Annotated in this window: 116 protein-coding genes and 1 riboswitch (2 of these 117 cut by a window edge); of the genes, 60 read left to right on the top strand and 56 right to left on the bottom strand. The window is 60.0% G+C overall.

The features are described 5' to 3' along the window. On the top strand, positions 1-360 hold the end of the coding sequence (locus tag Q1A20_RS08705) for a response regulator (RefSeq protein ID WP_299916787.1). It extends 513 nt beyond the left edge of the window; only the last 360 of its 873 coding nucleotides appear in the window; its start codon lies off the left edge, out of view; it ends in the stop codon at positions 358-360. 96 nt (positions 361-456) lie between these two features. Here Q1A20_RS08705 and metK read toward each other — a convergent pair whose 3' ends face one another. From metK to miaB, 8 genes are all read right to left on the bottom strand, one after another. Next, the gene (metK, locus tag Q1A20_RS08700; protein ID WP_299402954.1) at positions 457-1638 is read right to left on the bottom strand and encodes a methionine adenosyltransferase; all 1182 of its coding nucleotides are present in this window, start codon (positions 1636-1638) and stop codon (positions 457-459) included. A gap of 4 nt (positions 1639-1642) precedes the next feature. Beyond that, positions 1643-1694, bottom strand: a riboswitch (SAM-SAH riboswitch). A gap of 36 nt (positions 1695-1730) precedes the next feature. Then, positions 1731-3197: an apolipoprotein N-acyltransferase gene (gene lnt / locus Q1A20_RS08695; RefSeq protein ID WP_299402953.1), complete on the bottom strand. Its 1467-nt coding sequence runs from the start codon at positions 3195-3197 to the stop codon at positions 1731-1733. Between the two features lie 68 nt (positions 3198-3265). Beyond that, complete coding sequence (locus tag Q1A20_RS08690; protein WP_299402951.1) at positions 3266-4162, bottom strand: hemolysin family protein; 897 nt, start codon at positions 4160-4162, stop codon at positions 3266-3268. A 43-nt stretch (positions 4163-4205) separates the two neighbouring features. Then, complete coding sequence (ybeY, locus tag Q1A20_RS08685) at positions 4206-4697, bottom strand: rRNA maturation RNase YbeY (protein ID WP_299916753.1); 492 nt, start codon at positions 4695-4697, stop codon at positions 4206-4208. Between the two features lie 37 nt (positions 4698-4734). Continuing rightward, positions 4735-5751 carry a PhoH family protein gene (locus Q1A20_RS08680; protein ID WP_299403248.1) on the bottom strand — a complete coding sequence of 339 codons (1017 nt, stop codon included), beginning with the start codon at positions 5749-5751 and terminating at the stop codon, positions 4735-4737. A 160-nt stretch (positions 5752-5911) separates the two neighbouring features. Then, on the bottom strand, positions 5912-6220 hold the full coding sequence (locus Q1A20_RS08675) for a hypothetical protein (RefSeq protein WP_299916752.1): 309 nt from the start codon (positions 6218-6220) through the stop codon (positions 5912-5914). 12 nt (positions 6221-6232) lie between these two features. Further along, positions 6233-6742 (bottom strand): OmpA family protein, encoded by a 510-nt coding sequence (locus tag Q1A20_RS08670; RefSeq protein ID WP_299403245.1) that lies wholly within the window; start codon positions 6740-6742, stop codon positions 6233-6235. 256 nt (positions 6743-6998) lie between these two features. Continuing rightward, positions 6999-8324 carry a tRNA (N6-isopentenyl adenosine(37)-C2)-methylthiotransferase MiaB gene (gene miaB / locus Q1A20_RS08665; protein WP_299916751.1) on the bottom strand — a complete coding sequence of 442 codons (1326 nt, stop codon included), beginning with the start codon at positions 8322-8324 and terminating at the stop codon, positions 6999-7001. Between the two features lie 110 nt (positions 8325-8434). On the opposite strand from miaB, the gene Q1A20_RS08660 reads away from it, so the two are divergent. After that, positions 8435-9304, top strand: coding sequence for a hypothetical protein (locus Q1A20_RS08660; protein ID WP_299402943.1), 870 nt, complete (start codon positions 8435-8437; stop codon positions 9302-9304). 45 nt (positions 9305-9349) lie between these two features. Here the strand turns inward: Q1A20_RS08660 and irr are convergent, their stop codons facing one another. Beyond that, the gene (irr, locus tag Q1A20_RS08655; protein ID WP_298973700.1) at positions 9350-9769 is read right to left on the bottom strand and encodes a Fur family transcriptional regulator Irr; all 420 of its coding nucleotides are present in this window, start codon (positions 9767-9769) and stop codon (positions 9350-9352) included. 208 nt (positions 9770-9977) lie between these two features. Between irr and fabA the strand changes: the two genes are divergently transcribed. The 4 genes from fabA (at position 9978) to Q1A20_RS08635 (ending at position 12965) form a co-directional block, all read left to right on the top strand. Next, positions 9978-10487 (top strand): bifunctional 3-hydroxydecanoyl-ACP dehydratase/trans-2-decenoyl-ACP isomerase, encoded by a 510-nt coding sequence (fabA, locus tag Q1A20_RS08650; RefSeq protein WP_298973702.1) that lies wholly within the window; start codon positions 9978-9980, stop codon positions 10485-10487. A gap of 37 nt (positions 10488-10524) precedes the next feature. Next, on the top strand, positions 10525-11754 hold the full coding sequence (gene fabB, locus Q1A20_RS08645) for a beta-ketoacyl-ACP synthase I (protein WP_299402941.1): 1230 nt from the start codon (positions 10525-10527) through the stop codon (positions 11752-11754). Positions 11755-11764: 10 nt separating this feature from the next. Next, entirely contained in the window at positions 11765-12556 is a 792-nt protein-coding gene (locus tag Q1A20_RS08640) for an enoyl-ACP reductase (RefSeq protein WP_299402939.1), read from the top strand. A gap of 76 nt (positions 12557-12632) precedes the next feature. After that, positions 12633-12965 (top strand): hypothetical protein, encoded by a 333-nt coding sequence (locus tag Q1A20_RS08635; protein WP_298973710.1) that lies wholly within the window; start codon positions 12633-12635, stop codon positions 12963-12965. A 130-nt stretch (positions 12966-13095) separates the two neighbouring features. Here Q1A20_RS08635 and Q1A20_RS08630 read toward each other — a convergent pair whose 3' ends face one another. Continuing rightward, on the bottom strand, positions 13096-13539 hold the full coding sequence (locus tag Q1A20_RS08630) for a peptidylprolyl isomerase (protein ID WP_366142078.1): 444 nt from the start codon (positions 13537-13539) through the stop codon (positions 13096-13098). A 168-nt stretch (positions 13540-13707) separates the two neighbouring features. On the opposite strand from Q1A20_RS08630, the gene Q1A20_RS08625 reads away from it, so the two are divergent. From Q1A20_RS08625 to Q1A20_RS08590, 8 genes are all read left to right on the top strand, one after another. Continuing rightward, positions 13708-14394 carry a haloacid dehalogenase type II gene (locus Q1A20_RS08625; protein ID WP_299402937.1) on the top strand — a complete coding sequence of 229 codons (687 nt, stop codon included), beginning with the start codon at positions 13708-13710 and terminating at the stop codon, positions 14392-14394. Next, the gene (locus Q1A20_RS08620; RefSeq protein ID WP_299402935.1) at positions 14394-15218 is read left to right on the top strand and encodes an alpha/beta hydrolase; all 825 of its coding nucleotides are present in this window, start codon (positions 14394-14396) and stop codon (positions 15216-15218) included. The genes Q1A20_RS08625 and Q1A20_RS08620 overlap by 1 nt, the downstream gene beginning before the upstream one ends. Next, positions 15215-16216, top strand: a complete 1002-nt coding sequence (locus Q1A20_RS08615) for a threonine/serine dehydratase (RefSeq protein WP_299403242.1) — start codon at positions 15215-15217, stop codon at positions 16214-16216. The genes Q1A20_RS08620 and Q1A20_RS08615 overlap by 4 nt, the downstream gene beginning before the upstream one ends. Further along, complete coding sequence (gene pcaD / locus Q1A20_RS08610) at positions 16213-17001, top strand: 3-oxoadipate enol-lactonase (RefSeq protein WP_299916750.1); 789 nt, start codon at positions 16213-16215, stop codon at positions 16999-17001. Before Q1A20_RS08615 ends, pcaD begins: the two co-directional genes overlap by 4 nt. Before the next feature lie 31 nt (positions 17002-17032). Further along, on the top strand, positions 17033-18358 hold the full coding sequence (locus Q1A20_RS08605; protein ID WP_299916749.1) for a lyase family protein: 1326 nt from the start codon (positions 17033-17035) through the stop codon (positions 18356-18358). A gap of 3 nt (positions 18359-18361) precedes the next feature. Then, positions 18362-19576: a TCR/Tet family MFS transporter gene (locus tag Q1A20_RS08600; protein ID WP_299916748.1), complete on the top strand. Its 1215-nt coding sequence runs from the start codon at positions 18362-18364 to the stop codon at positions 19574-19576. 111 nt (positions 19577-19687) lie between these two features. Next, positions 19688-20779 carry a Zn-dependent alcohol dehydrogenase gene (locus tag Q1A20_RS08595; RefSeq protein ID WP_299402928.1) on the top strand — a complete coding sequence of 364 codons (1092 nt, stop codon included), beginning with the start codon at positions 19688-19690 and terminating at the stop codon, positions 20777-20779. A 56-nt stretch (positions 20780-20835) separates the two neighbouring features. Next, complete coding sequence (locus Q1A20_RS08590; RefSeq protein ID WP_299402927.1) at positions 20836-22068, top strand: mandelate racemase/muconate lactonizing enzyme family protein; 1233 nt, start codon at positions 20836-20838, stop codon at positions 22066-22068. Positions 22069-22070: 2 nt separating this feature from the next. Here the strand turns inward: Q1A20_RS08590 and Q1A20_RS08585 are convergent, their stop codons facing one another. The 14 genes from Q1A20_RS08585 to Q1A20_RS08520 all read right to left on the bottom strand — a co-directional run bounded on the left by Q1A20_RS08585 (position 22071) and on the right by Q1A20_RS08520 (position 36098). Beyond that, entirely contained in the window at positions 22071-22763 is a 693-nt protein-coding gene (locus tag Q1A20_RS08585; RefSeq protein ID WP_299402926.1) for an RraA family protein, read from the bottom strand. After that, positions 22763-23890: a cobalamin-independent methionine synthase II family protein gene (locus tag Q1A20_RS08580; RefSeq protein ID WP_299916747.1), complete on the bottom strand. Its 1128-nt coding sequence runs from the start codon at positions 23888-23890 to the stop codon at positions 22763-22765. Before Q1A20_RS08580 ends, Q1A20_RS08585 begins: the two co-directional genes overlap by 1 nt. Positions 23891-23900: 10 nt before the next feature. After that, a complete protein-coding gene (locus Q1A20_RS08575; protein WP_298973740.1) occupies positions 23901-24512 on the bottom strand; it encodes a class I SAM-dependent methyltransferase in 612 nt (203 codons plus the stop codon). Beyond that, positions 24500-25465, bottom strand: a complete 966-nt coding sequence (locus tag Q1A20_RS08570) for a cupin domain-containing protein (RefSeq protein ID WP_298973743.1) — start codon at positions 25463-25465, stop codon at positions 24500-24502. Before Q1A20_RS08570 ends, Q1A20_RS08575 begins: the two co-directional genes overlap by 13 nt. Positions 25466-25603: 138 nt before the next feature. Continuing rightward, complete coding sequence (locus Q1A20_RS08565) at positions 25604-26578, bottom strand: ester cyclase (RefSeq protein ID WP_298973745.1); 975 nt, start codon at positions 26576-26578, stop codon at positions 25604-25606. After that, positions 26575-27591 (bottom strand): LacI family DNA-binding transcriptional regulator, encoded by a 1017-nt coding sequence (locus tag Q1A20_RS08560; protein WP_299916746.1) that lies wholly within the window; start codon positions 27589-27591, stop codon positions 26575-26577. Before Q1A20_RS08560 ends, Q1A20_RS08565 begins: the two co-directional genes overlap by 4 nt. Before the next feature lie 18 nt (positions 27592-27609). Continuing rightward, positions 27610-28368, bottom strand: coding sequence for an SDR family oxidoreductase (locus Q1A20_RS08555; RefSeq protein WP_299402917.1), 759 nt, complete (start codon positions 28366-28368; stop codon positions 27610-27612). After that, positions 28368-29414, bottom strand: a complete 1047-nt coding sequence (locus Q1A20_RS08550) for an ester cyclase (protein WP_299916745.1) — start codon at positions 29412-29414, stop codon at positions 28368-28370. Before Q1A20_RS08550 ends, Q1A20_RS08555 begins: the two co-directional genes overlap by 1 nt. Before the next feature lie 58 nt (positions 29415-29472). Then, the gene (gene hisD, locus Q1A20_RS08545; RefSeq protein WP_299916744.1) at positions 29473-30801 is read right to left on the bottom strand and encodes a histidinol dehydrogenase; all 1329 of its coding nucleotides are present in this window, start codon (positions 30799-30801) and stop codon (positions 29473-29475) included. 12 nt (positions 30802-30813) lie between these two features. Further along, positions 30814-31344 (bottom strand): ester cyclase, encoded by a 531-nt coding sequence (locus Q1A20_RS08540; protein WP_299916743.1) that lies wholly within the window; start codon positions 31342-31344, stop codon positions 30814-30816. Positions 31345-31393: 49 nt separating this feature from the next. Then, on the bottom strand, positions 31394-32551 hold the full coding sequence (locus Q1A20_RS08535; protein ID WP_298973764.1) for a carbohydrate ABC transporter permease: 1158 nt from the start codon (positions 32549-32551) through the stop codon (positions 31394-31396). Continuing rightward, on the bottom strand, positions 32551-33576 hold the full coding sequence (locus Q1A20_RS08530; protein WP_298973766.1) for a carbohydrate ABC transporter permease: 1026 nt from the start codon (positions 33574-33576) through the stop codon (positions 32551-32553). The genes Q1A20_RS08535 and Q1A20_RS08530 overlap by 1 nt, the downstream gene beginning before the upstream one ends. Positions 33577-33705: 129 nt before the next feature. Next, complete coding sequence (locus Q1A20_RS08525; RefSeq protein WP_299916742.1) at positions 33706-34926, bottom strand: extracellular solute-binding protein; 1221 nt, start codon at positions 34924-34926, stop codon at positions 33706-33708. Between the two features lie 83 nt (positions 34927-35009). After that, a complete protein-coding gene (locus Q1A20_RS08520; protein ID WP_299402907.1) occupies positions 35010-36098 on the bottom strand; it encodes an ABC transporter ATP-binding protein in 1089 nt (362 codons plus the stop codon). Between the two features lie 128 nt (positions 36099-36226). Between Q1A20_RS08520 and Q1A20_RS08515 the strand changes: the two genes are divergently transcribed. Continuing rightward, positions 36227-37234 carry an ester cyclase gene (locus Q1A20_RS08515; protein WP_299402905.1) on the top strand — a complete coding sequence of 336 codons (1008 nt, stop codon included), beginning with the start codon at positions 36227-36229 and terminating at the stop codon, positions 37232-37234. Positions 37235-37244: 10 nt separating this feature from the next. On the opposite strand, the gene Q1A20_RS08510 is transcribed toward Q1A20_RS08515, so the two are convergent. After that, complete coding sequence (locus Q1A20_RS08510; protein WP_299402903.1) at positions 37245-38468, bottom strand: acyl-CoA dehydrogenase; 1224 nt, start codon at positions 38466-38468, stop codon at positions 37245-37247. 111 nt (positions 38469-38579) lie between these two features. On the opposite strand from Q1A20_RS08510, the gene Q1A20_RS08505 reads away from it, so the two are divergent. Then, positions 38580-39470: a LysR substrate-binding domain-containing protein gene (locus tag Q1A20_RS08505; RefSeq protein ID WP_299402902.1), complete on the top strand. Its 891-nt coding sequence runs from the start codon at positions 38580-38582 to the stop codon at positions 39468-39470. A 65-nt stretch (positions 39471-39535) separates the two neighbouring features. Then, positions 39536-40018: a hypothetical protein gene (locus Q1A20_RS08500; protein ID WP_299402900.1), complete on the top strand. Its 483-nt coding sequence runs from the start codon at positions 39536-39538 to the stop codon at positions 40016-40018. Positions 40019-40022: 4 nt separating this feature from the next. Here the strand turns inward: Q1A20_RS08500 and Q1A20_RS08495 are convergent, their stop codons facing one another. Together Q1A20_RS08495 and Q1A20_RS08490 are read right to left on the bottom strand one after the other, a co-directional pair. Then, positions 40023-40730: an SOS response-associated peptidase gene (locus Q1A20_RS08495; RefSeq protein ID WP_299402898.1), complete on the bottom strand. Its 708-nt coding sequence runs from the start codon at positions 40728-40730 to the stop codon at positions 40023-40025. Positions 40731-40829: 99 nt separating this feature from the next. Next, positions 40830-42386, bottom strand: a complete 1557-nt coding sequence (locus Q1A20_RS08490; protein WP_299402896.1) for a bifunctional UDP-sugar hydrolase/5'-nucleotidase — start codon at positions 42384-42386, stop codon at positions 40830-40832. Between the two features lie 153 nt (positions 42387-42539). Between Q1A20_RS08490 and Q1A20_RS08485 the strand changes: the two genes are divergently transcribed. Both Q1A20_RS08485 and Q1A20_RS08480 read left to right on the top strand, forming a co-directional pair. After that, positions 42540-42890, top strand: a complete 351-nt coding sequence (locus tag Q1A20_RS08485; RefSeq protein ID WP_299403239.1) for a DUF952 domain-containing protein — start codon at positions 42540-42542, stop codon at positions 42888-42890. Positions 42891-42903: 13 nt separating this feature from the next. Further along, positions 42904-43947: a quinone-dependent dihydroorotate dehydrogenase gene (locus Q1A20_RS08480; protein ID WP_299916741.1), complete on the top strand. Its 1044-nt coding sequence runs from the start codon at positions 42904-42906 to the stop codon at positions 43945-43947. 3 nt (positions 43948-43950) lie between these two features. Here Q1A20_RS08480 and Q1A20_RS08475 read toward each other — a convergent pair whose 3' ends face one another. The 3 genes from Q1A20_RS08475 to Q1A20_RS08465 are packed head-to-tail and all read right to left on the bottom strand — an operon-like array spanning position 43951 to position 46212. Continuing rightward, positions 43951-45285 carry an MATE family efflux transporter gene (locus Q1A20_RS08475; protein ID WP_299916740.1) on the bottom strand — a complete coding sequence of 445 codons (1335 nt, stop codon included), beginning with the start codon at positions 45283-45285 and terminating at the stop codon, positions 43951-43953. Continuing rightward, positions 45278-45793, bottom strand: a complete 516-nt coding sequence (locus Q1A20_RS08470) for a PaaI family thioesterase (RefSeq protein WP_299738123.1) — start codon at positions 45791-45793, stop codon at positions 45278-45280. The genes Q1A20_RS08475 and Q1A20_RS08470 overlap by 8 nt, the downstream gene beginning before the upstream one ends. After that, on the bottom strand, positions 45790-46212 hold the full coding sequence (locus Q1A20_RS08465; protein WP_299402889.1) for a PaaI family thioesterase: 423 nt from the start codon (positions 46210-46212) through the stop codon (positions 45790-45792). The genes Q1A20_RS08470 and Q1A20_RS08465 overlap by 4 nt, the downstream gene beginning before the upstream one ends. A 132-nt stretch (positions 46213-46344) precedes the next feature. Here Q1A20_RS08465 and Q1A20_RS08460 point away from each other — a divergent pair, with 132 nt between their 5' ends. From Q1A20_RS08460 to Q1A20_RS08420, 9 genes are all read left to right on the top strand, one after another. After that, positions 46345-46719 (top strand): MerR family DNA-binding transcriptional regulator, encoded by a 375-nt coding sequence (locus Q1A20_RS08460; protein ID WP_298973786.1) that lies wholly within the window; start codon positions 46345-46347, stop codon positions 46717-46719. A gap of 238 nt (positions 46720-46957) precedes the next feature. Then, positions 46958-47359, top strand: coding sequence for a MerR family DNA-binding transcriptional regulator (locus tag Q1A20_RS08455; protein ID WP_299916739.1), 402 nt, complete (start codon positions 46958-46960; stop codon positions 47357-47359). A 37-nt stretch (positions 47360-47396) separates the two neighbouring features. Continuing rightward, positions 47397-49178: an acyl-CoA dehydrogenase C-terminal domain-containing protein gene (locus Q1A20_RS08450; protein ID WP_299916738.1), complete on the top strand. Its 1782-nt coding sequence runs from the start codon at positions 47397-47399 to the stop codon at positions 49176-49178. A gap of 57 nt (positions 49179-49235) precedes the next feature. Continuing rightward, positions 49236-49448, top strand: a complete 213-nt coding sequence (locus tag Q1A20_RS08445) for a hypothetical protein (protein ID WP_298973794.1) — start codon at positions 49236-49238, stop codon at positions 49446-49448. Positions 49449-49470: 22 nt separating this feature from the next. After that, positions 49471-50628, top strand: coding sequence for an acyl-CoA dehydrogenase family protein (locus Q1A20_RS08440; protein ID WP_299402885.1), 1158 nt, complete (start codon positions 49471-49473; stop codon positions 50626-50628). After that, positions 50625-51263, top strand: coding sequence for a glutathione S-transferase family protein (locus Q1A20_RS08435; protein ID WP_299402883.1), 639 nt, complete (start codon positions 50625-50627; stop codon positions 51261-51263). The genes Q1A20_RS08440 and Q1A20_RS08435 overlap by 4 nt, the downstream gene beginning before the upstream one ends. Before the next feature lie 68 nt (positions 51264-51331). After that, positions 51332-52543, top strand: coding sequence for an acetyl-CoA C-acetyltransferase (locus Q1A20_RS08430; protein ID WP_299402882.1), 1212 nt, complete (start codon positions 51332-51334; stop codon positions 52541-52543). Between the two features lie 4 nt (positions 52544-52547). Beyond that, positions 52548-53498 carry a hypothetical protein gene (locus Q1A20_RS08425; RefSeq protein WP_299402880.1) on the top strand — a complete coding sequence of 317 codons (951 nt, stop codon included), beginning with the start codon at positions 52548-52550 and terminating at the stop codon, positions 53496-53498. After that, on the top strand, positions 53495-55696 hold the full coding sequence (locus Q1A20_RS08420; RefSeq protein ID WP_299916737.1) for a 3-hydroxyacyl-CoA dehydrogenase NAD-binding domain-containing protein: 2202 nt from the start codon (positions 53495-53497) through the stop codon (positions 55694-55696). The genes Q1A20_RS08425 and Q1A20_RS08420 overlap by 4 nt, the downstream gene beginning before the upstream one ends. 83 nt (positions 55697-55779) lie before the next feature. On the opposite strand, the gene Q1A20_RS08415 is transcribed toward Q1A20_RS08420, so the two are convergent. The 3 genes from Q1A20_RS08415 to Q1A20_RS08405 are packed head-to-tail and all read right to left on the bottom strand — an operon-like array spanning position 55780 to position 57365. Then, a complete protein-coding gene (locus tag Q1A20_RS08415; protein ID WP_299402876.1) occupies positions 55780-56466 on the bottom strand; it encodes a Hint domain-containing protein in 687 nt (228 codons plus the stop codon). 31 nt (positions 56467-56497) lie between these two features. Beyond that, positions 56498-56680 (bottom strand): hypothetical protein, encoded by a 183-nt coding sequence (locus tag Q1A20_RS08410; protein WP_299402874.1) that lies wholly within the window; start codon positions 56678-56680, stop codon positions 56498-56500. A gap of 28 nt (positions 56681-56708) precedes the next feature. Then, entirely contained in the window at positions 56709-57365 is a 657-nt protein-coding gene (locus Q1A20_RS08405; RefSeq protein ID WP_299916736.1) for a sulfotransferase family 2 domain-containing protein, read from the bottom strand. A 134-nt stretch (positions 57366-57499) separates the two neighbouring features. Here Q1A20_RS08405 and Q1A20_RS08400 point away from each other — a divergent pair, with 134 nt between their 5' ends. Both Q1A20_RS08400 and Q1A20_RS08395 read left to right on the top strand, forming a co-directional pair. Then, entirely contained in the window at positions 57500-59131 is a 1632-nt protein-coding gene (locus Q1A20_RS08400; RefSeq protein WP_299916735.1) for an AMP-binding protein, read from the top strand. Positions 59132-59237: 106 nt separating this feature from the next. Beyond that, complete coding sequence (locus Q1A20_RS08395) at positions 59238-60251, top strand: hypothetical protein (protein ID WP_299916734.1); 1014 nt, start codon at positions 59238-59240, stop codon at positions 60249-60251. Between the two features lie 30 nt (positions 60252-60281). On the opposite strand, the gene Q1A20_RS08390 is transcribed toward Q1A20_RS08395, so the two are convergent. The 6 genes from Q1A20_RS08390 to Q1A20_RS08365 form a co-directional block, all read right to left on the bottom strand. Further along, entirely contained in the window at positions 60282-60905 is a 624-nt protein-coding gene (locus Q1A20_RS08390) for a hypothetical protein (protein ID WP_299402867.1), read from the bottom strand. Between the two features lie 92 nt (positions 60906-60997). Beyond that, positions 60998-61630: a uracil phosphoribosyltransferase gene (upp, locus tag Q1A20_RS08385; RefSeq protein ID WP_298973812.1), complete on the bottom strand. Its 633-nt coding sequence runs from the start codon at positions 61628-61630 to the stop codon at positions 60998-61000. A gap of 107 nt (positions 61631-61737) precedes the next feature. Next, a complete protein-coding gene (locus Q1A20_RS08380) occupies positions 61738-62928 on the bottom strand; it encodes a phosphopentomutase (RefSeq protein WP_299916733.1) in 1191 nt (396 codons plus the stop codon). After that, positions 62928-64247 (bottom strand): thymidine phosphorylase, encoded by a 1320-nt coding sequence (locus Q1A20_RS08375; RefSeq protein WP_299402863.1) that lies wholly within the window; start codon positions 64245-64247, stop codon positions 62928-62930. The genes Q1A20_RS08380 and Q1A20_RS08375 overlap by 1 nt, the downstream gene beginning before the upstream one ends. Next, the gene (locus Q1A20_RS08370) at positions 64244-64633 is read right to left on the bottom strand and encodes a cytidine deaminase (protein ID WP_367180878.1); all 390 of its coding nucleotides are present in this window, start codon (positions 64631-64633) and stop codon (positions 64244-64246) included. Before Q1A20_RS08370 ends, Q1A20_RS08375 begins: the two co-directional genes overlap by 4 nt. Positions 64634-64718: 85 nt before the next feature. Beyond that, a complete protein-coding gene (locus Q1A20_RS08365) occupies positions 64719-65804 on the bottom strand; it encodes a cupin domain-containing protein (RefSeq protein WP_299402861.1) in 1086 nt (361 codons plus the stop codon). 186 nt (positions 65805-65990) lie between these two features. Between Q1A20_RS08365 and Q1A20_RS08360 the strand changes: the two genes are divergently transcribed. From Q1A20_RS08360 to Q1A20_RS08330, 7 genes are all read left to right on the top strand, one after another. Then, the gene (locus Q1A20_RS08360; protein WP_299402860.1) at positions 65991-68264 is read left to right on the top strand and encodes an NADP-dependent malic enzyme; all 2274 of its coding nucleotides are present in this window, start codon (positions 65991-65993) and stop codon (positions 68262-68264) included. 231 nt (positions 68265-68495) lie between these two features. Next, positions 68496-68762 (top strand): hypothetical protein, encoded by a 267-nt coding sequence (locus Q1A20_RS08355; RefSeq protein WP_299916732.1) that lies wholly within the window; start codon positions 68496-68498, stop codon positions 68760-68762. 198 nt (positions 68763-68960) lie between these two features. Then, a complete protein-coding gene (locus tag Q1A20_RS08350) occupies positions 68961-70853 on the top strand; it encodes a propionyl-CoA synthetase (protein ID WP_299916731.1) in 1893 nt (630 codons plus the stop codon). A gap of 15 nt (positions 70854-70868) precedes the next feature. Further along, positions 70869-71789, top strand: a complete 921-nt coding sequence (locus Q1A20_RS08345) for a LysR family transcriptional regulator (protein WP_299402854.1) — start codon at positions 70869-70871, stop codon at positions 71787-71789. A 92-nt stretch (positions 71790-71881) separates the two neighbouring features. Beyond that, a complete protein-coding gene (locus tag Q1A20_RS08340; protein WP_299402853.1) occupies positions 71882-73960 on the top strand; it encodes a hydantoinase/oxoprolinase family protein in 2079 nt (692 codons plus the stop codon). Positions 73961-73964: 4 nt separating this feature from the next. Next, positions 73965-75674: a hydantoinase B/oxoprolinase family protein gene (locus Q1A20_RS08335; RefSeq protein WP_299916730.1), complete on the top strand. Its 1710-nt coding sequence runs from the start codon at positions 73965-73967 to the stop codon at positions 75672-75674. Positions 75675-75713: 39 nt separating this feature from the next. After that, positions 75714-76421 carry an SDR family oxidoreductase gene (locus tag Q1A20_RS08330; protein WP_299916729.1) on the top strand — a complete coding sequence of 236 codons (708 nt, stop codon included), beginning with the start codon at positions 75714-75716 and terminating at the stop codon, positions 76419-76421. 68 nt (positions 76422-76489) lie between these two features. Here the strand turns inward: Q1A20_RS08330 and Q1A20_RS08325 are convergent, their stop codons facing one another. Then, positions 76490-76699 carry a CsbD family protein gene (locus Q1A20_RS08325; protein ID WP_298973829.1) on the bottom strand — a complete coding sequence of 70 codons (210 nt, stop codon included), beginning with the start codon at positions 76697-76699 and terminating at the stop codon, positions 76490-76492. A 183-nt stretch (positions 76700-76882) separates the two neighbouring features. On the opposite strand from Q1A20_RS08325, the gene Q1A20_RS08320 reads away from it, so the two are divergent. Genes Q1A20_RS08320 through Q1A20_RS08310 form a run of 3 tightly spaced genes read left to right on the top strand, consistent with a single transcriptional unit; the run spans position 76883 to position 78443 of the window. Further along, a complete protein-coding gene (locus Q1A20_RS08320; protein ID WP_299402847.1) occupies positions 76883-77329 on the top strand; it encodes a hypothetical protein in 447 nt (148 codons plus the stop codon). Further along, positions 77326-77889, top strand: a complete 564-nt coding sequence (locus tag Q1A20_RS08315) for a hypothetical protein (RefSeq protein ID WP_299916728.1) — start codon at positions 77326-77328, stop codon at positions 77887-77889. The genes Q1A20_RS08320 and Q1A20_RS08315 overlap by 4 nt, the downstream gene beginning before the upstream one ends. Then, positions 77889-78443, top strand: coding sequence for an SCO family protein (locus Q1A20_RS08310; protein ID WP_299916727.1), 555 nt, complete (start codon positions 77889-77891; stop codon positions 78441-78443). The genes Q1A20_RS08315 and Q1A20_RS08310 overlap by 1 nt, the downstream gene beginning before the upstream one ends. Before the next feature lie 50 nt (positions 78444-78493). Here the strand turns inward: Q1A20_RS08310 and Q1A20_RS08305 are convergent, their stop codons facing one another. Continuing rightward, complete coding sequence (locus Q1A20_RS08305) at positions 78494-79654, bottom strand: Coenzyme F420 hydrogenase/dehydrogenase, beta subunit C-terminal domain (RefSeq protein WP_299916726.1); 1161 nt, start codon at positions 79652-79654, stop codon at positions 78494-78496. A 65-nt stretch (positions 79655-79719) separates the two neighbouring features. Beyond that, complete coding sequence (locus tag Q1A20_RS08300; RefSeq protein WP_299916725.1) at positions 79720-80481, bottom strand: NAD kinase; 762 nt, start codon at positions 80479-80481, stop codon at positions 79720-79722. A gap of 220 nt (positions 80482-80701) precedes the next feature. On the opposite strand from Q1A20_RS08300, the gene glyA reads away from it, so the two are divergent. The 3 genes from glyA to Q1A20_RS08285 all read left to right on the top strand — a co-directional run bounded on the left by glyA (position 80702) and on the right by Q1A20_RS08285 (position 83383). Next, on the top strand, positions 80702-81997 hold the full coding sequence (gene glyA, locus Q1A20_RS08295; RefSeq protein ID WP_299916724.1) for a serine hydroxymethyltransferase: 1296 nt from the start codon (positions 80702-80704) through the stop codon (positions 81995-81997). Positions 81998-82137: 140 nt separating this feature from the next. Further along, positions 82138-82548: a cupin domain-containing protein gene (locus Q1A20_RS08290; protein WP_299402837.1), complete on the top strand. Its 411-nt coding sequence runs from the start codon at positions 82138-82140 to the stop codon at positions 82546-82548. Positions 82549-82624: 76 nt separating this feature from the next. Then, complete coding sequence (locus Q1A20_RS08285; protein ID WP_299916723.1) at positions 82625-83383, top strand: YHYH protein; 759 nt, start codon at positions 82625-82627, stop codon at positions 83381-83383. Between the two features lie 5 nt (positions 83384-83388). Here Q1A20_RS08285 and Q1A20_RS08280 read toward each other — a convergent pair whose 3' ends face one another. Further along, positions 83389-83763: a hypothetical protein gene (locus Q1A20_RS08280; protein WP_299916722.1), complete on the bottom strand. Its 375-nt coding sequence runs from the start codon at positions 83761-83763 to the stop codon at positions 83389-83391. A 77-nt stretch (positions 83764-83840) separates the two neighbouring features. On the opposite strand from Q1A20_RS08280, the gene Q1A20_RS08275 reads away from it, so the two are divergent. The 3 genes from Q1A20_RS08275 to carB all read left to right on the top strand — a co-directional run bounded on the left by Q1A20_RS08275 (position 83841) and on the right by carB (position 88989). Next, positions 83841-84599 carry an alpha/beta fold hydrolase gene (locus Q1A20_RS08275; protein WP_299916721.1) on the top strand — a complete coding sequence of 253 codons (759 nt, stop codon included), beginning with the start codon at positions 83841-83843 and terminating at the stop codon, positions 84597-84599. Between the two features lie 185 nt (positions 84600-84784). Then, positions 84785-85450: a VPLPA-CTERM sorting domain-containing protein gene (locus Q1A20_RS08270; RefSeq protein WP_299916720.1), complete on the top strand. Its 666-nt coding sequence runs from the start codon at positions 84785-84787 to the stop codon at positions 85448-85450. A gap of 179 nt (positions 85451-85629) precedes the next feature. Then, positions 85630-88989 (top strand): carbamoyl-phosphate synthase large subunit, encoded by a 3360-nt coding sequence (carB, locus tag Q1A20_RS08265; protein WP_299916719.1) that lies wholly within the window; start codon positions 85630-85632, stop codon positions 88987-88989. Positions 88990-89015: 26 nt separating this feature from the next. Here carB and Q1A20_RS08260 read toward each other — a convergent pair whose 3' ends face one another. Next, complete coding sequence (locus Q1A20_RS08260) at positions 89016-89393, bottom strand: hypothetical protein (RefSeq protein ID WP_299854354.1); 378 nt, start codon at positions 89391-89393, stop codon at positions 89016-89018. 82 nt (positions 89394-89475) lie between these two features. Between Q1A20_RS08260 and Q1A20_RS08255 the strand changes: the two genes are divergently transcribed. The 3 genes from Q1A20_RS08255 to Q1A20_RS08245 all read left to right on the top strand — a co-directional run bounded on the left by Q1A20_RS08255 (position 89476) and on the right by Q1A20_RS08245 (position 91820). Continuing rightward, complete coding sequence (locus tag Q1A20_RS08255; RefSeq protein ID WP_298973845.1) at positions 89476-90204, top strand: Crp/Fnr family transcriptional regulator; 729 nt, start codon at positions 89476-89478, stop codon at positions 90202-90204. Positions 90205-90297: 93 nt separating this feature from the next. Next, positions 90298-90585 carry a hypothetical protein gene (locus tag Q1A20_RS08250; RefSeq protein WP_299402824.1) on the top strand — a complete coding sequence of 96 codons (288 nt, stop codon included), beginning with the start codon at positions 90298-90300 and terminating at the stop codon, positions 90583-90585. A gap of 110 nt (positions 90586-90695) precedes the next feature. After that, positions 90696-91820, top strand: a complete 1125-nt coding sequence (locus Q1A20_RS08245) for a beta-ketoacyl-ACP synthase III (protein ID WP_299402823.1) — start codon at positions 90696-90698, stop codon at positions 91818-91820. 24 nt (positions 91821-91844) lie between these two features. Here Q1A20_RS08245 and Q1A20_RS08240 read toward each other — a convergent pair whose 3' ends face one another. After that, entirely contained in the window at positions 91845-92309 is a 465-nt protein-coding gene (locus tag Q1A20_RS08240) for a hypothetical protein (protein WP_298973848.1), read from the bottom strand. A 287-nt stretch (positions 92310-92596) separates the two neighbouring features. Here Q1A20_RS08240 and Q1A20_RS08235 point away from each other — a divergent pair, with 287 nt between their 5' ends. Further along, positions 92597-93178, top strand: a complete 582-nt coding sequence (locus Q1A20_RS08235; protein WP_299402821.1) for a thymidine kinase — start codon at positions 92597-92599, stop codon at positions 93176-93178. Between the two features lie 4 nt (positions 93179-93182). Here Q1A20_RS08235 and Q1A20_RS08230 read toward each other — a convergent pair whose 3' ends face one another. The 5 genes from Q1A20_RS08230 to Q1A20_RS08210 all read right to left on the bottom strand — a co-directional run bounded on the left by Q1A20_RS08230 (position 93183) and on the right by Q1A20_RS08210 (position 96360). Continuing rightward, positions 93183-94121, bottom strand: a complete 939-nt coding sequence (locus Q1A20_RS08230) for a D-glycerate dehydrogenase (protein WP_299402819.1) — start codon at positions 94119-94121, stop codon at positions 93183-93185. Between the two features lie 11 nt (positions 94122-94132). Beyond that, on the bottom strand, positions 94133-94471 hold the full coding sequence (locus tag Q1A20_RS08225) for a tRNA-binding protein (protein ID WP_298973850.1): 339 nt from the start codon (positions 94469-94471) through the stop codon (positions 94133-94135). Further along, entirely contained in the window at positions 94464-95279 is an 816-nt protein-coding gene (gene proC, locus Q1A20_RS08220; protein WP_299402817.1) for a pyrroline-5-carboxylate reductase, read from the bottom strand. The genes Q1A20_RS08225 and proC overlap by 8 nt, the downstream gene beginning before the upstream one ends. 36 nt (positions 95280-95315) lie before the next feature. Continuing rightward, positions 95316-95816, bottom strand: a complete 501-nt coding sequence (locus tag Q1A20_RS08215; RefSeq protein ID WP_298973852.1) for a YbjN domain-containing protein — start codon at positions 95814-95816, stop codon at positions 95316-95318. A 301-nt stretch (positions 95817-96117) separates the two neighbouring features. After that, positions 96118-96360 (bottom strand): accessory factor UbiK family protein, encoded by a 243-nt coding sequence (locus tag Q1A20_RS08210; RefSeq protein ID WP_298973853.1) that lies wholly within the window; start codon positions 96358-96360, stop codon positions 96118-96120. A 94-nt stretch (positions 96361-96454) separates the two neighbouring features. Between Q1A20_RS08210 and lgt the strand changes: the two genes are divergently transcribed. From lgt to Q1A20_RS08190, 4 genes are all read left to right on the top strand, one after another. Continuing rightward, positions 96455-97339 carry a prolipoprotein diacylglyceryl transferase gene (lgt, locus tag Q1A20_RS08205; RefSeq protein ID WP_299402815.1) on the top strand — a complete coding sequence of 295 codons (885 nt, stop codon included), beginning with the start codon at positions 96455-96457 and terminating at the stop codon, positions 97337-97339. After that, complete coding sequence (locus tag Q1A20_RS08200; protein WP_299402813.1) at positions 97336-98394, top strand: SAM-dependent methyltransferase; 1059 nt, start codon at positions 97336-97338, stop codon at positions 98392-98394. The genes lgt and Q1A20_RS08200 overlap by 4 nt, the downstream gene beginning before the upstream one ends. Continuing rightward, positions 98391-99146, top strand: coding sequence for a peptidoglycan editing factor PgeF (pgeF, locus tag Q1A20_RS08195; RefSeq protein ID WP_299402812.1), 756 nt, complete (start codon positions 98391-98393; stop codon positions 99144-99146). Before Q1A20_RS08200 ends, pgeF begins: the two co-directional genes overlap by 4 nt. A gap of 743 nt (positions 99147-99889) precedes the next feature. Further along, positions 99890-100645 (top strand): Hint domain-containing protein, encoded by a 756-nt coding sequence (locus tag Q1A20_RS08190; RefSeq protein WP_299916718.1) that lies wholly within the window; start codon positions 99890-99892, stop codon positions 100643-100645. An 8-nt stretch (positions 100646-100653) separates the two neighbouring features. Here the strand turns inward: Q1A20_RS08190 and Q1A20_RS08185 are convergent, their stop codons facing one another. After that, entirely contained in the window at positions 100654-101154 is a 501-nt protein-coding gene (locus Q1A20_RS08185; RefSeq protein ID WP_298973858.1) for an Lrp/AsnC family transcriptional regulator, read from the bottom strand. 199 nt (positions 101155-101353) lie between these two features. On the opposite strand from Q1A20_RS08185, the gene trxB reads away from it, so the two are divergent. The 3 genes from trxB to Q1A20_RS08170 all read left to right on the top strand — a co-directional run bounded on the left by trxB (position 101354) and on the right by Q1A20_RS08170 (position 105773). Next, positions 101354-102355 (top strand): thioredoxin-disulfide reductase, encoded by a 1002-nt coding sequence (gene trxB / locus Q1A20_RS08180; RefSeq protein WP_299402810.1) that lies wholly within the window; start codon positions 101354-101356, stop codon positions 102353-102355. Between the two features lie 201 nt (positions 102356-102556). After that, the gene (locus Q1A20_RS08175) at positions 102557-103876 is read left to right on the top strand and encodes a cytochrome P450 (protein ID WP_299402808.1); all 1320 of its coding nucleotides are present in this window, start codon (positions 102557-102559) and stop codon (positions 103874-103876) included. Positions 103877-104054: 178 nt separating this feature from the next. After that, a complete protein-coding gene (locus Q1A20_RS08170) occupies positions 104055-105773 on the top strand; it encodes a bifunctional sulfate adenylyltransferase/adenylylsulfate kinase (protein WP_298973864.1) in 1719 nt (572 codons plus the stop codon). A gap of 60 nt (positions 105774-105833) precedes the next feature. Here the strand turns inward: Q1A20_RS08170 and Q1A20_RS08165 are convergent, their stop codons facing one another. The 3 genes from Q1A20_RS08165 to Q1A20_RS08155 all read right to left on the bottom strand — a co-directional run bounded on the left by Q1A20_RS08165 (position 105834) and on the right by Q1A20_RS08155 (position 107422). Continuing rightward, entirely contained in the window at positions 105834-106706 is an 873-nt protein-coding gene (locus Q1A20_RS08165) for a PhzF family phenazine biosynthesis protein (RefSeq protein ID WP_299402806.1), read from the bottom strand. A 73-nt stretch (positions 106707-106779) separates the two neighbouring features. Continuing rightward, the gene (locus Q1A20_RS08160) at positions 106780-107004 is read right to left on the bottom strand and encodes a DUF1150 family protein (protein ID WP_298973868.1); all 225 of its coding nucleotides are present in this window, start codon (positions 107002-107004) and stop codon (positions 106780-106782) included. A gap of 4 nt (positions 107005-107008) precedes the next feature. Continuing rightward, complete coding sequence (locus tag Q1A20_RS08155) at positions 107009-107422, bottom strand: Hsp20 family protein (protein WP_298973870.1); 414 nt, start codon at positions 107420-107422, stop codon at positions 107009-107011. Between the two features lie 159 nt (positions 107423-107581). Here Q1A20_RS08155 and Q1A20_RS08150 point away from each other — a divergent pair, with 159 nt between their 5' ends. The 3 genes from Q1A20_RS08150 to Q1A20_RS08140 all read left to right on the top strand — a co-directional run bounded on the left by Q1A20_RS08150 (position 107582) and on the right by Q1A20_RS08140 (position 109446). Continuing rightward, on the top strand, positions 107582-107806 hold the full coding sequence (locus Q1A20_RS08150; RefSeq protein WP_298973872.1) for a DUF465 domain-containing protein: 225 nt from the start codon (positions 107582-107584) through the stop codon (positions 107804-107806). 91 nt (positions 107807-107897) lie between these two features. Then, the gene (purE, locus tag Q1A20_RS08145) at positions 107898-108386 is read left to right on the top strand and encodes a 5-(carboxyamino)imidazole ribonucleotide mutase (protein WP_299916717.1); all 489 of its coding nucleotides are present in this window, start codon (positions 107898-107900) and stop codon (positions 108384-108386) included. Beyond that, positions 108379-109446, top strand: coding sequence for a 5-(carboxyamino)imidazole ribonucleotide synthase (locus tag Q1A20_RS08140; protein ID WP_299916716.1), 1068 nt, complete (start codon positions 108379-108381; stop codon positions 109444-109446). The genes purE and Q1A20_RS08140 overlap by 8 nt, the downstream gene beginning before the upstream one ends. Positions 109447-109454: 8 nt before the next feature. On the opposite strand, the gene Q1A20_RS08135 is transcribed toward Q1A20_RS08140, so the two are convergent. Both Q1A20_RS08135 and Q1A20_RS08130 read right to left on the bottom strand, forming a co-directional pair. Then, complete coding sequence (locus tag Q1A20_RS08135) at positions 109455-110600, bottom strand: alpha-D-ribose 1-methylphosphonate 5-triphosphate diphosphatase (protein ID WP_299916715.1); 1146 nt, start codon at positions 110598-110600, stop codon at positions 109455-109457. Beyond that, positions 110587-111034, bottom strand: the 3' portion of a protein-coding gene (locus tag Q1A20_RS08130; RefSeq protein ID WP_298973879.1) for an alpha/beta fold hydrolase. 344 nt of this gene lie beyond the right edge of the window; 448 of the gene's 792 nt are visible here — the last part of the coding sequence; its start codon lies beyond the right edge, outside the window; it ends in the stop codon at positions 110587-110589. The genes Q1A20_RS08135 and Q1A20_RS08130 overlap by 14 nt, the downstream gene beginning before the upstream one ends.

Raw genomic sequence — 111034 nt, 5'->3', positions numbered from 1 at the left:
GAAATCAAACCTGTTGTCAGCCGTGTCATGCGGCAATTACGCGATTTGCGCGAAGCCCCGGCGCTGAGCGCCGACCAGCTTGCGGATCGGTATGATCGGATCGAAAGATCTTGCATGCGCCTGTGGGAGTTTCTGGACGACCTTGGGAGGTATCAGGGTACCGACATCTCGGAGGAGGCATTCGCCGCGCAGAATTTTGTGAAAGCACTGGAACCGGGTGGCGCGCCTGAGGCCGCCCCGATCAGCGATGCTGCCAAGGTGACCCCATCGAAACCGCGACGGCTGCAAGCGCCACCGGCGTCCGTTCAGCGCAAAAGAAAACCGATCAAGCCAAGCCTGTTCGGAAAATCGAAAAAATAGTGGCACACGATATCTTGCTGTGAGACAGGCGTCACAGTCACGCCTGCCTTAGTTCAGAGGCGAATGCCCAACGCTAAATTGAGCGAGCAGAGACCGCTAGACAGCGGCTTTCAATGCATCGACCAAGTCTGTTTTTTCCCAGCTGAAGCCACCATCCGCCTCTGGCGCGCGTCCGAAATGGCCATAAGCGGCGGTGCGGGCATAGATCGGGCGGTTGAGACTGAGATGTTCGCGGATACCGCGTGGCGTCAGGTCAATGATCTGACCGATAGCTGCCTCGATCACGCTGTCGTCCACCTCACCCGTGCCAAAGGTGTCGCAATAGATCGAGAGCGGTTTGCTCACGCCAATCGCATAGCTCAGCTGAATGGTGCATTTATCTGCAAGGCCCGACGCCACCACGTTCTTCGCCAGATAGCGCGACACATAAGCAGCAGAACGGTCCACTTTCGTCGGGTCCTTGCCCGAGAACGCGCCGCCACCATGTGGCGCGGCACCACCATAGGTATCGACGATGATTTTTCGCCCCGTCAGGCCCGCGTCGCCATCCGGCCCGCCAATCACAAAAGTGCCGGTGGGATTCACCCACCATTCGGTGGCTTCGGTGATCCATCCCTCCGGCAGAACCTCACGAATATAGGGTTCAACAATCGCGCGTATGTCCTGTGAGGTCTGGTTTTCATCCGCATGTTGGGTCGACAGCACGATGGACGTAACACCAACCGGTTTCCCGTCCTCATACCGCACCGACAATTGGCTCTTGGCGTCCGGCCGCAATGTGGGCTCAGTACCATCCTTGCGCACTTCCGCCAGACGACGCAACACGGCGTGGGCATAGTGAATCGGGGCTGGCATCAATTCCGGCGTCTCATTGGTGGCAAACCCGAACATGATACCCTGATCGCCAGCGCCCTCGTCTTTGTTCCCGCTGGCGTTCACGCCCTGGGCAATGTGGGCCGACTGTTCGTGCAACAGATTGGTGATTTCACATGTCGCGTGGTGAAACTTATCCTGCTCGTAACCGATATCCTTGATACAGGCGCGCGCGATCTCCTCGATACGGCCCATGTAATCCTTGAGCGCTTCTTTATCCGACAGCCCCACTTCGCCACCAATCACAACTCTATTCGTGGTCGCGAAGGTTTCCGCCGCAACGCGCGCTTCGGGTTCCGCGGCGAGAAAAGCGTCCAATACCGCGTCTGAAATACGGTCACACACCTTATCAGGGTGCCCCTCCGAAACGGATTCCGAGGTGAATACATAATTTTTACGAGACATGAATTGCTCCGATAAGACAAATACTGCGCCACGCCAGGAAGCCGTTGCGGCACGTTCGAGCGTGCTTACGTGGCCCGCCATCACCCGTCAATCTAATTCTGCTGCCTTCTACCCAGCCGTGTGCACAGAAGGCCCAATGCCAGCAAAACGATGATCGGCGTGTCGCCTGTTCGGCTGTAAAATGTTGGGGCCATCGGAGCGGGCAGGGGTACATCCAGAAATCCCGCGACGCCCATCGGCAAGCTCGCGAGGATACGGCCTTGTGGATCGATCATGGCCGAAATTCCAGTGTTCGCCGCACGCATCAACGGCAGGCCCTGTTCAATCGCGCGCATGCGGGCCTGCGCCAAATGCTGTTGCGGTCCGACATTTTGCCCGAACCAGGCGTCATTTGTAATTTGCAACAGAAAGTCCGGGCGTTCCACCGCAGCGCCTACGCCATGTGCAAAGACGGCTTCATAACAAATGAGCGGCAAACCCAACCTAAGAGCGCCAAAATCGAGCACTTCAGCGCCGGGCCCGCTGGCAAATCCGGTCGATGATGTCTGGGCCAGGCCCATAATACCAAACCGGTTCAGCAGGTTGGCAAAGGGAATATATTCGCCAAAGGGCACCAGATGGTGTTTGTCATAGATCTGCGTTGGCGACCCCGCGGCGTCTAAAAGAACCATGGCGTTGTAAAGCGCATCCCCATCGCGGCGCAAAAGCCCGAGGGTGACTGGCTTGCCCTCTGACGCTTCGGCGATTTGGCGCAATGCCGGGCCCGCCGCTTCCAATGTCCAGGGAATCGCCGTCTCCGGCCAGACGGTCAGATCGGGCATTGGCTTACCTGCCTCAGGCGCCGCCGCCGTGAACGCCAACTGCCTGTCGAAAAATGTTTGCGTGTGATCGGATCGCCACTTCAGATGTTGCGCCGCATTGGGCTGGATCAGGCGCACGGTGTGAGGTGTGAGGGGTGCTGGCGGTGCAGAGGGCGGAAGATAGAAAAGCGCCGCTGTGCTGCACAGCAAAACCGCCTGCCCCGCGCGCATCACACCGCGTTTCCGGTAGACCGCGGGGAAGGACAGCGCCCAGGCGATTGACATCAGCCACAACGTCATGCCGTGCGGTCCCGCCCAAGCAAGCCCCTGCCCGGCAGCCCCCCCCACCAGCGCCTGCGCAGGACTGGCCCAGGGAAACCCGGTGAACAAATAGGCGCGCAGCACTTCTGCAGCGGTCCAAGTCAGGATCAGCGGCCAAGTACGTGATGACAACAACCGCGCCAGCCAGAATGCCCCACCCCAAAAAAGCGCGAGCCCCATGCTCATGAGCACCAAAGCAAAGGGCGCCATCCAGGCATGCCGGTCAGGATCAACCTGAAAGGGCTCCACGATCCAGGCCAGCGCGACAGCGAAATACCCAACACCAAAGGCCCAACCGATCAACGCGGCATTCCAGGGGCGCCTTTGACGGCGCAGGGTCAGAAACGCGAGTGAGAAGACCAGCAACATGACCAGCGGCTGGCCGTAAGGTGCCTGCCCCAAAGGCGCAATCGCCCCCAAGACCGCTGCGATTGCCATGCGGCCCGGACGTGGCAAGCGTGTGTACCACCCCCAAGGTTTGTTCTTTCTCGGGATGGTTTTGACCATTATGCGGCGTGCGTCCCGGTGCGTACACGCAATCGTTTGATGCGGCGCGGATCAGCGTCAAGAACCTCAAATTCCGGGCCATCCGGGTGCACCACCACTTCCCCACGCGCCGGCACGCGACCGGAGAGCATAAAGACTAGCCCACCCAAAGTGTCGATTTCTTCCTCGTCCACTTCGTCGTGTTCGGTCAGTGATTGTCCAATTTCGGCTTCAAAATCATCCAGCGGGGTTTTGGCCAGCGCCAGATAACACCCCGGTTTTTCCTGCGTCCAATATAGCCCTTCGTCGACGTCATGCTCATCTTCAATCTCACCGATGACCTGCTCGATCAGATCCTCAATGGTCACAAGGCCATCAACGCCGCCATATTCGTCAATGACCAGCGCCATATGACGGCGTTCGGCCTGCATTTTCGTCAGCAAGACACCGATGGTCATGGAGGGCGGCACGAAGAGTAACGGGCGCAGCATGGCACGCATGTCGAATTCATGACTGTCGCCATTGAATCCATGGGTCAGCGCAAGATCCTTGAGGTGGAGCAGTCCAATCGGCGTGTCCAGCGTGCCATCATAGGCAGGCAATCGCGTCAGACCGCTTTCCTTGAAGATGGCGACGACTTCTTCCAGCGAGGCGGTCGCAGGGATCGCCGTGATATCCGCCTTGGGAATAGAAACATCCTCAACCCGCATGCGTCTGAGGTTGATCATCCCATGGGTCTGCGGACGTTCCTGAAGCGCCGCAACCAAAGGCGCCGCTGCTTCTGATTCCGATGGGCTCAATGCCCCGATCACTCGGCTGAAAAAACCACCTGGCCTGGAAGGTTCAGGTTCTGAAGTTTTGTCTGTTTCGACATGCGCGCGTTGCGCTGCGTCAGACTGTCCGTCGTTGTCGCCCATTGGGTCCTGTTCAAGAATGGCTCGGCTCCGGGGCCGATCAGCGTTAATATGGGTCATCAAGACCCATTTTGCCAAGTATTTCGGTTTCCAATGCCTGCATCAGCGTGGCATCGCGGTCACGGACATGATCGTATCCCAAAAGATGTAACAGCCCGTGAACAACCAGATGGGTTGCGTGATCTTCCAGAGATTTTTGTAATTCGACCGCCTCGCGCGCGCAGGTTTCATAGGCGATCGCGATGTCGCCCAACTCGAAAGACCCATCAAAATCGGGCATTGGCGGTGCCGGTGCGTGCCCCTCGATCTCTGCGGATAAATCAACCGCTGGCCAGCTCAACACATTTGTCGCGACCGGTTTGCCCCGAAACGCCTCGTTCAGCGTTGCAATCCGCGCGTCATCACAGGCCAGCAAGGAGATCTCTACCTGTTCCACCGGTAAACTGACCTGGGTCAGCGTTTGCGAAATGGCCCGCCTTGCCAATGCATCCACTGCGATCTCACGCCATCCGGGCGCTTCAATCAGAATGTCCAACATGATTTATCCGATGTATCGCGCAGCCCCGGCATCCGCCTCACGCCGGGGGTGTCTCTGCTTCATATGCCTCGATGATCGCCGCCACGAGCGGATGGCGCACAACATCTTTGGAGGTGAAGTAGTTGAAGCTGATCTTGGGGATCGATTTCAGAAGCCGCTCCGCATCAGCCAGACCTGACGAAACCCCACGTGGCAAGTCGATCTGTGTGCGGTCACCGGTGATCACCATGCGCGATCCTTCGCCCAGACGGGTCAAAAACATCTTCATCTGCATGGATGTCGCGTTTTGCGCCTCATCCAGCACCACAAAGGCATTGGACAGGGTGCGACCGCGCATGAAGGCCAGCGGCGCAATTTCAATCTGCTTTTCTTCGATCAGCTTGGCCAGTTGCTTGCCGGGCAGGAAATCCCCCAACGCATCATAAAGCGGCTGCATGTAGGGATCGACCTTGTCTTTCATATCCCCTGGCAAAAAGCCCAGGCGCTCACCGGCTTCAACCGCGGGGCGCGACAGGATGATCTTATCCACCTGACCTGCCAGAAACATTGACACGCCCACAGCCACTGCAAGATAGGTTTTACCCGTGCCCGCCGGGCCGATGCCGAAGGCCAGCTCATTGTCAAAGAGCGATTGGACATAGGCTTTTTGCGCTTCTGTGCGTGGCTCTACCCGTTTCTTGCGGGTCTGAATTTCGATGCGATTGCCAATCGGCATTTCCAACTGGTCGCCGTCCCGCGTGCCGGTCGCCTCCTCGAAGGGGCCCATCCGCAATTCACGATCCACATCACCGGCCTCCACCGCGCGACCGCTTTCAAGACGCGCGTAAAGCGCGTGCAGCACGCGAATGGCATCTGTCCGAGCCTCGGCATCCCCCAAAACGGCAAGCTCATTGCCCCGGCGGACAATCTGGACGCCCAGCGCCTTTTCGATTTGCGCAAGATTGGCATCATATGCGCCGCACAAATCGATCAATAAACGATTATCAGGGAAATCAATTGTACCGCCGGGTGCGGCAATCAATGTTTCTGTCGGACTCGGATCGCTGGGGGCCAATCGCTGTTCCTCAAGCATGGGGTTACAAATGACGGTGCCAATTACATGCGCTCAACACAAGCGCAACCGCATGGAAATCACAACATTGAAACATTCGCCGGACCGAAAAAAGGCGCGCCGGTGATACCAGCGCGCCCCGAATGGTCATGACTGCGCAAGATCAGAAAATATCGCCGATGATCGTCGTCGCGCCACCTTTGAATTCGCCGGTGGTTTGCGTCGGTGCGGCGATGCCCGAACACACCGGTTTGCCGGTTTTGCGATCAAGGCGTGCAGACAGATAGCCTTCCAACCCATCATCGATAATCCAATGATCACAGCCATTGGGATCGACCCATATGCCAGCCTGCAACTCCAGCAACTCTTTGGAGTCTATACCTCGGTCAGAGGTTTTGTTGGCACTCAATTCGCCACATCCGCTCATCGCGACGGCACAGACAACGAGCAAAATCGATTTATTATGTATCATCTGCAGGCCCCTTCAGCGTACGCACGTGACTTCAACACGGCGGTTCTGAGCCCGGCCAGATGCTGTATCGTTGGATGCCTTTGGCTGGCGTTCACCCAAACCGCGAATGTCCGACACAACCGCGCCCTGCGATCGGGCGACGTTTGCAACCGTGTTTGCCCGCGCCAGCGAAAGCCGCATGTTGGACGCATCCGACCCTTGGCTGTCTGTGTGCCCGGTGATCACAAAAGATCTGGCCTGTGTGGTTGCAAAGAATTCTTCGAGGCTGGCGCGACCGCTCGCGCTGATCTCGGGGCTGCCGCTCGCAAAAAACGGATCAGAATTCAAAACGCCACAGATATTTCCGTCTCGGCAAACCGGAATGCCGTTGCGATTGACATGCGGGGTCATGAACCCTTCCGCGCCGTCATCCATCACCCAATGTTCACAGCCATCCGGGTCCACCCAGATTGTGGGGATGTACTGCCCCTTGTCCAAACCACCCTGCGATGATTCCTGCGCAGCGCTGGCCCCGCCCTGCAGCGAAACGGCCAGGCTCAGCGCCAAGCACGCCAGCCTTTGTCCGGCATCGGAAATATTGAAACCCAAAGCCCTGTCCCTCACTTTAAACCCAAAACCGATCCTCAACGTCAAAATCCACGCGAGGAAATACAATTTATCAACACGTTATTTAAAATCTAACTATCATCAGGCGCAAGAACTTGCACGTATTGTCTACGCTTTGGCATCACTGCAGTGTCAAAAAGGGCATTGCTGACGACATGTGCAAGATTAACTCTTAATTTCGCCTTATTGCTGCCAAGGAGTTTCGCTTGGCCTCAGTGATTCTCACCGGCACGATATCGCCGACCGCCGCGTCCGAATTCTCGATGTGCACGGCGTGCAGATATTCCGACTTGCCAACCATCTGACCAGGGTTGCGCCCCGGCTTTTCGACCAGCACATGCAAATCCCGGCCAACCATGGCGTTTTGAATTTCCTGTTGCTGGCGCGTGATCAGCGCCTGAATGCGCTGCAGCCGCGCATCCGCCACATCCGCGTCAACCTGGGCGCGCTCGGCCGCCGGTGTCCCAGGACGGGTCGAATACTTGAAGGAATAGGCGTAGCCGTACCGCACGTTTTCGATCAGATCGAGGGTCGCCTGAAAGTCCTCTTCGGTCTCTTCAGGAAAGCCGACGATGAAATCGCCTGACATCAGGATATCGGGGCGTGCAGCCCGGATGCGCTCGATCACCCGCAGATAGCTTTCAGCGGTATGGCTGCGGTTCATGCGTTTGAGAATGCGGTCGGACCCGGATTGCACCGGAAGATGCAGGTAGGGCATCAGCTTGTCGCAACTGCCGTGCGCCTCAATCAGGTCGTCGGTCATATCGTTCGGATGGGAGGTGGTGAACCTAATGCGCTCCAAACCATCGATGTCATTCAGGGCCCAAATCAGCTGCGCAAGGCTGTGCTCTGCGCCATCAGGCCCGGTGCCGTGATAGGCATTCACGTTCTGACCCAGCAACGTGAGCTCACGCACGCCGCGATCAACCAGCTCGCGCGCCTCGTCGAGAATGCGCGTCACTGGGCGACTGGCTTCCGCACCCCGCGTATAGGGCACCACGCAGAAGGCGCAAAACTTGTCGCATCCCTCCTGCACGGTCAAAAACGCCGAAGGCGCGCGCGCCGCTTTGGTCCGCCCTTTGAGGGTTTCGAACTTGTCTTCCTCTGGGAAATCGGTGTCGAGCGCCGTCTGCCCCGCCCGCACCCGTGCTTCCATTTGCGGCAACCGGTGGTAGGACTGCGGCCCGACCACTAGATCAACAGCAGGCTGGCGGCGCATGATCTCCTCGCCCTCCGCCTGGGCGACACATCCTGTCACGCCGATTTTCAGGTCCGGGTTCTCGGTCTTCAGCGCCTTGAGGCGGCCCAACTCGGAATAAACCTTCTCGGCGGCTTTTTCGCGGATATGACATGTGTTCAGCAGGATCATATCCGCTTCTTCAGCGGTTTGCGTTTCCACATACCCCTGCCCGCCCAGCGATTCCGCCATACGTTCGCTGTCATAGACGTTCATCTGGCAGCCATAGGTCTTGATGAATAGCTTTTTAGGCGCGGTCATGGGGTTTCCGGAACAAAGGAGGTTGGCGCGGTGCTTACCAGCCCCGGCAGAGGCTTGCAATGAACGCTGAATTAACTGATTCTGCGTCATGCAGCCAAGCGGAGAGCCTGATGCAATATACAGATGTGACCGCGTTCCTGAAAGACGGCCAGACCGCCCTGACCAAGGGACCGGTCGCGATGATCTTTGTCGAAGACGACGTTGAGGTTGCAACCACACTGCGGCACCACGAACAAATGGGCTTTGCATCGGTGCTCGCCTTCATGCCAGCGGTTTTCGATCTGTCGCGCGATCTGCAAGAGACCGTGCACCGAATTGACTATGACGCCACGGCGGAGGGGGCGGTTGAAGCCGCGGTCAATGCCATCGCGGCAGCGGCCACGGGCGTTTGGATGTTTTACTGCTACAACGCTGAATACCTGTTTTTTCCCTTCTGTGAGACACGCAGCATCAGCGAGTTGCTCGCTTTTCACACCGAAGAGCGACGCGATGCCATGCTGACCTATGTGGTCGATCTATACGCGGATGACCTGTCGGAGCATCCGGATGCCGTGTCGCTGGACCGGGCGCATCTGGATCGGTCAGGCTACTATGCCTTGGCGCGCAAGGATGCCGAGAACGGCTATCAGCCCAAGGAACGCCAGTTGGACTTCTTTGGCGGGCTACGCTGGCGGTTTGAAGAACACGTGCCCTATACCCGACGCAAGATCGACAGGATCGCACTTTTCCGGGCCCAAGCCGGTGTGGCGTTGCGGGCCGATCACACGTTCTCGCAGGAAGAGTACAATACCTATGCCTGTCCCTGGCATCACAACCTCACGGCGGCGCTCTGCTCGTTCCGCACCGCCAAGGCGCTGAAACGCAACCCGGGCAGCACCCATGGCATTCACACGTTCAAATGGCACAACTCGGCGCCATTTGAATGGCATTCACGGCAATTGCTTGATTTGGGCCTGATGGAGCCCGGCCAGTGGTTCTGACCTCCTCAACGGGGCCACTCCTCAGCCTGCGAAATCAGGAAAGCTTCAGGATTTGCGCCGCAGCCGGATGACCACATCAACCGATGCAATCTCGGCCCCTTCCGGCGCGTCCGGAATCTGTGCGATCACCAATTGGTCCGATGGTGCGTCTGTGAGCTTCGCATCATCTTCCCAGTAGAAATGCGGGTGATCGTGGGTGTTGGTGTCAAAGTAGCTCTTGGATCCATCCACAGTTACTTCCTGCATCAGACCCGCATCGCAAAAGGCACGTAAGGTATTGTAGACCGTTGCCAGCGACACCGGCTCGCCCTGCTCCTTTACGGAGGCAAACAAGCTCTCCGCTGTGACATGACGATGCTGACCATCACCGACCAGCAACGTTGCAAGCGTCACCCTTTGACGCGTCGGACGCAGCCCGGCCGTCGCCAGCCAGGAGGCTCCTATGTCTTGTTGCGCACGTGTCATGGCACCCTCTTGATCATGCTCGCCTATTATATAGGGCGCTTTGCGAGGCATTTTCAATTGAATAAGCCGATTTTGTCTGCGCGCTTTGACGCGGCAAGGGGGCTTGATCGCGGGGCGCATGGCCTGTTCCCGCACTTGCAGAGCCCGCAAACCCGATGCTAGAGGGGTTTGACCAACAAAAAAACTGCCGAGCAGGAGACGCGCCAGTATGGCCCAATACCCCACAAGCTTTGACAAAGATGCCCTGCTGAAATGCGCGCGCGGGGAGCTTTTTGGCCCCGGGAACGCGCAGTTGCCCGAACCGCCGATGCTGATGATGGACCGGATCACCGATATCTCGGGGGATGGTGGCGAGCACGGCAAGGGTCACGTTGTCGCTGAATTCGATATCCAGCCGGATTTGTGGTTTTTCGACTGTCACTTTCCGGGAAACCCCATCATGCCCGGCTGCCTCGGGCTCGACGGGCTGTGGCAACTGACCGGTTTCAACCTCGGCTGGCGCGGCTGGCAGGGCCGCGGCTATGCGCTTGGCGTTGGCGAGGTCAAACTGACCGGCATGGTGCGTCCGGATCGCAAAATGCTGACCTATTACGTTGATTTTACAAAAGCCCTTCAGACCCGGCGCTTGACAATGGGGGTTGCCAATGGCCGGGTGGAAGCAGACGGCGAAACCATCTATCAGGTAACTGACATGAAGGTCGCGCTGTCAGAAAGCTGACGCCTGAACACGCATCGAAGGAATGAAGGAGAGCGCCATGCGCCGCGTCGTCGTGACAGGATTGGGGATCGTCTCATCCATCGGGAACAATGCCGAAGAGGTTCTCGCCTCTCTCAAAGCGGGCAAGAGCGGCATCGTCGCCAGCCCGGAGATGGCAGAACACGGGTTCCGCAGCCGGGTCGCCGGCACGCTCAAGATCGACGTATCCGAGCATATCGACAAACGCACATTGCGGTTCATGGGGCCGGGCGCTGCCTATGCCTACATCGCCATGGCGCAGGCGATTGAAGATGCCGGGCTGGGCGAAGAGGTGGTTTCCCACCCGCGCACCGGTCTGGTGGCAGGCTCCGGTGGCCCCTCCACCAGTGCCATGCTGACCGCGCACAACGTCGTAAAGGATACCGGTGCAACGAAACGTATTGGACCTTTTGCGGTGCCCAAATGCATGTCCTCGACGGTCAGCGCCAACCTCAGCACGGCCTATAAGATCAAGGGCATCAACTATTCGATCACTTCGGCCTGCTCGACCTCGCTGCACTGCATCGGCAACGCAGCAGAGCAGATCATGCTGGGCAAGCAGGACGTGATGTTTGCCGGCGGTGGCGAAGAACTCGACTGGACGCTCTCTTGCCTCTTTGACGCGATGGGCGCGATGAGCAGCAAATACAACGACGCGCCCGACACGGCGAGCCGCGCCTTTGACGCCAACAGGGATGGGTTCGTAATCTCCGGGGGCGGCGGGATTGTCGTGCTGGAAGATCTGGATCATGCGCTTGCGCGGGGTGCCGATATCTACGCTGAAGTGACCGGCTATGCGGCCACGTCGGACGGCCACGACATGGTTGCGCCCTCTGGCGAAGGTGGCGGGCGCGCCATGCAGATCGCCCTTGAAACACTTCCAGAAGGCCGCAGGGTCAGCTATATCAACGCGCATGGCACCAGCACCCCCGCTGGTGATCAGCCGGAGATCGAAGCAGTGCGCCGTGCCTTCGAAGGCCTGGCCCAGCCGCCTGTCAGCTCTACCAAGTCGATGACCGGGCACAGCCAGGGGGCCGCAGGCGCGCAGGAAGCGATCTACTGCCTGCTGATGCTGAAGGAAGATTTCATCGCCCCCTCGATCAATGTTGAGACCCTGGACCCGGCGTTCCAGGCTGATGAGATCGCCACAGAACTTGTTGAAAGTGCCGGACTCGATTCCGTGATGACCAATTCCTTCGGGTTCGGCGGCACCAACGGGTCCATGATCCTGTCCAAGTATCAGGGGTAAGAGAGTATAAATGTCTGGTCTACTGAACGGAAAACGCGGCCTCGTCATGGGCGTGGCCAATGAACGCTCCATCGCCTGGGGCATTGCCAAAGCCATGGCCGAGGCGGGCGCAGAGCTGGCTTTCACCTATCAGGGCGACGCTTTTGGATCTCGGCTGGCGCCCCTCGCGGCTTCGGTCGGTTCGGATTTCATGGTCGATGTGGACGTCACCGATGATGCCTCGCTGGACACCGCGTTTGAGCAACTGGCAGACCGCTGGCCGACCATTGATTTCCTGGTGCATGCCATTGCTTTTTCCGACAAGAACGAGCTGACGGGGCGGATCCTGAACACCACCCGTGACAATTTCAAACAAACCATGGACATCAGCGCCTATTCCTTCATCGAAGTTGCCCGTCGGGCACATCCGATGATGGTGGAAAACGGTGGCACATTGATGACGCTGACCTATCAGGGCAGCAACAGCGTTGTGCCCAACTACAATGTGATGGGTGTGGCCAAGGCGGCGCTGGAGAGTGCGACGCGCTATTTGGCCAATGATCTCGGCCCGGACGGCATCCGGGTGAATGCGATCTCACCCGGCCCGATGAAGACGCTGGCGGGGGCCGCGATTGGTGGCGCGCGCAAGACCTACAAACACACCGATCAGAACGCACCTCTGCGCTCCAATGCGACGCTCGAAGCGGTGGGCGGCACGGCTGTATACCTTGCGTCAGACGCAGGCGCCTGCACCACAGGAGAGGTCATTCGCGTCGATGGCGGCTACCACGTTCTGGGCATGCCGCAGGGTGAAAACCTCTGACAGGCTGACCCCAGAAGCCTACGCGGCGGCACCGTGACGCCGCAGTCATGCCATATTCAACGCCGACACTGTCAGCATGTATAGTTACGCTGATTCCCGTACCCTGCGCCAAGCGCGCTACATTAAACGCGCCAGTCGCGCCCGCCGTTTTGGCTGGCTTCTGATGCCGGTCACCGCCGCAACGTTTTCGGCGGCGCTATGGTCAGATCCGGCGATCCAGCCGAAACTCATGGATGGCCTTGAGGTGGTCAAACCGATGGTGACCGCCATGATCGACGGTGAGTTTTCGACGGACGAAGTGCGCGAGCTGCAGGAAGCCGCCATGGAAAGGGCCGCCGAATTCAATGCGAAACTGGCTGGCCTTCCGGTATCCAGAACACCGGTGAACCGCCCCGAGGTCGACGGCTAAGCGTTTCGGGGAAAACCTGAAACGACGAACATCATTTTCCGCGGTTGCGCCGAAGGCGAAAGGCGGCAAACAGGGAATCTAGGCATTTGCCGGAACGCCATAGGCTGCACCCGACACGCCGGGATCCCGATCACTTGATCGACATCAGCTCGATATCGAATTTCAGGTCCTGACCAGCCAGCGGATGGTTGGCGTCGATGGTGACCGTCGCCTCATCCACTTCAACGACCATCACCTGCATGGCCTGACCATCCGGGGTCTGCACGTTCAACTGCGTGCCGATGTCCAGCGGCACGTCTGCCGGAATGCCCTCGCGCGGTACCGCCTGACGCATTTCCGGATTCAGTGGGCCATAAGCCTGATCGCAGGGAATTTCGACCGTCTTTTTGTCGCCGACCGCCATGCCGGGCAGCGCCACATCCAAACCGGGAATGATCTGCCCCGATCCGACCTCGAACTCCAGCGGCTCGCGCCCATCGGAGGTGTCGAATGGGGTGCCATCCAGCAAAGTGCCCGTATAGTGAATGCCAACGGTATCGCCCGTTTTAACCTGGGTCATCAGTTCTCCGATCATATGTGAGAAGGGGTGTTGGAGGCCGCGTATCTGCGCAGGTTCTCCTGAGATGCGGATAGCCTGCCCGTCCCTTTTGGCCGAGTAAACCCGAAATCCGCGCATTTGGGCCTTTTCGCGCAGGTCGCGCCGTGACAATCTGACCTCAAGCTTTGCAACAGGAGCGCGCCGATGCCGATCACGACTTGTGTTTTTGATGCCTATGGCACGCTCTTTGATGTCGCAGCCGCAGCGCGACAAGCGGCTTCTGAACCCGAATTCGCACAGTTGTCGGATCGTTGGCCGGCACTGGCGGAACACTGGCGCCAGAAGCAGTTACAATATACCTGGCTGCGCGCGATCACGCAGGCGCATTGCGATTTCTGGGACGTGACGCAGGAGGGTCTGGATTGGGCCCTGGAAAAAACCGGGCTGGAGGGCGACGCACCGCTGCGCGAGCGGCTTCTGGCGCTCTACTGGGAGCTACAGAGCTATCCCGAAGTGCCGCAAATGCTGCAGCGCCTGAAAGACCAGGGCATGGCGACCGCGATTCTGTCCAACGGGTCACCGGATATGCTGCGGGGTGCGGTGACCTCTGCCGGGATCGAGGCGGTGCTCGACGACACGCTGTCGGTTGAAAGCGTTGGTGTCTTCAAGCCGGACGCGCGTGTCTATGATCTGGTGAGTAAACGGTTTGGCTGCGCAAAAGACGAGGTTCTATTCGTGTCGTCCAACGGCTGGGATGCGGGCTGCGCCACCGGCTACGGGTTTCGGACGGCCTGGGTGAACCGGGCCGATGATCCGGTGGACCGCCTGCCCTGGCGGCCCGCACACATCTTGCAGGACCTGACGGGCATTCCGGAATTGGCAGGGCTTTGATGGCACATTTCAACTCCTCCGATGGGCTGTCATTGCACTACACCGACCAGGGTGATGGCCTGCCCGTTCTATGTCTTGCAGGGCTGACCCGAACGACAGCCGATTTCGATTACGTCACCCCCTTTCTGGAGAACGTTCGGCTGATCAAGATGGATTACCGCGGACGCGGTGCGTCGGATTGGGATCCAAATTGGCAAAACTATGCACTGCCAATTGAATGCCGCGATGTGCTGGAATTGCTTGACCACCTCGCGCTTGAAAAGGTTGCCATTCTGGGCACATCCCGCGGCGGTCTCAATGCGATGGGGCTGGCTGCGGGTGCCAAGGAACGGTTGATCGGGGTGGCGCTGAACGACATCGGTCCGGTGCTTGAGCCCAAGGGCCTTGCCTTCATTTCCGGCTATTTGGGGCGCAATCCGGGTGCCAAGAACTACGCCGATGCGGCCCAGGCGATGCAGCAGTCTTACAGCGGTTTTCAGGATGTTCCCCTGTCGCGCTGGATGGAGGAAGCACATAAGCATTTCCGCCAGATCGACGGTCGGTTGGAGATCACCTATGATCCGCATTTGCGCGACGCGATTGAAGCCTTGGGCGCGCAGGCCGCGCCGGACCTCTGGCCCTATTTCGAGGCGCTTGAGGGTCTGCCGATTGCCTGCATTCGCGGTGAAAACTCTGATCTGCTGAGCCATGAGACGCTAAAGGAAATGGAGCGCCGCCGACCGGATATGATCAGCGTGACCGTCCCCGGGCGCGGCCATATCCCTTTTCTCGATGAGCCTGAGGCCGTTGCGGCCTTGCAAACATGGGTGAATGCATTGTCATGAATATCGAAATGATCCGCGCCGCCGCTGAGCGGCTTGAAGGTCACGCAAGACGCACCCCCCTGCTGTCTTCGCCATTCCTGGACGCGATCGCGGGGCGCCGTGTCTGGGTCAAACCGGAATGCCTGCAGCATACTGGCAGCTTCAAGTTTCGTGGCGCATGGTCGGCTGTCTCCGCCCTGCCGGAAGACGCGCGGGCGCGAGGTGTGATCGCCTACTCCAGCGGCAACCACGCACAGGGCGTGGCGCTGGCCGCGGCCTCACATGGTGCGTCGGCCGTCATCGTGATGCCGCGCGACGCGCCGCAGGTCAAAATCGAGAATACGCGGGCATTGGGGGCTGAGGTTGTCCTCTATGATCGGGCAGCGGCCGAAGACCGCGACGCCATTGGTCGCGAGATTGCCGATGCGCGCGGGCTGACGCTGATCAAGCCCTTTGACGAGCCGCAGGTGATCGCCGGTCAGGGCACGACAGGTCTGGAAATCGCGGCACAGGCTGCAGAGGTCGGCGTAACCCAGGCGGATGTGATTGTCTGTTGTGGCGGTGGTGGCTTCTCCTCCGGGATCGCCCTGGCCTTGGAAGCAGATGCGCCCGGGCTGCGCATGCGCCCCGCGGAACCCGAAGGCTTCGATGATGTCGCCCGCTCCCTACGATCAGGCAAAATCGAACGCAACGCCAGGGTGTCAGGCAGCCTTTGTGACGCGATCATCAGCCCGCAACCGGGCGACATCACCTTTCCGATCCTGAAACGACTGGCGGGCCCCGGGTTGGTGGTGACCGAAACCGAGGCACTCCGCGCGGTTGCGCAGGCGTTCAACCGGCTGAAAGTTGTAGCCGAACCCGGCGGCGCCGTGGCGCTCGCCGCGGCCCTCTTTCACGGCGACCAGATCGAGGGGGAAGACGTGATTGTCACGATCTCCGGCGGCAACGTGGACACAGATGTTTTCCAGCAAGCGTTGAACCTTGGCGACGAGGCCGTGCCACAAGGAGACGCCGCATGAAACTGCTGGATCTTGGCGATGTCAGGCTGCATTACCGCGTGGACGGACCCGACGACGGGCCGCCCGTGGTCTTTGCCAATTCGCTGGGTACGGATCTGCGGCTGTGGGATCCTATCCTGCCGCATCTGCCGGGTGGGCTGCGGATCATCCGGTTCGATAAACGCGGACACGGGCTGTCGACCTGCCCACCAAGCCCTTACACGATGGGCGCGCTGGTCACCGATACCGAGAGGCTGCTGGATCATCTGGGCGTCCGGGACTGCGTTTTCGTCGGGCTGTCGATTGGCGGGATGATTGCGCAGGGCCTAGCGATCAAACGGCTCGACATGATCCGCGCGATGGTCTTGTCGAACACAGCGGCCAAGATCGGCAATCCAGAGCTTTGGGCGGAACGTATCGAAGGCGTGCAACAGGGCGGCATTGAAAGCCTTGCGGATGCCGTCATGGAGCGGTGGTTTTCCAAATCCTTCCGGTCCACGCCGGACCTGGAGCTTTGGCGTAACATGCTCACCCGTCAGGAAGACGAGGGATACATGGGGTGCTCTGCCGCGATTTCCGGCACGGATTTTTACACGACGACCGCCAGTCTGCGCTTGCCGACGCTGGGCATTGCGGGCGCGGAGGATGGCTCCACCCCGCCGGATCTGGTGCGCGAGACCACCGATCTGATCCCGGGCAGCCAGTTCCATGTGATCCGCAAGGCCGGGCATTTGCCTTGTGTCGAACAGCCCGAAGAATATGCCGCCGTCCTGACCCGTTTCCTGAAGGAGGTGGGACATGTTTGACCGTCTCCCTGGGAACAGGGCCCCCTGATCCATGGCGGCAAGCGTCTTTGACAGCCCGCTCTATGCGCGCCTCTTTCCGACCGGGGACGCAGGCCGCCTTTTCTCCGACAGCGCAGCGCTACGCGCGATGCTGCTGGTCGAGGGCGCATTGGCTAAGGCGCAGGGTGCCATGGGGATTATCCCTGAACTCAGCGCCGCCGCGATCCACCGCGCCACGCTGGAAATCCAGATCGATCCCGGCGCGCTGGCTCAGGCGACCGGGCAAAACGGGGTTTGCGTGCCGGGCCTGGTCGCCGCTTTTCGCGCGGAAATGAACGCGCCGGAGCATGCGCAATACCTGCATTGGGGGGCGACGTCGCAGGACATCATCGACACCGGTCTGATGTTGCGACTGCGCCAGGCCCTCGCGCTGGCCGAGGCTGATTTACGGACCATCGTCGCGGCGCTGGCAGATCAGGCGGAAACCCATGATGATCTGCCGATGCCCGCACGCACCTATGGTCAACAGGCCACGCCCACCAGCTGGGGCGCGGTGCTAGCAAGCTGGGGCATGCCGCTGCTGGACGCGCTGGAGGCGCTGCCCGACCTGCGGGAAACATCGCTCTGGGTGTCGCTGTCTGGTGCCACGGGGACGTCCGCGGCGCTGGGGGACGAGGCTGCCGCGCTACGCGAAGCCTTGGCAGAGGGCTTGGGCCTGCACGACCCGGCACGCTCCTGGCACACCGACCGGGGGCCGATGTTGCGGATCGCCGGTTGGATGGCACAGGTGACAGCAACCCTGGGCGGCATGGGGCAAACGCTGACGGCTCTCGCGGCGACAGAGGTGCAGGAGGTCACAACCGGCCCGGCCGGAGCGTCGTCAACCATGCCGCAAAAGCAAAACCCGGTGGGGGCGTCGGCGCTTGTCGCCTTGTCGCATCAAACCGCCGGCTTGCTGGCCGCCCTGCAATCCGCAGCATCCCATCAACACCAGCGCGATGGGGCGTCGTGGTTCACCGAGTGGATGCTCATGCCGCAAATCGCGCTTAGCTGTGCATCGGCGCTGCAGCAGGCTGTTTCCCTGGCCCAGTCGATACAGCCGAACCCGGCGCAAATGGCGCGGGCCTTTGAGCGAGGACAGGGATTGCTCCACGCCGAGGCCTTGAGCTTTGCCCTGGCTGCACAGATGCCCCGCCCCGATGCTCAAGCAGCCACAAAAGCGCTCTGCGCCGAGGTCGCGCAGACAGGCGTGCCGCTGTGGGACCTCGCCCGCATGCACTATCCGACCCTGCCTGCATCACTCTTCGATCCGAAGGCGCAATTGGGTCAGGCCCCGGCTGAGGCACGTGCTTTTGCGGCACGTGCGCGAACGCTCTGACCCATGCGCCCTGCCGTTTCGTTCATCCTGATCACCGTAATGCTCGATTCCATGGGCATCGGGCTGATCGTCCCGGTGATGCCCGACCTTATTCAGGAAATCCAAGGCTCCGATCTGGGGACCGCGGCGCTTTGGGGTGGCATCCTGTCGACCACATTCGCCGTGATGCAGTTTCTCTTCGGTCCGGTGATCGGCGGTCTGTCTGACCGCTTTGGTCGACGCCCGGTACTGTTGATCTCGCTGGTCGTGATGGCATTGGATTATCTGGTGATGGCAGTTGCGGGCAGCATCGCGCTGTTGATGCTGGGCCGGATCGTCGGCGGCATCACGGCGGCAACACAATCGACGGCCAATGCTTATATGGCCGACATCAGCCGCCCCGAAGACCGCGCCGCAAACTTCGGGTTGGTCGGCGCGGCCTTCGGCTTGGGATTCGTTCTGGGGCCGCTTTTGGGCGGTTTGCTGGCCGAATTCGGCACCCGCGCGCCGTTTTATGCCGCTGCCGCTCTCGCCGCCCTCAACGCGGTCTTCGGCTACGTCGTCCTGCGCGAAACCGTGACCGATGACATCCGCCGCCCGTTTCGATGGAAACGCGCCAACCCCTTGGGCAGTTTCCGCCAACTTGGCCGCTTGCCCGGGCTGGGCCCGCCGCTCATCGTCTTTTTCCTCTATCAACTGGCTTTCATGGTCTACCCCGCCGTCTGGGCCTATTTCGGCAAGGAGCGTTTTGGTTGGGAGCCTGCCACCATCGGGCTCAGCCTTGCACTTTTCGGCATCATGCTGGCCATTGTCCAGGGCGGGTTGATCCGCTGGGTGCTACGCCTGCTGGGCGAACGCGGCACTGTCGTCTATGGGCATCTCATTGATGTTGCGGCTTTTCTGGCCATTGCCTTTGTGACCAGCGGAACCATCGCCCTCATTCTGACCCCCATAGCGGCCCTCGCCGCCGTGATCACCCCTGCCCTGCAAGGCATCATGTCAAAAGCGGTCGGTCCCGACGCGCAGGGCGAATTGCAGGGTGCGCTCACCTCCGTCACAGCACTTGCGATGATCCTGTCCCCGATGATGATGACCAGTGCCTTCGCCGCTTTCACCGACACCAACGCTGCCGTTTACATGCCCGGCGCGCCCTTTGTCCTCTCCGCGGGGCTGATTGTGGTGGGATTGGTCGTCTTCGTCGCCTACCCTCCGCGCAAAACCGCCCCCGTGGAAGGATAACAACAACGACACGGGCATGTCGCAATGTGTCTTGCGCGCAGGGCGCCATCGGGTCACCCTCAACGCTGACATCCAGCGCATTGGCGTGCGAAGCAGAAAGACAGTTCATCCATGCAGACGATCAAAGCCGCTGTTTGCCACAAATTTGGTGCTCCCCTGAAAATCGAAGATATCCAATTGCGCGTGCCTGCGCTGGGTGAAGTGGAGGTGACACTCGACGCCGTGGCGATCTGCCATTCCGATATTTCCTATGCCGATGGCGCCTGGGGCGGGTCCCTGCCCGCGGTCTACGGCCACGAGGCCGCGGGCATCGTCAGCGCAGTTGGTGAGGGCGTTCGAGGGCTGTCAGCGGGCGATAGCGTTGTGGTGACCCTGATCCGCGCCTGTGGCAGTTGTGGCAGCTGCGCCGGAGGCAAGCCGACCTTGTGTGAAACGCCCTATGATGGCGATCAGGGCCCGATTAAAACCGCAGATGGTGGCAAATTGCATCAGGCGATGGCCACCGGCGCTTTTGCGGAAAAGGTCGTTGTCGATCAAAATCAGGTGGTGCGGATCAATGCCGACATGCCCAAGGACGCCGCGAGCCTGATTGCCTGCGGGGTGATTACCGGGGTCGGCGCCGTGGTCAATGCAGCCCAATTGCGTGCAGGTCAGGATGTGGTTGTCATCGGCGCCGGTGGCGTCGGTTTGAACGCGATCCAGGGCGCGCGTATCGCAGGCGCACGCCGCATTGTGGCGGTTGATATGAGCGCGGAGAAGCTGGAAACCGCCAAGGAATTTGGCGCGACGGATGGTGTTCTGGCCACGCAAGACAAACCCTGGAAAGCCGCCTTCAAGGCGCTCGGCGGAAAAGGTGCCGACGCTGTGATCGTCACCGTTGGGGCGATCCCGGCCTATGATCAGGCACCGCGCTATCTGGGCATGGGCGGCAAGGTGATCATCGTGGGCATGCCGCATTCCGGGGCGCAATCCTCTTATGAACCGGTGATCCTGGCGGCGGTGGGTCAGGGCATGATCGGATCCAAAATGGGCGATGTGGTGATCCAGCGTGACATCCCATGGATGGTCGATCTCTACGCGCAGGGACGCTTGAAGCTTGATGAATTGATCTCGGGTCGCTGGCGACTTGACCAGATTAACGAAGCCATTGCTGACACGAAATCCGGTGCCGCCCGGCGTAATGTGATCCTCTTTGATCGGTAAACCCCTCAAACAGATGCGCTAAGCTTCGGCCCACCATTTGGCAAAAGGACGCCGTGATGAAACTGCAGGACCTCGACATCATCGTTACCGCGCCCCCGGCGCCGGGCTGGGGTGGACGCTATTGGATATTGGTGAAACTGACCACGGACAATGGCATCACCGGCTGGGGGGAATGTTATGCGTCTTCCGTCGGGCCCGACGCCATGCGTGCGGTGATCGAAAATGTCTTTGCGCGGCACATGGCGGGCGAAAACCCCGAAAACATCGAACTGATGTTCCGCCGCGCCTATTCCTCAGGCTTTACCCAGCGGCCCGATCTGACGGTGATGGGGGCATTCTCCGGGCTGGAGATCGCCTGCTGGGACATCCTGGGCAAAGCACGTGAGCGCCCGGTCTGGGCGCTGCTGGGTGGCCGCATGAACGAACGCATCCGCGCTTACACCTATCTCTACCCGCTGCCGAAACACGATATGACCGCCTTCTGGACCTTGCCCGAGATGGCGGCCGAGGCCGCTGCCGATTGTGTCGCCCGGGGCTATACGGCGGTTAAATTTGACCCGGCAGGCCCCTACACCCTGCGCGGGGGGCACATGCCCGCGATGAGCGATATTTCCCAATCCGTGGCCTTCTGCAAAGCCATCCGGGAGGCGGTGGGCGACAAAGCCGATTTGCTTTTCGGCACCCATGGTCAGTTCACGACCGCGGGGGCCATCCGCCTCGGTCAGGCGCTGGAACCCTATTCACCGCTCTGGTTCGAAGAGCCGATCCCGCCCGATGCCACCGACGAAATGGCCAAGGTCGCGCGCGCCGTGCGCATCCCCGTGGCCACGGGCGAACGCCTGACCACCAAGGCCGAATTCGCGCCCGTTCTGCGCGCCGGGGCGGCCAGCATCCTGCAGCCTGCCTTGGGCCGGGCCGGGGGCATCTGGGAAATGAAAAAGGTCGCCGCCCTGGCCGAGGTTTACAATGCTCAGATGGCGCCGCACCTTTATGCTGGCCCTGTGGAGTGGGCCGCGAACATCCACCTTGCCGCTTCCATTCCCAACCTGCTGATGGCGGAAACGATCGAGACACCCTTTCACGACGCACTCATCAAGGGCAGCATCCAGGTGGAGGCGGGTTTTGTCGCGCCGCCTGAAGCGCCCGGTCTGGGCATCGACGTGGACGAGGAACTGGCCCGCGCGCATCCCTACACCGGCACCGGCCTGCACCTGGAAATGCAGGAAGCACCCTGCGACTACGTCAACGGCAATGCCTTTGAAGGCGGCGCACCTGCGCCAAAGGGGTAGCCTCAGGTCCGAGAGGCTTCAAACGCGGCCCAGGCGGTTTCAAATTCCGCAAAGCTGATCCGTTTGTCTTTGACCGCCTCGAAAACGATCTTTTCTGAGGCAAAGAGCTGCGCGATGGCCTCGGCGAGGCGCGGCACAATATCATCCGGGATCACAACCCCGCCGTGACGGTCCGCGTGGATCAACGCGCCGGGGGCCACGGACATACCACAAATCTCCACCTCGATATCGAAATCGAGCACATGCACAAACCCGTGGCTTGGCCCGATGGAGCCTGCCACCACCGGGAAGCCATCCGGTAGGTCTCCCAGATCGCGCATCACCCCGTCCGTCAGCGCCCCGGCAAGGCCAAAGGCCTTGTGGATATTGGTGTTGACCTCACCCCAATAGGCGCCAATGGCGTTCGGGACATCCATGTCCTGCACAGCAGCCACGGCGGGACGCGGGCCCTCGGCCATGTATTTGTAATACGCCATGCGCCGGGCCTTGATCACCTCGGGCGCTTCGGATGGCGGGGTAACGGCCTGAATGCGCGCGGTGCGCGCGTAGCCCACCATTGCCTGCCCCGGAGCCGAGCATTGCATCGTGCCGCGGGTAAAATCGTTGAAGCCGCGCTTGCCCTGCGCCACTTCGATGGCGTTGCAGACGGTGGGCGTGTCAACGCTGCGCAGCAGGTCCAGAAGGGCGGCGTCCATCACCGTCCCTCCGCCATTGCCGCACCATCGCGCAGTGCTTCGAGTTTGGCGAAAGCGATATCGGGATCGACCGCGCCGAACCCTGCGAATGTGCCAAAGCCGCAGTCCGAGCCGGCCACAACCCGGTCTGCGCCCACAATGCCTGCAAACCGTTCAATCCGCTGGGCGACCAGTTCGGGGTGTTCCACGAAGTTGGTTGTCGTATCCACAACGCCCGGCACCAGCACCTTGTCGTCCGGGATATCTGCCTTGCGGTCGCGAAAGACGGTCCATTCATGCGCATGGCGGGGGTTCGAGGTTTCAAAGAGCAGGTAGCTCGCCTGCGTCGACATCAGCGTGTCAAAGACCTTCTCCATCCCGATGTCGCAGACATGCGGCCCCTCGTAATTGCCCCAGCAGATGTGCACGCGCACACGCTCCTGCGGGATGCCTTCGAGCGCATGGTTCAGTGCCTCCACATGGGCACCCGCGATTTTCAGGAATTCCGCGTCAGACAGATCGTTGAAAAGCATGTGCCGCGACAGCGCGAGATCCGGACAATCGAGCTGCAGATCGAGCCCGGCGGCGACGATGGTCCGATACTCCTCGCGCATCGCATCGGCCAGCGCCGCGAGATAGGCATCGCGAGTCTTGTAGTGATCGTTTTGCAGGAAAAGCGAGATAACCCCGGGAGAGGCCGCATTCATGAAACCCCGCGCCGCGCCATGTTGCGCCATCGCCGCCTTGAGGTTGGCAATATCTTTCTGCAACTCGCCCTGCCCCTTGGATTTAACCTCACCCGTGCACATCGGCCGCGCGTATTTCGGAGTGCCGCCATCCTCGGCCAGACGTTTGAGAAAGCTGGGGAATTTCTTCAGATCAGCAGGCGCGTTGCGCGGGCTGTCGCCTGAAAACCCGGTGTAGCGGTCCTTGACGTAGGTGGCGTAAGAGATCTTGGAGGTCTCTCCATCGCTGACAATGCCCACGCCCGCAGCCACCTGTTTGGCGACGGTATCGGAGACGGCCCGCGTCATCGCCGCGTCAAATTCTGCCGAGTCATAGGGCGTGCCGTGCTCGCGCGCGAAAATGAAATCGACGACCTCTTGGGTGCGGGGCAGCGAGCCTGCGTGCGTGGTCAGGATGGACATGGCAATCTCCTCAGATCTTGCGCGCCATGAGCACGCTGTGTTTGTTGGTCTCCGGGTCCTCGGCAAGATACCCGGTCAGGCGAAGGCCGTTTTGCTCAAGACAGGTGGCGTATTGCGCCGGAGAGAGCGAGGCGTGATAGACGGGCTGGTCACCGACGGTGCCGGTCGCCTCACCGGCATCAGGTCCCACCGTCATCAAAAGCGACGCGCCGGAGGTCAGATGCGCAGCCATACGGGCGATACAGCCGCGCTGTTCGTCGGGCGTGAGGTGGAAGAAGCTGTCCCAGGCGATGATCCCATCGAAGGTCTCGCCCAGATCGAAGCGGCGCATGTCACCCTGCCGCCAGTCACCCTGGGGCCAGCGACTGCGTGCGATCTCCAGCATGGCATCGGCGAAATCGACACCCGTCACCTCGAAGCCTTCAGCAAGGAACCAACGCGCGATGGGCTCTCCCGTCCCGCACCCCAGGTCAAGAACGCGACCTCCCGTCGGCAGACAAGCGGCAAACCGCGCGAGCCACCGCGCCTCGAAGAGCGCGCGGGAGCGTTGCGCATCGTAAAGCGCGGCCTGGGTTTCATAGACATCGCGGGTGTCGCCCGGATCTGCAGTCATCCCTGCCATGTGGCACCAGCCGGGTCATCCGTGCCCACGATGTGATAGAGGGCGGCATCGCCGGTCATCGATGGCACGGCGTTGTGCATCAGGTTTTCCGGCACCGACATCGTATCGCCAGGGGCCAGCGTCGCGGTGCCGCCTTCCCATGTGACTTTCCAGTGCCCGGTGACCGGCATGAGTACCGAAGGCCGGTCATGCTGATGCATGTCTGTGCTGGCGGAGCCACGGGTCACCAGCGCCACCTCGAACCCCGGCTTGTCGCGCAGCATTGCCTCTGCGCCAATGACACTTGCAGGTGTCTTGTCGGCCAGCGACACCATATCCCAATAGCGCGCGACGTAGCCCGGGATCACATCGGCTGTGGTCGGTTCGGGAAAGCTTTTGAGCGCGTCTTCGGTCAGGAGCGGCATCGGCTTCACACCCTCCGGCAGCGTATGGCCCTGTTTGCTGTCATAGAGCTTGCCCTCTTCCGACAGCACCAGCCCGTGATCTGCGGCGTCCTCGATCACCTGCGGCGCCCAGATCACGCCGCCGCCCGCGTCGTCGCCGCCAAGGATCGCCATGATCATACCGTAGTCATTGCCGATGTTCTCGAATCCACGGAAGATACCGGTGGGGATGTTGAAGATATCGCCCTCTTCCAGCACCACCTCGCCCGCATCACCCCAGCGGCCCCAGAAAAACCGCCAGCGGCCTTTCAGCACAAAGAACACCTCTGCCGTGCGGTGGCTGTGCAGCGAATTGCGGCACTTGGGCGGCTGGCCCGCCGCGCCGATGTTGAACCCATGCGGGATCGCGATATGCACATGCTGATCGGGGCTTTCCGACACACCGCCGCCGATGATCGTGAAGTTTTCCTTCTGATCGGAGCCGGGTGTGTGGGCGTCGATGAAGGCGGTCTTGCAAGGCATCAAATCGCCGTAGCGGACGATGCGGGTTTCCATCTCTTGTGGTGTCATGTCTTTGGTCCTTGTCTGAATGGGAAGTAAGTGGGTGAGGTCACCCGTTCCCCGGTGGACGCAGGTTCAGACGGCGCGCGCGCAGCGACGCCCGCCAGAGGTGGTATCGGCGCAGATCTTCATGGATCGCGCGGGGCATCAGAGCTCTCCTGTGTGCAGCAGGATCTGTTTCCAGATCGTGGTCTCATCAAAGATGACATATTCACGGCGCAGCCCCCAGGGGCCGAATTCTGCGTGGCTGATCCCCAAAAGGTAAACCTCCGCACCCGTCGGCGCCCCGAACCGCCCCCAGCCGGAGTGTTTGCCCTGCAATGACCAGCGCAGCGCTGCGCGGGGTGGCATCATCGGGTCGTCGCGTCCGATCTGGTGATCGATCTGGAAGGTGGCATCCGGGAAAGACGCCCGCAGCCCCATCCAGAATTGATCAACGTCGCCGTGGCTATGTCCGGTCTGTCCGCCCGGGTATTCCACGTGGCAAGCACGGTCATATTCCACAGGGATTGCCGCCATATCCGCACCCATGATCCGGGTGAGGATATCGGCGTATTTGGCCCCCCATGCGTTGTCATTCCCCCGACCTTTGTAGGGACCGGGCTGATCTGTCGCCGGGCTGAGCGGTTGGGTGCAGGCCTCTGGCCCGCCTTCGCGCGCGATCAGATCGGCGGCGTAGTCTTTCGGATCCATGCCCAGTTGGCGCACGATGGCGCCCTGATCCCGGATCAGCCATTCATCATTGATCTGATTGTTGATGGCGTGGCAGTCAGCCATGATCCGGTAGGTCAGTTTCTTGCCCGTCGCCTTGCCGTAAACCCCGTCATGCGCATGGGTCGCCGTGCTGAGCAAACGGTGCGAGGACAGCATGCCCTCCTCCGGTGTGCCCGACCAGATCACATCCTCCCCCAACAGTGTCCGATCCGGGAATTCGGCCAGCGTGGCCATGGTCGCACCAATCACATTCTGGTTGCCAATGACCACCGAGGCCGGGGAGCGGACAACGATGTCGTCGGAATAATACTGATGCAGGGTCGCAATGCCGCGATCCTCCCAGATCTCCCTGGTGATCCCGATGATGTAATCGGGGAAATCCTTGAATTTGGGATCGAAGCCTTTCATAGCGTGCAACTTTCAGGTTTGCGGGCAGAGCCGCGGATGATCAATGGGCCGTCGAGGGTGATGCGGCGGGGTGCTTCGTCTTCTTCGGAAAGGCGTGCCAACAGGGCCTCGACCGTGGCAGCCACCATGCGGTTGGCGGGCTGGCGCACGGTTGTGAGGTCATAGCTGGGCCAATGTGAGAGTGTCACGTCGTCATAGCCCACCACCGAAACATCCTCCGGCACGCGCAGACCAAGTTCAAACCGCAGCACATCCATCACCGCAAAGGCCATGTGATCGTTGGCGACAAACACCGCGTCGGGTCGTTCTTGCGTTCCAAACATCTGTCGCGCGGCGTTTTGGGCGGTCTCGAAGTTGAAATTCCCGATGCCACGGGCAAAGAGCGAGACCCCCGCCTCTTTCAAGCCCGCCATGAACCCCGCTTCGCGGTCGATCTGGGTCGAGGCATCTTCCCAGCCTGCGATATGGGCAATCCGCTTGTGACCGCCCGCAATCAGGAACTCCGCCAGCTTGCGCCCGCCTGCCACATTATCCGATGTCACGCTGGTGAGCCGCTCGTCATACTGGTGCCGGTTGAATAGCACGATGGGGATACCGAGGCCTTCGCACCGTTTCGTCAGGTCGCTCGACAGGCCCACGGAGGCAGCGATGATTGCATCCACCTGGTAGTCCAGCAGCTCATCAATCACCGTCTGCGTGGCGGCGTGATCGTTCGACGCCATGAAAACCAGAACATGATAGCCCTCGGCTTGCAGCGCCTTTGACAGGCGTTCGATGGCTTCCGGGTAGAACTGGTTTTCCAGGTAGGCGACGACCAGTCCAATGATCCGGCTGCGCCCGGTGATCAGCGAACGCGCCAACACGTTGGGACGGTAGCCCAGCTGTGCTGCCGCCTTGCGCACCTTTTCCGCCGTGCTTTTGCTGACGGAGGCCCCGGGGGTAAACACGCGGCTGACCGCAGATCGGCTGACCCCGGCCCGTTCCGCCACTTCCACTGAAGTCACTTTACCCATGTTGCCTGATCCCGATCTTCAACCCGCCGTCCAGCCGCCGTCGATCATCATCGAGGTGCCGGTGATCATGGCCGAGGCATCCGACGCCAGAAAAAGCGCGGCCCCCATGATGTCTTCCACTTCACCCACGCGCGGCAGTTTGATCTTGTCCATGATCCAGGCCAACCGTTCAGGATTGTCAAACGTCACCGCAGACAGGGGCGTGCGAATGAACGTGGGGCAGATCGTGTTGATGCGGACCCCCGACTTGCCCCATTCGATGGCCATGGCTTTCACCATACCCTCAAGCCCGTGTTTTGACGCGCAATAAACAGCGCGATCCACCCCACCCACATGACCCATCTGGCTGGAAATATGGATGATCGACCCCGGCAGCCCTGCGCCCATCAGTGCCTTGGCCGCCTGCGCAGACAAAAAATACGCGCTGCGCAGGTTCACATGCATCACCGCATCATAGTCTTCGGGCGTGGTCTGGACGGCGGGCCCATGACGCGCCAGCCCGGCTGAGTTGATCACGATGTCAAAGGGCTCTTCAAAAGCAGCCGGTAGCGCACCTAGATCACCTTGATCCAGCGGCATGGCTTCGGCGGACCAGCCCTGCCCCGCCATCGCATTCACCGATGCCTGCAAGACATCCGCGCGCCGGGCCGCGCACACCACATGGGCGCCAGCCTCGGCAACCGCCACGGCACACCCCAACCCGATGCCCGACGACGCACCGGTGACCAGTGCTCGCTTTCCCGACAGATCAAATGACGGCGTTTTTGGCAGTTCCATCAAAGTGCAACCCCTGTTGCAGAATCAAACCCAACGCGAGCCTTGTTGAATTCCCGCATGCGCGCGAAAACATCGACCCCGATTTGATCATACATATGCAGCAGGTCCACCAATACCCAGTTTTCTCGGATCAACCCGTTTTCCACCCGCCAGAAATCCAGACTGCGCATTTCGATCTTCTTGCCGGTAGGGGCAATGCCCAACCAGCCGCCCCGAGAAATCGACTGATACATGTCCGGCCAGCCGGTCACCGCCGCGTAATTGCGGTCGCCAAAGAAATGATACTCGATCTCATCCACGTATTGGCCGCGGTCCGGCATGCCGTTGAGGAACGGGATCTGGTGCCACTTGCGGAATCCTTCGATCCCGCGCCCGGTGCCAATGCCGGACGGACCATACCAGCTCATGCGCGGATGCCAGAAGCGCTCCATCTCCATGACCTCCGGCCCGCCTTGCGAAGGGTGGCGCTTGAGATATTCCAACATCTCCACGATGTGCCGGCAGGTGGCGGCCCCCTGCGCCGCATCATAGGGCCCCGGCACCAGCCCGTCACAGGTGGCAGGCCCGGGAATATGCCACTCGCGCCCCAGGCTCGGGCTCATCGGCCAAGCACCCGCCTGCATCATGACCTCTGGCAGATCCCAAAGCGCCTGCATCTCGGCAATCTTGCCGTCCTCGAACCGGTAGAATTCATGAAACCGCAGGTGCATCAGATGCCCGGTTGGTGGAATATCCAGCCACGGCGCGCAGAAGGTGCCGGTGTAAAACCCGCCACAGCCAACCCAGTCAGCCCCTTCAGCTGTAGGCCCCGCCATGACGATGTGATCACGCCGTTCCAAATCAGGCACCGCCTGCACCAGCGGCGCATAGACCGCATCCACATAAGCATCAACGCCGGTGATCGTCTCGAACGGAAAGGCCAGACGGAACAACACATTGGGCGCACAGATCTCATGGAGCACGCGCCGCAGAGCCGCCGGGTCAAAATCATACAGCGCCGCGCGCAGGGGCGCGAGTGTCTCTTTGTTCCGTGAATGCGTATCCATGTCTTCTTCTGGCTTGAAAATATCCCGGGGGTCCGGGGGCAGCGCCCCCGGCTGCTGCTTACTCCGCCGCTTCACGGGCCGGGGCACCCTCACCGTAGGGCACGTTCACCCCGCCATAGCGCCGGACCCGCAGATTGCATTGCTCTGCGTGCCCCACGAACCCCTCCAGCATGCACAAACGCGAACCATAGGCGCCAATCTCGGCGGCGGCCTCATCGGTGGTAACCTTCTGATAGCTGTGCGTTTTCAGGAACTTGCCAACCCAGAGCCCACCGGTATAGCGCCCCGCCTTCTTGGTGGGCAACGTGTGGTTAGTGCCGATCACCTTGTCGCCATTGGCCACATTGGTGCGCGGGCCGAGAAAGAGCGCGCCATAGCAGGTCATGTGCTCCAGAAACCAATCATCCCGTTCGGTCATCACCTGCACATGTTCGCTGGCCACGTCATCCGCAACTTCCAGCATCTCTTCCCAGGTGTCACAGAGGATCACCTCGCCGTACTCCTCCCAGCTGACCTTGGCAGTATCCGCCGTCGGCAGAATGGTCAGGATACGGTCGATTTCGGCCAGCGTCTCCTCGGCCAATTTGCGTGAGTTCGTGAGCAGGACTGCCGGGGAGTTGTACCCGTGTTCAGCCTGCCCCAGCAGATCGGTCGCGCACATTTCCGCGTCCACGGTCTCATCCGCGATCACCATGGTTTCTGTTGGCCCCGCAAAGAGATCGATCCCAACGCGGCCAAAAAGCTGACGTTTGGCTTCGGCTACAAAAGCATTGCCCGGCCCCACGATCATATGCACGGGATCAATGGTGTCTGTACCAAGCGCCATGGCCCCCACCGCCTGAATGCCGCCCATGACGTAGATCTCATGCGCCCCACCCAGATGCATTGCTGCGATCACGCCTGGATTGGGCTTGCCCTTGAAAGGTGGCGTGCAGGCGATGATGCGCGGCACCTTCGCCACACTCGCCGTGGCCACCGACATATGCGCCGAAGCCACCATCGGGAATTTGCCACCCGGCACATAACAGCCCACGGATTGCACAGGGATGTTCTTGTGCCCGAGGATCACGCCCGGCAGAGTTTCGACCTCGATATCGAGCATGGAGTCCCGTTGAGCCTGCGCGAAGTTACGCACCTGCGCTTGCGCGAACTTAATGTCTTCGAGTTCACGCGGGCTGAGTTGCGCGATCAGATCGTCGATCTCATGCTGGCTCAGACGGAAGGAGGCTGGCGAATAACTATCGAACTTCTCGCTCAGTTCCCGCACGGCCACATCACCGCGCATCTCGATATCGGCCAGCGTGGTTTCGACGGCGACGCGGGTTTTTGCGTCATCATCTGCGCGTTCGGCCTCAGGCTTACCACGTTTCAAATACTCAATTGTCATCCGTTGTACTCCTTACTCGCCCGGGCGCGGCGGGGTTTTCTCGCCGCGGTCGAAAGCTTCCCAGCCTTCGCCCTTGAACACGTCCACGCCCAATTGGGCCAACACATGCGGGAAATCGACCATCACCCAGTTGTCGGTGATGCGCCCCTCTTCCACTTTCCAGAAATCCATGTAGCGGATCTCGACCCGCTTGCCGGTCGGCACCACGCCCATGAAGACGCCAGAATGCGTGGCCTCCTGCCGGCCAAAGGCGGCGGCCCATTCGCCCATGTAAAGGCGGGCCTCATCGACGCAGACCTTGTCAGAAAAAGCCGCCTGAAACGGGCGCTGCCAATTGTCCTGAAATTCCTGCAGCCCATTTTTGATGCCGCACCCCTGATTGCCCATCCAGCGGAAGTTTTGCGCAAAGAAGGCCCCGATGTCGTCAATTCGGTGGTCGTTCAGGCCATCGACCATACCTTCAATCACGGCGCGGGTGTCTTCTGTCTTGCTCATATCCGTGTCGCGGCTGAGCACCGCTTGTTCGGGACGTGATCCTTTCATCGCGGCTCCACCTCCGGCGGGCACATATTGGGATTAACGGAAATCAGGGTCATCCTTTGACGGCTCCTGCAGTCAACCCGCTGACAATCTGGCGCTGGAAAACCATGACCAGAAGGAAGAGCGGCGCGGTGATGGAGACGGCAGCGGCCACAGCTTCGACCTGGTCGGTGGTTGTGGTTTCGCGGTTGAAATAGCCCGCGATGGCCGGAACCATCGTCTGGTTCTGCGCATCGAGTAGCAGCGACGTGACAAGGAAGTCATTGTAACCCAAGAGGAAGGAGAAGAGCCCGGTGGTGATGACACCGGGCCACATCACCGGCATGATCACCCGGCGGAAGGCCTGGAAATGGCTGCAGCCATCGACGCGGGCGGCCTCGTCAAGTTCGGCGGGGATGTTCTGGAAGAAGGAGCGTAGCATCCAGATCGTAAACGGCTGGTTGATCGACACCAGCACGGCAATCACCGCCCAGGGCTGGCCATAGAGCGTGGGGGCGCCTTCGCCGAAGATCGGTCGTAAAATTTCGGAGGAGTTGATGAAGACCGGCAGGTAGCCCGCGACCAGCACCGAGTGTGGCAACGCGCGGAAAACCAGCGCCAGGATCAACAACCAGAACGCCAGGTCGGAGCCCGACCGCGCGAGCCCATAGCCCGCGAGTGTGCCGACGGTCAGCGAGATGGTGACCACGCCTGCGGTGACCAGCATGGAGTTGAGGAAGTTGCGGTAGAATTCGTTTTCGGCCCAGACAGCCACGTAGTGCTGGGTCGTAAGGCCCAGCACCGGGTTGCCCAGTGGACCAAGGAGGCTGTTGAGCACGCCCAGCACCAGCGGCAGCACCCCGAAGAAGATAAGGACAAACAGGATGGCATAGGCCAGCGCGCCGATGATCCACCCCAGCACGAGCAACCCAGGCGGGCAGTATCTCTGCACCAGCCCCGGCAAGCGCGTGAAGGCCCAGCGGATGGCGAAATAGAGCACTGCCAGCCCCAAAGCGATGTCGATGATCGACAAGCCATCGCCATTTGCGCGCGTGGCGGGGCCTGTGATGACATCCCATGCGCTGTCGGCGAAGGCGTCGACGGGGGATTTGAAGCTCATGACCGCGATCCAGAAGATCGGGAAGGCGGCAAGCAAGCACCAAAAGGCGAGGAAAGCACCGGAGGAGAAGCGCAGTGCAAAGGACTGCTGCATGGCTTTGGGGGTAGACATCAGTGCGCGCTCCCTTTGTGGTCACGCCAGGTGCGGCGCAGCGGCAGGATCAAGAGGAACACGATCCCGATCATGGTGAGCATGGCGGAGGCGGAGGCCCGCGAGATCGCGCGGTTGCCAGCATCATCCGGCGTCATGAAGTCATAGGTCAGCCATTGCAGCGAGATGACATGCGCCTGGCTGCGGAACCCGACGATTTCCTCGAAGACACGGTAGCAATCCATCAGATGGATGAGCGCGATAAAGACGATGAGCGGCATCAGGTGCGGCACAATCACATGGCGCAGACGCTCCCAGCGGCTGGCCCCATCGATCACGGCGGATTCCAGCGTGTCCATATTCACCGTTTGCAGCCCGGCATAGAAGATCACGAAGGCAAAGGGCGCCACGTGCCAGACCCGGTAGAAATACATCAGCAGCTCGATGGTCCAGGCCTGCGCGAACATGGAGATGTTGGTACCGGTCCACCGCTCCATCATGGCGGTCAGGATGCCATCGCCCACGAAAAGCCAGTAGATCGACAACGAGCCGATCACCGGAGTGATGATGAACGGCAGGAGGGAGATGAAGATGATGGGCCCGCGGATCGAGCGGGTGGCGTTGTTGACTGCAAGCGCAATGGCCAGCCCGACACCAATCACCAAAGGTAGGGTCAACAGGGTAAACGACAGGGTAAATCGCAGCGCTTTCCAGAAATCGATCTGCATGATGTCATTCCAGCTGCCGTTGCCAACGGCCTCCCAAAACTTATCCATCTGCAAAACGTTGCGGTAGCTTTGCAAACCGACCCACCGGGTTTCGGTCATGGTTTTGCCAGCGTCATCCAGTACCGGTACCGTCTTGGTTTCCGTCACACAGGTCTGCGTCAGGAATCCGGGCGTACAGGTTTCCACCTCGACCTGCTGCAATATGGGTTGCGTGACCTGAAAGCTCTGGATGAAAACGCTGACCAAAGGTGCCGCGATAAACAGAAGCATCATAAAGACGGATGGGCCAACAAAGGCGGCAAATGTCTTGAACTTCATGGCACTCTCCTCACGGCAGCACAGATTGCGAATGTTTCTGGTGCGTTTTGCAAAGCCCCTGGTCGAAGCGCTTTGCAAAACACGCCGTTGGTCGGGGCTGGCCGCGCGAACGCCGCCAACCCCGATGGATTACTTGAGCACACCGGCCTCTTTGGCAGAGGTGGTATAGGCCTCTTCGATTGCCGTCAGCGTGGCTGCGGCGTCGCGATCACCGGTCAGGAAAGCAGGAAGCTCATTGCCCAGCGCAGTGTGCAGCAGGCCCATCTGTGTCGTGGAGGGATAGGCGGGTGGTGCTGGTGCGGCGGTTGCGGTGGCAATCGCGCCCTCGGCGATCTCCGTTGGCAGATAGCCGTTCACAAGCCAGATCGCCGCATCATTGGCTCCCTGTACAGTCTCCGCGTCCAGACCTTCCATCGCCAGACGGAACGCCGCATCCGCTTCTTCATCAGAGATGTTCTTGGCAATCACGATGCCATCCCACCACAGGGTCGTGGCTGGTGCGCCATCAGCAACCGCTTTGGGGGCAGCTGCCATCGCGACCTTGCCCACCACCTGGCTTTCCGCCGGATCGTTCATCGCGCCTGCGCGGCTCGACCACAGGTTCGCCATCGCGATTTTGCCCTGTTGGAACTGCTGTTGCACGTAGGTTGAGTCGCTGACCAACACCTCTGGATCCGTGAAGGCCAGCGCCTTTTTCATCGTCTCTAGTGCGGCCACACCCGCATCGGAATTCACTGCAGTGGTGTTATCATCGTTGAAGAACTGACCGCCGTGTCCGGGGTACATGTTCACGAATTCCTGCGCCAGGTTCCAACCGGATTTCATGGTGGCCCCTAAGGGATAATCCACAACACCGGCTTCCTTGATCTTCTCGGCGGCGGCGTAAACTTCGTCCCAGGTTGTGGGCGTTTCAATGCCCAGATCCGCCAGAATGTCCGACCGGTACATCAGGTGCTGGGTGTTCACCATCATCGCCACGGCCATGATCTTGCCGTTGATGCGGATCAGCTGGTTCGGGGTCAGGTTCTGACCATATTTGGCGACCAGATCGTCCAGGGGGCGAATTGTGCCCGCGTTGATCAGCGGCGTGATTGTCCCGTTGGAGACACCACCGATCTGGTAGAGCGATGGATTGGCCTCAAAGGCAGCAGGCTGCTTTGTGCGGAATTCCTGATCCAACTCGGCCTGAAAGTTTCCGCATTCCGCCATGGCGTCGGTCACGGCTTTCCAGGCTTCAAAACCGGCCGTCAGCGACTTGATCGGCGTTGTATTCTCGTAGGAACAGGCCGCAAAAGCAGCGCTGCCCATCAACGAGATCGCCCCCGCCAGTGCAATTTTCTTCAAAAACATATGCAAACTCCCTGTTGCAGTTGGCTTCGGGTGCATCTTGCAAGGCTGCACCCTTTGGTTGGCCCCTTCAGGGGCGTATTTATTCAAGCGACGTCGATGCGCGTCCCGCTGTCTTTGTTGCCCGCGTCGATCCGTGCCCCGGTGTCCTTGTCAAACAAATGGCAAATCGCTGTCGGGACATTGAACGAAACCATGTCCCCGATCTCCGCCCGGTATTCCTTGTTTGCCTTGACGGAGACGAGTTGCCCGCCTGCCCGCACCGTCAGCATGGTCGCGTCACCAAGCAATTCGATGGTGTAGATGGGCGCGGTGATCTCACCGCTGCTGCCTTCGGCCAATGTCGCGTCCTCGGCCCGAAACCCCAGCGTGACGGCACCCTCCGCACCAGACAGGCCGGAAATGGACACGTTGTCGCCCGAGAACGTGCCATCGCTCAGCGCGCCATCCATCAGGTTCATCGCCGGGCTTCCGATGAAGCTGGCGACAAATGTATTGGCGGGGTGATCATAGATATCGGTGGGCGTACCGACCTGCTGGACCTTGCCCTGTTTCATCACAACAACACGGTCCGCAAGCGTCATCGCTTCAATCTGATCATGGGTTACATAGACGGTAGTCACCTTGAGCTCATGGCTGAGGTTCTTGATCTGCGCCCGGGTCGAGACGCGCAGTTTTGCATCCAAATTTGACAGCGGCTCGTCCATCAGGAAGACATTGGGCTCGCGCACGATGGCGCGGGCGAGTGCCACCCGTTGGCGTTGCCCCCCTGAAAGTTCTGCCGGTTTTCGGTGCAGGAAGTCGTCCAATTCGACCATCGCGGAGGCCCGACGGACACGCGTATCATGTTCCTCCTCGGGCACCTTACGCACCTTCAGCGGAAAGCGGATGTTCTCGTAGACATTCATATTGGGATAAAGGCCGTAGGACTGGAACACCATTGCCACATCGCGATCTTTGGGGTCCAGGTCGTTCACCACCTTGCCATCGATGATGATCTCGCCATCGGTTGCATCCTCTAGACCTGCGATCATGCGCATTGTCGTCGTCTTGCCGCACCCTGATGGGCCGAGCAGCACGAGGAATTCCTGATCCGCAATCGTCAGGTCAAAGTTATCGACGCCGACGAAGCTGCCCCATCTTTTGTTGATGTTCCGCAGTTGAATTTCAGCCATGATGTCCCCGCTGTCGCAGACCTGCCTTTTGCAGGCTTTTATCGACGCTAGACATTCCCGCCCTCACTTGGCAAGAGTTTTTTGCACACGTGTGCAAAACCGAATGAGCGCCGCTCAGGGATTAAGCAATGCAAAATACCACGTCTGAAATTCGCGATTTTTTAAACACCGTGATCCGCGCGGATGACTCAGCCCTGCAACCGCTTTGTGCCCGGTTTTTGCATCCCGGCTGTGTCTTCGAAATCTCATATCCCTTTGAGCCCCTGCAAGGTCCGAAGGCCATAATCGACGGTTTCCTGAAACCTTTGCGCGGGGCGTTACAACACACACGGCGGCGTGACGAAATTTTCATCAGCGGTGCCAATCGACGCACCGAAGGCGGCGATTGGATCACCTGCGTCACGCATTATCTGGGCACCTTCAGTGGCGCATTTATGGGCATCATACCATCGCAAAAACTGGCGTTTTTACGGTCAGGCGAATTCTACAGGATCGAAAACGGCAAGATAACCCAGGCGCGAATCATCCTCGATTTACCAGATCTCATGCGTCAGGCGGGCCGTGATCCTTTTGGCGGCAAGCTAGGCCTGGAGACCTTGTTTCCGGGGCCGGCAACCCAAGATGGGGTCTTGCCCGAAGGGTCGAATGGCGCTGCGAGCCTTGATCTGGTGGAGGCCATGCTGGGCGATCTGCACCACTATGATCCGCATACCGGCGGCTCGATAGGCCAGACCGGTCAGGATGGGTATTGGGCAGAGGACATGTTGTGGTACGGACCCGGCGGCATCGGGTCGAATTACCGCTGGGAGGGGTTCGTCAGGGATCACCGCGCGCCGTTCCTGACGGCGTTCCCCGACCGAAAGGGCGGCAATCACTACTGCCGGATCGGCCACGGCAATTATGCTGCGGTGTCGGGCTGGCCATCCATGACAATGACCCATCGCGGCGACTATCTGGGTATCGCGCCGACCGGTCGCGCCCTGACGCTGCGCGTCATGGATTTCTACCGATGTGCCGATGGCAAGATCGCGGAAAACTGGGTGCTGCTCGACTACATGCATCTGATGCACCAAATGGGCGTCGACCTGATTGCCCGCTCGAATGAACTGGCATCCCCTGCGCAAGCGCCCCCCTAAATCTGAACCATCAGAAAAAGGCCTGGAGCCCGGTCTGCGCCCGCCCGAGGATCAACGCGTGAATGTCATGGGTACCCTCATAAGTGTTCACCGTTTCCAAGTTCATCATGTGCCGGATCACCTGAAATTCGCCGCTGATGCCGTTGCCGCCATGCATGTCGCGGGACATGCGGGCAATATCCAGTGCCTTGCCGCAATTGTTGCGCTTGACGATGCTCACCATCTCGGGCGCGGCCTTGGCCTGATCCATCAACCGCCCCACCTGCAACGCGCCTTGAAGGCCCAATGATATTTCGGTCATCATATCGGCAAGCTTCTTCTGGAAAAGCTGGGTGCCCGCCAGCGGCTTGCCAAACTGATGACGGTCCAGCCCGTATTGACGTGCTGCGTGCCAGCAGAATTCGGCAGCGCCCATCGCCCCCCAACTGATGCCATAGCGTGCCCGGTTCAAACACCCAAAGGGTCCTTTCAGCCCCTGAACATTTGGCAAGAGCGCCTCGTCGCTTACTTCGACACCGTCCATCACGATTTCACCCGTGATCGACGCCCGCAGCGAGAGCTTATTGCCCACCTTGGGCGCGCTCAGACCCGCCATGCCCTTTTCCAGCACAAATCCACGGATTTTCCCGCCATGGTCTTCAGATTTCGCCCAGATCACAAAAACATCCGCGATCGGTGCGTTTGAAATCCACATTTTCGACCCGGTGATCTTATACCCTGTCGCTGTTTTTTCCGCTCGCGTCGTCATACCCGCGGGATCGGACCCAGCGTCAGGTTCGGTCAGGCCGAAACACCCGATCCACTCACCCGAACAGAGCTTGGGCAGATATTTCTGGCGTTGTGCCTCTGACCCATATGCGTAAATCGGATAGATCACGAGACTGGATTGCACCGACATCATTGACCGATAGCCGGAATCAACCCGCTCAACCTCACGCGCGACCAGACCGTAGGACACGTAGGAGCCACCCAGCCCGCCGTATTCCTCCGGGCAGGTCACGCCAAGCAACCCCATCTCCCCCATTTCGCGGAAAATGGATGGATCGGTGACTTCGTCGGCAAAGGCCTCAATGACGCGGGGTTGCAGTTTTTCCTGCGCATAGGCCTGCGCGGAGGCCTGGATCATACGCTCATCTTCCTGCAACTGCTCGGACAGGCGAAAGGGATCAGACCATTCAAAAGCGCCAAGATCGGGCGCGTCCTTGGCTTTCAGAATAGGGCTTTCAACGTTCATGTGATGTCCTTTCGATGCGGCAGCGACCGGGCCGGTCTTTGTGCCATTATTGCAAATTCAGGGCCAAAAGACTAACGATGCTTTGTTCTACAAATCATAAGAAAAACTCATATGTCTGTCCCGCGCCGCTACTTACCGTCGATCTCCGCGCTGATCGCCTTTGAAGCCGTGGCACGGCTGGGCAGCGCCACACATGCCGCCGCCGAACTGTCCTTGACGCAAAGCGCGATCAGCAGGCAGCTCAAAGCGCTCGAAGATCAGCTTGGCGTGGTTCTGCTGCGGCGCGAGGGTCGGGGTTTCGTGCTGACCCAAACGGGACATGAATATGTGCGCGAAGTCCGCGCGATATTGCAGCGGCTGGGTCGGGCGACAATCTCCGCACGCACAAATACCGAAGGCGGCACCCTGAACCTCGCCATTCTGCCTGCCTTTGGGATGCATTGGCTGGCACCACGACTGCGGGATTTCGCGCGGCGGCACCCGGAAGTGACGGTAAACCTGTCGACGCGGCTGGCCCCTTTCGATTTTCGCACCTCGACCTTCGACGCCGCCATCCATTTCGGGCGCGAAGACTGGCCAGGGGTTCGTTACCTGCCACTGCTGCCCGAAATTGTTGTGCCGGTGTGCGCGCCATCGCTGATCCCGACGCCGCTCACGGATCCACATGAAATCCTCGGCCATGACCTTCTGCATCTCGACACGCGACCACGCGGTTGGGTACGCTGGATGCGCGCGCTGGGGTTGGATGCCGACGTGCCACCGGGCATGGTCTTTGATCAGTTTTCCACCATGGCACAGGCCGCGATTCACGGCCTTGGCATCGCGCTACTGCCGACATTTTTTGCAGAACCCTATCTGGCGGACGGGCAGTTGGTGCTGGCCTCACAACGCACCTCCGAAAGCATCGGCAGCTACTATCTGGTCTGGCCCGAAGACCGGGAAGAGCGCAGTGCGCTGACCTCATTTTGCAACTGGCTGGCCACGCAAACGGTAAACCCTTAGCAGGTAACGGTTTTTGAATCCCCCACCACAACCAGCGAGAGAAAATTAATTAATTTCAACATATTGTGCCGCTTTCAGAAACACTCTGTGCGCGGGCGCATTGCCGTTCCCGCGCCATTGGTCGGGCCATTTTCAGCCTTATTTCAAATTTAGTTCAAAGGCATCTGCCGATTGGGTGGGACCGGTCTAAGGATGTTATTGATTTGCTGCTCAAATCTGCTTTACCAGTTGCCTTGTTACTCTTTGGATCGGTCTCATTCACGGCGGATCAGGTGCGTGCTGACGAACATATCGTCATGATACTTCAATCCGCATATTTTCCCGATCTCATCAGCGTCGAGATGGGTGACACCGTGCGTTTTGTGAACGCCAGCGGCAGCAAGCATACGGTCGGAAGTTCAGAAGGGATTTGGTCAACGGACATGATCGCCGATGGTGCCGAAGTCACTCTCGAAATCAGGCAGGCCATGGCAGGCCGTTTTCACGGCTGGACCAACAGCTTGATCGAAGGACGGCTGGATCTGATCCGCGCGCCCCTGCCGGACTGACACGCTATCGGCCCACCATGGCTTGTGCTGCAACATCGTCGTCATCAATGAGCTCGTGGATAAGCGCCGCACCCGAGGCGCGATTTGAATTCACGTCACGCTTCACGCGGTGCATCCGCAACGCGTCGTCGGGTGCCGCCCGCATCAGCACCGCCGCCCCATGGCCCGCCTCTCCCAGCCACAACGGCCAGTCCTTTTGCTGCAATATCACGGGCATCCTGTGGTGAATTGTCGACATCGGCGCATTTGCACCGGTTGTGACCAAAGCGCAGCTGCGCAGCACATCACCCTCCGGGCTTGTCCAATCCTGCCAAACGGCGGCCATCACAATCGCCGCCCCGTCCGCACGTGAGATGTACCAGGGGTTGCGCTGGCCCTCGGGCGTTTTCGTCCATTCGTAAAACCCGGTGACAGCGACCAGAGCGCGCCGGGCGCGGACAGCCTCTCTGAACGCAGGTTTGTGCGCGATGGTCTCAGATCGCGCGTTGATCAGCAGGGGACCGGCGTTTGTTGTCTTGTACCACGTCGGCAGGAACCCCCACCGCATTTGCGTCAGCCGTCGCGCTCCGCCCTCGGACTTTGAAACGACATGGATCTGATTGGTCGGACATACATTGTAATTCGGCACGTCAGGCAGATCATTGTCTGGCTGGGCGTCGAAGAGTTGCGTCATCGCATCGCTGGGTTGGGTGATGACAAAACGGCCGCACATCCGCGGACCGTAATCGCTCAATCCGTGGGTATCCAGAGGTCCGGGCACAAAAAACGCGCCCGAGCTGGATCCGGGCGCGTTCGCGGTTGTCAGAAGGCGCTACTTCGCTGAAATGCGACCATCCGTGTAGGGCGTATAGGGGCCGTGTTCTGCGAGGAATTCCGCTGTGACATCCGCCAGATCGGGCCCGAAATCATAGGCATTGGCCGCTGTCTTGAACATGTCATAGCCATCGCCGCCATTGCGTACGTAGTTGTTGGACACCACGGCATAGACCTTGGCCGGATCAATCGCCGCGCCGCCGACCATCACATCGCTGATGCGGCTGCCCGCCGGTTTGGACACGTCAAAGGCAAAGCTCATACCCGCCACCTGCGGGAAACGGCCGGCGCCTTCCTCGTGCTGACTGACGCCGTTTTCGAGCGCGGCGATGATGGTCTCACCGGTCACCTCGAAGGTGCTGAGCGTGTTCTGGAACGGCAGGACGGTCAGCACCTCGCCCATGGTCACCTTACCCGCGTCGATGCTCGCGCGGATGCCGCCACCGTTCTGGATCGCGATCTGCACCCCCTGGTCCTTCACCCGCGCCAGCATCGCATCGGCGATCAAGTTGCCCATCGCGCATTCACGGGCGCGGCAATCCTCCCGCACGCCCACTATTTCCGCAGCAGTTTCGGCCACAACCTTGTTGCGGATTTCTTCCAGCGGTTTGGCAGCCTCTGCAATCCGCGCTGCGGTCGCTGCATCTTTGGTAACCTGTCCGTCAATCAGGATCGGCTCACCCTTGGCTTCGGTGAGAGTGCCGTCGTCGTCAAAGGTGACGTTCAATTCGCCCAGAAACTTGCCGTAGGCATAGGCCTGCACGATGGCGGTATCGCCGACCATCGTCGGATAGGGACCTTCCGCTCTGTCATTGGTGTTTGAGAGCAGTGAATTTGAATGGCCGCCGACGATCACATCAACGCCAGAGGTTTCCGCCGCAACGCGCTGGTCGGTCCGGTAGCCGGAATGGCTCAGCACGATGATCTTGTTCACACCCTCTGCTGTCAGCCTGTCCACCTCACCTTGCACCGCCGCAACGGGATCGGAAAAGGTGATGTTGTCGCCCGGGGAGGCCAGTTCATCCGTGTCCTCCGGCGTCAGACCGATGAGGCCGATTTTTTCGCCACCCCGTTCGATCACAGTGGACTTGGCCAGCTTGTCCGCCAGCAAAGGTTCGCGCGAAACATCCGCGTTCGACATCAGCACCGGGAAGTTCACCGCATCCATGAACCCGCGCAGCACTTCCGGGCCGTCGTCAAATTCGTGGTTGCCCACGGTCATGCCGTCATACCCCAGTTTGTTCATCATTTCGGCGGCCAGCGTGCCCTTGTAATAGGTATAGAAGAGCGTGCCCTGGAACTGGTCGCCCCCGTCGACAAGAATGGCGTTGTCGGACCGCGCGCGCGCCTCCGCGATGGCGGTAACCAAACGCGCGGAGCCGCCGAAGCATTCGCCCGCTGCATCATCTTCCGCAGAACAGCCGCTGTCATATTTGCTGATCGGCTCGAACCGCGCGTGGAAATCATTGGTGTGCAGGATGGTCAGATTGTATTCAGCCGCTGCCATGCCACTGGTCAGGGCAAGGGCGGCGCTCGCTGTCAGGAATCGTTTCATGGGTTTTTCCTCGTTTGGACTCTGCCGCCATCGTGGCGAGTGCCGAAACAACTGTCAAAGCATCTGGAGCGGCTTGCCTTTGCGTCAGGCACGGAAAATACCAAGGTGATGGAGGCCTTGACCCCACGGGTGCTGCAAGGCATCAGAAGCGCCATGATGATTTACAAGATTTTCCGGGCCTCCGAATGGGCCGATCTGCGTGCAAACGGCACAACGGCCGGGGCGCCTATTGATGTGGCGGACGGCTATGTGCATTTCTCAACCGCGTCGCAAGCTGCGGAAACCGCTGCGAAACATTTCGCTGGCGCAGACGATCTGATGCTGCTTGCCGTTGACACGGACCGTCTGGGCGACGCCCTGAAATGGGAAGTGTCGCGGGGCGATCAGTTGTTCCCGCATCTCTACCGGGATCTGGAAATAGCCGATGTGGTCTGGGCGCAACCTTTGCCTTTGAAAGATGGCGCACATGAATTCCCCGCAGGTCTGGAAGAGGCCAGCGCGTGAACGCACAGCGGCGATGAAAAAGCTTCTTGAACAGATCGGTCTGCGCGCGTTGCGCCAGATCGATCCCGAAAACGCCCATGCGCTAGCGATCCGGGCGTTGCAAAACGGCCTGGCACCGGCACCCGGCCCGATCACCTCGGACCGTTTGAAAACACGACTGGCAGGCATGGCCCTGCCCAACCCCATCGGCCTTGCCGCGGGTTTCGACAAGAACGCGCAGGCGATTGCGCCCCTGTCGCAAGCCGGTTTCGGGTTTCTTGAAGTGGGCGCTGCGACACCGCTGCCGCAGCCCGGCAATCCCAAGCCACGTTTGTTCCGGCTGACAGAGGATGTTGCCGCCATCAACCGCTTTGGCTTCAACAACGACGGGATGACGGCCATTGGCGCGCGGCTTGGCGCGGCGTCATCCTCGGTGCCGGTGGGCATCAACCTTGGCGCCAACAAGACCAGCGAAGACCGTGCCGCGGATTTTGCCAAGGTCATGGCGCATCTGGGTAGCGCCGTCGATTTCGCGACGGTCAATGTCTCCTCTCCCAACACCGAAAAACTACGCGATTTACAGGGGCCAGCGGCGCTGGCAGGATTGCTGGACGGCGTGATGCAGGTGCGTGGCACCACGCCCGTGTTCCTGAAAATCGCGCCCGATCTGAGCACTGATGAAATCGCCGATATCGCGACGGTTGCGCGGGACGCTCGCGTCGATGCACTCATCGCAACCAACACAACGCTGTCGCGGAACGGTCTGCGCAGCACCCATGCGTCCGAAGCAGGCGGGTTGTCCGGCCAGCCGCTTTTTGAGCGATCCACGCGGGTCCTGGCGCAGCTTGCCGCCCAGACAGATATTCCAATTGTCGGTGTCGGCGGCGTTGGATCGGCAGAGCAGGCCTACGCCAAAATCTGCGCGGGCGCATCCGCCGTGCAACTTTACACAGCGCTGGTGTTTGGTGGGCTGTCGCTGGTCAGCGAGATCGCGCAAGGCCTCGACAAACTGCTGGCGCGCGACGGGTTTGCCTCCGTGCAGGAGGCTGTGGGCAGCCGCCGCGGCGAATGGCTCTGACGGTCAGGTTTTCTCTGCCGAGGCCTCCAGCGCCGGATACCGCAAGCCCAGCGTAACACCCCGCGCGATGAAGGAAATCAGCAACGCTAGCCACAGCCCGTGGTTTCCGAGCAGGGGCAGCAACACCAAAATGGCCACCCAATAAATCACGAAACTGAGCGCCATCATGTTTCGCATGTCCCGGCTGCGCGTCGCCCCGATGAAAATACCATCCAGCATCCAGGCCGCGCATCCGACCAACGGGGCCAAGACCATGTAAGGCAGGAACACCCGCGCGGTGGCCTGCACCTCCGGGTCCTTGGCCATCAGATCGATGATCCATCCACCTGATAGCGCGAAGGCCGCCGCGGTCGTGACGCAAATCACAAGGCCCCAGGTCGATGTGAGCACAGCGCTTCGGCGCACATAGGCACGATCTCCCCGCCCGATAGCGCGCGCAATCAGCGTCTCCGCCGCAAAGGCAAACCCGTCCATGGCATAAGCGGTGATGTACATGAACTGTACCAGCACCTCATTTGCCGCCAGCGTCACATCGCCGAACTTTGCGCCGATGAAGACAAAGGACGAAAAGATGATCATCAGCATCGCCGAGCGCAGCAGGATATCGGTGTTCAGCAGCGCCATCCGGATCAACTTTGCGCGGTCGAAAATGCGCGGCCAGTCGCGCCAATCAGGTCTGCGAAAGGCGCTCCGACAGAACCACAAGCCAAGCGCGGCACCCGTCAGTTCCGCGATCACGGTGGCAATGGCCACACCGGGCACACCCCAGTCAAAGACCAGCACAAACAGCAGATCAAGCAGGATATTGGTGCCGTTCATGACCAACTGGACCCAGAACACGCCGCCTGTGCGCTCCATCGCGACCAGCCAGCCGGTCAGCGCATAGACCGCAATGGCAGCAGGCGCCGTCCAGATGCGGATCGTCAGATAGGTCCGCGCGAGGCTTTCAACCTCATCGCTGGCCGGTGCCAGCCGCAAAGCGCCCCAGAAGATCAGCGGCTGGAGCACGATCAATGTTATCCCGCCCGCCAGCGCCACCAGCAGGGCCCGGGTCAGCCAGGCGGAAACCTCGGCCTTGTCCCCTGCCCCTTCGGCCTGGCCCACAAGGCCAACCGTGCCCATGCGCAGGAACCCGAAAATCCAGTAGACGGTCGACAGGATGATCGCGCCCAGCCCAACCGCGCCAATGGGGGCCGCCTCGCCCATTTGACCCACGACACCGACATCCACCGCCCCCAGAATGGGCACCGTGGCGTTGGACAAGACGATGGGTAGGGCGATTTTCAGGACACGCCGATGCGTCACCGCTGCCTGGGGCGTGGTTGCCGTGTCAGTCACGGCGTTGGGGCATCAGGAAATGCCCGGTTGCCTGTGCAAAAAGCCGGCTGCGATTGTCCTGCCAGGCTTCGACATGCACCGACGCATACCGCCGCCCGGACCGGTTGATCCGCGCCCGCGCATAGGCGTCCCGCGGCAGGCCGGAACGCAGGTAATCGGTCGAGATATCGATGGTCTTGGGCAATCTGGGCAAGCCACCGTTTTCGAGAGATTCCGTGTTGATCGCCCCCGATTCCACATCCTCCCACAGGTAGGTCCAGCTCAGAGTGATGATCGCGGTGACCTCCAGAAATGCCGCAGTGACGCCGCCATGGATCGCCGGCAGCATCGGATTGCCGATCAGTTTCTGATCGAACGGCAGAACACCGGTCAACTCATCGCCCTTACGCTCAAACTGCATGCCGAGATACTGAATATAGGGCACGCCTTCGACCAGCGCCCGTAAGGTCGCATCGCGGCGCTGTTTGATCACCTGAACCGGCTCCGGTGGGCGCCGCGGCGCCTTCATCGCGCCCCCTCCACGGTAAAGGCGCCCGTCGCCGCCGCCACCGGGTTGTCGGTATCGGCATCCGTCGCCGTCGCCCGGACAAAGGCAACCGTGCGTGTCACATGATAGCAGGTGGCGCGCGCCGTGATCGCCTGACCCGGCTTTGCAGCCCGCATGTAGTCGATGCGCAGATCGATCGTCGCGGTACCGCCGGGATTTGCCGGGTGGCTCATCACCGCAGCACCACAGCAGGTATCCATCAGCGCCGACACGGCGCCGCCATGAATCACCCCGGTTTCCGGATCGCCCACCAGTTTTTCGTCATAGGGCATTTCGATGGTTGCGACACCTTCCCCCATGTCCGTCAGGCGCATGCCCAATGATTTGCTGTGCGGGATGGCTTCGATAAACTGCCGCGCGATGTCGGTTTTTGTGGCCATGGGTGTCTGCTCCGATCGGCTTGTCCCGGATTTCTCTGCGCCCTTTATCATCCCAGAGCCCGCCGAAGGGCAAGAGCGACGGTTGCGCTTGACGAATTAGAGTCCTAGCCTGCACGCAGGGAGAGAAACGGCATGACAGAGCAGCGCCTGACATTCAAAGAAATGTGCGCCAAATTCGACGTGACCCCGCGGACGTTGCGCTATTACGAATACATCGAGTTGTTACAGCCGGATCGCGAAGGGCGTGCACGTTTTTACGGCCCTCGGGAAAGCGCGCGGATGAAACTTATTCTGCGTGGTCGCAAATTCGGATTTCAGCTCGAAGACATTCGACAGTGGCTGTTGATCTACGAGAAAGAAGGCACTGCCGCGCAAATGGAAGCCTGGGTCACCTTGGCGGATGGTCAGTTGAAAGAACTGGCAGAGCAACGCGCGCAGCTAGACGAGGCGATGCAAGAGCTTCAGGATCTGCGCGATTCAGTGGCCAATGAGATCAAAACCACCTGATTTTAACCGCTTTTGAAACGACTCACCGCTTCATTGCCGCTTGCGCATCTGGGGTCCTGTTTGTGCAGATTGGCGGTTTTTTGCGCTCATGGTGATGTGACGCAGCGTGTCGCTTGGTTTCCGCGATGGCATTCGGGAAAGTGACGTGACGTTCAGGTTACGTAAACGTAATCTCATATTGTAGCAGCAGGGCCAGACAATATCTGTACCGCGTTCCGATGCCGAAAAGAGTAGATCAATGACAGATGAGACGATGACCATCCGCGAGATGTGCGATGCGTTTGATGTAACGCCCCGGACGTTGCGTTTCTACGAATCCAAAGAGCTTTTGTTCCCGATCCGTGAGGGGCAAAAGCGTCTGTTTACCCGTCGCGACCGTGCGCGGTTGAAACTGATCCTGCGCGGCAAACGCTTTGGCGTGAGCCTGGAGGAGCTGCGGCAACTGCTGGATCTCTACGACATTGGCGATCAGCAGAACGCGCAGCTTCAAGCCTCCTATGAGGTCGGGCTCAAGCGTCTGGCCGAAATGGAAAGCCAGCGTGACGCCTTGAACACGGCGATTTCGGATCTGCGCGACCAGCTGAAGTGGGGCGAAGAGATGCTCGCCTCCATGAACGCCTCGCGCGACGCTGCAGAATAGCGCCACCAGACATCACGATTTCAGGGAGAGAGACCAGATGCCCCGTTACACCGCCCCCACCAAAGACATGCAATTTGTCCTGCACGATGTGCTGAATGTCACCGGCCAGGACATCCCCGGATATGATGAGCTTGAAGCGGATTTCACCTCGGCCATCCTGGAAGAGGCGGGCAAGCTGACCTCCGAAGTGCTGGCCCCGCTGAACGTGGTTGGTGATACCGAGGGCTGTGTTCTGGAAAACGGCGTGGTGCGTACGCCCACTGGTTTCAAAGCAGCCTTTGAGCAGGTCAAAGAAGGCGGTTGGCCTGGGCTGGACATGCCCGAGGAATACGGCGGCCAGAACATGCCTTACGTGATCGGCACCGCGGTCGGCGAGATGTTTTCATCCTCCAACATGGCCTTCACGATGTACCAGGGTCTGACCCATGGCGCGGCATCGGCGATACTGGCCCACGGGACGGATGCGCAGAAAGACATGTATCTGCCCAAGATGGTCGCCTGCGATTGGACCGGCACGATGAACCTGACCGAGCCGCATTGCGGTACCGATCTGGGCCTGATGCGCACCAAGGCCGAACCGCAGGGCGATGGCAGCTACAAGATCACCGGACAGAAGATTTTCATCTCCGCTGGTGAGCATGACATGTCCGACAACATCATTCACCTGGTGCTGGCCAAAATCACCGGTGCACCGGAAGGCATCAAGGGCGTGTCGCTCTTTATCGTGCCGAAATTCATTGTCAAAGACGACGGTTCCCTGGGAGAGCGGAACGGCGTTGCCGTGGGTAAGATCGAAGAAAAGATGGGTATCCACGGCAATTCCACCTGCGTCATGAACTATGATGGCGCAACCGGCTATCTCCTCGGCGAGGAGCACAAGGGCATGCGCGCCATGTTCACCATGATGAACGAGGCACGTCTGGGCGTGGGCATGCAGGGCATGTCACAGGCCGAAGTCGCCTATCAGAACGCGCTGGATTACGCCAAGGACCGGCTGCAAGGCCGCGACGTGACGGGTGTGAAGAACCCCGAAGGCCCCGCCGATCCGCTGATCGTGCACCCGGACATCCGCCGCTCGCTGATGGATCAGAAGAGCTTTGCCGAAGGCGCGCGGGCGTTCATCCTCTGGGGGTCGACCCTGATCGATGCCGCCCACCGTGGGCAGGACAAGGACGCCGATGGTCTGGTGTCCCTGCTGACGCCGGTGATCAAGGGCTTCCTGACCGATCAGGGCTATGACATGACCATCAAGGCACAGCAGGTCTATGGGGGTCACGGCTACATCGAAGAATGGGGCATGTCGCAATACACCCGCGATGCCCGGATCGCGATGATCTATGAAGGTGCCAATGGCGTTCAGGCGCTGGATCTGGTGGGCCGCAAGCTGGCACAGGATGGCGGCAAGCATGTGATGGCCTTCTTCGAGCTGGTGAAGTCTTTCATCAAAGGAAACGCAGGCCAGAATGCCGAATTCGACGCACAATTCCTGGAGCCGCTGAAAGCCGCGAGCAAGGATCTGCAGGCAGCGGGCATGTATTTCATGCAAAACGGCATGAAAAACCCGAATAACGCGCTCTCGGGCTCCTATGATTTCATGCATATGTTTGGTCATGTCTGCCTCGGCCTGATGTGGGCGAAAATGGGCAAAGCGGCGCAAACCGCCCTGGACAGTGGCGCTTCTGACGTTGCGTTCTATGAGACAAAGCTGAACACCGGTCGCTACTATATGGCACGGCAATTGCCAGCAACGGCCCTGCACCTCAGCCGGATCGAAACCGGTGCCGATACTGTGATGGCGCTGGAGGTGGCAAACTTCTAAGATCGGAAAGGTGGGCTGCGACCCACCCCCTTTCCGACGCTGCAAAGGACCCGGCCCATGCCCAAACGTTTCCGTCTGACCCGCCGTTTTCCCGTCGCCATGACAGAAGACGGCTACCGCAGGCTCAAACGTTTCGCGGGCGACGCCGGTCTGGACGAAGGCGAAGCGCTGTCGTTTCTCTTTGAGAATTTCGACAGCGTCATCAACGAAGAGACGTTCGGCCACCGGCTACGGCTCTTCAATGCGGAGCTTGATGCTCGCAAGAAATGAGCACATCTGGGGAGGGTGCGAGATGAAAGACGGATCAAGCGACACCTCCGGTTGGATGACCGAAGAGCACCGCATGACCGCGGAGATGACCGCGCAATTCATCACAACCGAATGGTCACCCAAATTTGAAAAATGGCGCAAACAGGGCCAGATGGACCGTGAAACCTGGGCAGAGGCCGGTGCGCTGGGGCTGCTCTGCCCGTCTGTGCCCGAAGCCTATGGCGGGCCGGGTGGCGATTTCGGTCACGAGGCCGCAATTCTCATCGAGGCCTCCCGCGCCAATCTGGCCAGTTGGGGGCACGGCATCCATTCCGGGATCGTGGCGCATTACGTGCTCGCCTACGGCACCGAGGAACAGAAGCAACGCTGGCTGCCAAAGATGGTATCGGGTGAGCTGGTTGGCGCGCTGGCGATGACCGAACCCTCCACCGGGTCCGACGTGCAGCGGATCAAGACCAAAGCGGTAAAGGACGGAAACGTCTACCGGCTCTCAGGGCAAAAGACCTTCATCACCAACGGTCAGCATGCGAACCTGATCATCGTGGCCGCCAAGACCGACCCGACCGAAGGCTCCAAAGGCGTATCGCTGGTCATTGTGGAGACCGATGGCGCCGAAGGGTTTAGCCGCGGGCGCAACCTGGAGAAGGTCGGACTGCATGCGGCTGACACGTCTGAGCTCTTCTTTGACGCGGTGGCCATCCCGCCCGAGAACATCCTTGGCGGTGATGAGGGGCAGGGCTTCTATCAGATGATGCAACAACTACCCCAAGAACGGCTGATCATCGGCTGCGGCGCGGTGGGGGCCATGGAGGGCGCGGTGGAACGCACCATCGCCTATTGCAAGGAGCGCGAAGCCTTTGGCGGCCCATTGACGCAATTCCAGAACACTCGGTTCAAGCTGGCCGAATGCAAGACCCGCACTGCCGTGGCGCGCGCCTTTCTGGACCAATGCATCGCGGAACACCTGCGCGGTGAACTGACCGTCGAGCGCGCTGCCATGTCGAAATACTGGCTCACCGACACCCAATGCGACGTGCTGGACGATTGCGTGCAGCTGCATGGTGGCTACGGGTTTATGCAAGAATACGCCGTCGCGGAAATGTGGGCGGACGCCCGCGTGCAACGCATCTACGGTGGCACCAATGAGATCATGAAAGAACTGATTGCGAGGACCCTATGACCATCCAACTCTATTGCTTTGGCGAAAGCGGTAATGCCTACAAGGCCGCGCTTGCGCTGCAGCTCTCGGGTCTCGACTGGGAGCCGGTGAAGGTCGATTTCTTCGGGGGCGAGGCACGCACGCCCCAGTATCGCGCAGAGGTGAATATCATGGGCGAAGTACCAGTGATGGTCGACGGCGATCTGCGCCTGACCCAATCGGGCGTGATTCAGGACTACGTCTCTGAAAAGTCGGGGAAATTCGGTGGTGCGGACCCAACCGAACGGCGCGAGATCCTGCGCTGGGTGCTCTGGGACAATCACAAGCTCAGCTCGACCGCTGGGCCAACGAGGTTCCTGATGAATTTCCTGCCCGAAGACAAACGCCCGGCAGAAGTGATCGCGTTCAACCAGGGGCGTCTAAAGGCCGCCTATAGCGTTTTGAACGACCACCTCGCGGGCCGTGATTGGATTGTTGGCGACGGGATCACCAATGCCGACATCAGTTGCTGTGGCTACCTGTACTATCCTGAGCCCTTTGGCTTTGACCGCGCCGACTGGCCGCACATCGATGCCTGGCTCACCCGAATTTCCGAAACACCGGGCTGGAAAGCCCCTTACGATCTGATGCCCGGCAGCCCCGCTGACCGCGCCTGACCCGAAATGCGGCGCGGGATCGCGCCCGATCAAGATACCGCGTGGAACCGCGCGAGAAGGAGACCCATATGACCGAAGCATACATCTATGACGCGCTGCGCACTCCGCGCGGCAAAGGCCGCAAGGACGGCAGCCTGCATGAAGTCACGTCGCTGCGCCTGTCCGCGCAGACGCTGAATGCCGTCAAGGAACGCAACAACCTCGAAGGTCACGCGGTTGAGGACGTGATCTGGGGCAATGTCACCCAAGTGATGGAGCAAGGTGGGTGTTTGGCCCGTTCCGCCGTGCTGGCCTCTGATCTGGACGAACGCATCCCGGGTCTCGCGATCAACCGCTTCTGCGCCTCCGGCATGGAGGCCGTGAACCTCGCGGCCAATCAGGTCAAGGGCGGGGCGGGCGAGGCCTATATCGCGGGCGGTGTGGAGATGATGGGCCGCGTCGCCATGGGCTCGGACGGGGCGGCCATCGCCGTGGATCCGACGCTGGCGATGGAAAAATACTTTGTCCCGCAGGGGATCAGCGCCGATATCATCGCGACCGAATATGGCTTCACCCGCGACGACGCAGACCAACTGGCCGTGGAATCCCAGCGTCGGGCCAAAGCCGCGTGGGATGATAAGCGCTTCGCCAAATCGGTCATCGAAATCCGCGACCAGAACGGCTTGCCGATCCTCGATCACGACGAATACATGCGCCCGCAGACCGATATGCAAAGCTTGGGCGGTTTGAACCCTGCATTTCAGGCGATGGGTGAGGTCATGCCCGGTTTCGACAAGGTCGCGCTGATGAAATACCCGCATCTGGAGAAGATCAACCACATCCACCACGCGGGCAATTCCAGCGGCATCGTCGATGGGGCGGCGGCGGTCCTGATCGGCTCGAAAGCCTTCGGCGAAAAGCACGGGCTGAAGCCCCGCGCCCGCATCCGCGCCACCGCCAAGATTGGCACTGATCCCACGATCATGCTGACCGGCCCGGTGCCGGTGACCGAGAAGATTCTCGCCGACAACGGTATGGGCATCAAGGACATCGACCTTTTCGAGGTCAATGAGGCCTTCGCCGCTGTCGTCCTGCGCTTCATGCAAGCCTTTGATGTCGAAAGCGAAAAGGTGAACGTGAATGGCGGGTCGATCGCGATGGGTCACCCGCTGGGGGCCACCGGTGCCATGATCATCGGCACCCTGCTGGATGAGATGGAACGCAGCGACAAAGAGGTGGGGCTTGCCACGCTCTGCATCGCCTCGGGGATGGGTGCCGCGACGATCATCGAACGGGTGTAACCGCGTGGTCGGCGTCACCGCCCTGACCGTCTATCAGGAGACGTTGGATGTCTTGTCCAACGCGATCATGACAGACGACACAGGCACGGCGCTGGCCCGGACCAAACTGCCACACCTCCATCGCACGTTGAGCAGCGAGGTGGTTGTGGAGACGCCTGAGGATCTGGTCAAAGGTATTTTGGCCTTTGGTCAGGCCGTCAAGGGGCTGGGGGCCACTAATCTGGTGCGCCTGGCCACGGAGGCTGAGTTTCTCAGCGAAAACTATATTGCCGGCTACCACGTCACCCATACGCTGCGGGATGCGGTGCCGGTGGTCGACAGCTACGCGAGCCGCATGGTGTTGCTGCGCGAGGATGGGGTCTGGAAGATGTTGGAGGTGGAGAGCATGCTGGATAACCCGCATTGGCCGATCTACATCCCCCGTGTGCATCACCATGCGGGGCGCACACAGGCCCTGGCATCGCCGGAAAATGACGCACGCAAGCAGGCCGTGCACCCGCTGACCATTTACCAAAGCTTCATCGAGGACCTCTCCGCGGCCAATACCGAGGACGACTTCGAGACCTACTGCAGTTATCTGCTGTTTCCCTACACGTCGCATACTGAATTCGCCGATACGATCATCGCGACACCAGAAGACGTGCGCCCCTTTTTCGATATGCTGCGCGATACCATGCGGGAAAAATCTTGCGACCGGCTGGTACGACGCGCGGAGGATGCGGAGTTCATCTCCAGCGATCTGATCTGCGGCTATCACGCCACTGAATTCTGCGCCGGTGAGACCTGTGTCTTTGGACCGATCAAGTCGCGCATGATCCTCAAGCGCGAAAACACCAACTGGTACCTGAAATCCGTGACCAACTCGCTGGCGAACAGCCGATTCCCTTACAACGTCCCCAAGCCGTCCAACGCCTTGGTGACCCTGCGAACAATCCAAGAAAGGACCCGGACATGACCGAGTTTACAACAACAACCGATGGCGACGGCATCGCCACCATCACCTGGGATGTGCCCGAAAAATCCATGAACGTGATGTCCTACGAAGGGCTCGCGCAGATCGACAAGCTGATGGATGACGCGCTGGCCGATGACGCGGTGAAGGGCATCATCCTGACCTCTGGCAAGGAAGGGTCCTTTGCCGGTGGGATGGATCTGAACCTGATTGCCAAGATGAAAGCGGATGCGGGCGACAACCCGGCCAAGGGCCTCTTCGATGGGGTGATGGACATGCACCGCCTGCTGCGCAAGATCGAGCTGGCAGGGATGGATCCGAAAACGCAAAAAGGCGGCAAACCGATTGCCTGCGTGCTGCCGGGCACGGCGCTGGGTATTGGTCTGGAACTGCCGCTGTCGTGTCATCGCATCTTTGCAGCCAACAACCCCAAGGCCAAGATCGGCCTGCCCGAAATCATGGTCGGCATTTTCCCCGGCGCGGGTGGCACAACCCGTCTGGTGCGCAAGATGGGCGCGATGGCGGCCTCACCGTTCCTCCTGGAAGGCAAGCTGGTCGACCCCGTGAAGGCCAAGGGCGCAGGGTTGATAGACGAGGTCTGCGACGACCCGATGGCTGACGCCCGCGCTTGGGTGCTGAACGCCAAAGACGCTGATCTGGTCAAACCCTGGGACGCCAAAGGCTACAAGATGCCCGGCGGCGCGCCCTATCATCCGGCGGGCTTCATGACCTTCGTGGGCGCCTCCGCCATGGTCAACGGCAAGACGCAAGGGGTGTACCCAGCAGCCAAGGCGCTACTCTCTGCCGTCTACGAGGGTGCGCTTGTGCCCTTCGATACTGCACTGAAGATCGAGGCGCGCTGGTTCACGAGCGTGTTGCTGAACCCCTCGTCTGAGGCAATGATCCGCTCGCTCTTCATCAATAAAGAAGCGCTGGAGAAAGGCGCTGTGCGCCCTCAGGACGTGGCCGACCAGCGGGTGAAAAAGCTTGGCGTTCTGGGCGCGGGCATGATGGGCGCGGGCATCTCGCTCGTCTCCGCTCAGGCGGGCATCGAAGTGGTGCTGATCGACCAGACGCAGGAAGCCGCGGACAAAGGCAAAGCCTACACTGCGAATTTCGCCGACAAGGGCATCCAGCGCAAGAAAACCACGCCGGAGAAGAAAGAGCAGTTGCTCTCCCTCATCACCGCGACGACCGACCTCGACGCACTGAAAGGCTGCGATCTGATCATCGAGGCGGTCTTTGAGGATCCGAAGGTCAAGGCCGAGATGACGCAAAAGGTCGAAGCGGTGATCCCGGAGGACTGCATTTTTGCCTCCAACACCTCGACCCTGCCGATCACGGAACTCGCCAAGGCGTCGAGCCGCCCGGAGCAATTCATCGGCATCCACTTCTTCTCGCCCGTTGAGAAGATGCTGCTTGTGGAGATCATCAAGGGCAAGGGTACCGGCGACCGCGCTGTGGCCAAGGCGCTCGACTACGTGCGCCAGATCCGCAAGACGCCGATTGTCGTGAACGACGCGCGTTTCTTCTACGCCAACCGCTGCATCATCCCCTACATCAACGAAGGCATCCGCATGGTTGCCGAGGGCGTTGAGCCTGCGCTGATCGAGAACGCCGCGCGCCTTGTCGGCATGCCGCTGGGACCGCTGCAACTGGTCGATGAGACCTCGATTGATCTCGGCGCCAAGATTGCCCGCGCCACGAAATCCGCGATGGGCGACGCCTACCCCGATGCCGCAGTTGACGAGGTGATTTTCTGGATGGAGGGCGAAGGCCGCCTGGGCAAGAAGTCCGCCGCCGGGTTTTATGCCTATGATGAGAAGGGCAAACGGCAGGGACTCTGGGATGGGCTGGCCGCCAAATACCCTGTCTCAGACGATCAACCCGATCTGACGGACGTGCAGCACCGTCTGCTCTTTGCCCAATCGCTGGAAGCCGTGCGGGCACTGGAGGAAGGTGTGCTCATGGACATTCGCGAAGGCGACGTGGGTGCGATCCTGGGCTGGGGTTTTGCGCCCTGGTCCGGTGGACCGCTCAGCTGGCTCGACATGATCGGCGCACCCTACGCCGCTGAACGCTGCGACCAACTCACGGAAACCTTCGGCAACCGTTTCGCCTGCCCCGATCTGCTGCGGGACATGGCGGCGAAAGGTCAGAGTTTCTATGGCAGGTTTGCCAAGGCCGCCGCAGCCGCCTGATTGTAATCAAAAAAAGGAAAAGGGGGGTCTGCCGGCCCCCCTTTTTGCTGCTCGCCACCTGCTCGGCGCCTTGTATCAGCATCTCATGCGACCAGAACCATCTCCGTCGCACCAAAAACATATCCGGCCCCCTGCATCAGGGAGCGCTTGACCATCTCACCATCGGCGAGCATAGCGCGCGCCTGCGCCAGCGAAGCCACTTCATAGAGCACTTCGGCGGGCGCAATCATATCGTGCAGCATCACCATGCTGCGCGGGCAGTGGATCAACAGACCACCGTCAATATAGATGACTTCATCGCTCGCAAAATGAAGGGTGATCACTTCGACCGGCTGCCACGGCGCTTCTCGGCGAATGCCGCACAATCCTTCCAACGCCTGCGCCGGCACCACCGCGAAGGGATCTCCCATCGGATCGGAGGCGGTCTCACTTTCCAGCATCACCCCTTGGTCCGGCAATAGGATCACTTCCTTTGCGTTTCCGAGCGCTTCTGCAGGAATGGTCACCGGCCAGTGTCCCGGCGCGACCTCTTCATCTTGAGCCCAAAGCGTCGTGCGTGTAATCTCGACAATGCGCTGTACACCGTTGTCAAAGGTCAGGACCTTATCGCCAACCACCAGCGATTCAACGCTCCGCCAGCCTAGATTTGCCGCAACCCGCGTGCCGACGACAAGGCCGTGGCTGACCGGTGGCTTGATCGTCACACCCAGCGGTGCAATCGCCTCCGGCTGAAGGGGGGTGGCGGTTACGTTGACGCTCCATCCGTACATGATGTCTTTTCTTCCCAGGTGGCCCGCCCCTTCAATTCAGGCGGGAAAGTGTCTCTTTCAGCAGCAGACGACGACCAAACCATGACGGCGCTTGGCCACGATTGCGGCGCATGTAAGGCATTGTTTCCACGACTTTGTGTATTTTTTCTATATCCAGATGATTATTGCCCAAAAAGAAACAAAAATCCGCCGATAGCGGGAACTTGGTGTCCAACTGTTAACCAATTCACGCTTTCCGAGAATCACCCGAAATCGTCAAACCGATAGCCAAATCTGGCAATATCCTCGGCACAGACGTCCGCCACGATATCCCGCAAGGTTGGTGAATAGTGGTGCCGGTAATCGCTTTCCCGCGCCGAGCGGTTTTCATGTGGGATCTCCAGGCAAAACCCGAGATGCTCCTGCAATGGTGCGAGATCCGCTTCAAGCCGTTCCAACCGAATAAAGCTGCGGCAGCGTTCAACGCCTGTAACATCGCGCATATAACTGCTGGCTGGAGAGTGGCGCAGGCTTTCCCGAATGTGCCGATCAGTAAGAAAGCCATCGAATGGCCGTCGCTTTGCCGTGACAACACTGGGATGTGCAAACTGCTGTTCTTTCAGCCAGTGATAGTAGCTGACCACCCGATCCCATGGGTTGCGCACCAGCGTGAAAGTGAACATTCCTGCCAGTTCTTCCGGCGTCAAAATACCGTCGATGTCGGCGAGCGTGGCGTGTTTCCAGATCCGACCACGGGCCTGCAGACCTTGTAATCGGCGCTTGCGCCTGCGTGCCTTGGGCGTGTCGCCGATCAACAGATCGTCTTTCATGGCACGGTTCTCCAGCGCCATTGCCAGCGATGTACCACCGGTCTTGGGGATATGGACAAAGACGTATGAGCGCCCTCTGGAAATGATCATGCTCGGCTCCCAGGGTGGAGCGCGGGGTGCAGGCTCCAATTGTATGACAATTCTCTTTTCAAATCCCGTAAATCCAATATCCTGCGATATGCGCTAAACTGACACGACCAGGCGCGAATGGGGAGGGAAAACAAATGGGCTGGATGCAAGATGAAACCGGGTTGGACAAATGTGACGCCAACTACGTGGCCCTGACGCCATTATCCCACCTCCGTCGTGCCGCCCTCGTTTTTACCAATCATCCGGCTGTGATCTACGGCGACCACCGGGTGACATACGCGCAATATTACGAGCGCTGCACGCGGCTTGCCTCGGCGCTGGCCGCGAAGGGCGTGGCGCCGGGCGAGGTTGTGGCCACCCTGATCCCCAACGTGCCTGCGCAGATCGAGGCGCATTTCGGAGTGCCCGCTTGCGGCGCAGTGCTGAACACCATCAACACCCGTCTCGACGTGGACACGGTCAGCTATATCTTTGATCACGGCGGCGCAAAGCTGTTGCTGGTCGACAGCCAGTTCCTTGATCTGGCCGAAGCTGCTTGTGCGCAAATGGACGGCCCTGCGCCGATGCTCATTGAGGTGCCGGATACCAACGCGGGTCATCCAGCCTCGGGGCGCCATGCAACTTATGAGGACATGCTGGCCGAGGGCGATCCAGGTTTTGAGTGGATTATGCCGCAGGACGAATGGGAAAGCCTCGCGCTCAACTATACCTCCGGCACCACAGGCAGGCCCAAAGGCGTGGTCTATCACCACCGCGGCGCCTATCTGATGACCATGGGCACGGTGGTGAGCTGGCGCATGGTTCTGCACCCGATTTACCTGACAATCGTGCCGCTCTTTCACTGCAACGGCTGGAACCATTCCTGGATGATGCCGCTGATTGGCGGTACGGTCGTGTGCTGCCGCGACATCACCGCGCCTGCCATTTTTGGCGCAATTGCCGACGAAGGGGTGACCCATCTGGGCGGCGCGCCCATTGTGCTGAACATGCTGGTCAACGCACCGGCGGAAGAGCGCCGCAGCTTTGACCACGTGGTTGAAGTCTTCACCGCGGGCGCGCCCCCGGCGCCCGCCACCCTGAGCAAAATCGAAAGCCTGGGGTTCAACGTCACACAGGTTTACGGGCTGACCGAAACCTATGGCCACGTGACGGAATGCCTGTGGCGAGGCGAGGATTGGGACGGGTTGGACAAACCTGAACGCGCGGCAGTGAAAGCGCGCCAGGGCGTTGCCTTCCCGATGATGGAAAACATCACCGTAATGGATGCCGAGATGCAGCAGATCCCCAAAGACGGATCAGCCCAGGGTGAGATCATGATCCGCGGAAATTCAGTGATGAAAGGCTATTACAAAAATCCATCCGCGACCCAGGAAGCATTTGCCGGCGGGTTTTTCCATTCAGGTGACATCGCACTGCAGCATGACGACGGATATATGCAGATCGCCGACCGCGCCAAGGATATCATCATTTCCGGTGGCGAGAATATTTCTTCGGTCGAGGTCGAGGGCGTATTGATGGGGCATGAGGATGTCTTGCTGGCCGCCGTGGTCGCCAAACCGGATGAAAAATGGGGGGAGGTGCCGTGCGCCTTCGTGGAGCTGAAACCCGGTGCCAAACCTGATCCGGAGGGGCTCATTACCTTTGCGCGTCAGACGCTTGCAGGCTTCAAGACCCCCAAGAAAGTCGTCTTTGAAGAGCTGCCCAAGACCTCGACAGGTAAAATTCAGAAGTTCGAATTGCGCAAAAAAGCACAGCTGCTGGACTAAAATCCCGCCGCTGTTCATTTGTACGCCATATCGCGGCGCCCATTGCTTGAAAACGCTCAGATGGTAAGCTGCGCGCAACCAAAAAAGAGCAGCACCCACCGACGCCATGACGGCTTTGAAAAAATATGCCCGGCTTGAAGCAAGCGGCCTGTGGCGCGCGTCTGAGGATGCGCAGCGGCGCGAGGTGATCGTCTCGATAGGCGATGCGACCCTGATGATTTCCGACATGCGCGATCAGGCCATCACCCACTGGTCGCTGGCCGCTGTGCACCGGGCCAATCCAGGCAAACGCCCGGCCATTTATCACCCGGACGGCGATCCGGGCGAGACCCTCGAACTAGACGCGGGCGAAGCGCAGATGATCGACGCGATCGAAAAACTCCGGCGTGCGGTCGAACGCGGACGCCCCCGCCCCGGCAGGTTGCGATGGCTGGGCATGACGCTCTCAATTGCCACCGTGGTTGCCGTTGGTGTATTCTGGGTGCCGCAAGCTCTGGTCAACCACACGCTGTCGGTGGTGCCACAGGTCAAACGGGTCGACATCGGGGAGGCTCTGCTGGCACGGATCGAACGCATGACCGGCCCGGCCTGCGCCAATCCCGCGGGGCTGAAAGCACTAAGCACCCTGCGCGCGCGCCTGGGCGCAGACAAGATCAGCGTGATGCCCGGCGCGGTACAGACCAGCCTGCATCTGCCGGGACAGCACATCCTGCTGAACCGGGCGTTGGTGGAAGACTTTGAAGAACCGGATGTTGCGGCCGGATATACCATCGTGGAGCAAAACCTGTCCCGCAGGGATGACCCGCTGCGCGCCCTGCTGGAAATCGGCGGCACCTGGGCCAGCTTTCAGATGCTCACAACCGGTGAGCTGAAAAGCGAAATTCTGGACGGCTACGCAGAACACCTGCTGACCCGGCAGCGCCAACAGCCCGATCCCGAAACACTCCTGCCTGTCTTTGAAGCCGCGCAGTTGCGCAGCACCCCCTACGCCTATGCGCGCGATATCACCGGCGAGACCGTGCTGCCCCTGATCGAAGCGGACCCGATGGCGGGCACCCCGTCCAGATCCCTACTCAACGATGCGGATTGGTTGCGATTGCAAAACATTTGCGGCGGCTAGGGCAGCCCTACGCACGCGCAAATCGATGCTTTAATCAATCAGCCGACGCGGCACCGTGTTGGTCCAGATCTGGTTCATGCTGGCGTCGCCGGCAAGCGTCTGCTCCGCACGGCGCGGATTGAGACGATCATCTTTCCAAACCGTGCGATAGCCCTTGGGCACCGAGACACCGCGTGTGGCGCGACGGTTTTGATAAACATGTTTCGGGAGCACCCGCGTCGCCGCAGTAACACCCTTCGCGGCAGCGTTTTCACGCGTCACAACAGTGCCTGCAAGGCTCGGCGCCACGCGGCTTGTCTGCTGTGCCGGGCGCGCAACGACGACTGCCGTTTTGGACGCCCGGGCTGATGTCGCCCGCACCGGCGCTGCCGCCTCGACACCTGTCTCTTGTGGCGCTGCGGTCCGCACCGTGAACGTCGGCTGCAACCCGCAAATCAATCTGCGGTCCCGCGTGACACGCGGCACCCATTGCACCGCATCATCAATACCGGCGCGAATGAAGACACAGCCCGAACTGTCGACATATTGTCGACCGGTATAACTGGCAGGGGGGTATTCTTTCGGAGCAACGGTTGTTTGCGCTTCAGCTGCGGTACCGGAGAAGTTTAATGACGCTGCAATGCTGAGGATTGCGATAGTTATGGTTATTTTCATCGTTGCCCCCACAAGATATAGGGGTGACGATGCCCGAAGACGACAAACAACGCAAGGCGCAGCACAAGGAATTTTAGCCCTTGGCGGCTATTCTACTTTGTGCCGAACATGCGATCACCCGCATCGCCCAGACCCGGCACGATATAGCCAATCTCGTTCAGCTTTTCATCGACCGCTGCGGTGACAATCGGCACATCGGGGTGCGCCTCACGCATGCGCGCGATCCCCTCAGGGGCCGCCAGCAAACACAGAAAGCGAATGTTGGTCGCCCCGGCCTCTTTCAGCAGATCAATCGCCGCGACGGAGGAATTACCCGTGGCCAGCATCGGATCAACGGCTATGACCAAGCGGTCATCCAGACCTTCGGGCACCTTGAAGTAGTATTGCACTGGCTGCAGCGTGGCTTCATCCCGGTAGAGCCCAACAAATCCGACGCGGGCGGAGGGGATCAATTCCAGCACACCATCCAAAAGGCCGTTGCCCGCCCGCAGGATCGAGATCAGCGCCAGCTTTTTGCCATCCAGCGTTGGCGCATCCATCTGCTGCATCGGGGTTTCGATCTGTTTGGTGGTCATCGGCAGGCCACGCGTGACCTCATAAGCCAGCAACTGGCTGATCTCGCGCAGCAATTGCCGGAACACCGCGGTCGGTGTGTCCTTCGCCCGCATGATCGTGAGTTTGTGCTGCACCAGCGGGTGGTCGACGACGGTAACGTGATCGGTCATGGAGGCCCCTCTTTTCAAATCCTGTTCCGTTTAGACCTGAAGGCGGTCAGGCCGCAACCCAACCCCAGTATTTCGCAGGCGCAAGGCCCCTTGGACCAATGAGAGGTTCAGGGAATGCTGACCCCCAAATGGCGCGCCACAATGGCCGCCACATCCGTGAATTCGATGTGTCCCAGCGCATCGACGCCCGCACCTGCGATCAACACAGGCACGCGTTCCCGGGTATGATCCGTCCCGACCCAGGTGGGATCGTTGCCGTGATCAGCCGTCAGCACCAGGATATCACCGCGGCCCATGCGGCGAATGACCTTCCCTATTTCGCCGTCGAACCATTCCAGCGCACGGGCATAGCCGGAGACATCGCGACGATGCCCATAAAGGCTGTCAAATTCGACAAAATTTGCGAAGGTCAAGCTGCCCTCCTCGGCGATATCGACAAGGTTGACGAGGTGTTTCATCAGCATGTCATCCGGGCCCTTGCGGACCACATCAATGCCCTGCATCGAAAAGATGTCGCCAATCTTGCCAACCGCATAGACCTTGCGTCCGGCATCCTGCACCCAGTTTGTCAGGACAGGGCGCGGCGGTGCGATGGCGTAGTCTCGACGGTTCTCCGTGCGGAAGAAGCCGTTTTGCGGGTCGCCCAGAAATGGGCGCGCAATCACGCGGCCAACCTTCATGTCATGCAGCGTGGGCGCAAGGTCTTCGCAGAGGGTGAGCAGTTTCTCCAGGCCGAAAGTCCCCTCATGCGCCGCGATCTGGAAAACGGAATCGGCGGATGTATAGCAAATGGGCTGGCCATTGCGCATGTGCAGCGCCCCCAATTCGTCGATGATGGCCGTCCCCGACGCGTGGCAATTGCCCAGAATGCCATCCGTACCCGCAAGCGCGCAGGTCTTATCTACCAACTCTTTTGGAAAGGCGCGCTCCTGATCGGGAAAGTAATGCCACTCCCAGGGCACGGGCACACCAGCCAGTTCCCAATGACCCGACGGCGTGTCTTTTCCCTTGGAAACCTCGGTTGCGACCCCCCAGACACCGGCGGGTTCCATGCCCAACCCAAGCGCCAGGTTTCCGCTGGCCAGTTGCACGGCCCGGCCCAGGCCCAGACTGTCCAGATTGGGCACCCGCAGTGGCCCCAACCGGCCCTCTGACGCCTCCCCCTGCGCGCAGGCGCGGGCAATATGGGCCAGCGTATTTGCACCCTCATCCGGAACGGTACCGTTGAAAAACATATGCGCATCCGGCGCGCCGCCAATGCCCACGGAATCCATGACAACCAGAAAAGCCCGCGCCATCAACCAACCCTCTCTCGGATCAGATCAGGTAGCACCTTGGGGGGGGTGTCAGACAAGGTGATGGCCGCGCGCACCACGGCCGCGGCCTTGTCCGCCGCATCCGGGCGCGCCGCGTGCACCACGGCCAAAGGCTGACCGCGCTTGATTTTTTCGCCCAGCCGGACCATCTGCCCGATGCCAACGGCTGGGTCGATCATATCGCTTTCCACCGCCCGACCGCCACCGAGGTTCACCACCGCCATACCCAAGGCTTCGCCGTTGATCGCGCTGATGTATCCCGCATCGCGGGCTGTGATCTCTCGGATTACCGTCGCCTCTGGCAAGAACCGCGCCCAGTTTTCAACGAAATGCACAGGGCCACCCATCGCCGCAATCATCGTTCCGAAACGCTCCGCTGCGCGCCCATCCTGCAGGCTCGCCGTGACCGCCTCAGCCCCCTTCGACGGGGTTTTGGCGAGGCCTGCATTCGCCAGCAAAACACCGCCAAGCGCGGCTGAAATCTCTGCCAGAGGAGATTGCACATCGCCGTCGGTGAGCACCTGCATGACCTCCGCGACCTCAAGCGCATTGCCAAGGCTTGGCGCAAGCGGTTGGCTCATGTCGCTGATGATGGCCGTGGTCTTGCAGCCCGCTGCATTGGCGGTCCCGACCAATGCGGCTGCCAGATCGCGCGCGGCTTCCATGTCCTTCATGAAGGCGCCGCTGCCAACTTTTACATCCAAAACCAATCCTTCCAGCCCTCCGGCCAGCTTTTTCGACAGGATGGACGCGGTGATCAAATCCAGACTGTCAACGGTCGAGGTGACATCCCGCACCGCATAGAGCCGTTTGTCCGCAGGCGCGATGTCTGCGCTGGCCCCGACGATGGCACAGCCTGCCTGCGCGACAACGCTGCGAAACCGGTCTTCGTCCATTTGCGTGACAACGCCCGGTATCGCATCGAGCTTGTCCAGCGTGCCCCCCGTATGTCCCAGCCCGCGCCCTGAAATCATCGGCACGAACGCGCCGCAGGCCGCCAATGCCGGGGCGAGGATCAGCGACACACAATCGCCGACCCCCCCGGTGGAATGTTTGTCCAGCACCGGCCCGTCCACATCCCATTTCAACACCCGTCCGCTGTCCCGCATGGCGAGGGTCAAAGCCACCCGCGCCTCTTCGCTCAGGCCGCGCACGCAGATGCCCATGGCAAAGGCGCCGGCCTGCGCATCGCTGAGTGTGCCATCGCTGAGTGCCTGCGCCAGCCATGCCAGATCAGACCCCTGCAGCGGAATGCCATGGCGCAACTGCGCCAACAGCTTGCGGGCGGTTGGTGCACTCATGAGTTCATATGCGCCACGTTGAACACGCCCGGCAGCAATTCACCCACAGTGGCGGCCTGTTCCACGCCCCCCGTGGTCGCCATCGTCACCCGTACGCCCGCATCAGCAAACTCCGCCAGCTTTTGCCGACATCCGCCGCAGGGTGTGACCGGCATCGGCGATCCGGCGATTACATAGGCCTCTGTCAGCCTGGTCTCGCCCGCGGCCACCATCGCGGCAATCGCGCCTGCCTCGGCACAGGTGCCCTCGGGATAGGCCACGTTTTCGACATTGCACCCCACGTAGACCGCGCCCGACGCCGCGCGGACCGCCGCACCTACCTTGAAATTCGAACAGGGCGCATGGGCGTTTTCACGCACCGCTGCAGCCGCCTCTCTGAGGGACATTCCAGAACCTTTCACCTTGATCCGTTGCGCGTCAGCGTGTCGCCAGATGCGCCCCTTTGCAAGAGCCTGCACACGATATTCGCACTTACCCCAACGTCGTTTCAAACACACCGGGCAGCGAAACTTCGAGCAGTTCGATGTCCTCCGAGGGATCGCTGTATCGCACCCGCATGCCCGGCGGGATCACAAAAGCATCCCCTGGCTCCAACGCATGCGGCGTGCGTCCCTCGCCTTCCAGCACCATCCGCCCCCCCATCACGAAAGTGAACAGAATGTCACTTGCATGCCGGTTCCAGGTGCTCTCTCCAACATCTCGCCGCACCACGTGTACCCCCGCCACATTTCCGGTATGCGCTGCAATCGTGGTGTCGCGGCTTTGAAACCCCGGCACCCGGAACGGCGCCCATTCAGCGCCTTCAGCCTTGTGATGCACAAACTTCTGGCCGGAAAAATCCCGATCCGGGTTGGGCGGCCCATTGGGCAATTCCATGTCGTGGTCAATGGTCGTGACATGTTCTGCCGGCACACCGATCTCGATCACCTCGATGTTGTCTGACGCGAAAAGCACCCGGTGGCGAATTTCCGGCGGCTGGATCACACAATTCCCCGCATGCAGCCGGAAAGGCGCGCCCTGATCCTCATAGACCAGATCAACCCAGCCCTTATAGCAAAAGATCAGCTGAAACCCGACCGTGTGGTAATGCACCATATCCGGCACCGGCCCGCCGTCGGGAATGCGGATGTGGCTGGCAATGATCGACCCGCCCAGACGGTCTGGGATAAGATCACGATAATGCATGCCCGCGCGCCCGATGATCCAGGGGGCCTGATCCGCCAGACGTCGTACGACAAAACTGTGCACCGTCTCCGGCATCACCAAGGGTTCCTGCATGGCGACGATATCGATCCGCGTCCCATTTGGCGCGTGCAGTGTCGTCTTGCCGTCAGCAAATGCCATCGGATCGTCACACAGGATGCGCAACCGTCCCGCGGGCACCTCTGCATGCCTGTCGATCCGTATGCGCAAACCGTGGCCAGAAAAAACCGCGACCGAAGGATCATCAGCGGGATAGATCATATCCATGCGCATTCCCAACACCTTGGTGTAAAAAGGAATATCGTCCCGTAGCTCTTGCGTCGGCAGCACGGCCTCAGCTCTGATCTCGCTCATAGGTCCTCCCAGTTCGCGCGCATCTTGCGACCTGTTCCGCGGATTGACAAGCCGCCGCTCTCTTTCTCTTGGCTCAAAATATCCCGGGGAGTGTGAGGGGCAGCGCCCCTCATTGAAAACAGGACCTTGGCCCCTGCCACCACTTAGTTTAACACTAAACTATTCCCTGGGAGGAGCCTCCATTTCATGACTGATTCAAAGAACCTGCGGCAAGCGGCCCTCGACTATCACGAATTCCCAAAACCGGGAAAACTCGAAATTCGCGCAACAAAACCATTGGCGAACGGGCGGGACCTGGCCCGCGCCTATTCTCCCGGCGTGGCGGAGGCCTGCCTGGAGATCAAGGAGGATCCGGCAACGGCCGCCCGGTACACCGCGCGCGGCAACCTGGTGGCCGTGGTATCCAACGGCTCGGCAGTGCTGGGATTGGGCAACATCGGCGCATTGGCCTCCAAACCGGTGATGGAGGGCAAGGCCGTCCTCTTCAAGAAATTCGCAAGCATCGATTGCTTCGACATCGAGGTCGACGAATCCGACCCCGAAAAGCTCGCCGATATTGTCTGTGCGCTTGGGCCAACCTTTGGCGCCATCAATCTCGAAGACATCAAGGCCCCTGATTGTTTTACGGTGGAACGGATTTGCCGCGAGCGCATGAACATTCCCGTGTTTCACGACGATCAGCATGGCACCGCGATTGTCGTTGGGGCCGCCGCAAAAAATGCGCTGCATGTGGCGGGCAAAAACTTCGAAGACATCAAGATCGTCTCGACGGGCGGTGGCGCTGCTGGCATTGCCTGCCTCAACATGCTGCTCAAACTGGGCGTGAAACGGGAGAATGTCTGGCTCTGCGATATTCATGGCCTGGTCTACGAGGGCCGCGAGATTGACATGAACCCAAGCAAATCGGAATTTGCCCAGGCGTCCGATTTACGCACGCTTGATGACGTGATCCCGGGCGCCGACCTCTTTCTCGGCCTCTCCGGCCCCAGGGTTCTGCAGCCTGAAATGGTGGCAAAAATGACGGATCGCCCGATCATTTTCGCGCTTGCCAATCCAACCCCGGAAATTCTGCCCGATCTCGCCCGCGAGGTGGCCCCTGAGGCGATCATTGCAACCGGGCGCTCTGATTTTCCCAATCAGGTTAATAATGTACTGTGCTTCCCCTTCATTTTTCGGGGGGCTCTGGATGTCGGCGCCACGACCATCAATGACCAGATGGAGCTTGCCTGCATCGACGGGATAGCGGAACTGGCGCGGGCCACCACTTCCGCCGAGGCGGCGGCGGCCTATCAGGGCGAACATCTCACGTTTGGCGCGGAATACCTGATCCCGAAACCATTCGATCCCCGTCTGGTAAGTGTCGTGTCCTCTGCCGTCGCACGCGCCGCCATGGAAACCGGCGTGGCCACCCGTCCGATCGAGGACCTCGATGCTTACCGCCAGAAACTCGACGGCTCGGTCTTCAAATCCGCGCTTCTGATGCGCCCGGTCTTCCAGTCCGCACGGCTGGCGCCACGCCGGATCGTCTTTGCGGAAGGCGAGGACGAAAGGGTGCTGCGCTGTGCCCAGGCCGTGTTGGAAGAAACCATCGAAAAACCGATCCTGATCGGTCGTCCTGACGTGATCGAAACACGGATCGACCGCGCAGGTCTGACCATCCGGCTTGGCAAGGATGTTGATCTGGTGAACCCAGAAAATGATCCGCGCTACCGCGATTATTGGGAGACATATCACGATCTGATGGCCCGGCGCGGAGCGACACCGGATATTGCGCGCGCTGTCATGCGGACCAATACCACCGCCATCGGTGCCGTGATGGTGCATCGCGGTGAAGCTGACAGTCTGATCTGCGGCACCTTTGGTGAATTTCGCTGGCATCTCAATTACATACAACAAATCCTAGGGCGGGATGGGCTGAAGCCCGATGGCGCGCTTTCGATGATGATCCTCGAAGATGGCCCCCTGTTCATCGCTGACACACAGGTGCACCTGCACCCCAATCCCGAACAAATCGCCAACATTGCGATAGGGGCCGCGCGTCATGTGCGGCGCTTCGGGATTGAGCCTAAAATCGCCTTTTGCTCACAATCGCAATTCGGCAATCAGGGCGAAGGTACTGGCGGGCGCCTGCGGGCGGCCATTCAGCTGCTGGACAGTCAGGGACATGATTTCTGCTACGAGGGCGAGATGAACATCGATACAGCGCTTGATCCAGAATTGCGCGCCCGGGTCATGCCATCGAACCGGATGGAGGGCGCCGCGAATGTGCTGGTCTTTGCCCATGCGGACGCGGCCTCGGGTGTGCGCAACATTCTGAAGATGAAAGGCGGCGGGCTCGAGGTTGGTCCGATCCTGATGGGGATGGGCAACCGGGCGCATATCGTGTCGCCCTCGATCACGGCGCGCGGCCTGCTCAATATGTCTGCCGTCTCAGGCACACCTGTCGATCACTACGGCTGATCGCAGCCCCGCGACGGGTTGTCACCCGCAGATGGGAACCACCGGCCCCACCCTCTGTGTGTGATGCAGGACGATGAGTTGCGCCTGAAACAAACCGCGCGTGAGGATCACGACGCTACACAAACCCGTTGCGGTTCATCATTGTGGTTGATTTTGTCCCCGCGCGCCCAAAATTATAAGAAGCAACTCAAAACCCACGTCCCAATTTTCAGGCAGTAATCGGAGTTTATCATGACCGCAAAACTGGTATTTTTTTCGGCAGCCGCCGCGCTCACACTGAGCGCATGTGGCACCGTGGCAAATCAAACCGTGGGTACAATCAACGTGGATGGTGATGACTATGAGTTGCGCACCCGAACCATTGAACGCGCGAACGGTTCCTTTGACATCACCAGCGTGCGGGTGAACGGGTATTACATCACCTGCCTGCCCGACAGTCCAAATGACTGCGAATCCAAGGTCCGCAACGGCCTGAGTGCCCGCATCGATCGGAGCTAGAGACCTTCCGCGTGATCCCAGCGTCGCGGCGAATGCAATTTAATGCGCCAGACGCGTATTTTACCCGGCCGCGCGCCCTGCGACGCAGACGTTAACGCCAACATTCACATCATACCCCGCGAGCGGCGGGTCTGACCACTTGCGGTCCTGCCCGTGCCACGGCTACACCAAGGCACGTTGCAAGGCCGGGAGGGACAGATGGGCTACAAAGAGACATATGCTGCCAGCATGGCGGATCCTGAAACATTCTGGATGGATGCCGCTGAGAAGATTGACTGGAGCACCCCGCCTTCCAAAGCATTGTTCGACCGCGGTGATGACCTCTATGAATGGTTTGCCGATGGCATGACCAACGGCTGTTACAACGCCGTTGACCGGCACGTCGAAAACGGTCGTGGCGATCAGCTTGCCATCATCCACGACAGCCCGATCACCGGCTCAAAATCATCCCTGACCTACGCGGAATTACAAACCCGCGTCGCCGCGCTCGCAGGTGCTTTGGTGGCGCAGGGCGTGACCAAGGGCGACCGGGTCATCATCTACATGCCGATGGTGCCCGAAGCTTTGGAGGCCATGCTTGCCTGTGCCCGCATCGGCGCCGTGCATTCGGTCGTCTTCGGCGGTTTTGCCGCCAACGAGTTGGCCGTGCGCATTGACGATTGCCAGCCCAAGGCGATCCTCGCCGCCTCTTGCGGGCTGGAGCCGGGCCGCGTGATCCACTACAAACCGCTGCTGGACGGCGCCATCGATCTAGCGGATCACAAACCAGACGTCTGCCTGATCCTGCAACGGGATCAGGAGCGCGCCGAACTGATCCCCGGGCGCGACCTCGATTGGCATGCTGCCCAAGAGGGTGTGGCGCCTGCCGATTGCGTGCCCGTAGAAGGCAACCACCCGGCCTATATCCTCTATACCTCCGGCACCACCGGCGCCCCGAAAGGCGTGGTCCGGCACACCGGCGGTCACCTCGTCGCGCTGAACTGGACGATGAAAAACATCTACCAATGCGATCCCGGCGATGTCTTCTGGGCAGCGTCGGACGTCGGCTGGGTCGTCGGCCATAGCTACATCTGCTACGGGCCGCTCATTCACGGCAACACCACCATTGTCTTTGAAGGCAAACCGGTGGGCACGCCGGATGCAGGCACCTTCTGGCGGGTAATCTCCGAGCATAACGTGCGCAGCTTTTTCACCGCCCCAACCGCAATCCGGGCGGTCAAGCGTGAAGACCCGAAGGGACTGGAGCGGCAAAAATATGACCTCAGCGGGTTGCGCGCGCTTTATCTGGCGGGAGAACGCGCCGACCCGGATACGATAGAATGGGCGGGGGAAATTCTCGGCGTACCGGTCTACGATCACTGGTGGCAGACCGAGACGGGGTACACCATCGCGGGCAACCCTGCGGGCCTCGAAGCTTTGCCCGTCAAAATCGGCTCTCCAACCGTGGCGATGCCCGGCTATGACGTGCAGATCCTCGACGAAGCAGGCCATACGCAAAAGCCCGGTGAGCTGGGTGCGATTGCGATCAAACTGCCCCTGCCGCCCGGCACGCTGCCAACGCTCTGGAATGCCGAAGACAGGTTCCGCAAAAGCTATCTGCACGCCTTCCCGGGATATTATGAAACCGGCGACGCGGGCATGATCGATGAAGACGGATACCTCTACATCATGGCGCGCACGGATGACGTGATCAACGTGGCGGGGCACCGTCTGAGCACGGGCGCCATGGAAGAGGTACTCGCCGGGCATCCGGATGTCGCCGAATGCGCGGTAGTTGGCGTGTCGGACGCGCTCAAGGGCCAATCGCCGCTTGGCCTGGTCTGCCTGACCAATGGCGTGAACCGTCCGCACGACGAAATCTCCACCGAATGTGTGAAGCTGGTACGCGAGAAAATCGGGCCCGTTGCCGCCTTCAAGAATGCGTTGGTGGTCGACCGGTTGCCGAAAACCCGCTCGGGCAAAATCCTGCGGGCGACGGTGGTGAAGATCGCGGATAACGAAGCGTTCAAAATGCCGGCCACCATCGATGATCCGGTGATCCTGGATGAAATTCGCGCCGCCCTGCAAACCATCGGCTACGCCAAAGGCTGAGCCCGAAAGCCCGTCATGATCGGTCATCTCATCAGCCTCAAACAACTCGAAGCGCTGATCTGGGTGGCCGATCTGGGCAGCTTTCGCAAAGCGGCGCAGCAGTTGAACACGACGCAACCGAACATCTCGGCCCGCATCGCAGGGCTGGAGGAGACGCTGGAGCTTGTGCTCATGCACCGGGATGCAGGCTCTGTGCGGATGACGGACAAAGGGTCCGAGATCCTGGCGGTGGCCCGCCGCATTGTGGGCGAGGCTGAAACCCTGACCGAAATTGCCGGGCGGGCCGATCTGTCCGAGGGGCGCTTGCGGCTGGGGGTCACGGAATTGGTTGCAGCGACCTGGTTGCATCAATACCTGCGCGACCTCAAGGCGACCTACCCGGCCATTTCGGTCGAACTCACCGTGGATATGTCACGTCAGCTGGACGCAGCTCTTGGCAACCACAGCATCGACCTGGCCATCCAGAACAGCCCATTTGTCACAGCCGCCTCCGGCGTGATCGAGATCGGCCAATACCCCTACGTCTGGGCGGCAGAAAAGTCTCTGGCCGATGCGCTTGCGCATGCAAAGACGCTCAAGGAGCTGATGCCGCACACCCTATTGACCCATGCGCGTCACACACAATCCTACATCGAACTCAGCGACCATGCGCAAGCGCTAGGGGTACCGACAACCAGCTTTGCGCCCTCCAGCTCTCTCACTTCCTGCATGCAAATGGCAGCTGATGGTCTGGGCGTGGCGCTGCTGCCGCGCATCATGGCGGAACGGGGCGCCGGGGCAGACAGGCTCACGCTCCTCGACGGCCTCTGGCTCCCATCTGCCTTAAAATTTTCGGCGCGCTATGATCGTGACACAGCACCGCGTTATGTCGCGCAAGCCGCCGCAATCGCCGCCGCCACGGCGCAGGCCTTCGGACATGATCCAAAACCTGAATGATAGGTTTTTTCAATCCATATGATTGAAACAAATAATTGGATTGTATCGGGCGATCATGCCTAATCTGCCACTGGACCAGGAACAGGCAGCATATGAAATCTTCTTCGATCAGGCTGGGCGTAGACATTGGCGGCACTTTCACCGACGTGGTGCTGGAAAAGGGCGGCGCGTCCTTTTCAACCAAAGTACTGACCACCTATGCCGCGCCCGAAAACGCCATCATCGATGGGATGCATCAGGTCTGCGCTAAGGCCAGCATCACGCCTGACCAGATCGACCAGATCATTCACGGCACGACCCTGGCCACCAACGCGCTGATCGAGCGGCGGGGCGCCAAAACCGCGTTGATTACCACGCAGGGTTTCCGCGATGTCATTGAAATGCGGACCGAATCCCGGTTCGAGCAGTATGATCTGAACCTGACACTGCCTGAACCATTGCTGCCCCGCCAAAGACGTTACACCGTCACGGAGCGGGTCGACGCGCGGGGCGACGTGCTGATCCCGCTGGACCGGACAGAGATGGAACGGCTTGCAGAAAGCATCGCAGATGCAGGGTATCAAAGCGTCGCGGTCGGGCTGATCCATTCCTATCTCAATGACAGCCACGAACGGATGGTGCGCGACGTGTTGGCAGAGAAATTGCCCGGGGTGATGATCTCGCTCTCGTCAGAAGTCAGCCCGCAAATGCGCGAGTACGAGCGTTTCAACACCGTGGTGGCCAACGCCTATATCAAACCCTTGATGAAATCCTATCTTGGGCGGCTCAAAGGGCGTCTGCACGACGAAGGCACCCGCTGCAACATCTTTCTGATGCACTCAGGCGGCGGTATCATTTCACTGGAAAGTGCCGCGGAGTTTCCGGTGCGTCTGGTGGAATCCGGCCCCGCGGGCGGTGCCGTTTTTGCCGCGCATATCGCGGCGCGCTACGGGCTGAACAAGGTGCTCAGCTTCGACATGGGCGGCACGACCGCCAAGATTTGCCTGATCAAGAACCAGACGCCCAAGACCTCGCGCGTGTTTGAAGTGGCGCGCACCTATCGCTTCAAGAAGGGGTCCGGCATGCCGATCTCGATCCCGGTGATCGATATGGTTGAAATCGGCGCTGGAGGCGGATCGCTGGCGCATGTGGATGCCATGCGGCAAATCCGCGTCGGGCCAGAAAGCGCAGGCTCCGAGCCGGGGCCTGCCTGCTACGGTCGCGGGGGTGAAAAACCTGCCGTGACGGATGCGGATCTGGTGCTGGGCAAGCTCGATCCGGACAACTTTGCTGGCGGTTCCATCAAATTGGACGCCCAGAGCTCCGCCACTGCGCTCGAAACCCACTTGGGCGACACGCTGGAAATGGATGCAACAACTGCCGCCTTTGGCCTGGCCGAAGTGGTAGATGAAAACATGGCGAACGCGGCGCGGGTCCACGCGGTTGAAAACGGTGAGGATCTGAGCGACTTCACCATGATCGCCTTTGGTGGTGCCGCCCCGCTGCACGCCGGGCGCTTGTGCGAAAAACTGGGCGTTGATCGGTTGCTGGTGCCGCCGGGGGCGGGTGTCGGCTCTGCCATCGGTTTTCTGCGCGCGCCCTTCAGTTTCGAGGCCAACCGCTCGGTCTACATGAAACTGTCGGATTTCGATGCGCCGAAAATCCGCGCCCTTCTCTCTGATCTCGAAACAGAAGCCACCGCCTTTGTCCGCACCTGCGACGCAGAAAGCGACATCCTGTCCGAATTCAAGGTTTACATGCGCTACACCGGTCAGGGCTGGGAAATTCCGATTGTACTGAGCGCGGAGCAAGCCCAGACCCCTGATGCGGCGCGGTTTCAGGCTCTTTTCGAGGCTGACTACGCCAAGCTATTTGGTCGCACGGTGGCAGGTCTCGACATCGAAATCACCGTTTGGTCGGTGAACGCAACCACACCCCCCGAAACGGTAGCGCCTGTGCCCACCCGAACGGGCGCCAGCGCCGCGCCTGCCAAAGGCATTCGGCGGATGTTCGACCCCGTGCAGGGCGACTATCTCGACACATCAATCATCTTGCGCAAGGCCATGGCGGAAGGCAGCGAGGCGCAAGGTCCGGCGGCGATCACCGAGGATGAGACCACCATCATCGTACCCCCCAATCGCCGTGCTGTGTGCCAGCCTGACGGCTGCATTGACATCACCGTGAAAGGGTAAGGCCATGACCAACACACATACCACCGTAGCCTATCAGGTCATGTGGAACCGCCTGATTTCGGTTGTCGAGGAACAGGCGCAGGCGCTTGTCCGCACCGCATTTTCAACCTCGGTGCGCGAGGCCGGGGATCTCTCTGCAGGGGTCTATGACACCCACGGGCAAATGCTGGCGCAGGCGGTGACCGGCACACCGGGTCACGTCAACGCGATGGCCGATGCGGTGGCGCATTTCATCCGGCGCATTGGCCGGCAGAATATCGTGGAGGGTGACGTCTACATCACCAATGATCCCTGGGAGGGCACGGGCCACCTGCATGACATCACGATGGTCACGCCCTCTTTTCACAACGGATTGTTGGTCGGTTTTTTTGCCTGCACGGCCCATATCGTCGACATCGGCGGGCGCGGGTTTGGCGCGGATGCGGCCAGTGTCTATGAGGAAGGCCTTTACATCCCGATCATGAAGTTCGCCGCCGGTGGCGAGGTGGACAAAACGCTGGTGCAGATCATCCGCGGGAATGTGCGCGAGCCCGATCAACTCATCGGTGACGTCTATGCGCTGGCCACCTGCAACGAGATCGGTCACCGTCGTCTGATCGACATGATGCAGGAATTCGCGCTCGACGATCTGGACGGGATTGCGGAATTCATTCTGGAAAACTCCCGCCGCGCCACGCTGGAGCGCATTGCTGCACTGCCCTGTGGGCAGGCCAGCGGCGAAATGACCGTGGACGGCTTTGACACGCCCATCACACTCAAGGTGCAGCTGACCATCGAAGCAGACCGCATTCTGTCTGATTTCGCGGGCACATCGGGGCTCGACAAGAAAGGGATCAACTGTCCGCTGGTCTATACCAAGGCCTACGCGTGCTACGCGCTGAAATGCGCCATCGCGCCGGAAATTCCCAACAATGCGGCCTCCCTCGCGCCCTTTGAAATCGCGGCACCTGAAAACTCGATTGTACACGCGCTGCACCCTGCGCCGGTTGCCCTACGGCATATCGTGGGTCACTTCGTGCCCGACACGGTCTATGCCGCCCTCGACAAGATCCTGCCCAACGTGGTGCCCGCCGAAGGGGCCGGTTGCCTCTGCAACTTCCAGGTCTCGCTGCGCCCCCGCACGGACGCGCCTGCCCCCGCGGATGCGGTACGCTCCGAAGTGTTGACCTTCAATTCCGGTGGCTCCGGCGCCCGGCCGCAACACGATGGGCTGAATGCTACGGCCTTCCCCTCCGGCGTGATGACCATGCCGATTGAGGCCACCGAACATGCCGGTCCGGTGATCATCTGGCGCAAGGAATTGCGCCCCGATTCAGGAGGCGCCGGGCACCAGCGTGGCGGTCTGGGCCAGTACATGGAAGTGGGTGCCCGCGCAGGCCATGAGTTTGATTTCTCCGCCATGTTCGACCGTGTCGATCACCCTGCCCGCGGACGTCGCGGCGGCGCTCCGGGGGCATCCACGACGATTGCGCAAGACGATGGCAAACCCATGCGCGGCAAAGGCAAACAATTCGTCGCACATGATCGCAAGGTTGTTTTGGCCTTCCCCGGCGGCGCGGGCTACGGCGCGGCAAAGGACCGGGACATAGCGCTGGTCAAGCGCGATCTTGCCCGCGGCTACATCTCGGCGGAGGTGGCTGCCCGGGACTACGGGTTGAGCGCGGAGGACATCGCGACCGTGCAGCAGGCCGTTCTTGGCGGCGAAGACATCTAAAACCTCACCGCTCAGGCGGTTTTCAAAAAGGACGTGACAATGGCAGATATCAAAGTAGCGCTGGTCACAGCGGGCGGCAGCGGCATGGGCGCAGACAGCGCGCGGGCGCTGGCGGCAGATGGGTTCAAACTCGGCATCCTGTCCTCTTCGGGCAAGGGCGAGGCGCTGGCAAAGGAGCTGGGCGGCGTCGGCATCACCGGCACCAACCAATCCGAAGCGGACCTGCAAAAACTCGTTGATGCTGCAATGAACCACTGGGGCCGCATCGATGTTCTGGTGAATTCCGCGGGCCACGGCCCCCGTGCACCGGTTCTGGATCTGACGGACGAAGATTGGCACACGGGCATGGACGTGTACTTTCTGAATGCGGTGCGTCCCACACGGCTGGTCACTCCGATCATGCAGGCGCAGGGCGGCGGCGCGATCATCAACATCTCAACCTTCGCCGCCTTTGAACCCAACCCGGTGTTTCCGACCTCCGGTGTGATGCGCGCGGGTCTGGCTGCTTTCAGCAAGCTTTTCGCCGACAAATACGCGGCCGAAAACATCCGCATGAACAATGTGCTGCCGGGCTTCATCGACAGCCTGCCGGAGAAAGAAGAGTTCCGCGCGATGATCCCGATGGGTCGCTACGGAAAGTCGCTGAATGAGATTGCGTCGGTTGTGGCTTTCCTCGCCTCCGAGGGTGGGGCCTATATCACCGGGCAGAACATTCGCGTGGACGGCGGCATCACCCGGTCCGTGTAAGTGCAAACGAAAAAGGCGACCCCCAGAACCGGGGGCCGCCCTTTAAAAAATCAGTCGCGACGAGGTAATTACGCGGCTGATTTATGCTCTGCGATGAAGGCGTCGATCTGGCGCTCGGCTTCATCCTTGGCCACGCCATAGCGCTCCTGAATGAGCCCGGCAAGGCGCTCGCGATCACCCTCCAGCTGATCGATTTCATCGTTTGTCAGTTCGCCCCATTTCGATTGAATGGTGCCGGTCATCTGTTTCCAGTTGCCCTTGATAATATCCCAGTTCATTGGTCTCTCCTGTTTCAGTTGATCTCGTTGAACCAAGCACATGTGCATCACATGCTCTTGGCACCAGAACGTCGCCGCTGCACGAAAGGTTCCTGAAAAAGTGATCGGCGCGCGAATAATCGCGCATTGATCGAAAGCAGCACCCCGCTTAGGCTTTTTTCACCGTTATGGAGAACTGCCGATATGAGAAAGATTTTACCCCTGCTGCTTTCCTGCCTTGCGGTGCCCGGATGGGCAGCCAGCGAAGGCACCCGCATTCAGGTCACCGGAGAGATCATCGACACGTGGTGCTATTACTCCGGCGTCATGGGCGGGCCGGATGCCGTTGTCGGGTCCGCGCACCATACCTGTGCGCTCTGGTGTTCGGCGGGCGGTATCCCGGTGGGTCTGCTGGCGGAAGATGGCACCGTCTATACCGTGCTCAAGATCGCGCAGGATGCGAATTCAGCCAGTGGCGACACACAGCTCAGCCTCGCGGCCCATACGGTCACCGCAGACGGGATGCTCTATGAGCGGGATGGGCTGAAGTATCTCGTGGTCAACGAGGTGGTCAGCGACATGGATATCGTGAACCAGACTCATGAAGACTATGGCACCGTGCCGCCCTTCTCATTCCCGGAGCCGAAATGATGCACAGATTTGCTTTTGTACTGGCTCTGATCGCCAGCCCGCTGGCGGCGCAGGATTTTTCTGCAGGTTCCGAGGCGAAAAGCTGGAACCTCTACGCCGAAGTTCCCGCACGGTTTGAGGCCAGGGTTGTCGATGTGCTGTGTGAGTTGACCGGCGATTGCCCGGCAGAATGCGGTGCAGGCACCCGGCAGCTCGGGCTGATCCGCAGTGCAGATGACGTGATGGTGCTGCCGATGAAGAACAGCCAACCCGCTTTTACCGGTGCTGCGGAGGAGTTGGTACCCTTCTGCAATCAAGTGATCGAAATCGATGGGCTGATGATCGAGGACGAAGAGATCGGCGGCAGCAATATCTATCTGGTGCAACGGATCAAGGCGGGGAATGCCGATTGGATCAAGGCGAACACCTGGACCAAGAAATGGGCGCAGAAATATCCCGAGGCGAAAGGTAAGGGCCCCTGGTTCCGCCGGGATCCGCGCGTCAAGGATGTCATTGCGTCAGAAGGTTACCTGGGTCTGGGACTTGAGGCGGACGCCACCTATGCCGAAGAGAACTTCTGATGTGGCGTGCTGCCGCCCTGGTCTTGTTGGCCAGTACCGCTCAGGCGGAAGCGCCGCTGCCCTTTGATATTGGCGGGCCCTATGCGCTGGTGGATCAGCATGGTCAGGTACGGACGCAGGCCGACCCTGAGGGTCATGCGCAGCTTTTGTTCTTTGGCTATGCCAATTGCCTGAACATCTGCTCTGCCGCCTTGCCGCTGATGGCGGAGGTGGTGGATGCGCTGTCCGAGGACGGCATCACGGTGACCCCGGTGATGATCACCGTCGCCCCGGATCAGGACCGGGTGGAGACAATGGGTGCGTCGCTGGCGGAGATCCATCCGGATTTCATCGGGCTGACCGGTGAAGAGACAGCCCTGCAAGCGGCCTATGATGCCTTTTCGGTTGAGGTGGAGCCGCTGTTTCAAGATCCAGAATACGGCTGGATCTATGCGCATGGCAGCTTTGTGCATCTGCTGGATGGATCCGGGGAAACCTTGACCTTATTGCCCCCCATTCTCGACGGGGATCGCACAGCTGAGATTGTCCGTGGATATCTGGCACCTCGCGGCTAGTTTTAAACAAGTGCCGCAGCAGGGGGCCAGCCCCCGCCTGAGCCTTTGGCTCAGTCTCCCCCGGGATATTTTTCGCCAGAAGAAGCATGGGTTTCGTTTTCTTCCGGCGTCAGATCGTAGGGTGCGGCGATTTTCCAGACATGGTCCGGGATCATGTTTTTCATCTTGGCCGGGGCTTCACGACGCAGGTGCAACACGGTCTCGGCGGCTTTCATCTCAACCCGGGCACGGGCGAATTCCAAGCCCCTTGGTCCTAGGCGTGGCTGCAGCCAGCTGACCAGCGGGCGCAACCAATCCGGCATGCGCCGCAATGGCAGGCCACCGGCAGCCCGTTCGGTATTTGCCACAAAGCCCTTTACCGCGCTGCTGCGTTTTCCTGCGGTGCCCGGCGTGGACAGACTGATCTCCTGTGACAGGCTTTCCAGCATTTCGGCACCCCGCGCGTTGCGCACCAGCAACCATTGCTCCCCCTGCCCGCCCATGTAGCCGACAGTGATGTCCGCAAGCGCGTTCGTGTAGTCCACGCAGGTGCGACAGGTCAGCGGGAAAAAGTCGGACGGCAGGTCGGAAATCGGCAGCGACAAAAACGGGATCAGACGCTGGCTGCCATCGGCAAATCGCAACTCGACTTTGTAATCCGCGCGGAACTCAAGGTAGGTGATGGTGCCTGGGTTTTCGTCCAGCAGGCTGAGGAAATGGTGGAAGTTTTCCGTTGTCGTATTGTCCGAACACGGCGTGCCTATCACATAGAGCCGGTCTAGCCCCAGGTCCTTTTCAAGCACCCGCAGGGCGTAAATCTGGCAGGGGATGCCGATCACCGCCAGCCGGGTGAAGCCCTGGTCCTGCGCGTTTTCCAAGAGGGCCAGCAGCGGTGCGTAGCCCATCCGCATGCCGCGTGCCTTTGCCATGTCTTCGGGGTCGGTGATCAGCGCAGGCCTGGGGCGCCATTTGTCCTTTTCATCCGGTACCATGGTCAGAACCGCCTGCACCTGACCCTTTTCCAGCAGCTTTGCTCCCAAAGACGTGGTGATGCCGGTCCATTGCGCGCCCGGTTTGGGTGTCTTCATCCGCGCGCGATACATCGCCTGAAACGGGCCAAAGAATTGCTCGTCGCCGTCTTGCCGGACGCGCCCATGCACCTGTGCTTCCAATCCCGGGTAGTCGGGCGCGATAAACTGACAGGCCTGCCCGCAGGCCTTGTCATTTTTCATGCGGGAAACGCCGCAATCCGTGCAGAGCCCGCGCGGTGCCGCGGGACCGATATCGGGCGTTTGGATCACGTGAATTGCTCGTTGATCAAACGTTCCTCCAACCCATGACCGGGATCGAACAGGATGCGGTGCACCACGCTGGGGTCTGATCTGATTTCAACACTGGTGACGCCCATGACTGAATTGGCATCGGCTTCGGCCATCACAGGGCGCTTTTCGGGCTCCAATACGTCAAAGCGCACCACGGCCTTTTTGGGCAGGAGCGCGCCGCGCCAACGCCGCGGGCGAAAGGCGCTCATCGCCGTCAGCGCCAGCACTTCGGAGCCAATGGGAATGATCGGCCCGTGTGCGGAGTAATTATAGGCAGTGGAGCCTGCCGGGGTGCTGACCAGTGCCCCATCGCATACCAGCTCTGCCATGCGCAGACGCCCGTCCACCGTGATCTTGAGCTTGGCGGCTTGCGGTCCGGAGCGCAGCAGGGAGACCTCGTTGATGGCCAATGCCTCGGTCATCGCACCGTCAGCACATACAGCGGTCATGCTCAGCGGGTTCAGCTCCGCCTCTTCTGCGGCTTGCAATCGCGCGGGCAGGTCGGTTTCCGAATAGGTATTCATCAAAAACCCGATGGTGCCGCGGTTCATGCCGTAGACCGGCGTATCTAGGCGCTGCACATCGTGGAGGGTTTGCAGCATGAAGCCGTCCCCCCCGAGGGCGACAATCACATCGGCCTCTTCGAGCGTCACATTGCCATAGCGCGTGATCAGAGCTGCCCGCGCGGTTTGTGCAACCTCGGCACGACTGGCGGTAAAAGCGATCTTAGGGGCCATGCATGTTTCCGATCCGGGACTTTGTGATCCGAAACAAGCATATATCGGCTGCCATGGCCAGCATGCCCCTCAATACCACCTTTAGGCTGGATTGCGCCGGGGCATCCAGCATTCTATGAACGCCGCACAGGATCATCCACTGGTCGCTTTACACTCTTTCCGAGCGGCTTAGTTTCCGATAGGAAACAACATCTTTACTCTTTTGACAGGGAGACTGCCCATGAACGCCCCGCACCGCGCCCCCGGCTTTTTCACCAAATCGCTGGCTGACAGTGATCCGGAAATCTTTGCCTCGATCACCGATGAGCTTGGTCGTCAGCGCGATGAGATCGAATTGATCGCATCCGAAAACATCGTATCCGCTGCCGTGCTTGAGGCGCAGGGGTCGATCATGACGAACAAATACGCGGAAGGCTATCCCGGGCGCCGCTATTACGGTGGCTGCCAATACGTCGACGTGGCCGAAGAGCTGGCGATTGAGCGGGCGTGCAAGCTTTTCGAATGTGGTTTTGCCAATGTGCAGCCGAACTCAGGCTCTCAGGCGAACCAGGGTGTATTCCAGGCGCTGTTGCAGCCAGGCGATACAATCCTCGGCATGTCGCTGGACGCAGGCGGTCACCTGACCCACGGCGCCAAGCCCAACCAGTCCGGCAAGTGGTTCAACGCGGTGCAATACGGCGTGCGCAAGGAAGATAATCTGCTGGACTATGATCAGGTCGAAGCGCTGGCCAAGGAGCATCAGCCCAAGATGATCATCGCCGGCGGCTCGGCCATTCCACGCCAGATCGATTTTGCCCGCATGCGCGAGATCGCCGATATGGTGGAGGCCTATTTGCATGTGGACATGGCGCATTTCGCCGGTCTGGTGGCGGCGGGAGAACACCCCTCGCCGTTCCCGCACGCGCATGTGGCCACAACCACCACGCATAAGACCCTGCGCGGGCCACGGGGCGGCATGATCCTGACCAATGACGAAGCGCTGGCCAAGAAATTCAACTCGGCGATCTTCCCCGGCATTCAGGGTGGCCCGCTGATGCATGTCATTGCAGGCAAAGCCGTCGCATTTGGCGAGGCGCTGCGCCCGGAGTTCAAGGACTATATCAAGCAGGTGATCGTCAATGCGCAGGCGCTTTCGGATCAATTGATCAAAGGCGGGCTCGATACCGTGACCCACGGCACCGACACCCATGTGCTGCTGGTGGACCTACGCCCCAAAGGCGTGAAGGGCAACGCCACAGAAAAGGCCCTGGGCCGCGCGCATATCACCTGTAACAAGAATGGTGTGCCATTTGATCCGGAGAAACCCATGGTCACCTCTGGCATCCGCTTGGGGTCTCCGGCGGGCACAACACGTGGGTTCGGCGAGCCGGAATTCCGCCAGATTGCCGATTGGATCATCGAAGTGGTCGATGGGTTGGCGGTGAATGGCGAAGACGGCAATGCCGCCGTTGAGGCCAAGGTCAAAGAGGAAGTTGCGGCGCTTTGCGCCCGTTTTCCGATGTATCCAAACCTCTGAGAGAAGTGGCATTGGCGACTACAAGCTGCCCCACTATCAAAACGGCTCCGGTTTGCGGACCGGGGCCGTTTATGCTTGCTTGAGGGCCGTGCTTCGGGTCACATTTGACATGCAATGCTTCCGACAAAATGGGTGGTTCGATGGACGTCACACGCGCAGGTTCAAAACCGTCAGAAACAGGTCCCGCAGACTATTTTACCGGGGCCGTGCGGATGGACCCGGTGATCAGCGCCCCGGAGCCCGCGCGCCTGCGTGCTGTTATGGTCACCTTTGAGCCCGGTGCGCGCACAGCTTGGCACACGCATCCCTTGGGTCAGACCCTGATCGTCACCACCGGCGTCGGGCGTGCTCAAACCGAGGGCCAGCCGGTGCAGACCATACGCCCGGGCGACGTCGTCTGGATCCCGCCTGGAGAAAAACACTGGCACGGTGCAGCACCGGATACCGGCATGAGCCATCTCGCGATGCAAGAAGCCCAGAATGGTGTTGCGGCGGTCTGGATGGAGCAGGTCAGCGAGGCAGATTACATGCAGGCAGCCGAAGACGGCTGAGAATTTCTTGCGTTTCCGCGACGGAAATCAGCCGCCGCCGCGTATCACTCCTGTCCAACAGATAGGAGGTCCCCTTATGCGCTCCCCATGGCCTGCCCCGCTGCTGCTGACAGCTGTCGTCGTGCTGCTGGGTGTAATTGCAACAAGCGGCTTTGCCCGGATTGAAAGCCAGATAAATGGCTCGGAACGGTGCATCCAATCAGATGGCTTGCCCGATCACGCGACCGGACAATTCCCTAATTCCGGCAACCCCAACAGCATCAAACCGCAAAGCATTTCCGTTTGCATCACCACAACCCCTGAACGCGGTACGCGCGCGCACCCTGTGCCTGTCACCGGTATCGCCGAGAATGGTGTTTTGATACGACCCGGCACCGCAGATTACTACGACGCCAGCAGCCCGCGGGGCCATTCACGTGATCGCAGTTCCGGATGGAACCTTGACGGGATGGGCGCGCGCGATCTTTTGGGGCTGGACGATCAGAATGCCCACGTCGGGCCAGATGGTCTGTATCACTACCACGGCGTGGCCCCGGCCCTTGCAGGCACCAGCGACGATACGCTGATTGGCTGGGCTGCGGATGGGTTTGAAATTCACTACCTCGGCGATGCGGGCCGCTCCAGCTACATGCTGCTGCCTGGCGCCCGCGAAACCGCGCCCGGCGGCGCGCATGATGGGACGTATAACGAAGACTGGACCTATGTCCCGGGGGCGGGGAACCTGGATGACTGCAACGGAGGCATGATCGACGGGCAGTACGTCTATGTTGCAACGGATACCTATCCGTTCTTTCCGCGCTGCCTTTACGGCACGGACATCACACGCATCAAATGATCCGCTCAGACAATACCGCGCATGCGCAGAAAGACCACGAAGGCCACAAAGAGCAGGATAAAGTTGAAGGCAAGCACCGCCAGGATCGATAAGATGCGTCCGCGGCGGGCATCCGCGCGGTCAATTGTTGCCAGATAGTCGGATACATGCTCGTAGGCGCGGGCGATTTGGGCCGCATCATACTGGCGGGATATCTTGATGTTGTCGCGCACGGCGTCGGCCTCGGCCAGCAGGTGCGCGTGTTCGCGAATGCGACGCGGCAACCGCCGCCCGGCGCGTCGCACACGGTGGGCAAGTGAGCGTCCCTTCACGCCGAGGCGCTTTTCCAACGCCGCGCTCAGGTTCTGCGCCCTGGTCTCAATATCTAACGGGTCCTGCATTGCGGCACCCTAATCACCCGCGCGCAAAAGGTGCAATAGCACTGGCACCAACGCCTCAAATCCGCTAGCCCTTGCGCATGCTCACCTATTCAGAATTCGGTGCCCAGGATGCGCCCACCGTCCTGATCGTTCACGGCCTTTATGGGTCAGGACGCAATTGGGGGGTCATCGCCAAACGTCTGTCAGATGTGGCGCGCGTGGTAACGGTAGACCAGCGCAACCATGGTCACAGCCCCTGGACCGATACCCACACCTACGCCGACATGGCCGGTGATCTGGCAGAATTGATCGAGCATCTTGGCGCACCGGTCCACGTGGTCGGTCATTCCATGGGGGGCAAGGCGTCCATGGTGCTGGCGGTGCAGAACCCGCAGTTGGTGGACCGCCTGATCGTCGCCGATATCGCCCCCGTGGCCTATAGCCACAGCCAAATTCAGTTCATTACCGCCATGCGCGCCGTGGACCTTTCCAGCATCACCCGCCGCTCGGAGGCCGAAGCGCAACTGGCGGAGCAAGGGGTTGAACCCGCGCTGCAGAGTTTCTTCACGCAGTCGCTTGATGTGCCCCAAAAACGGTGGCGTCTGAACCTCGATGTGCTTGCGTCCGAAATGGACGGTATCCTGTCCTTCCCGGACCTGTCAGGCCAGTTTGACGGGTCCACCCTGTTCCTGTCGGGTGCCGCGTCAGATTACGTCCTGCCCGCCCACCGGCCGCAGATCAAATCGCTCTTTCCGCAGGCACGTTTTGCGAAATTGCCGGATGCCGGTCACTGGCTCCACGCAGATAAACCCCGCGAATTCGAAGCCGCTTTGCGCACCTTTTTGAAACTGGCCTAGCCGGAACCGACCAGTTTCCGGATCGGGAACAATGGGCAATGCGGCATCCATCTGTTGCGGCCATACACCCAATTTTCTTCGTATTTTCCGGAAATTGACCATAATTCTTGCAATCAGCTCCAAATGAGGCAGGGTAATCGTCACGGGTTGTGACAAGCGGTCCTGTTAGGAGTTTGGGGAAGATAATGCGTAACCTCTTTACCTTGGTGTTCTCAGCCGCGCTCGGCCTGACCGCAGCCGTTGGTGCGTCCTCACTCGGGTTTGGCACGTTCACGGTAGGCGACAGCGTTGCGGGCGCACAAACGGCCAGCGCGCAGTTCAAATTCAACGCTGAAAATGCGGAGTTTGGCGCAACAGGTGGCGATGTAAATGTGCAATTGGCCCCCTTCTCGGACAGCACCATTTCATTCTTCGAAGTGAATTCCATTGGCAAACCCTTCGAATTCCAATCCATCGACATCTTTGCTGAAGACGGCATTGACGAAGACGTGAAGTTTGTCGGCTTTCTGGACGGTGCCGAGGTCGTTTCGGAAGTCTTGAATTTGCTGGGCGGGCCGGTCAGCTTTGCGCCGGGCAGCTTTGTCGGCAAGCCGATTGATCAACTGCGGATCGGGTCTGTGGCGTCCTTCGGAGGTGGTTCCGGTGGCTTCGGGGGTGCTGGGGGCGGCGGTACGGCCCAACGCGCACTTGTGCAACTTGATTTCTCCGAGGATCAGGATGGCGACGCGCCGGTGGTCCTGGACAATCTGGAACTTGCCGAACTTGCGGCGGTACCCGTGCCCGCGTCGATACTCCTGTTTGGCACGGCGCTGGCTGGTTTTGGCGTGATGCGCCGCCGCCAGAAAACCTGACACCTGCCAAAGTCGGGACTGTTTGGGCGACCTGTTGAGGGTCGCCTTTTCGTTTGTCTTGCCAATGTCGTCCAATAACGCCGCTCAGGGCCATTCAGCCCTTGCGCACCGCCCGCTCTTGCCTATAACGCAGGACAATTTGGACGCACGGGGGTGTCCAGAACATGAGGGGCCGGACCATGCCAAAAAGAACCGATATCAAATCGATCATGATTATTGGTGCAGGTCCTATTGTCATTGGTCAGGCCTGCGAGTTCGACTATTCCGGTGCACAAGCCTGCAAGGCGCTGAAGGAAGAAGGTTACCGGGTCATCCTGGTCAACTCCAACCCCGCCACGATCATGACCGACCCCGGCCTTGCCGACGCCACCTATATCGAGCCCATCACCCCCGAGATGGTCGCCAAGATCATTGAAAAAGAACGCCCTGATGCGCTGCTGCCGACCATGGGCGGTCAGACCGGGCTCAACACCTCACTGAGCCTCGAAGAGATGGGCGTTCTGGACAAATTCAACGTCGAGATGATCGGCGCCAAGCGCGACGCCATCGAGATGGCCGAAGACCGGAAATTGTTCCGCGAGGCGATGGACCGGCTGGGCATCGAAAACCCCAAGGCGGCGATTGTCACCGCCCCCAAGGATGCAAACGGCAAGAAAGACCTCGCCGAAGGTGTTCGGCTGGCGCTGGAGACGCTGGAAGAGGTGGGCCTGCCAGCCATCATCCGCCCCGCCTTCACCATGGGCGGCACCGGCGGCGGTGTGGCCTACAACCGCGATGATTACGAGGCGATCTGCCGGTCCGGTATGGATGCCTCTCCCGTGGGTCAGATCCTCGTCGACGAGTCGCTTCTGGGTTGGAAAGAGTTCGAGATGGAGGTGGTCCGCGACACTGCCGACAACGCCATCATCGTCTGCTCCATCGAAAACGTCGACCCGATGGGTGTGCACACGGGCGATTCCATCACCGTGGCCCCCGCGCTGACGCTGACCGACAAGGAATACCAGATCATGCGCAACCACTCCATCGCGGTGCTGCGCGAGATCGGGGTGGAGACGGGCGGTTCCAACGTGCAGTGGGCGGTGAACCCCGACGATGGCCGCATGGTGGTGATCGAGATGAACCCGCGGGTGTCGCGCTCCTCGGCGCTGGCCTCCAAGGCAACGGGGTTTCCCATCGCCAAGATCGCGGCGAAACTCGCCGTGGGCTTTACGCTGGACGAGCTGGACAATGACATCACCAAGGTCACGCCCGCCTCTTTTGAGCCGACCATCGACTATGTGGTCACCAAGATCCCGAAATTTGCCTTTGAGAAATTCCCCGGCAGCACGCCGGACCTCACCACCGCGATGAAGTCGGTGGGCGAGGCCATGTCCATCGGTCGCACAATCCATGAAAGCATGCAGAAAGCGCTGGCCTCGATGGAATCCGGGCTGACCGGATTTGATGAGATCGACATCCCCGGCGTTGGGGTTGGCCATTGGGACACAGACGGGGCCGACCGTGCCGCCATTGTCAAAGCGATCAGCCAGCAAACACCTGACCGCTTGCGCACCATCGCGCAGGCCATGCGCCACGGCATGTCCGATGAAGATATCCACGGCGTGACCATGTTTGACCCATGGTTCCTGGCCCGCATCCGCGAAATCATCGACGCCGAACGTGAGTTGCGGAAAAACGGCCTGCCGGTCACCGAAAAAAACCTGCGCATGCTCAAGATGCTTGGGTTCACCGACGCGCGATTGGCCCATCTGACCGGACGGGATGAGACGAATGTGCGCAAGGCACGCCTGAACCTCGGGGTCACCGCCGTCTTCAAGCGTATCGACACCTGCGCGGCTGAATTCGAAGCGCAGACGCCCTATATGTACTCGACCTATGAGAGCCCGGTTTTCGGCGAGGTCGAATGCGAGGCGCGCCCCTCTGCCCGCAAAAAAGTGGTCATTCTAGGCGGTGGACCCAACCGCATCGGGCAGGGGATCGAGTTTGATTACTGCTGCTGCCACGCCTGCTACGCGCTGACCGATGCGGGCTATGAGACGATCATGGTCAACTGCAACCCGGAGACGGTTTCAACCGACTATGACACCTCCGACCGGCTTTACTTCGAACCGCTGACCTTTGAACACGTGATGGAGATCCTGCGTGTGGAGCAGGACAACGGCAATTTGCACGGCGTGATCGTGCAGTTTGGCGGTCAGACCCCACTGAAGATTGCGCAGGCCCTGCATGCCGAGGGCATCCCGATCCTCGGGACCACGCCCGATGCCATTGATCTGGCCGAAGACCGCGAGCGGTTCCAGCAGCTGGTGCAATCCCTCGGGCTCAAACAACCACATAACGGCATCGCGCATTCGGATGCTGAAGCGCTTGAAATCGCTGCAGATATCGGGTTTCCCCTGGTGATCCGCCCCTCCTACGTGTTAGGCGGCCGCGCGATGGAAATCGTGCGCGATCAATCTTCGCTCGAACGCTATATCACCTCCGCTGTGGTTGTTTCGGGTGACAGCCCCGTGCTGCTCGACAGCTATCTCGCGGGCGCGGTGGAATTGGACGTGGACGCGCTCTGCGATGGCACAGACGTGCACGTCGCAGGCATCATGCAGCACATCGAGGAAGCGGGTGTGCACTCAGGCGATTCTGCCTGCTCGCTGCCGCCTTACTCCCTGCCGCGTGACATCATCGCCGAGGTCGAAAAACAGACCCACGCGCTGGCGAAGGCGCTCAATGTCGTGGGCCTGATGAACATCCAGTTCGCGATCAAAGACGGCGAGATCTATCTCATCGAGGTCAACCCCCGCGCCTCGCGCACCGTGCCCTTTGTCGCCAAGGCAACCGACAGCGCCATCGCGTCTATCGCCGCGCGCATCATGGCCGGTGAACCCCTGAGCAATTTCCCGCAGCGCGCGCCTTATGATGCAGACGCGGCCTATGACGCCACGCTGCCCTTAGGCGACCCGATGACGCTCGCGGACCCGAACATGCCCTGGTTCTCCGTGAAAGAGGCCGTGCTGCCCTTTGCCCGATTCCCCGGCGTCGATACGCTTTTGGGTCCGGAAATGCGCTCCACCGGCGAGGTCATGGGATGGGACCGCGACTTCCCCCGCGCGTTCCTGAAGGCGCAGATGGGGGCGGGTACGATTCTGCCCTCCAAGGGCTGCGCCTTCCTGTCGATCAAGGACATGGACAAAACCGACGACATGCTGTCAGCGGCGCGCATCCTGCTCGATCAGGGTTTCACACTGGTTGCCACCCGCGGCACCGCCAAATGGCTCGCCGATCACGATCTGGCCTGCGGTGTGGTCAACAAGGTTTACGAAGGTCGCCCCGACGTGACCGACATGATGAAAGACGACGCCATCCATCTGGTCATGAACACGACAGAAGGCGCGCAGGCGGTCGAAGACAGCAAATCCATCCGCTCCATTGCGCTCTACGACAAGATCCCCTATTTTACGACAGCTGCAGGCAGCCATGCAGCAGCATTGGCGATCCGCGCTCAAGCAGATGGGGATGTGGGGGTTAAGGCGCTGCAGGGGTAAATAGAGGCCAAGGCCCGACCTGGCCCCTATTCCACCTCGGCCCGCTGCGGGCCATTTGCCTCCATCAAGCGGCGCACAGCGTCAATCACCTGCGCCTGGGTGAACGGGCGCGACAGGTGTTGCCAATGCGGAAACTGAGACCGATCGCGCAGATCGAGCGTTATAACCGCGCGTTCATCCAACCATGCGAGCTCTTGCCCAGATACGTCGAGGGCACCGCCGCGCGCCGCCGCAACAAACAGCAACGCAGGATCAAAGTCCCCGCGTGACACGTCACGGGCATCCCCAACCGTTTCGAAAATCCTGCAGACCGATCCGGCCTGCCAATAGGCGAAGGTATCCGCGATGTCCTGAGACACCAGCGGATCGCCCCCAATGATGCCAACGAAAAGTGTTTTGTCCAATGCGCAATCTCCGGTTTCCAAGCGCAGCATGGAACCCTTTTCGCCTTCTTGCATTAATCTATGACATAGCAAGGAGAGATTTATGACGACTGACTGCACGGCATGTCCGCTTCGCAGGCAATCATTTTTTGACGAGATGACTCAGGATGAACTCGACAAGACCAAACGCTTCAAATCGGGTGAACTGGCCGTCGATCCGGGCACGCCGATCTTGATGGAAGGGTCGAATGCGCCGCAGCTCTATACCGCCCTGCGCGGCATGGGTTTGCGGTACAAAACGTTGCCCGACGGGAACCGCCAGGTGGTTAATTTTATCTTTCCGGGGGATTTCATCGGCCTGCAGGCTGGGATGCTGGGCGAAATGGGCCATTCTGTCGAGGCGACAACGCATATGACGCTTTGTGTCTTTGACCGAGGTGATTTTTTTGACTTCTTCCGCAGCTCAACCTCGCGCGCGTTCGACATTACCTGGCTCGCCGCGACCGAAGAGCATTTTCTGGGGGAGACCCTGACCACTGTTGGCCAGCGCGACGCATTGACGTCGGTTGCATGGGCGCTTGTGCGGATGTTCCAGCGTGGCGACGCGCTTGGCATGGTGCAAAACGGCACGATGCCCTTTCCTTTCAAACAACAGGATATCGCAGATGCGCTCGGGCTCTCCCTGGTACACACCAACAAGACGCTCGCGCGGTTGAGAGAGCGACAGTTGGCGGTTTGGTCCGATGGCACGTTGAAAATACACGATCTGGGTGCGCTTGCAGAGGTCGCAGATCTGGAGCTGGAGGCCCTCAGAACGCGGCCTCTGATTTGACAATTTCAGCAAAACGCAGCCGTATGGGCGTGGATTATTGGCCTCTGCAGGGGCGCCATGCGATGCTCGGATTGGAATTGCAAAGGAAACTCCATGCGCTTGATCATTGCCGCCAGCCTCGCCCTTTTGAGCGCTTGTGTTCCAGTGCCTGACCCTGCGACCACGGGATTACCGCTTTTTGGCAACGGCTACCGTTTTGAGGGCGATATCTGCCGTCGCGTGGGAGAGGATGATTTCACCAACCAGTTTCTGGATGACGCCGCCGATCTTGTGGCCTGTCCGAGCGATGCGGAAAACATCGGTGTTTTTGTCACCGACACCGGCGCCCGAGAGGTCGGTCGACGCGACGGCTATACGCTGTTCTCGGTGCCCATCCGCTAGCGGCACAGCTGCGTCGAAACACCTGCCGACGCTGCGTCACCCTGACCGGCACAGCTTGACGCGCTCTTTGGTTTGCGTGCAAAACGGTCCATCCTGTTGGAGGCTCAAAGATGTATACACCCGCGATAACCGGCACCGGTGTCTTCACACCGGAGAACGTGATCACCAACGCAGAACTGGTGACCGCATTCAACGCCTATGTGGACCTGTTCAATGCGGAGAACGCGGCAGAGATCGCCGCAGGATCCGTGTCGGCAAAGGAGTATTCCTCAGAGGAGTTCATCGTCAAAGCGTCGGGCATCAACCAACGCTGTGTGATTGATAAAAAAGGCGTACTCGATCCAACCGTGATGCATCCGCTGTTGCGGCAGCGCACGGATGAGGAGCCTTCACTGATGGCGGAAATGGGTCTGGACGCCGCGCACCAAGCGTTGCAGATGGCCGGTAAAACAGCACAGGACGTCGGGCTAGTCATCTGTGCCGCCTCCAATATAGAACGCGCCTACCCGGCCGTCGCAATCGAGATACAGCAACTGCTGGGTGTTGAGGGCTTTGCCTTTGATATGAATGTGGCCTGCTCGTCGGCAACCTTCGGCATTCAGGCGGCGGCGGATATGGTCAGATCCGGCAGCGTCAAAAGTGCACTTGTGATCAACCCGGAGATTTGTTCCGCGCATCTGGAATGGCGCGACCGCGATTGCCATTTCATCTTTGGCGACGTCGCAACGGCCACCCTGATCGAACGCAGCGAAGATGCGTCGGGTGCTTTTTTCGAGATCAAATCGACCCGCTGTGCCACCGAGTTTTCAAACAACATCCGCAACAACAACGGCTACCTGCGCCGCTCACGCCCGGATGGGATGGCAGACCGGCGGGACATGCAATTCATGCAGAACGGGCGCAAGGTCTTCAAAGAGGTGTTGCCGATGGTGTCCGATCATATCGCAGCGCATATGAGCGACGAAGGCGTAAAAGCGGACGACCTCAAGCGCCTTTGGCTGCATCAGGCGAACAAGACGATGAACGACTTCATCGGGCGCAAGGTTCTGGGGCGGACGCCTGAACCACAAGAGCAACCCAACATTTTGCAGGACTATGCAAACACCTCCTCCGCCGGGTCGATAATCGCCTTCTCAAAGTATTCGGATGACATGACGGACGGTGATAAGGGGCTGATATGCTCATTCGGCGCCGGGTACTCGGTCGGCTCCGTCCTTGTTGAACGGCACGGCTGACGGGCGACCAGCCCACCACAGGGGTCAGGCTGCGCCGTGATCGTTTTCCAGATGCAGCTTCATATCGATCAGCACCTGCTGCAACAGGCCAGTTTCGCGTAGCAGGCGTTTAGCTTCGTTGACCGTGATTTTACCGTCTTCCATGGATTGCTGATATTCCCCCATCAGCATTGCAAACCGCTGGCTCAGCGCGATGACATCGGCGTTCACACCCCCGGGACGCTCCGCATTGGGGCGGCGCTCGTCATATTGCAGGGACGTCCCCGCAAGTTCCGCCAGCGCACCTGTCACATGCGGGTATTTGGCCGCCTGTTCCAGCAAGGCAACGGTTTCAATGGGCATATAGCGGTCAGAATGCTCATCATGGTCGGAGTAATAGCGGCCAAGTGTTGCCTTTGATTTTCCGGTAATCTGGCAGGCTTGTTCAATGCCAACGTCCTTGACCAGCGACTCCGTGTGCTTCTTCAGGTATCTGCCGATCGCCGTCATATCGTCCTCATCCAGCTCAAATTTTACATATCCACCGCTAGGGGGAAAACCGTCTAGGGTTTTCCATTAATCGGATGTCAGGGAAATGTCATTTATAAAAGTGCTCCCATTGTTCGGGGGATTAGCGAGTTGCCGGTGTTCCCTACACCGGTTTTGGGTCGGAGCTTTGTTGCGCTCCGCCGGTTTGGGAGCGGCGGGTCGGCTGAAAGGCCGACAGCCGCGCACTGGCTCCTGTTTGATATCCTCAGATGCTTGCAGCCGCTTTTGACCACGCCTATCAAGCGATTATGGCCAAGCTCTATTTTCACTACTCCACCATGAATGCCGGGAAATCCACGGTGCTGTTGCAAGCCGCGCATAACTACCGCGAGCGGGGCATGGTGCCCTATCTGTTGACCGCCCGGTTTGACAAGCGCGCAGGCGAGGCCTGTATCGCCTCGCGCATCGGGATCCGCGAAGAGGCCGATACCTTCGCCACCGCAGACGACCTTTTTGCACGTATTGCCCAGCGCCAAAAAGAAGGACCCATCGCCTGCGTCTTCATCGATGAGGCGCAATTTCTGACGGAGGAGCAGGTCTGGCAACTGGCCCGCGCGGTGGATGATCTGGGCGTGCCCATCATGTGCTTTGGGCTGCGCGTCGATTTTCGGGGCAAGCTGTTCCCAGGATCCGCCACGCTTCTGGCATTGGCCGACGAAATGCGCGAGGTCCGCACCATCTGCCATTGCGGGAAAAAGGCGACGATGGTGGTGCGGATGGACGCCAGTGGCAAAGCCCTGCGCGATGGCGCACAGGTGCAGATCGGCGGCAATGAAACCTATGTTTCCCTCTGCCGCCGCCACTGGCGCGAAGCGGTTGGCGACAGCTGAAAAATCAGACCTTGTTGGGCGGCGCTTCCCCTGCAAAGAAGGCCTTGAGGTTATTGACGGTCATCATCCCCATGTCTTCGCGTACTTCCAGCGCGGCGGTGCCGATGTGCGGCAGCAATACGACGTTTTCCATCGCCTTCAGCGCATCCGGTACGGCAGGTTCGAATTCATAGACATCCAGACCGGCCCCGCCAATCTGACCTGACGCAAGCGCGCTGATCAGGGCGGTCTCCTCGACCACATTACCGCGCGCAATATTGATCAGATGCGCATGGCCTTGCATGGCGGCCAGAACATCCGCATTGATCAGGTGATGGGTCTCGTCCCCGCCCGGCACCGCGATCACCAGCACATCAACGGCCGCGGCCAGATCCAGCAGGCTGTCCTTTTGCTCTGCCGGGAAATCGAGCGTTTTCGCGGACCGGCTGTGGTAGGCCACATTCATGCCAAATCCAAAATGGCAGCGTCGCGCGATGGCCTGTCCAATACGCCCCATGCCGACGATACCGACTGTCTTGCCACCCAGGTGCATGCCCAGCAGTTGGGTCGGGTGCCATCCATCCCAATGGCCCGCGCGCACCATACGCTCACCTTCGCCAGCACGGCGCGCGCTCATCAGCATCAGGGTCATCGCGGTATCGGCGGTTGCATCCGTGACCGCACCCGGCGTGTTGGTGACGGTCAGCCCTGAGGCCGCAGCAGCATCCACATCAATGTGGTTATACCCCACCCCGAAATTCGCGAGGATCTGGCATCGCCACGCAGGTTCCGCTGCAAAAATCTCTGCCGTGAACATATCGCCCAGCGTCGGCACAACACCGTCATAGTCGCTCAGCGCCGCGCGCATTTCTTCGACGGTTAAGGGCGTCGTCATGGGCCGCACGGTCAGATCAAAGAGCGCCGCCGCAGCCGCTTGTACGCTGTCCGGCAAAGGCCGGGTCATAAAAACCTTGGTCAATGCATTCGCCCTCCTCCGGGCACTTCAATATCCGGTGTGATCAATACGATTTCGCCGGTGTCATCCGGCAGGCCAAGCACCAGCACTTCTGACATGAAGGGGCCGATTTGCCGTGGCGGGAAATTCACCACCGCCAGGACCTGTTTTCCAACAAGCGCCTCGGGCGTGTAATGCGCGGTGACCTGTGCAGAAGACTTGCGCTCGCCGATCTCATCTCCGAAATCGATCCACATCTTGATGGCGGGTTTACGCGCCTCGGGAAAGGGTTCGGCGCGCAGCACCGTGCCGCACCGCACGTCGACCTTCAAAAATTCGTCAAAGCTGATGTTATCCATTTGCCAACTCCCGTGATCTGTCGGTGGCCGCTTTGACCGCGCGCGCCAAGAGCGCAGGAAAGCCGGTCTCTTCATCCATCAGAACCTCAAGCGCTGCCTGCGTCGTGCCATTGGGCGAGGTGACATTGATGCGCAATTGCGTTGGGTCCTCCTGCGCAGATTGTGCAAGGGCGCCGGCACCGGCCACCGTTGCCTTGGCCAATTGCATCGACAGATCGGCAGGCAGCCCCTGTGCTGCGCCAGCGGCGGCCAGTGTTTCGATCATGTGAAAGACATAGGCCGGTCCTGATCCACTGACCCCGGTGACCGCATCGATCTGGCTTTCTGTCTCCAGGCGGACAACCTCACCGACCGCACTCAGAAGGGCCTCCGCCTCATCAAGGGCCGCAGCCTCCACAACCGAATTGCCGACAATTGCGGTGATGCCGCGCGAGATCGCAGCTGGCGTATTGGGCATGGCACGCACAATCGGCGTTTGCGCGCCCAGGATGCTTTCGAAAGTGGCGATCGTGATCCCGGCCGCAACGCTGACAAAGACGGTTGTGCCATTGCCCATGGCTTTGAGTGTTGGCAACGCATCAGCCATCATCTGAGGTTTCACCGCCACCAGAACAACCGCCGGGGCCGCTGGAAGGGAACCGCCGAGATGCACGCCAGTTGATGTCAGCCAATCGGAAGGATTTGGGTCAACCACCCAGACCGAGGAGGCGGGCAAACCCTTTGCAAGCCACCCCGCAAGCATCGCAGAGCCCATCTTGCCGCAGCCCAACAGGACAAGGCCGCTTTGCGCAATACGACTGTCTTTCATGTGATACCCCTGAACCTTTCGCGTCAGGGGTGAGTGTTACGCGCGACCGTAAGCCTCTGCAATGGCGACCTGCAGCGCCTGCGTTGGTGTCTGGTTGCCCCAGACCAGCAATTGCATCGCGGGATAGTACCGCTCAGCACTCATCACCGCAGCCCCGATCATGGTATCGATCTGATCGGCGCTGGCCACATGACCACCCGCCAGCACCAGGCCATAGCGGTAGACCATCAGCTTTTGTTCGTCCCAGTAGGTAAAGGCACCTGCCCAGCACTGGTCATTCACGTGATTGAGCAACTCGTATAGCTCGGGCAGTTTTTCCTCTGGCGGCTCCATGTCGAAGGTGCAGATCATGCGCAGCGTTTCGTCATAGGCCGACCAGGCCAGCGTCAGGGAATAGGTGCGCCACTGACCTTCCACGGCCATCGCGATCTGCTCGTCCGAAATACGGTCGAAATCCCAATCATGATGGGTTGCAAGATGCTCTACAATGTCGATGGGGTGAATATCGTCTTCCAGATACTGCTCTGACAGGGCCATGATGCCACCTCTTTTTATCGCGCTAGCGCTGCGGACCGGTGACGGCCCCAAAGCTAGGCGCCTGCTCTACAGACCGGGGCGATCCCCCGTGCCCATACCAGATATGGTGCGGTGTGAAATGCGCTGTGGCAACCCCTATTCTTGTGGGTAACCGCAATAAGTTGTGGATGTTTGGGATTTCGGCGCAAAATGTCACCAATCGTAACGATTGGTAATCGTGCTTAACCAGATCTTAACTGAGGTTAACCCAAAAAGCGGCCAAAAGGGCCGCTGGTGCTGCGTCATCACGGTAGATTTTGGGTCAGTCTTTCGCGTCCAACGCGTCGAGACGGGCCTTGAGCGCTTCGTTTTCTTCGCGGGCTTTCTGCGCCATCGCGCGGACCGCATCAAATTCTTCCCGCGTCACAAAATCACGATCCGCAAGCCAGCGATCCATCATGCTCTTCATCGCGGTTTCGGCCTCATCGCGTGCACCCTGCGCCACGCCCATCGCATTTGTCATCAACTGCGAGATATCGTCGAAAATCTTATTGCGCGTTTGCATCTGTCGCCTCCGGCTGTTCACAAATGGTATATGGTGGCAAACTGCGGCTGCTGCAAGGTTGACTTCCACGCCTCACCGCCCGAAAGGATGCGCCATGCGTGCTCTGCTGCCTTTCCCCGACATCTCGCCGGAGATCTTTTCGATCTCCATTTTTGGTTTCGAGCTGGCGCTGCGCTGGTACGCACTGGCCTATATTGTCGGTATCCTGATCGGCTGGCGGCTGGTGGTGCGCGCGGTCAGAACACAGCGCCTCTGGGAAGACAACAGCCCGGTGATGACGGCTCAACAGATCGAAGATCTGCTGACCTGGGTGATTATTGGCGTGATCCTCGGCGGACGGTTGGGTTACGTCGCCTTTTACCAACCGGCCTATTATCTGCAGCACCCGGGTGAAATTCTCGCGGTCTGGCAGGGCGGCATGGCTTTTCACGGTGGCCTGCTGGGCGTGATCCTTGCCGGCTTGATCTACACTTGGCGCCATAGCATTCCCCGGCTGAGTGCTGCCGACATCATGGCATTGGGGGTGCCGCCGGGGCTGTTGCTGGGGCGTATTGCGAATTTCATAAATGCCGAGCTTTGGGGCCGCCCGACGGATCTGCCATGGGGCGTGGCCTTCCCGACCGAAGCTGCGCAATACTGCCCGGATGTGGTCGGCATCTGCGCGCGCCACCCCTCGCAACTTTACGAGGCGGCGCTTGAAGGCTTGCTTTTGGGTGCAGTCCTCATCTGGCTGGTCTGGCGCTCCGGCGCACTGAAAACACCGGGGCTGGTGGCTGGCGTCTTCTTTGCGGGCTATGGCATGGCGCGGTTCGCGGTCGAATTCGTCCGTCAGCCCGATGCTCAATTTATCACAGACGGCAACCCGCTGGGACTGGCATGGCATATTGGCGGATGGGGGCTGACGATGGGTCAAATCCTCTCGCTCCCCATGATCATGCTGGGCATTTGGCTTGTTTCCAGAGCCCGCCGGATGTCATGAGCCTGCGCGACCGCCTTTGTGCCCGTATCACCGCGCAGGGTCCAATCTCTCTGGCCGACTACATGGCCGACTGTCTGCTACATCCCGAGTTTGGATATTACACAACCGGCCTGCCCATCGGCGCAGCAGGTGATTTTATCACGGCACCGGAGATCAGTCAGATGTTCGGGGAACTCATCGGGCTTTGTCTGGCGCAGGCCTGGATGGACCAGGGGAGCCCCGACCGGTTCACATTGGCTGAACTGGGACCGGGTCGTGGCACCTTGATGGCGGATCTGCTGCGTGCCACGCGCGCTGTCCCGGGGTTTCATGACGCCGCCGATATCGTTCTCATCGAAGCCTCCGCGCCGCTCGCCGCCCTGCAAAGGCAGGCCCTGGCGGACCATAGCGTCAGCCACAAGGCACATGTCGACGCGCTCCCGGACGGTCCCCTGTTTGTCGTGGCAAACGAGTTTTTCGACGCATTGCCGATCCGGCAATTCACGCGCGCTGAAAGCCACTGGCGCGAAACCCAGATCGGCGCGCAGGATGGGGTTTTGACGCTGGGCCTCGGCCCCGAACTGCCGCAACCCGCGCTCGCCGACCGGCTGGGCGACACCCGCGCAGGTGACGTGATCGAATATGCACCCTTTGCGGCGCCAATAATCGACGCGCTGGGCAGCCGGATCGCGCGGCATGGGGGGGCTGGTCTGATCATCGACTATGGCGATTGGCACAGCCTGGGTGACACCTTTCAGGCCCTGCAGGACCATCAGCCGGTTGACCCCTTGGCGGAGCCTGGTCGGGCGGACCTCACCGCACATGTGGATTTTGAAGCCCTGGCCGTCGCAGCACCCTGCCTGACAACCCGCCTGACGCCGCAGGGCGTTTTTCTGGAACGCCTCGGGATTGCCCCGCGCGCGCAAGCGTTGGCTGCGGGTTTGAACGGCGCCGCCCTCGACCGGCACATCGCCGCGCATCGACGCTTGACGCACCGGGATGAAATGGGAAACCTGTTCAAAGTAATTGGCCTGTTTCCCCAAGACAGCCCACCGCCGCCTGGGTTGGAGATATGACGCTCGAAATTTTGACCTCTGAAAGCCTCGCGTCTGTCCGACATGGCTTTTTCACGCGGCGCGGTGGCGCATCTTCCGGCGTTTTTGCCGGGCTGAACTGTGGGCAAGGCAGTTCCGATCAATCCGAAATCGTCGCGATCAACCGCGCCCGTGTTGCCAAAGCCATGGGCGTGCCGCCTGAAAATCTGCTCAGCGTGCATCAGGTGCATTCAGCAACCGCTGTCACGGTGGCGGACACCTTTGAGGAAAAGCCCCGCGCCGATGCGATGGTCACGAACACACCGGGTTTGGCCCTGTCGATTCTGACCGCCGACTGTCAGCCGGTTCTCTTTGCCGATACGGACGCGGGCGTCATCGGTGCCGCCCACGCGGGATGGCGCGGCAGCCTGGAAGGCATCCTAGAGGCGACCATTGACGCAATGTGTACCCTGGGCGCGAGCCGCGACGCGACTGTAGCGGTAATTGGCCCCGCCATCTCCCAGCGCGCTTATGAAGTCGGCCCTGAGTTTTTCGAGATTTTTCTTGCCGATGATCCGGGCAACGCGCGTTTCTTTGCCAATGGCCGGGAGGACCGTATGCACTTTGACCTTCCCGGATACGGGCTGCACCGCTTGCGCAATGCCGGAATTGCGTCCGCAGAATGGACACGACACTGCACCTACGCCGATCCGGATCGCTTTTATTCTTATCGTCGCACGACACATGAAAAAGAGGCGGACTACGGTCGCCTGATTGCCGCCATCACATTGTGAAACATCTGTGATCTGGGCGAGAATTCGGCACATCTCGCCGCTTCATCGCCGCATTCTGCGTCAACAATCCGCATCTTCTGGCATGATTGGCGTCGATTCAAACCCCTGATGTGGCGTTTTCCTCTTAAAAATAGGAGCGCACACCAATTGCGGCAAATTCTGCGCAATTTGCTGAATTACAGCGAAAGTTTTCGAAAATTTTTTTCAGTTGGTCAAAAAGCGGCCAGAATGGCCTGCCAGTTTGATCATCAACAAGAGGCAAACGCCCAGATCAACATTGAGCAGGAAACCCGATGCACACCAATAAACGCTTTATCAAATCAGTCGTCGAAGCGGCCGCGCAAGCAGACGTCGAAATGCCATGGGCACGCGGCAAACGTCGGGCAGCCTTTGTCGCAAAACGCGCAGAGGCACAGAAAACATCACGCAAAACAGGCTAATAAGAAGGCCACCTCCAGGGTAATCTCTGGAAAAAAGAACCCTCCAATGGAAACGCCCCCAGCTTCGAATCGCCGGGGGCGTTCTCGTTTGGAATGTGGCAAACTTTGCAGATAACGGGAAACAAACCCTGTGAAACCACAAAAACTATGTCGCCGCCCCGGCCAATCGAGCCCCTTCTTTGACACGCTCTGACCGACGAAGGTATTTTGAGAGATCAAAGAACACGAAAGCACGCGTCCCGTCCTTTCCGTGTGCGTCGGTGGGGCCGACATGGAATGCGACCAACTTGAAAAGCGGATTGTATGAAGTCCAAGTTCCCCAATGCCACTGGTTCGGCATCCCCCCGGTCTGCAGATGTGCCGTCTGAACCCGCTCAAAACACTCTTGGTGTTCGCATCGCCGATATTGCAGCGCTGCGCGCCGACGGCAGCATTGTGATCGGACAACGCAAAATACCCAGTCTGCCCCTGTTCGATGAGGCGTTTTCCGCTTTTGCGCATGGGACAAATTTGCAATCGGACAAGGGCCCGATCGCGATCGAGGATTTGCAACCTGGTGACCGTTTGCTGACCGCTGACGGCGGATCCAGTGAAATTTCGTGGATTGGATCTTCTACGTTCATGCCCTCGGACAAGGGTAATTTCACGCCGCTCACACGCATCATGGCCGATAGTTTTGGGGTCAGCAGGCCGGACAGCTTCCTGAGCCTCGGCCCGGCAGCGCGCCTGTTGCAGACGCCTGCGCATTTACGCAGCGAGGTGGGTGAAAAACGTGTGTTTACCCCTGCCCGCGCATTTGTCGATGGCGTGAATGTCATCGAGGTCGCGCCGCCGACACCGATCCGCATGTTTCACCTGTGCCTGCAGCGTCACGCAGCCGTTATTGCAGGTGGTCTGGAGATAGAGACCTATCATCCGGGCGCCAACCCCCTGCGGTTGTTGTCACATACCCTGCGCACGGTGTTCATGTCCGTCTTTCCACAAATCAGCCATGTCAGCGACTTCGGGCCGATGAACTATGCACGCGCCTCAGTGGAAGATGACCTGACCGCCGCCTGACAACCCGATTACGCCGAATTGCTGAGACGTTCTTCCAGCACCTCAAAGGGCACGCCGGGTTCATCCTTTGCGCCACGGATGACCAAAGAGGTCTTGACGCTTTCGACATTGGGCGTGGTCAGCAGGTCGCCCGTCAAAAACCGCTGAAACGTCGAAAGGTCAGGTGCTGCGCATTTGAGGATGAAATCCACCTCACCGTTCAGCATATGACACTCGCGCACCAGCGGCCAAGCGCGGCACCGGTCCTCAAAAGCGGTGAGATCGGATTCGGCCTGGCTCGCAAGGCCAACCATCGCGAACACCTGCACTTCGAACCCCAACTCGCGGGCATCGACATCCGCATGGTAGCCTTTGATATACCCGGCCTCTTCGAGCGAGCGCACGCGGCGCAAACAGGGCGGCGCAGAGATGCCAACACGATTGGCCAATTCCACATTGGTCATACGTCCGTCGGCCTGAAGTTCTGCAAGGATTTTTCGGTCAATCGGATCTAGTCGTGTTCCAGCCATTTCACCCCCAATATTTGCGGTTGTTATAACACTGCCCAAGCTATGCGCAATATTCTTTCGCTCCAGCGCAAGATTCTTTCCTCGATTGCCGAAACATGCAAGGCCGGGTTGCAACCAACGCCTGCACGCGGGGGGTTTAAGCTTGGCCCACCCCACTATATATCCGTTCTCGCTGCTATGATATTCTTTGGGGGTCCTTATGGCCGAGACAAGACAAACACGCGTCCTCATCATCGGATCAGGACCGGCAGGCTATACCGCCGGCGTCTATGCAAGCCGGGCCATGCTGAACCCCATTCTTGTACAAGGGATCGAGCCAGGCGGTCAGTTGACAACCACCACGGAAGTGGAGAACTGGCCCGGTGACACCGAAGTGCAGGGCCCGGACCTGATGGTGCGCATGCAGGAGCACGCCAAGGCCATGGGCACCGAGATCATTGGCGACATCATTACCGATCTGAACCTGGATCAACGCCCCTTTGTTGCCAGGGGCGACAGCGGCACAACCTATATTGCCGATGCGGTCATTCTGGCGACCGGCGCGCGGGCCAAATGGCTGGGATTGCCCAGCGAAGAGAAGTTCAAAGGCTTCGGCGTGTCGGCCTGCGCCACCTGTGATGGTTTCTTTTATCGCGGACAGGAAATCGCGGTGATCGGCGGCGGCAATACCGCTGTGGAAGAAGCACTGTTTCTGACCAACTTTGCCTCCAAGGTCACGCTGGTTCACCGCCGCGACGAGTTGCGCGCGGAAAAAATCCTGATCGACCGGTTGATGAAAAACCCCAAGATCGAACCCCTGTGGTTTCACGAGTTGGACGAGGTTGTCGGTACAGAAAGCCCGCTGGGCGTGGAAGGCATCCGCGTCAAGCACACCAAGACCGGCGAAATCACCGAAATTGCGGCCAAGGGGGTCTTTGTGGCCATCGGGCACGCGCCCGCAAACGAATTGGTCAAGGACGTGCTGGACACCCATATGGGCGGCTATGTCGTCACGAAACCCGACAGCACGGAAACCTCGATCCCGGGCGTTTTTGCAGCGGGTGACCTGACCGACCACAAATACCGTCAGGCGGTGACGTCTGCGGGTATGGGATGCATGGCCGCGCTGGAAGCGGAGCGGTTTCTGGCCGAGCATGAGGACGCCGATACCTCCCTGCCCCTTGGCTACGGCGCAGAGGTTGCAAACAGCGCTGCCGAATAGCGGCACACCGAATTTGTAGCGGATAGTACACGCCGGGAAACCTCCCGGCGCGATGCTACTTGTCGCGCCATGCCCACGTGAAATCCCTGTGGTGTTGCGTGCGCACGGTGGATTAAGACGCCTCTCACTTCGTGACCGGATAAGTCAGCCGGTGCCCGCCTTGGCGCGCCCTGATTTCTCCATGTCCACGAGGTCTCTCCCATGCCCACCAAAGCCGCCCTGGCCCATATTCCCGGCCCGCCCGCCCTGCCGCTGATCGGTCACACGCTGAAAATTGCCCGTGACAGCTATGGCACGCAGCAGGATTACATCGCGCGCTATGGGTCGGTGTACAAGACCAACATGCTGGGGGTCTGGCGGGTGAACCTTTGCGGTGCGGATGCGATGGAAATGGTGCTGATGGACAAGAACCGCATCTTTTCATCCCAAGGCGGATGGGATGCACTGCAACGCATCTACCCCGGCGGTCTGCTGCTGCAGGATTTCGATCACCATCGCGCCAATCGCCGGATCATGCAGGCGGCCTTTCGTGCCGCGGCGATCCGCGACTACCGGGTGCGCATGACCGGTGCGATGAAAACTCTGCTGGACACATGGCCCGATGGAGAGGCGTTCTGTTTCTACACCGCCATCAAGAGCCTGACCCTCCGGTTGGGCGGCGCGGTCTTCATGGGCCTGCCGCTGGATGGGGACCTGGCGAATAAGGTTAACCGCGCCATTCAGGACGAAATCAGAGCGGCGATTGCCGTTATCCGACGCCCCGTCCCTTTCACGTCAATGTGGCGCGGTGTGCGTGGACGGCGGTTCTTGCGTGAAACCTTCCGCACCCTGATCCCGGAGCGTCGGGCGCAAGGCGGCGATGATTTCTTCTCGCAGATGTGTCTGGCCACCGATGAAAACGGCCAAGGGTGGAGCGAGGATGAAATCCTCGATCAGTTCAATCTGCTGATCATGGCAGCACATGATACCACGGCCACGGCGCTCTCCGTCATGATCGCGGCGCTTGGCGCCCATCCGGCGTGGCAGGATCGCCTGGCGCAGGAAGTGGCAAACCTAGGCGACGGCCCGTTGGACGAAGATGCCCTGGGCAAGATGGTGCAGACCAATCTGGTTTTCCGCGAAGCCCTGCGGCTGGTGCCGCCCGTGCCCTTTATCCCCCGCTTGGCGGTGAAGGATTTCCAGTGGCAGGGGTTCGACATTCCCGCTGGCACCTCGATCACGCTGAACCCGGGTGTGACGATGCTATCGCCTGAACATTTTTCCGACCCAACCGAATTTGATCCCGAGAGGTTCGCGCCGGGGCGCAACGAAGATCAAAGCCATAAATTCGCCTGGAGCCCATTTGGCGGTGGCGCACACAAGTGTATCGGCATGCATTTCTCCACCATGCAGGTGAAGCTCTTTGTCGCGACCCTACTGCGCGACCATCGGGTGCAGCTGGCAGGCAAAGCGCCAGAGTGGCAACGCATGCCGATCCCCAAACCCAAGGGGGGTCTGCCGGTGATTCTCACCAAAGCATAGCGCCCCTGCCAAAGCCGTAGGCGACACTGAACTCGCGGTGTGCGGAAATCAGCGCCCGCTGGCCAAATTGCCAGAATTTGCCGCACTCTCCACTTGAAAGAGCCACACGACACGCGTTAAAGGCCTCGCGAGGGCATTTTGGGGGGAAATGCCACACCTTTATTAAGCGAGTAATTTGATGACCACACCAAACCTATCACCGATCCCCGAGCTCTATGTTTCCTACGACTCCGCGCAGAAGCTGAAGAGCGAAGCAGGCGACCTGCTGAGCTGGGATCTGACCCCCCGTCAGATCTGTGATCTTGAGCTGCTGATGAACGGCGGCTTCAACCCGCTCAAAGGGTTCCTGACGGAAGCAGACTACGATGGCGTTGTCGATAACATGCGCATGGCGGATGGCGCGCTCTGGCCCATGCCGATCACGCTGGATGTAAACGACGCCTTTGCCGATCAGTTGGAAATTGGTCAGGACATCGCGCTGCGTGATCAGGAAGGTGTCATCCTCGCCACCATGACCGTGACCGACCGCTGGACGCCGAACAAGGCCAAGGAAGCGGAAAAAGTATTCGGCGCGGATGACGATGCGCACCCTGCCGTGAACTATCTGCACAATCAAGCGGGCAACATCTACCTCGGCGGTCCGGTGACCGGCATCCAACAGCCCGTGCACTATGATTTTCGCGCCCGTCGCGACACGCCAAACGAATTGCGCGCCTTCTTCCGCAAGGTGGGTTGGCGCCGCGTGGTCGCCTTCCAGACCCGGAACCCGCTGCACCGCGCGCACCAGGAACTGACCTTCCGGGCGGCCCGCGAAGCCCAGGCCAACCTGCTGATCCACCCGGTCGTCGGCATGACGAAGCCCGGTGACGTCGATCACTTTACCCGCGTGCGCTGTTACGAGGCGGTGCTGGATAAGTATCCGGCGGCAACAACGTCGATGTCACTGCTGAACCTTGCCATGCGCATGGCGGGCCCACGCGAGGCAGTCTGGCACGGTCTGATCCGGAAGAACCACGGCTGCACCCATTTCATCGTGGGGCGTGATCACGCGGGCCCCGGCAAGAACTCCGCCGGTGACGATTTCTATGGCCCCTATGACGCGCAGGAGCTGTTCCGCGCGCATCAGGAGGAAATGGGCATCGAGATGGTGGACTTCAAACACATGGTTTGGGTCCAGGAACGTGCGCAATACGAACCCATGGACGAGATCAAGGACAAGGATGACATCACCATCCTCAACATCTCGGGCACGGAACTGCGCCGCCGTCTGGCCGAGGGTCTGGAAATCCCTGAATGGTTTTCCTTCCCAGAGGTTGTCAACGAGCTGCGCCGCACCCGGCCGCCACGGGACCAGCAAGGGTTTACTGTGTTCTTCACAGGTTTCTCTGGCTCCGGCAAATCCACGATTGCCAACGCGCTGATGGTCAAGCTGATGGAGATGGGGGGCCGTCCGGTCACGCTGCTGGATGGGGACGTGGTGCGCAAAAACCTCAGCTCCGAGCTTGGGTTTTCCAAGGAACACCGCGATCTGAACATTCGCCGCATTGGCTATGTCGCCTCCGAGATCACCAAAAACGGTGGTATCGCGATCTGCGCGCCCATTGCGCCCTATGCGACAACACGCCGGGCCGTGCGCGAGGACATCGAGGCCTTTGGCGCCTTTGTCGAAGTCCACGTGGCCACCTCGATCGAAGAATGCGAACGCCGGGACCGCAAGGGGCTCTACAAGCTGGCACGTGAAGGCAAAATCAAGGAATTCACAGGCATTTCAGATCCCTATGATGTGCCGCAGAATCCTGAACTGAGCGTCGAGACCGAGAATGTCGAGGTCGACAATTGCGCGCATCAGGTGTTGTTGAAACTGGAAAGCATGGGGTTGATCAGCGGTCGCGTCTGATCGATCCTGCAGCAGATCGAAAGCCGCCCGCATACCCATGCGGGCGGCTTTTTTATTTGGCTAAGACAGGAATGCCTTACCGGACATCACCAATGCGCCTTGTCCAGACACTTCCACACCTGTGATCGCATCGCGCTCCCCAAGGACCTTGACGGATGCCCTGCCCGGGCGGCCCATGCCATGCCCCTGCTCCGCCACGAAAGCCGGTTCAGGGATCATGCCCTGCGCCCAGAGATAGGCCGCCATCGCGCCGGTGGCGGAGCCGGTGAAGGCATCTTCCGGCGGGCTGGGCGGGGCCAGCAACAGCCGGCTGAACGTATCGCCATGATCCGTGGCCCCGGACAGGGTCACCCAAAACGGCTCCATCATATCCGTGTCTGGTTGCCCCAGAAATGTGCTGAAGCTGCGCAGGGCGTCCACGTCAAATTTGAGCCGCTCCAGCGTCGCGCGATCCTTGAGAACAGTGACGCAAAATGGCAGGCCGGTTGAGACCACCTGCGGCTGTCCAACGATGTCGTCGGGCGCGACCCCACCCACCGCGGCCACAATATCAGCGGGAACTGTTGGGCCGAATGTCGGCGCGATCTGGGTCATCTTCACGTGATCGCCTGTCACTTCGACCGGAATGACACCGGCCTGCGTCTCCAGCGTCAAGGGGCCATCGGTCACCAGATCCCGCGCACGCAGCGCCATAACGGTCGCAACCGTTGGATGACCGGCAAAAGGGATCTCCCGACTTGCCAGAAAATACCGCACCCGCACGTCCGCAACATCGGATGGGCCGGTGAATGTGCATTCGACCAGCGATGTTTCGCGCACATAGGCCATGCAAACCGCATCGGGCAGATCGGCCCCTCCGTGCACGACGGCGCAGCCGTTGCCGCCAAAGACAACATCCGAAAACGCATCCACCCAATCGAAATCATAGCTCATGGCAACCCCCAAACCAAAAAAGGCCGCAGCGATCTGCGGCCTTTGTCATCAATTTCACCCTGCGGGTCGGGCGTCAATGCACCGCCACAGGCGCATAGTCGTTTTGCCGTGCCAGGCGAAAGGCGAGGCCGCGATCCGCCACCAGGGCCAGTTGTTGACCATCGCTGTCGTGCACCGCATAGAGATGGTCCAGATCACCCGCCTGATCGCGAACTTCGCTGGGCAATTCGGTCACATCAACTGTTTTGACGTAGACGATGCGATTTTCAGCTGGCGCTGTTTCAAATGGTTCTTGCATGTCGTCACCCTTTCTTGATGTTGATGGTTTGCACCACCGTCTGCGGTTTGGCGCGGCTGAGGTCCACGTGCAGCAGACCGTTTTCCATGATCGCTTCGCCGACATCTACACCGTCTGCGAGCACGAAGCTGCGCTGAAACTGGCGCGCTGCGATCCCGCGATGCAGAAACACGCGGCCTTCACTGTCATCTGTCTGCCGCCCCCGGATCACCAGTTGGCGATCTTCCACGGTGATCGACAGGTCATCTTCGGCAAATCCCGCCACCGCCAGCGTGATCCGGTAGGAATAGTCGGAGGTTTGTTCAATATTAAAAGGCGGGTAGCCTTCATTGCCGGATTTCGCGGTGCGTTCCAGCAAACGCTCAAGCTGTTCAAACCCCAGCATATGGGGATAGGAAGCGAGGGTCATCTTCGTCATGCGACACGTCCTTATTCGTCAAGCGACAGTCAGATAAAGGCCCCGTTATGGCGACCTTTGGTATGAATATGGGTAGCAATCATGCCGGACGCAAGGGCTAGGCGTATTGATGGTGAATGCTTATGATAAGACCTATATCTTGTACGGAATCACGCACCCATGAATGCTCCAACCGATCTTTCGATGAAAACGGACGAAGTGCTGCGGGTTGAGCTTGCCGTCTTTCGCCGCGAGCACCGTGATCTGGATGAGGCGATTCACGCCCTTGTCGACAAGGGGATGGGGGATCAATTGACGCTGCAACGGCTGAAAAAGCGCAAATTGCGGCTGAAGGACATCATTGCACAGATCGAAGACCGGCTGACCCCGGATATTATCGCCTGAGCCGTTTTCACGCAGATTTTCAACGCATTGCCTACGCCCCACGTTTGGCTATAGTGCCGCTTCCAGAAATCGGGCCAGGGGAGCCTTTGACATGACCGCACCCGTTGTTGGGATCATCATGGGCAGCCAGTCCGACTGGCCCACGATGCGCGAAGCCGCCAACCTGCTGGATGAATTGGCCATCCCTTATGAGACCCGCATCGTTTCGGCGCACCGCACCCCGGATCGCTTGTGGGACTACGGCCAAAAGGCCGCTGCACGCGGTTTGCAGGTGATCATCGCAGGCGCGGGCGGGGCCGCGCATTTGCCCGGTATGATGGCATCGAAAACGCGGGTGCCGGTGATTGGCGTCCCGGTCCAGACCAAGGCGCTTTCGGGTGTGGATTCACTTTATTCGATTTTGCAGATGCCGCGCGGATACCCGGTTGCGACAATGGCCATTGGCGCAGCAGGCGCGGCCAATGCGGCTCTGATGGCCGCAGGCATCCTGGCGCTGCAGGATAATGCCTTAGCTCAGCGACTGGATGCCTGGCGCGAAGCCCTATCTGCGTCGATTCCCGAGGCTCCCACGGATGACTGACCCATTGGAGACCGGCGCCACGATCGGCATTCTGGGGGGCGGACAACTGGGGCGGATGCTGTCGGTTGCGGCGTCCAGACTTGGGTTAAAAACGCATATCTTTGAGCCGGGTGCCGCACCGCCTGCCGGACAGGTGGCCGACCGCGTCACAACCGCGTCTTATGAGGATATAGACGCCTTGACCGCCTTCGCCCAAAGCGTCGACGTGGTGACATATGAGTTCGAGAACATTCCGACCTCGGCATTGGACACCATCGAAGAGATCACCCCGATCCGCCCAGGGCGCGAGGCGCTGCGGGTCAGCCAGGATCGGCTCACCGAAAAGACATTTCTGCAAAATCTCGGCCTGACCGTTGCCCCCTTCACCGACATTCCGACCTGCGACGCGCTTGAAACCGCAGTGCGAGACATCGGCCTTCCCGCAATCCTGAAAACCCGCCGGTTTGGATACGACGGCAAGGGTCAGGCGCGCCTGGGATCGCTCGATGATGTCGATCAGGCGTGGGCCGAGATGGGCGGAAATTCGAGTATTCTCGAAGGCTTCGTCGACTTCGATTATGAGGTTTCGGTCATCGCCGCCAGAAGTCCGGACGGAGATGTCGCATGCTATGATCCCGGCGAAAACGTGCACCGCAATGGTATTTTACACACCACAACCGTGCCTGCACGATTGTCCGCAGCTCAGCGCACGGATGCAGTTTTGATGGCGGCCAAGGTTCTGAACGCTCTGGAGTATGTGGGGGTCTTGGGGGTTGAACTCTTCGTCACGCGTGGCGGATTGGTCGTGAATGAAATCGCGCCGAGGGTACATAATTCAGGTCATTGGACACAAAACGGATGCACGGTTGATCAGTTTGAGCAGCATATCCGCGCGGTCGCAGGCTGGCCGCTGGGCGACGGGACGCGTCATGCGGATGTGACGATGGAAAACCTCATTGGCGCGGACATGGCCCGCGTTGCGGCCCTGGCGAAAGAGCGAAACTGCGCGCTGCATCTTTATGGAAAGGCCGAAACAAAACCGGGGCGCAAGATGGGCCATGTAAACCGGATCGTTACGTAAAACCCGCGCTAGAGGGACATAAAGCGCGCCGCGATCTCACCTGACATATAGCTGAACCTGCCAGCGGCCATGGTTGCCGCGACACGCTGCGTTTCGGCGTCTAAAATCACGATGTCCGCCCGCTTGCCGGGCTGCAGCGTGCCACGATCTTGTAATCCCAAAACCCGCGCAGGCCCTTCGGAGACCAGTTGCCAGCAGGTCGCAAAATCAGCCACACCGCATTTCGCAAGCATCAACGCTGCGCGCCGCGGGCTTGGGTAGTGATAATCTGAGGCCACCGCATCGCACAGCCCCATGGCGATCAGCTCAAGCGCGGACACATTGCCCTTGTGCGAGCCACCGCGCACCACATTCGGCGCACCGAGGATCACCGCATCACCTGCACCCCTGGCCGCCTCTGCGGCTTCCAGAGTTTCGGGGAATTCCGCAATCGTGATGCCGCGACGATGCCAGGTATCACGCGCCGCTTTCGTGGCGTCGTCATGGCTGCCCATGCGCACCGCTTTTTCATGCAAATGCGCGCAGAGTCGGTCCAGCGCCTCTGGGACCTTGTCGGCTTGTGCGTGCAGTCGCATCATCATATCGAAATGGTCGTCCGGGTTGCGCCCGGCCTTCAGCGCCTGCCCGACCATACGAGGCGGTTTGCGACCCTGCGACAACCGGTCATGCGGCAGGTGATCGTTGAACACAACGTAGTCGACGCCCCATGCCGTCACGCGCTCCGGCAAGCCGTCGTACAAGTCCAAAAGGTGGATTTCGAGCCGCAGCTGCGCGCGTAAATCCGTTACCAGAGCAGGCGCTGTATCCCGGATCGCAGTAAACACCTGATCCGCGAATTCAGGACCGCGCAGCCCCCCTTCCCAACTGACAAATTGCGCCAGCACCGCCGTCGTGATCCCATTGGCGGCCAACTCGGCCTCTGTCGCGACAATCCCTTCGGCCATTTCCTTCATGGCACCCCGGCGCGGGGCAAGATGACGTTCAAAACCGTCACCATGCAGGTCCACAATGCCCGGCAATACCAAAAAGCCATCAAGGTCCACCGCGCGCCCGGTCGATCCCTCGCCAATCAGATCACCGGCAATAGCCAAGTCGGCGCATGCGAGACCCTCAGAGCCCAGAACCTGCGCACCTTGAAGCTTAAGGTCGGCCAATCATCTCTCCCACGCTCGGCACGCAACTGCCATCGGGGCAGCCAAGTTGCGACAGCACCGCGTCGAACCAGGTGAGCGTCCGGTCGAATTTACCGGAATTCAGAAAGGAGACCGTTTGAGCAATCACGCGTGGATTGTTCATCATGAACGTATGCGTCACGGGCAAAACGATATGGTCATTCATCCCAGCAACGCGCGTGGAAGCGACCGACACCTTGCCATCGTCCCGCCCCGGCAACAGCGATGAAAAATAGGGATTAAGCGATTGGTCCCCGGCAATCACGCCGAGGTCAAAAGTCACAGGCGGCAAGCGTTGTGGCAGATTTCCGGGCCCTGTACCCAATTGCGCACCGGCTGGGCCATTGATCCAATCAAAGGCTTCGATATCGGAAAATGCGTCCACAACCTCGCTGCCCTGATTGGGCGGTGCAAGC

This window comes from uncultured Roseobacter sp. (assembly GCF_947501835.1).
In the GTDB taxonomy this organism is placed as follows: domain Bacteria; phylum Pseudomonadota; class Alphaproteobacteria; order Rhodobacterales; family Rhodobacteraceae; genus Roseobacter.
The sequence above is the reverse complement of the archived record's forward strand: the minus strand, read 5'-3'. Positions and strand labels throughout refer to the sequence as shown.

Coding starts and splice junctions, on each gene's coding strand:
- Q1A20_RS08575 (WP_298973740.1), bottom strand. CDS start 24,512: ATGGCAGGGATGACTGCAGATCCGGGCGACACCCGCGATGTCTATGAA.
- metK (WP_299402954.1), bottom strand. CDS start 1,638: ATGTCTCGTAAAAATTATGTATTCACCTCGGAATCCGTTTCGGAGGGG.
- Q1A20_RS08465 (WP_299402889.1), bottom strand. CDS start 46,212: ATGGCCACAAAAACCGACATCGCGCGGCAGTTTATCGAAGCCATCCCG.
- Q1A20_RS08360 (WP_299402860.1), top strand. CDS start 65,991: ATGACTGATTCAAAGAACCTGCGGCAAGCGGCCCTCGACTATCACGAA.
- Q1A20_RS08640 (WP_299402939.1), top strand. CDS start 11,765: ATGTCTGGTCTACTGAACGGAAAACGCGGCCTCGTCATGGGCGTGGCC.
- hisD (WP_299916744.1), bottom strand. CDS start 30,801: ATGACAATTGAGTATTTGAAACGTGGTAAGCCTGAGGCCGAACGCGCA.
- Q1A20_RS08535 (WP_298973764.1), bottom strand. CDS start 32,551: ATGTCTACCCCCAAAGCCATGCAGCAGTCCTTTGCACTGCGCTTCTCC.
- Q1A20_RS08540 (WP_299916743.1), bottom strand. CDS start 31,344: ATGAAAGGATCACGTCCCGAACAAGCGGTGCTCAGCCGCGACACGGAT.
- Q1A20_RS08550 (WP_299916745.1), bottom strand. CDS start 29,414: ATGGATACGCATTCACGGAACAAAGAGACACTCGCGCCCCTGCGCGCG.
- Q1A20_RS08190 (WP_299916718.1), top strand. CDS start 99,890: ATGAAGTCCAAGTTCCCCAATGCCACTGGTTCGGCATCCCCCCGGTCT.
- Q1A20_RS08455 (WP_299916739.1), top strand. CDS start 46,958: ATGACAGATGAGACGATGACCATCCGCGAGATGTGCGATGCGTTTGAT.
- Q1A20_RS08635 (WP_298973710.1), top strand. CDS start 12,633: ATGTATAGTTACGCTGATTCCCGTACCCTGCGCCAAGCGCGCTACATT.
- purE (WP_299916717.1), top strand. CDS start 107,898: ATGACCGCACCCGTTGTTGGGATCATCATGGGCAGCCAGTCCGACTGG.
- Q1A20_RS08395 (WP_299916734.1), top strand. CDS start 59,238: ATGACGGCTTTGAAAAAATATGCCCGGCTTGAAGCAAGCGGCCTGTGG.
- Q1A20_RS08415 (WP_299402876.1), bottom strand. CDS start 56,466: ATGTACGGATGGAGCGTCAACGTAACCGCCACCCCCCTTCAGCCGGAG.
- Q1A20_RS08450 (WP_299916738.1), top strand. CDS start 47,397: ATGCCCCGTTACACCGCCCCCACCAAAGACATGCAATTTGTCCTGCAC.
- Q1A20_RS08215 (WP_298973852.1), bottom strand. CDS start 95,816: ATGGCCCTGTCAGAGCAGTATCTGGAAGACGATATTCACCCCATCGAC.
- Q1A20_RS08430 (WP_299402882.1), top strand. CDS start 51,332: ATGACCGAAGCATACATCTATGACGCGCTGCGCACTCCGCGCGGCAAA.
- Q1A20_RS08620 (WP_299402935.1), top strand. CDS start 14,394: ATGGCACATTTCAACTCCTCCGATGGGCTGTCATTGCACTACACCGAC.
- Q1A20_RS08250 (WP_299402824.1), top strand. CDS start 90,298: ATGCGCTTGATCATTGCCGCCAGCCTCGCCCTTTTGAGCGCTTGTGTT.
- Q1A20_RS08445 (WP_298973794.1), top strand. CDS start 49,236: ATGCCCAAACGTTTCCGTCTGACCCGCCGTTTTCCCGTCGCCATGACA.
- Q1A20_RS08300 (WP_299916725.1), bottom strand. CDS start 80,481: ATGGCCCCTAAGATCGCTTTTACCGCCAGTCGTGCCGAGGTTGCACAA.
- Q1A20_RS08510 (WP_299402903.1), bottom strand. CDS start 38,468: ATGAACGTTGAAAGCCCTATTCTGAAAGCCAAGGACGCGCCCGATCTT.
- Q1A20_RS08280 (WP_299916722.1), bottom strand. CDS start 83,763: ATGCAGGACCCGTTAGATATTGAGACCAGGGCGCAGAACCTGAGCGCG.
- Q1A20_RS08495 (WP_299402898.1), bottom strand. CDS start 40,730: ATGTGCGGCCGTTTTGTCATCACCCAACCCAGCGATGCGATGACGCAA.
- Q1A20_RS08285 (WP_299916723.1), top strand. CDS start 82,625: ATGCGCTCCCCATGGCCTGCCCCGCTGCTGCTGACAGCTGTCGTCGTG.
- Q1A20_RS08515 (WP_299402905.1), top strand. CDS start 36,227: ATGCAAAATACCACGTCTGAAATTCGCGATTTTTTAAACACCGTGATC.
- ybeY (WP_299916753.1), bottom strand. CDS start 4,697: ATGTTGGACATTCTGATTGAAGCGCCCGGATGGCGTGAGATCGCAGTG.
- Q1A20_RS08375 (WP_299402863.1), bottom strand. CDS start 64,247: ATGAGTGCACCAACCGCCCGCAAGCTGTTGGCGCAGTTGCGCCATGGC.
- Q1A20_RS08625 (WP_299402937.1), top strand. CDS start 13,708: ATGCCGATCACGACTTGTGTTTTTGATGCCTATGGCACGCTCTTTGAT.
- Q1A20_RS08660 (WP_299402943.1), top strand. CDS start 8,435: ATGCAATATACAGATGTGACCGCGTTCCTGAAAGACGGCCAGACCGCC.
- Q1A20_RS08480 (WP_299916741.1), top strand. CDS start 42,904: ATGAAAAAGCTTCTTGAACAGATCGGTCTGCGCGCGTTGCGCCAGATC.
- Q1A20_RS08155 (WP_298973870.1), bottom strand. CDS start 107,422: ATGACGAAGATGACCCTCGCTTCCTATCCCCATATGCTGGGGTTTGAA.
- Q1A20_RS08605 (WP_299916749.1), top strand. CDS start 17,033: ATGGCGGCAAGCGTCTTTGACAGCCCGCTCTATGCGCGCCTCTTTCCG.
- Q1A20_RS08690 (WP_299402951.1), bottom strand. CDS start 4,162: ATGGGCGACAACGACGGACAGTCTGACGCAGCGCAACGCGCGCATGTC.
- Q1A20_RS08630 (WP_366142078.1), bottom strand. CDS start 13,539: ATGATCGGAGAACTGATGACCCAGGTTAAAACGGGCGATACCGTTGGC.
- Q1A20_RS08490 (WP_299402896.1), bottom strand. CDS start 42,386: ATGAAACGATTCCTGACAGCGAGCGCCGCCCTTGCCCTGACCAGTGGC.
- irr (WP_298973700.1), bottom strand. CDS start 9,769: ATGACACGTGCGCAACAAGACATAGGAGCCTCCTGGCTGGCGACGGCC.
- Q1A20_RS08390 (WP_299402867.1), bottom strand. CDS start 60,905: ATGAAAATAACCATAACTATCGCAATCCTCAGCATTGCAGCGTCATTA.
- Q1A20_RS08370 (WP_367180878.1), bottom strand. CDS start 64,633: ATGTCCCTCAGAGAGGCGGCTGCAGCGGTGCGTGAAAACGCCCATGCG.
- Q1A20_RS08555 (WP_299402917.1), bottom strand. CDS start 28,368: ATGGAACTGCCAAAAACGCCGTCATTTGATCTGTCGGGAAAGCGAGCA.
- Q1A20_RS08140 (WP_299916716.1), top strand. CDS start 108,379: ATGACTGACCCATTGGAGACCGGCGCCACGATCGGCATTCTGGGGGGC.
- Q1A20_RS08580 (WP_299916747.1), bottom strand. CDS start 23,890: ATGTCCATCCTGACCACGCACGCAGGCTCGCTGCCCCGCACCCAAGAG.
- Q1A20_RS08400 (WP_299916735.1), top strand. CDS start 57,500: ATGGGCTGGATGCAAGATGAAACCGGGTTGGACAAATGTGACGCCAAC.
- Q1A20_RS08615 (WP_299403242.1), top strand. CDS start 15,215: ATGAATATCGAAATGATCCGCGCCGCCGCTGAGCGGCTTGAAGGTCAC.
- Q1A20_RS08270 (WP_299916720.1), top strand. CDS start 84,785: ATGCGTAACCTCTTTACCTTGGTGTTCTCAGCCGCGCTCGGCCTGACC.
- Q1A20_RS08365 (WP_299402861.1), bottom strand. CDS start 65,804: ATGAGCGAGATCAGAGCTGAGGCCGTGCTGCCGACGCAAGAGCTACGG.
- Q1A20_RS08225 (WP_298973850.1), bottom strand. CDS start 94,471: ATGGATAACATCAGCTTTGACGAATTTTTGAAGGTCGACGTGCGGTGC.
- proC (WP_299402817.1), bottom strand. CDS start 95,279: ATGAAAGACAGTCGTATTGCGCAAAGCGGCCTTGTCCTGTTGGGCTGC.
- Q1A20_RS08345 (WP_299402854.1), top strand. CDS start 70,869: ATGATCGGTCATCTCATCAGCCTCAAACAACTCGAAGCGCTGATCTGG.
- Q1A20_RS08340 (WP_299402853.1), top strand. CDS start 71,882: ATGAAATCTTCTTCGATCAGGCTGGGCGTAGACATTGGCGGCACTTTC.
- Q1A20_RS08315 (WP_299916728.1), top strand. CDS start 77,326: ATGATGCACAGATTTGCTTTTGTACTGGCTCTGATCGCCAGCCCGCTG.
- Q1A20_RS08150 (WP_298973872.1), top strand. CDS start 107,582: ATGAATGCTCCAACCGATCTTTCGATGAAAACGGACGAAGTGCTGCGG.
- Q1A20_RS08210 (WP_298973853.1), bottom strand. CDS start 96,360: ATGCAAACGCGCAATAAGATTTTCGACGATATCTCGCAGTTGATGACA.
- Q1A20_RS08585 (WP_299402926.1), bottom strand. CDS start 22,763: ATGGACGCCGCCCTTCTGGACCTGCTGCGCAGCGTTGACACGCCCACC.
- Q1A20_RS08435 (WP_299402883.1), top strand. CDS start 50,625: ATGACCATCCAACTCTATTGCTTTGGCGAAAGCGGTAATGCCTACAAG.
- Q1A20_RS08305 (WP_299916726.1), bottom strand. CDS start 79,654: ATGAAAAATGACAAGGCCTGCGGGCAGGCCTGTCAGTTTATCGCGCCC.
- Q1A20_RS08530 (WP_298973766.1), bottom strand. CDS start 33,576: ATGAAGTTCAAGACATTTGCCGCCTTTGTTGGCCCATCCGTCTTTATG.
- Q1A20_RS08350 (WP_299916731.1), top strand. CDS start 68,961: ATGGGCTACAAAGAGACATATGCTGCCAGCATGGCGGATCCTGAAACA.
- Q1A20_RS08440 (WP_299402885.1), top strand. CDS start 49,471: ATGAAAGACGGATCAAGCGACACCTCCGGTTGGATGACCGAAGAGCAC.
- Q1A20_RS08165 (WP_299402806.1), bottom strand. CDS start 106,706: ATGAGCTATGATTTCGATTGGGTGGATGCGTTTTCGGATGTTGTCTTT.
- Q1A20_RS08600 (WP_299916748.1), top strand. CDS start 18,362: ATGCGCCCTGCCGTTTCGTTCATCCTGATCACCGTAATGCTCGATTCC.
- pgeF (WP_299402812.1), top strand. CDS start 98,391: ATGACGCTCGAAATTTTGACCTCTGAAAGCCTCGCGTCTGTCCGACAT.
- Q1A20_RS08235 (WP_299402821.1), top strand. CDS start 92,597: ATGGCCAAGCTCTATTTTCACTACTCCACCATGAATGCCGGGAAATCC.
- trxB (WP_299402810.1), top strand. CDS start 101,354: ATGGCCGAGACAAGACAAACACGCGTCCTCATCATCGGATCAGGACCG.
- Q1A20_RS08505 (WP_299402902.1), top strand. CDS start 38,580: ATGTCTGTCCCGCGCCGCTACTTACCGTCGATCTCCGCGCTGATCGCC.
- Q1A20_RS08170 (WP_298973864.1), top strand. CDS start 104,055: ATGACCACACCAAACCTATCACCGATCCCCGAGCTCTATGTTTCCTAC.
- Q1A20_RS08520 (WP_299402907.1), bottom strand. CDS start 36,098: ATGGCTGAAATTCAACTGCGGAACATCAACAAAAGATGGGGCAGCTTC.
- Q1A20_RS08595 (WP_299402928.1), top strand. CDS start 19,688: ATGCAGACGATCAAAGCCGCTGTTTGCCACAAATTTGGTGCTCCCCTG.
- carB (WP_299916719.1), top strand. CDS start 85,630: ATGCCAAAAAGAACCGATATCAAATCGATCATGATTATTGGTGCAGGT.
- Q1A20_RS08590 (WP_299402927.1), top strand. CDS start 20,836: ATGAAACTGCAGGACCTCGACATCATCGTTACCGCGCCCCCGGCGCCG.
- Q1A20_RS08325 (WP_298973829.1), bottom strand. CDS start 76,699: ATGAACTGGGATATTATCAAGGGCAACTGGAAACAGATGACCGGCACC.
- Q1A20_RS08420 (WP_299916737.1), top strand. CDS start 53,495: ATGACCGAGTTTACAACAACAACCGATGGCGACGGCATCGCCACCATC.
- Q1A20_RS08290 (WP_299402837.1), top strand. CDS start 82,138: ATGGACGTCACACGCGCAGGTTCAAAACCGTCAGAAACAGGTCCCGCA.
- upp (WP_298973812.1), bottom strand. CDS start 61,630: ATGACCGATCACGTTACCGTCGTCGACCACCCGCTGGTGCAGCACAAA.
- Q1A20_RS08565 (WP_298973745.1), bottom strand. CDS start 26,578: ATGAAAGGCTTCGATCCCAAATTCAAGGATTTCCCCGATTACATCATC.
- Q1A20_RS08405 (WP_299916736.1), bottom strand. CDS start 57,365: ATGATCATTTCCAGAGGGCGCTCATACGTCTTTGTCCATATCCCCAAG.
- glyA (WP_299916724.1), top strand. CDS start 80,702: ATGAACGCCCCGCACCGCGCCCCCGGCTTTTTCACCAAATCGCTGGCT.
- Q1A20_RS08200 (WP_299402813.1), top strand. CDS start 97,336: ATGAGCCTGCGCGACCGCCTTTGTGCCCGTATCACCGCGCAGGGTCCA.
- Q1A20_RS08230 (WP_299402819.1), bottom strand. CDS start 94,121: ATGACCCGGCCTTTGCCGGACAGCGTACAAGCGGCTGCGGCGGCGCTC.
- Q1A20_RS08470 (WP_299738123.1), bottom strand. CDS start 45,793: ATGAAGGCGCCGCGGCGCCCACCGGAGCCGGTTCAGGTGATCAAACAG.
- Q1A20_RS08240 (WP_298973848.1), bottom strand. CDS start 92,309: ATGACGGCGATCGGCAGATACCTGAAGAAGCACACGGAGTCGCTGGTC.
- Q1A20_RS08185 (WP_298973858.1), bottom strand. CDS start 101,154: ATGGCTGGAACACGACTAGATCCGATTGACCGAAAAATCCTTGCAGAA.
- Q1A20_RS08460 (WP_298973786.1), top strand. CDS start 46,345: ATGACAGAGCAGCGCCTGACATTCAAAGAAATGTGCGCCAAATTCGAC.
- lgt (WP_299402815.1), top strand. CDS start 96,455: ATGCGTGCTCTGCTGCCTTTCCCCGACATCTCGCCGGAGATCTTTTCG.
- lnt (WP_299402953.1), bottom strand. CDS start 3,197: ATGGCAATCGCAGCGGTCTTGGGGGCGATTGCGCCTTTGGGGCAGGCA.
- Q1A20_RS08245 (WP_299402823.1), top strand. CDS start 90,696: ATGTATACACCCGCGATAACCGGCACCGGTGTCTTCACACCGGAGAAC.
- Q1A20_RS08175 (WP_299402808.1), top strand. CDS start 102,557: ATGCCCACCAAAGCCGCCCTGGCCCATATTCCCGGCCCGCCCGCCCTG.
- Q1A20_RS08160 (WP_298973868.1), bottom strand. CDS start 107,004: ATGCAAGAACCATTTGAAACAGCGCCAGCTGAAAATCGCATCGTCTAC.
- Q1A20_RS08485 (WP_299403239.1), top strand. CDS start 42,540: ATGATGATTTACAAGATTTTCCGGGCCTCCGAATGGGCCGATCTGCGT.
- Q1A20_RS08275 (WP_299916721.1), top strand. CDS start 83,841: ATGCTCACCTATTCAGAATTCGGTGCCCAGGATGCGCCCACCGTCCTG.
- Q1A20_RS08330 (WP_299916729.1), top strand. CDS start 75,714: ATGGCAGATATCAAAGTAGCGCTGGTCACAGCGGGCGGCAGCGGCATG.
- Q1A20_RS08570 (WP_298973743.1), bottom strand. CDS start 25,465: ATGACACCACAAGAGATGGAAACCCGCATCGTCCGCTACGGCGATTTG.
- Q1A20_RS08355 (WP_299916732.1), top strand. CDS start 68,496: ATGACCGCAAAACTGGTATTTTTTTCGGCAGCCGCCGCGCTCACACTG.
- miaB (WP_299916751.1), bottom strand. CDS start 8,324: ATGACCGCGCCTAAAAAGCTATTCATCAAGACCTATGGCTGCCAGATG.
- Q1A20_RS08675 (WP_299916752.1), bottom strand. CDS start 6,220: ATGATACATAATAAATCGATTTTGCTCGTTGTCTGTGCCGTCGCGATG.
- Q1A20_RS08320 (WP_299402847.1), top strand. CDS start 76,883: ATGAGAAAGATTTTACCCCTGCTGCTTTCCTGCCTTGCGGTGCCCGGA.
- fabB (WP_299402941.1), top strand. CDS start 10,525: ATGCGCCGCGTCGTCGTGACAGGATTGGGGATCGTCTCATCCATCGGG.
- fabA (WP_298973702.1), top strand. CDS start 9,978: ATGGCCCAATACCCCACAAGCTTTGACAAAGATGCCCTGCTGAAATGC.
- Q1A20_RS08335 (WP_299916730.1), top strand. CDS start 73,965: ATGACCAACACACATACCACCGTAGCCTATCAGGTCATGTGGAACCGC.
- Q1A20_RS08380 (WP_299916733.1), bottom strand. CDS start 62,928: ATGGCGCGGGCTTTTCTGGTTGTCATGGATTCCGTGGGCATTGGCGGC.
- Q1A20_RS08255 (WP_298973845.1), top strand. CDS start 89,476: ATGACGACTGACTGCACGGCATGTCCGCTTCGCAGGCAATCATTTTTT.
- Q1A20_RS08560 (WP_299916746.1), bottom strand. CDS start 27,591: ATGGGTAAAGTGACTTCAGTGGAAGTGGCGGAACGGGCCGGGGTCAGC.
- Q1A20_RS08525 (WP_299916742.1), bottom strand. CDS start 34,926: ATGTTTTTGAAGAAAATTGCACTGGCGGGGGCGATCTCGTTGATGGGC.
- pcaD (WP_299916750.1), top strand. CDS start 16,213: ATGAAACTGCTGGATCTTGGCGATGTCAGGCTGCATTACCGCGTGGAC.
- Q1A20_RS08310 (WP_299916727.1), top strand. CDS start 77,889: ATGTGGCGTGCTGCCGCCCTGGTCTTGTTGGCCAGTACCGCTCAGGCG.